104 protein-coding genes, 2 tRNA genes and 1 riboswitch (2 of these 107 cut by a window edge) are annotated in these 112,311 nt (G+C 69.5%); of the genes, 63 read left to right on the top strand and 43 right to left on the bottom strand.

The window, feature by feature from the left end; translation table 11 throughout:
• From cuyA to nhaA, 4 genes are all read right to left on the bottom strand, one after another.
• A protein-coding gene (gene cuyA, locus ABN401_RS01960) for a D-cysteate sulfo-lyase (RefSeq protein WP_349683132.1) crosses the window boundary here: on the bottom strand, window positions 1-245 show its beginning. The gene continues 757 nt to the left of window position 1, outside the view; the window shows 245 of its 1,002 coding nt (coding positions 1-245); it begins with the start codon at window positions 243-245; its stop codon lies beyond the left edge, outside the window.
• A gap of 58 nt (window positions 246-303) precedes the next feature.
• Window positions 304-699, bottom strand: a complete 396-nt coding sequence (locus tag ABN401_RS01955) for a BLUF domain-containing protein (protein WP_349683131.1) — start codon at window positions 697-699, stop codon at window positions 304-306.
• A 142-nt stretch (window positions 700-841) separates the two neighbouring features.
• Window positions 842-3,436: a TonB-dependent receptor gene (locus ABN401_RS01950; RefSeq protein ID WP_349683130.1), complete on the bottom strand. Its 2,595-nt coding sequence runs from the start codon at window positions 3,434-3,436 to the stop codon at window positions 842-844.
• Between the two features lie 242 nt (window positions 3,437-3,678).
• On the bottom strand, window positions 3,679-4,881 hold the full coding sequence (gene nhaA / locus ABN401_RS01945; protein ID WP_349683129.1) for a Na+/H+ antiporter NhaA: 1,203 nt from the start codon (window positions 4,879-4,881) through the stop codon (window positions 3,679-3,681).
• A gap of 211 nt (window positions 4,882-5,092) precedes the next feature.
• Here nhaA and ABN401_RS01940 point away from each other — a divergent pair, with 211 nt between their 5' ends.
• The 3 genes from ABN401_RS01940 to ABN401_RS01930 all read left to right on the top strand — a co-directional run bounded on the left by ABN401_RS01940 (window position 5,093) and on the right by ABN401_RS01930 (window position 8,299).
• A complete protein-coding gene (locus tag ABN401_RS01940; RefSeq protein WP_349683128.1) occupies window positions 5,093-6,541 on the top strand; it encodes a protein adenylyltransferase SelO in 1,449 nt (482 codons plus the stop codon).
• Between the two features lie 291 nt (window positions 6,542-6,832).
• Window positions 6,833-7,276 carry a DoxX family protein gene (locus tag ABN401_RS01935; RefSeq protein ID WP_349683127.1) on the top strand — a complete coding sequence of 148 codons (444 nt, stop codon included), beginning with the start codon at window positions 6,833-6,835 and terminating at the stop codon, window positions 7,274-7,276.
• Window positions 7,277-7,357: 81 nt separating this feature from the next.
• The gene (locus tag ABN401_RS01930) at window positions 7,358-8,299 is read left to right on the top strand and encodes a TraB/GumN family protein (protein WP_349683126.1); all 942 of its coding nucleotides are present in this window, start codon (window positions 7,358-7,360) and stop codon (window positions 8,297-8,299) included.
• 4 nt (window positions 8,300-8,303) lie between these two features.
• On the opposite strand, the gene tldD is transcribed toward ABN401_RS01930, so the two are convergent.
• The 3 genes from tldD to ald all read right to left on the bottom strand — a co-directional run bounded on the left by tldD (window position 8,304) and on the right by ald (window position 11,406).
• Complete coding sequence (gene tldD, locus ABN401_RS01925) at window positions 8,304-9,734, bottom strand: metalloprotease TldD (RefSeq protein ID WP_349683125.1); 1,431 nt, start codon at window positions 9,732-9,734, stop codon at window positions 8,304-8,306.
• A gap of 78 nt (window positions 9,735-9,812) precedes the next feature.
• Window positions 9,813-10,214: a metallopeptidase family protein gene (locus ABN401_RS01920; RefSeq protein ID WP_349683124.1), complete on the bottom strand. Its 402-nt coding sequence runs from the start codon at window positions 10,212-10,214 to the stop codon at window positions 9,813-9,815.
• Window positions 10,215-10,287: 73 nt separating this feature from the next.
• Window positions 10,288-11,406, bottom strand: a complete 1,119-nt coding sequence (gene ald / locus ABN401_RS01915) for an alanine dehydrogenase (RefSeq protein ID WP_349683123.1) — start codon at window positions 11,404-11,406, stop codon at window positions 10,288-10,290.
• A gap of 119 nt (window positions 11,407-11,525) precedes the next feature.
• Between ald and ABN401_RS01910 the strand changes: the two genes are divergently transcribed.
• The 12 genes from ABN401_RS01910 (at window position 11,526) to ABN401_RS01855 (ending at window position 23,188) form a co-directional block, all read left to right on the top strand.
• The gene (locus ABN401_RS01910) at window positions 11,526-12,002 is read left to right on the top strand and encodes an Lrp/AsnC family transcriptional regulator (protein WP_349683122.1); all 477 of its coding nucleotides are present in this window, start codon (window positions 11,526-11,528) and stop codon (window positions 12,000-12,002) included.
• Window positions 12,003-12,121: 119 nt separating this feature from the next.
• Window positions 12,122-13,096: a transglutaminase-like cysteine peptidase gene (locus ABN401_RS01905; protein ID WP_349683121.1), complete on the top strand. Its 975-nt coding sequence runs from the start codon at window positions 12,122-12,124 to the stop codon at window positions 13,094-13,096.
• A 31-nt stretch (window positions 13,097-13,127) separates the two neighbouring features.
• Complete coding sequence (locus tag ABN401_RS01900; RefSeq protein WP_349683120.1) at window positions 13,128-13,664, top strand: hypothetical protein; 537 nt, start codon at window positions 13,128-13,130, stop codon at window positions 13,662-13,664.
• Window positions 13,665-13,813: 149 nt separating this feature from the next.
• Complete coding sequence (locus ABN401_RS01895) at window positions 13,814-14,293, top strand: hypothetical protein (RefSeq protein ID WP_349683119.1); 480 nt, start codon at window positions 13,814-13,816, stop codon at window positions 14,291-14,293.
• Window positions 14,294-14,351: 58 nt separating this feature from the next.
• Window positions 14,352-15,662: an outer membrane beta-barrel protein gene (locus tag ABN401_RS01890; protein ID WP_349683118.1), complete on the top strand. Its 1,311-nt coding sequence runs from the start codon at window positions 14,352-14,354 to the stop codon at window positions 15,660-15,662.
• Window positions 15,663-15,776: 114 nt separating this feature from the next.
• A complete protein-coding gene (locus ABN401_RS01885) occupies window positions 15,777-17,951 on the top strand; it encodes a GumC family protein (protein WP_349683117.1) in 2,175 nt (724 codons plus the stop codon).
• A 97-nt stretch (window positions 17,952-18,048) separates the two neighbouring features.
• Window positions 18,049-19,326, top strand: a complete 1,278-nt coding sequence (locus ABN401_RS01880) for an O-antigen ligase family protein (RefSeq protein WP_349683116.1) — start codon at window positions 18,049-18,051, stop codon at window positions 19,324-19,326.
• Window positions 19,323-20,444, top strand: a complete 1,122-nt coding sequence (locus tag ABN401_RS01875) for a cell wall hydrolase (RefSeq protein ID WP_349683115.1) — start codon at window positions 19,323-19,325, stop codon at window positions 20,442-20,444. Before ABN401_RS01880 ends, ABN401_RS01875 begins: the two co-directional genes overlap by 4 nt.
• 35 nt (window positions 20,445-20,479) lie before the next feature.
• Complete coding sequence (locus ABN401_RS01870) at window positions 20,480-20,944, top strand: cell wall hydrolase (RefSeq protein ID WP_349683114.1); 465 nt, start codon at window positions 20,480-20,482, stop codon at window positions 20,942-20,944.
• Window positions 20,945-21,053: 109 nt separating this feature from the next.
• Window positions 21,054-21,857, top strand: coding sequence for a cytochrome b/b6 domain-containing protein (locus ABN401_RS01865; protein WP_349683113.1), 804 nt, complete (start codon window positions 21,054-21,056; stop codon window positions 21,855-21,857).
• The gene (locus tag ABN401_RS01860) at window positions 21,854-22,639 is read left to right on the top strand and encodes a molybdopterin-dependent oxidoreductase (protein WP_349683112.1); all 786 of its coding nucleotides are present in this window, start codon (window positions 21,854-21,856) and stop codon (window positions 22,637-22,639) included. Before ABN401_RS01865 ends, ABN401_RS01860 begins: the two co-directional genes overlap by 4 nt.
• A gap of 36 nt (window positions 22,640-22,675) precedes the next feature.
• Window positions 22,676-23,188: a DUF29 domain-containing protein gene (locus ABN401_RS01855; protein WP_349683111.1), complete on the top strand. Its 513-nt coding sequence runs from the start codon at window positions 22,676-22,678 to the stop codon at window positions 23,186-23,188.
• A gap of 86 nt (window positions 23,189-23,274) precedes the next feature.
• Here ABN401_RS01855 and ligD read toward each other — a convergent pair whose 3' ends face one another.
• The 4 genes from ligD to ABN401_RS01835 all read right to left on the bottom strand — a co-directional run bounded on the left by ligD (window position 23,275) and on the right by ABN401_RS01835 (window position 29,032).
• Complete coding sequence (gene ligD / locus ABN401_RS01850; protein WP_349683250.1) at window positions 23,275-25,863, bottom strand: DNA ligase D; 2,589 nt, start codon at window positions 25,861-25,863, stop codon at window positions 23,275-23,277.
• 40 nt (window positions 25,864-25,903) lie between these two features.
• On the bottom strand, window positions 25,904-27,346 hold the full coding sequence (locus ABN401_RS01845) for a terminase large subunit domain-containing protein (protein ID WP_349683110.1): 1,443 nt from the start codon (window positions 27,344-27,346) through the stop codon (window positions 25,904-25,906).
• Between the two features lie 206 nt (window positions 27,347-27,552).
• Window positions 27,553-28,059, bottom strand: a complete 507-nt coding sequence (locus ABN401_RS01840; protein WP_349683109.1) for a hypothetical protein — start codon at window positions 28,057-28,059, stop codon at window positions 27,553-27,555.
• Window positions 28,060-28,420: 361 nt separating this feature from the next.
• The gene (locus ABN401_RS01835; RefSeq protein ID WP_349683108.1) at window positions 28,421-29,032 is read right to left on the bottom strand and encodes a DUF3800 domain-containing protein; all 612 of its coding nucleotides are present in this window, start codon (window positions 29,030-29,032) and stop codon (window positions 28,421-28,423) included.
• A 375-nt stretch (window positions 29,033-29,407) separates the two neighbouring features.
• On the opposite strand from ABN401_RS01835, the gene ABN401_RS01830 reads away from it, so the two are divergent.
• From ABN401_RS01830 to ABN401_RS01805, 6 genes are read left to right on the top strand one after another with little or no spacing between them, the layout of a single operon-like run.
• Complete coding sequence (locus ABN401_RS01830) at window positions 29,408-29,719, top strand: helix-turn-helix domain-containing protein (RefSeq protein ID WP_349683107.1); 312 nt, start codon at window positions 29,408-29,410, stop codon at window positions 29,717-29,719.
• Window positions 29,716-29,958, top strand: coding sequence for a hypothetical protein (locus ABN401_RS01825; RefSeq protein WP_349683106.1), 243 nt, complete (start codon window positions 29,716-29,718; stop codon window positions 29,956-29,958). The genes ABN401_RS01830 and ABN401_RS01825 overlap by 4 nt, the downstream gene beginning before the upstream one ends.
• A complete protein-coding gene (locus ABN401_RS01820; protein WP_349683105.1) occupies window positions 29,951-30,175 on the top strand; it encodes a hypothetical protein in 225 nt (74 codons plus the stop codon). Before ABN401_RS01825 ends, ABN401_RS01820 begins: the two co-directional genes overlap by 8 nt.
• Complete coding sequence (locus ABN401_RS01815; protein ID WP_349683104.1) at window positions 30,176-30,376, top strand: hypothetical protein; 201 nt, start codon at window positions 30,176-30,178, stop codon at window positions 30,374-30,376.
• Window positions 30,376-30,564, top strand: coding sequence for a helix-turn-helix domain-containing protein (locus ABN401_RS01810; RefSeq protein WP_349683103.1), 189 nt, complete (start codon window positions 30,376-30,378; stop codon window positions 30,562-30,564). The genes ABN401_RS01815 and ABN401_RS01810 overlap by 1 nt, the downstream gene beginning before the upstream one ends.
• Window positions 30,564-31,622 carry a CHAT domain-containing protein gene (locus ABN401_RS01805; protein WP_349683102.1) on the top strand — a complete coding sequence of 353 codons (1,059 nt, stop codon included), beginning with the start codon at window positions 30,564-30,566 and terminating at the stop codon, window positions 31,620-31,622. The genes ABN401_RS01810 and ABN401_RS01805 overlap by 1 nt, the downstream gene beginning before the upstream one ends.
• Before the next feature lie 493 nt (window positions 31,623-32,115).
• Here the strand turns inward: ABN401_RS01805 and groL are convergent, their stop codons facing one another.
• Window positions 32,116-33,768 (bottom strand): chaperonin GroEL, encoded by a 1,653-nt coding sequence (groL, locus tag ABN401_RS01800; RefSeq protein ID WP_349683101.1) that lies wholly within the window; start codon window positions 33,766-33,768, stop codon window positions 32,116-32,118.
• A 53-nt stretch (window positions 33,769-33,821) separates the two neighbouring features.
• On the bottom strand, window positions 33,822-34,109 hold the full coding sequence (locus tag ABN401_RS01795) for a co-chaperone GroES (protein ID WP_349683100.1): 288 nt from the start codon (window positions 34,107-34,109) through the stop codon (window positions 33,822-33,824).
• A gap of 266 nt (window positions 34,110-34,375) precedes the next feature.
• On the opposite strand from ABN401_RS01795, the gene ABN401_RS01790 reads away from it, so the two are divergent.
• On the top strand, window positions 34,376-34,945 hold the full coding sequence (locus tag ABN401_RS01790) for a hypothetical protein (RefSeq protein WP_349683099.1): 570 nt from the start codon (window positions 34,376-34,378) through the stop codon (window positions 34,943-34,945).
• Window positions 34,946-34,957: 12 nt separating this feature from the next.
• Here ABN401_RS01790 and pgi read toward each other — a convergent pair whose 3' ends face one another.
• Entirely contained in the window at window positions 34,958-36,556 is a 1,599-nt protein-coding gene (gene pgi, locus ABN401_RS01785) for a glucose-6-phosphate isomerase (RefSeq protein ID WP_349683098.1), read from the bottom strand.
• 87 nt (window positions 36,557-36,643) lie between these two features.
• Here pgi and ABN401_RS01780 point away from each other — a divergent pair, with 87 nt between their 5' ends.
• Window positions 36,644-37,096, top strand: a complete 453-nt coding sequence (locus ABN401_RS01780; protein WP_349683097.1) for a hypothetical protein — start codon at window positions 36,644-36,646, stop codon at window positions 37,094-37,096.
• Window positions 37,097-37,131: 35 nt separating this feature from the next.
• Here the strand turns inward: ABN401_RS01780 and ABN401_RS01775 are convergent, their stop codons facing one another.
• The 4 genes from ABN401_RS01775 to ABN401_RS01760 all read right to left on the bottom strand — a co-directional run bounded on the left by ABN401_RS01775 (window position 37,132) and on the right by ABN401_RS01760 (window position 40,973).
• Window positions 37,132-37,800, bottom strand: coding sequence for a thioredoxin family protein (locus tag ABN401_RS01775; RefSeq protein ID WP_349683096.1), 669 nt, complete (start codon window positions 37,798-37,800; stop codon window positions 37,132-37,134).
• 30 nt (window positions 37,801-37,830) lie between these two features.
• Window positions 37,831-39,981, bottom strand: coding sequence for a protein-disulfide reductase DsbD family protein (locus ABN401_RS01770; RefSeq protein WP_349683095.1), 2,151 nt, complete (start codon window positions 39,979-39,981; stop codon window positions 37,831-37,833).
• Window positions 39,982-40,082: 101 nt separating this feature from the next.
• Window positions 40,083-40,532 carry an OmpA family protein gene (locus ABN401_RS01765; RefSeq protein ID WP_349683094.1) on the bottom strand — a complete coding sequence of 150 codons (450 nt, stop codon included), beginning with the start codon at window positions 40,530-40,532 and terminating at the stop codon, window positions 40,083-40,085.
• Between the two features lie 90 nt (window positions 40,533-40,622).
• Window positions 40,623-40,973 carry a YMGG-like glycine zipper-containing protein gene (locus ABN401_RS01760; protein ID WP_349683093.1) on the bottom strand — a complete coding sequence of 117 codons (351 nt, stop codon included), beginning with the start codon at window positions 40,971-40,973 and terminating at the stop codon, window positions 40,623-40,625.
• A gap of 163 nt (window positions 40,974-41,136) precedes the next feature.
• Between ABN401_RS01760 and ABN401_RS01755 the strand changes: the two genes are divergently transcribed.
• Genes ABN401_RS01755 through ABN401_RS01745 form a run of 3 tightly spaced genes read left to right on the top strand, consistent with a single transcriptional unit; the run spans window position 41,137 to window position 43,358 of the window.
• Complete coding sequence (locus ABN401_RS01755) at window positions 41,137-41,490, top strand: hypothetical protein (protein ID WP_349683092.1); 354 nt, start codon at window positions 41,137-41,139, stop codon at window positions 41,488-41,490.
• 45 nt (window positions 41,491-41,535) lie between these two features.
• Window positions 41,536-42,501, top strand: coding sequence for a diacylglycerol/lipid kinase family protein (locus ABN401_RS01750; RefSeq protein ID WP_349683091.1), 966 nt, complete (start codon window positions 41,536-41,538; stop codon window positions 42,499-42,501).
• Entirely contained in the window at window positions 42,501-43,358 is an 858-nt protein-coding gene (locus tag ABN401_RS01745) for a metallophosphoesterase family protein (RefSeq protein WP_349683090.1), read from the top strand. Before ABN401_RS01750 ends, ABN401_RS01745 begins: the two co-directional genes overlap by 1 nt.
• 57 nt (window positions 43,359-43,415) lie before the next feature.
• Here the strand turns inward: ABN401_RS01745 and ABN401_RS01740 are convergent, their stop codons facing one another.
• Both ABN401_RS01740 and ABN401_RS01735 read right to left on the bottom strand, forming a co-directional pair.
• Window positions 43,416-43,814, bottom strand: a complete 399-nt coding sequence (locus ABN401_RS01740; RefSeq protein ID WP_349683089.1) for a hypothetical protein — start codon at window positions 43,812-43,814, stop codon at window positions 43,416-43,418.
• Window positions 43,814-44,191 (bottom strand): glycine zipper domain-containing protein, encoded by a 378-nt coding sequence (locus ABN401_RS01735; protein ID WP_349683088.1) that lies wholly within the window; start codon window positions 44,189-44,191, stop codon window positions 43,814-43,816. Before ABN401_RS01735 ends, ABN401_RS01740 begins: the two co-directional genes overlap by 1 nt.
• Window positions 44,192-44,509: 318 nt before the next feature.
• Here ABN401_RS01735 and ABN401_RS01730 point away from each other — a divergent pair, with 318 nt between their 5' ends.
• The gene (locus ABN401_RS01730) at window positions 44,510-45,406 is read left to right on the top strand and encodes an aldo/keto reductase (protein WP_349683087.1); all 897 of its coding nucleotides are present in this window, start codon (window positions 44,510-44,512) and stop codon (window positions 45,404-45,406) included.
• A gap of 164 nt (window positions 45,407-45,570) precedes the next feature.
• Here ABN401_RS01730 and ABN401_RS01725 read toward each other — a convergent pair whose 3' ends face one another.
• A complete protein-coding gene (locus ABN401_RS01725) occupies window positions 45,571-47,412 on the bottom strand; it encodes a TonB-dependent receptor plug domain-containing protein (RefSeq protein WP_349683086.1) in 1,842 nt (613 codons plus the stop codon).
• Window positions 47,413-47,601: 189 nt separating this feature from the next.
• Window positions 47,602-47,754: riboswitch (cobalamin riboswitch) on the bottom strand.
• 114 nt (window positions 47,755-47,868) lie between these two features.
• Here ABN401_RS01725 and mutS point away from each other — a divergent pair.
• From mutS to ABN401_RS01695, 6 genes are all read left to right on the top strand, one after another.
• Window positions 47,869-50,550 (top strand): DNA mismatch repair protein MutS, encoded by a 2,682-nt coding sequence (mutS, locus tag ABN401_RS01720; RefSeq protein ID WP_349683085.1) that lies wholly within the window; start codon window positions 47,869-47,871, stop codon window positions 50,548-50,550.
• A gap of 36 nt (window positions 50,551-50,586) precedes the next feature.
• A complete protein-coding gene (glnD, locus tag ABN401_RS01715; protein ID WP_349683084.1) occupies window positions 50,587-53,259 on the top strand; it encodes a [protein-PII] uridylyltransferase in 2,673 nt (890 codons plus the stop codon).
• Window positions 53,260-53,418: 159 nt separating this feature from the next.
• Window positions 53,419-55,029: a murein biosynthesis integral membrane protein MurJ gene (gene murJ, locus ABN401_RS01710; RefSeq protein ID WP_349683083.1), complete on the top strand. Its 1,611-nt coding sequence runs from the start codon at window positions 53,419-53,421 to the stop codon at window positions 55,027-55,029.
• Entirely contained in the window at window positions 55,029-56,063 is a 1,035-nt protein-coding gene (gene trpS / locus ABN401_RS01705) for a tryptophan--tRNA ligase (RefSeq protein WP_349683082.1), read from the top strand. The genes murJ and trpS overlap by 1 nt, the downstream gene beginning before the upstream one ends.
• A gap of 69 nt (window positions 56,064-56,132) precedes the next feature.
• Complete coding sequence (locus tag ABN401_RS01700; protein WP_349683081.1) at window positions 56,133-56,822, top strand: GNAT family N-acetyltransferase; 690 nt, start codon at window positions 56,133-56,135, stop codon at window positions 56,820-56,822.
• A 14-nt stretch (window positions 56,823-56,836) separates the two neighbouring features.
• A complete protein-coding gene (locus tag ABN401_RS01695) occupies window positions 56,837-57,295 on the top strand; it encodes an OsmC family protein (RefSeq protein WP_349683080.1) in 459 nt (152 codons plus the stop codon).
• Between the two features lie 3 nt (window positions 57,296-57,298).
• Here the strand turns inward: ABN401_RS01695 and ABN401_RS01690 are convergent, their stop codons facing one another.
• Window positions 57,299-58,057, bottom strand: a complete 759-nt coding sequence (locus ABN401_RS01690) for a dienelactone hydrolase family protein (RefSeq protein WP_349683079.1) — start codon at window positions 58,055-58,057, stop codon at window positions 57,299-57,301.
• 117 nt (window positions 58,058-58,174) lie between these two features.
• Between ABN401_RS01690 and ABN401_RS01685 the strand changes: the two genes are divergently transcribed.
• From ABN401_RS01685 to ABN401_RS01675, 3 genes are read left to right on the top strand one after another with little or no spacing between them, the layout of a single operon-like run.
• Window positions 58,175-58,531, top strand: coding sequence for a PadR family transcriptional regulator (locus tag ABN401_RS01685; protein ID WP_349683078.1), 357 nt, complete (start codon window positions 58,175-58,177; stop codon window positions 58,529-58,531).
• Window positions 58,528-59,118, top strand: a complete 591-nt coding sequence (locus ABN401_RS01680) for a DUF1700 domain-containing protein (protein ID WP_349683077.1) — start codon at window positions 58,528-58,530, stop codon at window positions 59,116-59,118. The genes ABN401_RS01685 and ABN401_RS01680 overlap by 4 nt, the downstream gene beginning before the upstream one ends.
• A complete protein-coding gene (locus ABN401_RS01675; protein ID WP_349683076.1) occupies window positions 59,115-59,975 on the top strand; it encodes a GIN domain-containing protein in 861 nt (286 codons plus the stop codon). Before ABN401_RS01680 ends, ABN401_RS01675 begins: the two co-directional genes overlap by 4 nt.
• A gap of 183 nt (window positions 59,976-60,158) precedes the next feature.
• Here ABN401_RS01675 and ABN401_RS01670 read toward each other — a convergent pair whose 3' ends face one another.
• Entirely contained in the window at window positions 60,159-62,999 is a 2,841-nt protein-coding gene (locus ABN401_RS01670; protein ID WP_349683075.1) for a M16 family metallopeptidase, read from the bottom strand.
• A 164-nt stretch (window positions 63,000-63,163) separates the two neighbouring features.
• Here ABN401_RS01670 and ku point away from each other — a divergent pair, with 164 nt between their 5' ends.
• On the top strand, window positions 63,164-64,015 hold the full coding sequence (gene ku, locus ABN401_RS01665; protein WP_349683074.1) for a non-homologous end joining protein Ku: 852 nt from the start codon (window positions 63,164-63,166) through the stop codon (window positions 64,013-64,015).
• Between the two features lie 10 nt (window positions 64,016-64,025).
• Here ku and ABN401_RS01660 read toward each other — a convergent pair whose 3' ends face one another.
• Window positions 64,026-65,072 carry a ribonucleotide-diphosphate reductase subunit beta gene (locus ABN401_RS01660; RefSeq protein WP_349683073.1) on the bottom strand — a complete coding sequence of 349 codons (1,047 nt, stop codon included), beginning with the start codon at window positions 65,070-65,072 and terminating at the stop codon, window positions 64,026-64,028.
• 202 nt (window positions 65,073-65,274) lie between these two features.
• On the opposite strand from ABN401_RS01660, the gene ABN401_RS01655 reads away from it, so the two are divergent.
• Window positions 65,275-65,784 carry a hypothetical protein gene (locus ABN401_RS01655; protein WP_349683072.1) on the top strand — a complete coding sequence of 170 codons (510 nt, stop codon included), beginning with the start codon at window positions 65,275-65,277 and terminating at the stop codon, window positions 65,782-65,784.
• A gap of 132 nt (window positions 65,785-65,916) precedes the next feature.
• Entirely contained in the window at window positions 65,917-66,786 is an 870-nt protein-coding gene (locus tag ABN401_RS01650) for a hypothetical protein (protein WP_349683071.1), read from the top strand.
• 16 nt (window positions 66,787-66,802) lie between these two features.
• On the opposite strand, the gene ABN401_RS01645 is transcribed toward ABN401_RS01650, so the two are convergent.
• A complete protein-coding gene (locus ABN401_RS01645; protein ID WP_349683070.1) occupies window positions 66,803-67,195 on the bottom strand; it encodes a RidA family protein in 393 nt (130 codons plus the stop codon).
• Window positions 67,196-67,315: 120 nt separating this feature from the next.
• On the opposite strand from ABN401_RS01645, the gene pheS reads away from it, so the two are divergent.
• The 6 genes from pheS to ABN401_RS01615 all read left to right on the top strand — a co-directional run bounded on the left by pheS (window position 67,316) and on the right by ABN401_RS01615 (window position 72,794).
• A complete protein-coding gene (gene pheS, locus ABN401_RS01640; RefSeq protein ID WP_349683069.1) occupies window positions 67,316-68,404 on the top strand; it encodes a phenylalanine--tRNA ligase subunit alpha in 1,089 nt (362 codons plus the stop codon).
• A gap of 3 nt (window positions 68,405-68,407) precedes the next feature.
• Window positions 68,408-68,797 carry a hypothetical protein gene (locus ABN401_RS01635; RefSeq protein WP_349683068.1) on the top strand — a complete coding sequence of 130 codons (390 nt, stop codon included), beginning with the start codon at window positions 68,408-68,410 and terminating at the stop codon, window positions 68,795-68,797.
• Window positions 68,798-68,801: 4 nt separating this feature from the next.
• Window positions 68,802-71,246 (top strand): phenylalanine--tRNA ligase subunit beta, encoded by a 2,445-nt coding sequence (gene pheT / locus ABN401_RS01630; protein WP_349683067.1) that lies wholly within the window; start codon window positions 68,802-68,804, stop codon window positions 71,244-71,246.
• 4 nt (window positions 71,247-71,250) lie between these two features.
• Window positions 71,251-71,793: a TIGR00645 family protein gene (locus ABN401_RS01625; RefSeq protein ID WP_349683066.1), complete on the top strand. Its 543-nt coding sequence runs from the start codon at window positions 71,251-71,253 to the stop codon at window positions 71,791-71,793.
• Window positions 71,794-71,995: 202 nt separating this feature from the next.
• Entirely contained in the window at window positions 71,996-72,610 is a 615-nt protein-coding gene (locus tag ABN401_RS01620; RefSeq protein WP_349683065.1) for an EipA family protein, read from the top strand.
• A 108-nt stretch (window positions 72,611-72,718) separates the two neighbouring features.
• Window positions 72,719-72,794, top strand: a tRNA-Ala gene (locus tag ABN401_RS01615).
• A gap of 51 nt (window positions 72,795-72,845) precedes the next feature.
• On the opposite strand, the gene ABN401_RS01610 is transcribed toward ABN401_RS01615, so the two are convergent.
• Window positions 72,846-73,109 (bottom strand): hypothetical protein, encoded by a 264-nt coding sequence (locus ABN401_RS01610; protein WP_349683064.1) that lies wholly within the window; start codon window positions 73,107-73,109, stop codon window positions 72,846-72,848.
• Between the two features lie 85 nt (window positions 73,110-73,194).
• Window positions 73,195-73,821 carry a NeuD/PglB/VioB family sugar acetyltransferase gene (locus ABN401_RS01605; protein WP_349683063.1) on the bottom strand — a complete coding sequence of 209 codons (627 nt, stop codon included), beginning with the start codon at window positions 73,819-73,821 and terminating at the stop codon, window positions 73,195-73,197.
• A 191-nt stretch (window positions 73,822-74,012) separates the two neighbouring features.
• Here ABN401_RS01605 and ABN401_RS01600 point away from each other — a divergent pair, with 191 nt between their 5' ends.
• Window positions 74,013-74,828, top strand: a complete 816-nt coding sequence (locus ABN401_RS01600) for a PhzF family phenazine biosynthesis protein (RefSeq protein ID WP_349683062.1) — start codon at window positions 74,013-74,015, stop codon at window positions 74,826-74,828.
• Window positions 74,829-74,929: 101 nt separating this feature from the next.
• On the opposite strand, the gene ABN401_RS01595 is transcribed toward ABN401_RS01600, so the two are convergent.
• The gene (locus ABN401_RS01595) at window positions 74,930-75,289 is read right to left on the bottom strand and encodes a hypothetical protein (RefSeq protein WP_349683061.1); all 360 of its coding nucleotides are present in this window, start codon (window positions 75,287-75,289) and stop codon (window positions 74,930-74,932) included.
• Window positions 75,290-75,490: 201 nt separating this feature from the next.
• On the opposite strand from ABN401_RS01595, the gene ABN401_RS01590 reads away from it, so the two are divergent.
• From ABN401_RS01590 to ABN401_RS01570, 5 genes are all read left to right on the top strand, one after another.
• Window positions 75,491-75,838, top strand: a complete 348-nt coding sequence (locus ABN401_RS01590; RefSeq protein ID WP_349683060.1) for a hypothetical protein — start codon at window positions 75,491-75,493, stop codon at window positions 75,836-75,838.
• A 16-nt stretch (window positions 75,839-75,854) separates the two neighbouring features.
• Window positions 75,855-76,535: a response regulator transcription factor gene (locus ABN401_RS01585; protein WP_349683059.1), complete on the top strand. Its 681-nt coding sequence runs from the start codon at window positions 75,855-75,857 to the stop codon at window positions 76,533-76,535.
• The gene (locus ABN401_RS01580) at window positions 76,532-77,959 is read left to right on the top strand and encodes an ATP-binding protein (RefSeq protein ID WP_349683058.1); all 1,428 of its coding nucleotides are present in this window, start codon (window positions 76,532-76,534) and stop codon (window positions 77,957-77,959) included. The genes ABN401_RS01585 and ABN401_RS01580 overlap by 4 nt, the downstream gene beginning before the upstream one ends.
• Before the next feature lie 315 nt (window positions 77,960-78,274).
• The gene (locus ABN401_RS01575; RefSeq protein ID WP_432763512.1) at window positions 78,275-79,843 is read left to right on the top strand and encodes a pectate lyase; all 1,569 of its coding nucleotides are present in this window, start codon (window positions 78,275-78,277) and stop codon (window positions 79,841-79,843) included.
• Window positions 79,840-80,541 carry a LamG-like jellyroll fold domain-containing protein gene (locus tag ABN401_RS01570; protein ID WP_349683056.1) on the top strand — a complete coding sequence of 234 codons (702 nt, stop codon included), beginning with the start codon at window positions 79,840-79,842 and terminating at the stop codon, window positions 80,539-80,541. The genes ABN401_RS01575 and ABN401_RS01570 overlap by 4 nt, the downstream gene beginning before the upstream one ends.
• Before the next feature lie 76 nt (window positions 80,542-80,617).
• On the opposite strand, the gene rplS is transcribed toward ABN401_RS01570, so the two are convergent.
• From rplS to ABN401_RS01510, 12 genes are all read right to left on the bottom strand, one after another.
• Window positions 80,618-81,049 carry a 50S ribosomal protein L19 gene (gene rplS, locus ABN401_RS01565; RefSeq protein WP_349683055.1) on the bottom strand — a complete coding sequence of 144 codons (432 nt, stop codon included), beginning with the start codon at window positions 81,047-81,049 and terminating at the stop codon, window positions 80,618-80,620.
• A gap of 3 nt (window positions 81,050-81,052) precedes the next feature.
• A complete protein-coding gene (gene trmD, locus ABN401_RS01560) occupies window positions 81,053-81,802 on the bottom strand; it encodes a tRNA (guanosine(37)-N1)-methyltransferase TrmD (RefSeq protein WP_349683054.1) in 750 nt (249 codons plus the stop codon).
• Between the two features lies 1 nt (window position 81,803).
• Window positions 81,804-82,502, bottom strand: coding sequence for an NYN domain-containing protein (locus tag ABN401_RS01555; RefSeq protein WP_349683053.1), 699 nt, complete (start codon window positions 82,500-82,502; stop codon window positions 81,804-81,806).
• A 218-nt stretch (window positions 82,503-82,720) separates the two neighbouring features.
• Window positions 82,721-84,559, bottom strand: coding sequence for a DUF885 domain-containing protein (locus ABN401_RS01550; RefSeq protein ID WP_349683052.1), 1,839 nt, complete (start codon window positions 84,557-84,559; stop codon window positions 82,721-82,723).
• Between the two features lie 359 nt (window positions 84,560-84,918).
• Window positions 84,919-85,257, bottom strand: a complete 339-nt coding sequence (gene trxA / locus ABN401_RS01545) for a thioredoxin (protein ID WP_349683051.1) — start codon at window positions 85,255-85,257, stop codon at window positions 84,919-84,921.
• A gap of 110 nt (window positions 85,258-85,367) precedes the next feature.
• A complete protein-coding gene (locus ABN401_RS01540) occupies window positions 85,368-85,793 on the bottom strand; it encodes a DUF1493 family protein (protein ID WP_349683050.1) in 426 nt (141 codons plus the stop codon).
• A 230-nt stretch (window positions 85,794-86,023) separates the two neighbouring features.
• Window positions 86,024-89,515 (bottom strand): double-strand break repair helicase AddA, encoded by a 3,492-nt coding sequence (gene addA / locus ABN401_RS01535; RefSeq protein ID WP_349683049.1) that lies wholly within the window; start codon window positions 89,513-89,515, stop codon window positions 86,024-86,026.
• Window positions 89,512-92,565, bottom strand: coding sequence for a double-strand break repair protein AddB (addB, locus tag ABN401_RS01530; protein WP_349683048.1), 3,054 nt, complete (start codon window positions 92,563-92,565; stop codon window positions 89,512-89,514). The genes addA and addB overlap by 4 nt, the downstream gene beginning before the upstream one ends.
• Window positions 92,562-93,251, bottom strand: coding sequence for an N-acetylmuramate alpha-1-phosphate uridylyltransferase MurU (gene murU / locus ABN401_RS01525; protein ID WP_349683249.1), 690 nt, complete (start codon window positions 93,249-93,251; stop codon window positions 92,562-92,564). The genes addB and murU overlap by 4 nt, the downstream gene beginning before the upstream one ends.
• A 29-nt stretch (window positions 93,252-93,280) precedes the next feature.
• Entirely contained in the window at window positions 93,281-94,381 is a 1,101-nt protein-coding gene (gene amgK / locus ABN401_RS01520) for an N-acetylmuramate/N-acetylglucosamine kinase AmgK (RefSeq protein ID WP_349683047.1), read from the bottom strand.
• Window positions 94,374-94,847, bottom strand: coding sequence for a tRNA (adenosine(37)-N6)-threonylcarbamoyltransferase complex ATPase subunit type 1 TsaE (gene tsaE / locus ABN401_RS01515; RefSeq protein WP_349683046.1), 474 nt, complete (start codon window positions 94,845-94,847; stop codon window positions 94,374-94,376). The genes amgK and tsaE overlap by 8 nt, the downstream gene beginning before the upstream one ends.
• Window positions 94,844-95,728 (bottom strand): GNAT family N-acetyltransferase, encoded by an 885-nt coding sequence (locus tag ABN401_RS01510; RefSeq protein ID WP_349683045.1) that lies wholly within the window; start codon window positions 95,726-95,728, stop codon window positions 94,844-94,846. Before ABN401_RS01510 ends, tsaE begins: the two co-directional genes overlap by 4 nt.
• A gap of 129 nt (window positions 95,729-95,857) precedes the next feature.
• Between ABN401_RS01510 and ABN401_RS01505 the strand changes: the two genes are divergently transcribed.
• From ABN401_RS01505 to ABN401_RS01480, 6 genes are all read left to right on the top strand, one after another.
• The gene (locus tag ABN401_RS01505; RefSeq protein WP_432763509.1) at window positions 95,858-96,298 is read left to right on the top strand and encodes an acyl-CoA thioesterase; all 441 of its coding nucleotides are present in this window, start codon (window positions 95,858-95,860) and stop codon (window positions 96,296-96,298) included.
• A 31-nt stretch (window positions 96,299-96,329) separates the two neighbouring features.
• Complete coding sequence (gene def, locus ABN401_RS01500; RefSeq protein WP_349683044.1) at window positions 96,330-96,902, top strand: peptide deformylase; 573 nt, start codon at window positions 96,330-96,332, stop codon at window positions 96,900-96,902.
• On the top strand, window positions 96,902-97,120 hold the full coding sequence (locus ABN401_RS01495) for a hypothetical protein (protein ID WP_349683043.1): 219 nt from the start codon (window positions 96,902-96,904) through the stop codon (window positions 97,118-97,120). The genes def and ABN401_RS01495 overlap by 1 nt, the downstream gene beginning before the upstream one ends.
• Before the next feature lie 43 nt (window positions 97,121-97,163).
• Window positions 97,164-97,382, top strand: coding sequence for a hypothetical protein (locus ABN401_RS01490; RefSeq protein WP_349683042.1), 219 nt, complete (start codon window positions 97,164-97,166; stop codon window positions 97,380-97,382).
• Window positions 97,364-97,687 (top strand): type II toxin-antitoxin system PemK/MazF family toxin, encoded by a 324-nt coding sequence (locus tag ABN401_RS01485; protein WP_349683041.1) that lies wholly within the window; start codon window positions 97,364-97,366, stop codon window positions 97,685-97,687. Before ABN401_RS01490 ends, ABN401_RS01485 begins: the two co-directional genes overlap by 19 nt.
• Window positions 97,688-97,762: 75 nt before the next feature.
• On the top strand, window positions 97,763-98,434 hold the full coding sequence (locus ABN401_RS01480) for a bifunctional 4-hydroxy-2-oxoglutarate aldolase/2-dehydro-3-deoxy-phosphogluconate aldolase (RefSeq protein WP_349683040.1): 672 nt from the start codon (window positions 97,763-97,765) through the stop codon (window positions 98,432-98,434).
• A gap of 12 nt (window positions 98,435-98,446) precedes the next feature.
• Here ABN401_RS01480 and ABN401_RS01475 read toward each other — a convergent pair whose 3' ends face one another.
• A complete protein-coding gene (locus ABN401_RS01475; protein ID WP_349683039.1) occupies window positions 98,447-101,287 on the bottom strand; it encodes a M16 family metallopeptidase in 2,841 nt (946 codons plus the stop codon).
• 222 nt (window positions 101,288-101,509) lie between these two features.
• A complete protein-coding gene (locus tag ABN401_RS01470) occupies window positions 101,510-102,058 on the bottom strand; it encodes an OmpA family protein (protein ID WP_349683038.1) in 549 nt (182 codons plus the stop codon).
• A gap of 281 nt (window positions 102,059-102,339) precedes the next feature.
• Between ABN401_RS01470 and ABN401_RS01465 the strand changes: the two genes are divergently transcribed.
• From ABN401_RS01465 to ABN401_RS01455, 3 genes are all read left to right on the top strand, one after another.
• Window positions 102,340-103,206, top strand: a complete 867-nt coding sequence (locus ABN401_RS01465) for a hypothetical protein (RefSeq protein ID WP_349683037.1) — start codon at window positions 102,340-102,342, stop codon at window positions 103,204-103,206.
• Between the two features lie 83 nt (window positions 103,207-103,289).
• Window positions 103,290-106,136: a M16 family metallopeptidase gene (locus ABN401_RS01460; RefSeq protein WP_349683036.1), complete on the top strand. Its 2,847-nt coding sequence runs from the start codon at window positions 103,290-103,292 to the stop codon at window positions 106,134-106,136.
• Between the two features lie 88 nt (window positions 106,137-106,224).
• Window positions 106,225-106,299, top strand: a tRNA-Gly gene (locus ABN401_RS01455).
• A 291-nt stretch (window positions 106,300-106,590) separates the two neighbouring features.
• Here the strand turns inward: ABN401_RS01455 and ABN401_RS01450 are convergent.
• The gene (locus ABN401_RS01450) at window positions 106,591-107,688 is read right to left on the bottom strand and encodes a phytase (RefSeq protein ID WP_349683035.1); all 1,098 of its coding nucleotides are present in this window, start codon (window positions 107,686-107,688) and stop codon (window positions 106,591-106,593) included.
• Between the two features lie 243 nt (window positions 107,689-107,931).
• Between ABN401_RS01450 and ABN401_RS01445 the strand changes: the two genes are divergently transcribed.
• The 3 genes from ABN401_RS01445 to ABN401_RS01435 form a co-directional block, all read left to right on the top strand.
• On the top strand, window positions 107,932-110,154 hold the full coding sequence (locus ABN401_RS01445; RefSeq protein WP_349683034.1) for a TonB-dependent receptor plug domain-containing protein: 2,223 nt from the start codon (window positions 107,932-107,934) through the stop codon (window positions 110,152-110,154).
• Window positions 110,155-110,365: 211 nt separating this feature from the next.
• The gene (locus ABN401_RS01440) at window positions 110,366-112,162 is read left to right on the top strand and encodes a PAS domain-containing sensor histidine kinase (protein ID WP_349683033.1); all 1,797 of its coding nucleotides are present in this window, start codon (window positions 110,366-110,368) and stop codon (window positions 112,160-112,162) included.
• Between the two features lie 68 nt (window positions 112,163-112,230).
• Window positions 112,231-112,311, top strand: partial view of a hypothetical protein gene (locus ABN401_RS01435; protein WP_349683032.1) — the start only. Its footprint extends 411 nt past the window's final position; only the first 81 of its 492 coding nucleotides appear in the window; it begins with the start codon at window positions 112,231-112,233; the stop codon falls past the right edge of the window.

The following is a 112,311-nucleotide window of genomic DNA, read 5'->3' as shown; positions in this document are numbered from 1 at the left end:
GCGGTCTGGCGGACGTGGTTGGACTGGACCGCGCCCTGGGTCACCAGGGTGTCGGCGTCATGCTCGAAGGCGTCGCCGAGCAGGAATTCCAGCTTTCGCGTCTTGTTGCCGCCCCCGGCCAGGCCCGTGCAGTCGTCGCGCTTGATCCACAGGTCGATCCCCAGCGCCTCGGACAGGCGCGGCAGGGGCTCCAGTGGCGTGGGCAGATGGGCGAGACGGACGCGGGGAAAGCGGGCGAGATGCATGGGACGGCCTTTCGTTCGCCCGCTCCCTAACACCCGTCCGGCGGACGCGCGAGCGAGGTCAGGCCGTGGCCGCGCGAAGCGCCTCGACCGTCTCGGCGACAGAGGTATCCAGCCGGTCGACGATGCGGTCCAGCAGGGGCTCGACCTCGGGCGTCACGCGGGCGCTGGCCATGGACCAGCTGTCGAAGCTTCTTTGCTCCACCAGGGCGCGATCGATCACACGCAGGTCCTTGTGACGGGGATCGACGCGCAGACGGTCCAGCAGGGCGTCGATCGCCTCGGCCGGACCCTCGATGACCTGGATGAACCTGCCGCGGTGGGCGACCAGGGCACCGGTCAAGTTGGTCTGGCTGTTGTTCCGCTGCGACTGGCCCAGGATTGTCGCGACATTCAGAAGGCTGTCGGTGCTGCCCGTGGCGGTGCTTTCGTAGAGCACGCGGTGAAGTCGGGGCATGCGGGTCTCCGGTACGCGAAACAGACTGGCGGCATGTGGCCGGTGAGTCGTCCCAGCCTGTCAAACCCGCCTGAGGCCATCGCGAAAAGAAACCGGCCGGGGTCGCCCCCGGCCGGTTCATTGGGTCCGGCTCTCGCCGGGATCAGTATTTCAGACGCAGGGTCACGCCGTAGGTGCGTGGCGCGCCCAGGAAGGCGTCGATGGTCTGCGTGTCCGTCGCCGGATTATAGAAGGAGCCGTCGGGCTGCTGGGTCGAGGCGAAGCCGCCGCCCTGGAGGAAGCCGTTGTAGGCCACCTGGGTGTACTCCTCGTCGGTCAGGTTCTGGGCCCAGGCTTCCAGGGTCCAGCGCTCGTCTTCCGCGCCGATCGAGATGCGCCCGTTCAGGGTGCCGAAACCTTCTTGCTCCTTGAACGGCAGCAGGTCGGAGCCGGTGTTGTAATCGGTCATGTATTTGCCCGACAGCGAGAAGCCGAACTCCAGCCCATTGCCGATCGACCGGTTGAAGTTGATCGAGCCGACGTAGGACCACTCGGGCGCGAACGACGGCGTCGCTCCCGGAAGCAGCGAGATGCCGGGGAAGTTGCCCGGGATGGCCAGATCGGCGGCGGTGAAGCGGCCGTATTCGGCATCGGTGTAGGTCACGCCGCCGCCCAGGGTCAGGCCCTCGATCGGGGTGAACCACAGGAAGTCGGCGTCCACGCCACGCGACGTCAGCTCGGGGATCGATTCCACCACGAAGGCGGTGCCGAGGAAGGTGTTGAGCTGGAAGTCGGTGAAGGTCTGGTCGAAATAGGTCGCGTTCAGCAGCATCGAGCGGTTGAACAAGGTGGTCTTGATGCCGAGCTCGTAGCTGTCGACCTCTTCAGACGGGAAGAACAGCGAGGCGACCGGCGTGATGCCGTTCTGCACGCGATCCTGATTGTAGCCGAAGCTCTTGTAGCCGCGCGCATACGAGCCATAGACCAGAACCGACTCGTTGAACCGGTAGGCGGCCTTGATCGTGCCCGACAGGTTGCTGTCGTTCACGCTCTCGCTGACGCCGCGGTTGTTGTAGAACGGGTTGGTCCAGGGCAGGCAGTGGCGGGCCAGGATCGCCGGCGCGCTCGCGCCGAGGACGCCGGTGATGACGGCGGCGTTGCCCAGGGCGGCGGCGCAGGTCAGCTGGTTGGCGCCGAGGTTCGACTGCACGCCCAGCAGACGCTTGGAGTCGTAGGTGTAACGCAGGCCCAGCGTGATATCGAACTGCTCGGTCAGGCTCCAGGTGTTGTTGGTGAACAGGGCGATCGAGTCCGAGCGCTGCGAGTAGCGATCCTCGAACGTCTGTCCGGGCGTGAACGTCGGACCGCCGCCCATCACAGCGCCGCCGGTGCCGAGGCACTGCTGCAGCCCCAGCGCCGTCTGGGCGGTCCGGGTGAAGCAGGGGATGATGCCGGGGCTGACCGGGAAGGCCGGGACCGCGGCGTTCAGGGCCGCCGAGAGCTGGAAGGACAGGACCGGGGCATAGTCGGCGCCGAGGAAGAAGGTGTCGCCGCGGCTGACGTTCTCACGCGTGGCGAACACGCCGACCAGCCAGTCCCAGGTGTCCGTCGCGCCGGCCAGGCGGAACTCCTGGGTGATGTTGCGGACGCGGGAATAGAAGTCGTCGTTGGGCAGGCGGTAGGCGATATCGGCGCCGGTGAAGTCGGAGTCCTGGCCGTTCACGGTCTCCCACGAGCGCCACGACGAGATCGACGTCAGGGTCGAGCCGCCGAACAGGTCGAGGTCGATGTTGGCCTCGGCCGACAGACCCATATCCTCGATCTCTTGATCGGTCTCGCGGTTGGCGAAGGCCGTGCGCGAGAAGGGCAGGAAGCCGAAGCCTGCGGCCGGGGGACGCTGGCCGGTGCCGTTCGACTGGGCGTCGATGAAGGGATAGGTCGGGCCGGTGCGAACCTGGACGCCGACGCAGCAGTACTCTTCGCGGCGGGAGTAGTCGGCGATCAGGCGGACCGAGGCGGTGTCGCTCGGCAGGACCAGCAGCTGGCCGCGCAGGGTGTAGAAGTCCTGGTTGGCGTCGTCGGTGCGGGTGCGCGGGCCGTCGCCTGTGTTGACGTCATAGAAGCCGTCGCGCTGGCGCGTCGCGGCATAGAGGCGGAAGGCGACCGTATCGTTGATCGGGCCCGTGGCCGATCCGGAGATGCCGAAGTGACCATAGTTTCCGCCGGTGATCTCGGCGTTGACTTCCGGAGTGAACGACGGAGCCTCGGTGATGATGTTGATGACGCCGGCCGAGGTGTTCTTGCCGAACAGGGTGCCTTGCGGTCCCTTCAGAACCTCGATCCGGGACAGTTCGCCCAGGTCGCCGAAGCCGACGCCGTTGCGCGAGCGATAGACGCCGTCGATCACGATACCGACCGAGCTTTCCAGGCCGGGGTTGTCACCGACCGTGCCGACGCCACGGATACGGGCGGTGGTCGAGGCCTCGGTGGTGGTCGAGGTGACCGTCAGGCCGGGCGTCAGGATCTGCAGGTCCTTGATGTCGCGGACGCCGGCGTCCTGCAGCACTTCGGCCGACAGGCTGGTGACCACGATCGGCACGTCCTGCAGGCTCTGCTCGCGCTTCTGGGCGGTGACGATGATGTCGTCGACGCTCGACGCCTGACCATCCTGGGCCTGGGCGGCCCCGGCGAAGCCGAAGGCGACGGCGGCCACGGCGCTCGCGGACGCGGTGCTGCGGAGAAGATTGACAAGACGCATGGACGGCTCCCGGCTCATGGCCGGACACGCCCTTCCGGGGCGGGTCGCGGCGTTTCCTGATTCCCAGACCCGCGCCCTTCTTGCGGAGCGGCGGATTCTCGAAGGTTTTGCCTAGTGCAAGCCGGGCACAGCGACAAGCAGTCGCGGCCGTTCACGCCATGTTTCAGCCCCGCCCCGGCACTGTGTGTGACGCAAAAGCGACAAACCGGGATGACCTAAGGTCAATATTCACGAGGCGGCGGTCAGTAATCGCTGCTCACGCCGCCGGTCGCCCGACGTTTGCTCGACGCGATCGCCAAGACCACGGCACCGAGGACGCCGGAGAGCACGGATCCCATCAAGACCCCGAGCTTCACCTGAACCTGCGCGGGTGAATCGATCGCGCCGGGGAAGGCCAGGGCCCCGATGAAGAGACTCATGGTGAAGCCGACCCCGCACAACAGCGCGACACCGTAAAGCTGAAGCCAGGTCGACTGGCTGGGCCGGGCCCCGAGCCGCAGCGCCGACGTCAGCCAGGCGGCGCCGAGGACGCCGATCTGCTTTCCGAAGAAGAGACCCGCCGCGATACTGAGGACCAGCGGAGCCAGCAGCTGGTCGAGCGACAGCCCCGCGAAGGAAACGCCCGCCTTGGCGAAGGCGAACAGCGGCAGGATCAGATAGGCCACATAGGGGTGAAGGTCGTGCATCGCCTCCTTGAGGGGGCTCTGCGCGTCCTCCGCGCGCGGAGAAACCGGCACGACGGCGGCGAAGGCGACCGCCGCGAGAGACGTGGACAGGCCCGCGCTGACGCTGAGCCACCAGACCACGGCGAAGGCCATGACCCAAAGGGGTGCGGCGATGCGACGGCGCGAGGCGATCGAGAGCACGGCGAGCAGCCCGGCCGCCCAGGCCAGGGGCACCCAATCCACGCCCGCGCTGAACAGGACCGCGATCAAGGCGATGGCGCCGAGGTCGTCGACGATCGCCAGCGTCAGCAGGAACACCCGCAGTGACGAGGGCAGACCGCGCCCCACCAGGGCGAAGATCGCCAGGGCGAAGGCGATGTCGGTCGCCAGCGGAATGGGCCAGCCCCCGGCCGGTCCACCCAAGGGGCCGCTCAGCGCCAGATAGACCCCCGCCGGGGCCAGCATGCCGCCCAGCGCCGCGATGACCGGGGTCGCCAGCTTCTTCGGATCGCTCAGTTCGCCGCGGCGGATCTCGTATTTTATCTCCAGGCCGACGACGAGGAAGAAGATGGCCATCAGGCCTTCCTTGATCCACTCCGAGACCGAGAGCGTCAGACTGAGGGGCCCCGCCTGAAAGGCGTGCTCGCTCTTGAGCCAATAGAAATAGGTCTCGGACAGGGCCGAGTTGGCCACGATCAGGGCGGCAATCGCCGCAAGGCCCAGGAACGCGCCCGAGGCGGCCTCTGTCTTGAGAAAGTCGAGCGTCAGTTTTTTCGCCACGGCGGGCCTCCGATCGGATGGGGGTCTACGACGTGGCGTCCGGTTATCGACGGACGCCGGACCGAATTCGCTGCGGGGAGGCGCGGCGCGGCCTGGCAGGGCATTGGCCCAACCTGATCTCTGAGCGTGACAATACCCGGCGCTGCGCCGGGTTCAACTGTTCGTCGCGGCGGCGGTTGCTTATCGCGCGGCCAGACCGCATCTGGCGACCATGCCCGTCAGCCCCGACTATCGTCCCGAGCCCGCCTTCTTCGACCTGGGCCCCGGGTTCGGCGACGCGGTGCGGCCGGCGGCTTTCCCCGAGACACGGCTGAGGTTCCGCAACCATCGGGCGGCGGCGAGCGTCGGCCTGGACGCCCTGAGCGAGGCGGAATGGATCGCTCACTTCGGCCGCTTCGAGCCCCTGCCCGGTCAGCCCGGTCCGATCGCCATGCGGTATCACGGCCATCAGTTCCGCGCCTACAACCCCGATCTTGGAGACGGGCGCGGCTTCCTGGCGGCGCAGATGCGCGAGACGCCTCGCGCTCAAGCCGCGAGCGACCGCGTCGCGAGCGGTAGCGCCCAATCCGGTCGGTTGATGGACCTGGGAACGAAAGGCTCGGGGACCACGCCCTGGTCTCGCGCGGGCGACGGTCGCCTGACGCTGAAGGGCGGCGTGCGGGAAGTCCTGGCCGCCGCGATGCTGGAGGCGCGCGGCGTGCCGACCAGCCGGGCGCTGAGCCTGATCGAGACGGGCGAGGCGCTGGAACGCGGCGACGAGCCCTCGCCTGCGCGGTCGGCAGTGCTGGTCCGGCTCCAGCACAGCCACGTCCGTTTCGGCACCTTCCAGCGCGCCGCCTTCTTCGGCCGCGCGGACCAGGTCGAGACCCTGGTCGAGCATGTTCGCGCCCTCTACCACCCGGCCGTCGCGCCCGGCGACGCGCCCGGCCTGTTGGCGGCCATCGTCGACGCCTCGGCGCGTCTGACCGCGCGCTGGATCGCGGCGGGCTTCGTCCATGGGGTGCTGAACACCGACAATCTGAACGTCACCGGCGAGAGCTTCGACTATGGGCCCTGGCGGTTCCTGCCGGGCTACGATCCCGGCTTCACGGCCGCCTATTTCGACCACTCGGGTCTGTATGCTTTCGCGCGCCAGCCCGAGGCGGTGTTCTGGAACCTGACGCAGCTGGCCGGCTGCCTGAAGCTGGTCGCCGAGGCCGAGCCGCTGACCGAGGCGCTGAACGGGTTCGGCCCCGCCTACATCCGCGAACTGCGCGCGGCCTTCCTGGAGCGTTTGGGGGTCAAGAGCCTGGGCGAGGCCTCCGATCAGCGGCTGCTGGACGCGACCCTGGCCCTGCTGCGCGAGGGGGACGAGGCCCTGGGATGGGAGCCGGTCTTTCACGACTGGTTCACTGGCTTCTCATCCTCGGCGCGGGCCCTGGCCGGTCCGCGCGCGCGGCTCTATCAGGGCGAGACGTTCGACGCCTTCCGCTTCGCCCTGTTCGAGCACGGGCCCGATCGGCCCGAGCGGCTGGAGCACCCCGTCTTCGCCGGCCCGCCCGAGGACCTGCTGATCGACGAAGTCGAGGCGATCTGGGCGGCGATTGACGCGTCCGACGACTGGGGTCCGTTCGAGGCGAAGCTGGATCGGATCGAGACGCTGAGACAGGCCCGGGGCTGATCTGTCGATTTCACCAGAGCTGACGCGTCTCTCCATCGACGCCGCACCCGCCGGGATCACGAGTTCGTATGCATACCACCACGCTTCAGCTCCGTAGTTCCTGCAGACCGTTCCCACGGGCGGTCGCGGACATGAAACAGGTTGTCATCGGTCGATGTCATCAATTGATGTCTTCAGCTGATGACATGCTCATCAAACTCTGCCATACCCCTTGAACGGGCAGACCCTCGATCTGATCTAGTGTCTGTTACAAAAACAATAGCCCTCTCCCCGGGGCACACTCGAGATCGCATGATGTCCACCACCCTGACGCCCGGCACCCGCCGGCCCCTGACGCCTGCGCAACTGCGGCTGCGCGCCAACTATCGCAACCTGGCGCTCTGGACGCTCCAGGGCTGGGTGGCGATGTTCTTTCTCGCGGCCGGCTACGCCAAGGTGAGCGAGCCGATGGACAATCTGATCGCCCTGATGACCTGGCCCGCCTATGCCAGCGAGAGCCTGGCGCGAGGCCTGGGCCTGGTCGAGATCGTTCTGGCGCTGGGCCTGCTCGCCCCGCTGGCGTCCTGGAGCCTCGGCCGATGGCCGCTGCTGATCTCGGCGGCGGGGTTGCTGGGCTTGCAGACGATCATGCTGACGCTCCATGCGGCGACGCTGGACCTCGGTCTGGCGCTGACCAATGCGGTCCTGCTGGCCATGACGATCCCGATCCTGCTGGGCCGCCGAAGCCCCCACTGACGCCACGAAAACGGCCACGCTTGCGCCACAGTCCTGGACAAGCGTCCTTGACAGCCGGATGACCGGCGTCGGGAGTGTTTCATGCGCCTCAGATCGCTCGCCGCGCTCTTCGCCCTGGCCGCGATGTCGTCCGGTCCGGTGCTCGCCCAGCAATCCGAGGTGGACCGGGTCGAGGACGTCATCGTCATCGCGCGTCAGGCCCAGGTGCCGATCTGGGAGGTCAGCCGGGGCGACCGGTCGCTGATCCTGGTCGGCAACATCCGCGGCCTGCCGCGCGACTTCGAATGGAGCCCGACCGGGCTGGAAGCGGCAACGGAGCGGGCCGACCGGATCCTGTACCCGCCCGAAAGCCGGGTCTCGCCGGCCGACATCATCCGGCTGGTCTGGCGGGGGCGCAGCGTCGCCACCCTGCCCGAAGGGACGACCAGCGCCGACTATCTGGAGCCGGCCGTCCAGGCGCGGCTGGAAGCCGTGATGGCCGATGAGCGCAACGAAGGCTGGCGTACGCGGGGTTTCTTCCTGCTCGGCTTTGAGTTGATGAACGACAAGGCGGGCTTTCGCCGGGGCGGGCGCGACGCCGAGGACGCCGTGCGGGCGGCGGCGCGACGGGCGCGGGTGCCGGGCGAGGCGGTGGGCTTCGTACGCGGCGACGAGATCGTGGACAATCTGCTGACCCAGCCGCCGGGCACCTATGCGCCCTGTGTCACGGCCGGGGTCGGGGCGGCGGAGGCAGGGCCGGAGGGCTTCGTCTTCCGCGCCGAGGACTGGCGGGCGCGGCGCGTGCCGGCGGTGATCGACAATCCGCTGGACACAGCACTGGGCCAGTGCTGGCCTTGGGGCGATCCGGAGATCGGGCCGCAGCTGCGCGGCCAGTGGCTGACGGCGCTGTCCGCCGCGATCGACCAGCCCGGCGTGACCCTGGCCGTCGCGCCGCTCCGGCTGCTGGCCGAGCCCGGGGGCGTGCTGGACGGCCTGGAGGCCGAGGGGTTCGAGATCGTCGGGCCCGAGTGGCGAACGGACTGATCCGTCAGACCGCCGTTCCGCCGACCGTCAGCCCGCCCATCTTCAGCGAGGGCTGGCCGATACCGACCGGGACCCCCTGCCCCGCCTTGCCGCAGACGCCGACACCGGGGTCGAATTCGAAGTCGTTGCCGACCATTTCGATCCTGGTCAGGGCCGTGGCGCCGTCGCCGATCAGGGTCGCGCCGCGCACGGGGGCGGTGATCCTTCCGTCCTCGATCAGATAGGCCTCGGTGCACTGGAAGACGAACTTGCCGTTGGCGATGTCGACCTGGCCGCCGCCGAAGTTGGCCGCGTAGAGCCCACGCCTGGTCGAGGCGATCATGTCGGCGCGCGACGCGTCGCCATTCTCCATGAAGGTGTTGGTCATGCGCGGCATGGGCATATGGGCGAAGGACTGGCGACGGCCGTTTCCGGTCGCGGCCTGGCCCATCAGCCGCGCCGACTGCCGGTCGTGCATCAGCCCGACCATGATGCCGTCCTCGATCAGCACCGTCCGGCTGGTGGGCGTGCCCTCGTCGTCCACCGTCAGGGATCCGCGCCGCCCGGCGATCGAACCGTCGTCGACGATGGTGACGCCCGGCGCGGCCACCCGCTTGCCCATCATGCCGGTGAAGACCGACGAGCCCTTTCGGTGAAAGTCGCCCTCGAAGCCGTGGCCGATCGCCTCGTGCAGCAGGACCCCGGGCCAGCCGGCGGCCAGCACCACGTCCATCTCTCCGGCCGGGCAGTCGACGGCGTCGAGGTTGACCAGGGCCTGGCGGATGGCCTCGTCGACCTGGGCCTGCCAGCGGGCGGGGGCGATCCAGGTCTCGAAACCGGCCCGGCCACCCGCCCCGGTCGAGGCGCTCTCGCGACGGCCGTCGCGCTCGACGGTGACCGAGATGTTGAGGCGCACCAGAGGCCGCACGTCACGCACGGTCAGGGCGTCGGCCCGAAGGATCTCGACGGCCCGGCGCTCGCCCACCAGGGTCGCCGAGACCTGGACGACGCGCGGATCGCGGGCGCGGGCGAAAGCGTCGATCTCCTGCAACAGGGCGATCTTGTCGGAGAAGGCGGGCGAGGCGAGCGGATCGACAGGCTCGTAAAGCCGCTGGTTGGTGGCCCGGGGCCCCTCGGCGGCGACGCCGGCATGGCTGGACTTGGCCAGGGCCGAGGCGTCGGCGGCGCGGCGGAAGGCGGCGGCGCTGATTTCATTGGCGTGGGCGTAGCCGGCGGTCTCTCCGGCGACGACGCGCAGGCCGAAGCCCTCGTTGGCGTCATAGGCGGCGGACTTCAGCCGCCCGTCGTCGAAGACGAGCGATTCCAGCTCGGAGCGTTCCAGGAACAGCTCCCCGTCGTCGGCGCCGTGCAGCGCGGCCTGGAGGATGGAGAGGGCTTCTGACGGATCGACGCCGGAAGTTTCGAGCAGGGGCGGCGGGGGAACGTGGACGGTCATGGAGCGAAGATAGGGAGGCGGAGGGTCGGCGTCACTACGTCAGGTCCCTTCTCCCCTCGTGGGAGAAGGAGCAGCGCGTCAGTCCGCACCCTCGATGGCGTCGATGTCGTCGTCGTCGAGGCCCAGGTGGTGGCCGATCTCGTGGATCAGGACGTGGGCGATGATCTCATACAGGCCCACGTCGCCCCGCTCGCACCATTCGTCCAGGATGGGGCGGCGATACAGGAAGACGCGGCTGGGCTCCCGCGCCGGCCCCATGGCGTCGCGGTCGCCGATCGGGTGACCCTGATACAGACCCGTCAGCTCGAACGGATCTTCCATGCCGAACGCGGCCAGGGTCTCGTCGTCGGGAAAGTCGTCGACGCGGATGACGACCTCCCCCGCCGCCGCCCGGAACGGTTCGGGCAGGGCGTCGAAGGCCCGTCGGGCCAGCCGGGCGAAGTCGTCGAGCGAGGGGGCGACGGGGTCGGTGTCTGTCATGGGCGGGATATCGACGGCTCCCGCCCGCCCCGCAAGCCTTACCCCCGCCTTGTCCGCCTGCCGGACAAGGCCGTCAGGCGCGCGCCCAGACGCCGAACGGATCGGACCATGCAAGCCCCATGGCTTCGGCCACCGCCGGATAGGTGATCTCGCCGCGCAGGACGTTCAGCCCCCGCGCCAGATGCGGGTCCTTCCTCAGCGCCTCCAGCCCGTGGTCGGCCAAAGCCAGGCCGAACGGCAGGGTTGCGTTGTTCAGCGCCTCGGAGCTGGTCCGCGGCGCGGCGCCCGGCATGTTGGCGACGCAGTAATGCACCACCCCGTCGACGGTATAGGTCGGGTCCTCGTGGGTCGTGGCGTGGCTGGTCTCGAAACAGCCGCCCTGGTCGATGGCGACGTCGACCAGCACCGAACCCGGCTTCATCCGCTTCAGGTGCGCCTTCTTGATCAGCTTGGGGGCCTCGGCGCCGGGCACCAGGACCGCGCCGATGACCACGTCGGCCTTGACCACCTCCTCGTCGATCGCGCCGATCGAGGAATAGCGGGTGATGACCCGGCCGCTGGTGACCTCGTCGATCCAGGCCATCCGAGGGATGGACCGCTCCAGCACCACCACCTCGGCGCCCAGCCCCATGGCCATGCGCGCGGCGTTCAGCCCCACGACCCCGCCCCCCAGGACCAGCACCCGCGCGGGCGCCACGCCCGGCACGCCGCAGAACAGCAGGCCCATGCCGCCGTTGTGCTTCAGCAGGGTCTCGGCCGCGGAGAAGACCGCGATCCGCCCCGCGACCTCGGACATGGGGGCCAGCAGCGGCAGGCCGCCCCGCGCGTCGGTCACCGTCTCATAGGCGATCGCGGCGCATTTCGACGCCATCAGGCCCTTCGTCTGCTCCGGATCGGGGGCCAGGTGCAGATAGGTGTAGAGGATCTGGTCCTCGCGCAGCATCTCCCACTCGACCTTCTGCGGCTCCTTGACCTTCACGATCATGTCCGAGGTCGCGAACACCGTCGGGGCGTCGGCGACGATCGCGGCCCCCGCCCGGATGTAGTCGTCGTCGGTGAAGCCCGCCCCCAGGCCCGCGCCCGTCTGCACCCCGACCGTGTGGCCGTGGGCGACGTACTCCCGGACCGCCGTGGGCGTCAGACCGACGCGATGTTCGTTCTTCTTGATCTCTCTCGGGACGCCGACGCGCATGGGGTTTCCTCGCCTCTCTCAGGGTTTGGCGGGAAAATAGCGCCGGGCGGATCGCAGGTTCCTGTTCTTTTCCGCGAGTGATCGGCGTAAAGTCGCAGAATCCTGCATCCGGACCGTCCATGAAGACCGTTTCCGCCGTCGCCTTGGACGCCACCGACAGAAAGATGCTTCGCCTGCTCCAGGTCGACGGCCGCATGACCAACGCGGACCTGGCCAAACAGGTCGCCCTGTCCGAGAGCGCCTGCCTGCGCCGCCTCCGGGCCCTCGAAGGAGCCGGCGTCATCAGCCGCTATGCCGCCGTCATCAACGAGCGTGCCGTGGGCCTGCCGATCAGCGTCTTCGTCACCGTGACCCTGTCGTCCCAGGCCGAGAGCGCCCTGACCGCGTTCGAGACCGCCATCGCCGGCGTGCCCGAGGTGGTCGAATGCTATCTGATGACCGGCGGCTCGGACTATCTGCTGCGGCTGGTGGTGCGCGACGTCGACGACCTGGAGCGGGTTCATGCCCGCGCCCTGACCACCATCCCCGGCGTGACGCGGGTGTCTTCCAGCGTGGCGATGCGCACGGTGGTCAAGCGCGGGGCCCTGCCGGTGTGAGGCCGAGCGGCCGGTCTTAACGCCCTGACAACCCTGCTTCTCAAGCTCGCGGAAACCGTGCCTGGTGAACCGACCTTAGCGGTTGGCGTGCATGATCTCCTCAACTTCGAGGAGCTGTCATGGTCCGCAAAAGGCGACCAGGAAAATTCGAGGCGATCGTTCTCGCGTCGGCGCTGGGCGTCGCCTGCGGGGCGACGGCCGCCGTGGCCCAGACGGCCTCCGCGCCCGGTGCCGTCATGCCTCTGGGCCGCGCCGCGCCGGCGCCCGAGGGTTTCCTCGACCTGTGCGAGCGGGCTCCCGACCAGTGCCCGTCCATCGGCCCCGTCCCCGATGGCCGCGCGCTTCGCGCCGAGGCCAACCGCCGCTTCTGGCAGGCTGCCGTCCCCCGGCGAGCGGGTCCCGCCGCGATCTCTCCTGCCGCCTTCACGGTCGCCCCGCCTGCGGTGGTCGACTTCAGGCTGGTCCTGCCCGTGCCCCGCCTCTACCCCCTGGACGCGGCGCTGCCGCTCGACGCCCCTTCGCCTGAGACAGCGCCCGCCCTGGACGGCGCGCCGTCGGTCGAGATGGTCGCCACGACAGCGGTCGAGGTGGCAGGCTCCGCGATGTCCCCCGAAGCCGCCGCAGCCGGGGATGCGATTACGATCTCCCCCGACCTCGCTCTGGCCGCCCCCCCGGTCGCCGAGGTCGCTCCCGCCACCTTCGCCCTGGATCGCGCCGGATGGCGGCTCGTCAACGGCGTCAACCGCCGCATGAACCGGGGCATCCGCAACGCCTCCGACGCGCGGCTGTATGGCCGCGAGGATCACTGGACACTCCCGACCGGCGACCAGGCCCAGGGCGACTGCGAAGACTATGTCCTGGCCAAGCGCGCAGGCCTGATCGCGGCCGGCGTGCCGGCCGAGGCCCTGTCGATCGCCATTGTCGAGACCGCATGGGGCGAGAGCCACGCCGTCCTGCTGCTGGCTTCCGACCAGGGCGAATATGTGCTCGACAGTCTGTCGCCGTGGGTCTCGCGCTGGGATCGCGTCAACTATCGCTGGCGCGAGCGCCAGGCCCCGGGTCGGCCGTTTGACTGGGTCAGCGTCGCCCTCTAGTGCGGACCTCGCGATCCGGGGAACGCCGTCGATGCCGAAATCCGCGCTTGTCCGTCACGGGCCCGCCGTCGCCTTGGGGGTGTTCACGGTGGCCGGGGGCCTCGCGCTCGCGGCGCCCCTGACCTGGCCGGGGTCTTGGGTGGCCGACCTGCCGCGCCTGGCGTCCGTCAGCGAGGCCCGCGCCGCCAGGGCCGCGACCGCGACGCCGGTCGATCTGCCGGAGATCCGCGCACAGACCCTCGCCGTGCTCGCCGAACGACCGCTGGACTCGGTCGCCTGGGCCCGGCTCGCCTGGATCGCCGCCGAACAGGACGACATGGAGGCCGCGCGCGACGCCCTGGACCGGAGTTATGTCGCCGCCCCCTATGGCCCCGAGGTCACGGCCTGGCGGCTGCGGTTCGCTTTCGACCTGTGGGGGCGACTGACGCCGGATCTGCGCCGCCAGGTTCTGGCCGAGCTGCGCATGACCGCCGCGACCCGGCCGGCCATCGTCGAAACCGTTCGAGACCAGGTCCGCGATCCCGCGGGCCGGTGGGCCCTTGATCTCATGGTTCCCGAGCCGCTCTAGACGCCACACGCGGTCCCGGCCTTCGGGCGAGGGTTGCGAATGGGCCACAGCACAGCCCTTCCGCGCGGCGCTCGCCGATTTCACATACCTATGTATTTTGTTTGAAGGGTTACCCGTGTATTAAAGCGCCTGGATTAGGGGATCTAGCCATGTTCAAGACCAAGCTCATCGCGTTCGCATGCCATGCCGCGCTTGCCGGTCTGGCGCTGGCTGCCGCGCCCATCGCCGCGTCCGCGGCCGTGTCGGCGGCCCAGGACACCGTCGAAGCCGCCACGGCCATCGTCGAGGCCGCCATCGTTCAGGCCCAGAATGAAGCCGCCGCCGCCGGCCTGACGGGCGACGCGGCCGCCGCCTACATTCAGAGCGCGATCGCGACGGCTCTCGCCGCCAACGGCATCAGCCCGGCCGTCGGGCTTCAGGCCGTCTCCAACGCCCAGGCTTCGCTGGCGGCGTCCGGCCAGCTGTCGCCTGCGGCTGCGTCGGCGGTGTCGTCCATCCAGAGCAGCGCGAACTCGGGCACCAGCGGCGCGCCGGCCTCGGGTGGCCAGAGCGGTGGGGCTCCGATCGGAGCGTCCGGTTCGGCGGGCGGCGGTGGCGGCGGTGGCTCGGACTATCGTCCGGCGACCTAGACCGCCTTTCTCTTTTTTTTGACGTGAAGCGGCGCTCCGAAGGAGCGACGGGGGAACCATGCCGACACGCACAAGCCGCCTCGCCCTGTTCGTCTCGCTGGTGGCATGGGCCTCTGCCGGCGTGGCGCAGAGCCAATCGACATCGAGCTCGATCAGCGCCGCCCAGTCTCAGTCCGGCGATATGTTCGCGCGCGATCGCAGCGTCGCCGTGACCGCGCGGCCTCGACCGGGCTATGAGGCGCTCGGCCTGTCGGCCGGGACCTTCGGCGTCTTTCCGTCATTGCAGATCGACGCCGAGCACAATGACAACGTCTTCGCCGTCGCCACGGGGGCGGACAGCGACTGGATCGTGCGGCTGAAGCCGGAGGTCCAGATCGAGTCCGGCTGGTCGCGCCACTCCCTCGCGGCCTACGCCAGGGCGAACATCAGCCGGTACCAGGATTTCGACGCCGAGAATTTCGAGGACTGGAGCGTGGGCGCGTCCGGTCGGCTCGACATCACCCGGGCCGCCAACATCGCCGCCGGCTACGACTACGCCTCGGTCACCGAGCCGCGCACATCCTCCAACGCCCCGGCCTCCACGCGGGAACCGGTCAGCTACGCGCTGGATTCGGCCTTTCTCGCCGCGTCCCGCGTCAGCGGGCGGATCAAGCTCTCGGCGCGCGGCGATGTCCGGACGTTTGACTATGAGGACGCGGTCACCCTCGGCGGCACGGTCATCGACCAGGACAACCGCGACCGCACGATCACCAGCCTGACCGGCCGCGCCGATGTGGCGCTCAGCCCCGCCACGGCCTTGTTCGTCCAGGCGACCACCAACACCCGCGATTACGACACCGCCACCTCGGTTCTTCTGCCCGCGCGCGATTCCGACGGGTACGAGCTGCTGGCGGGCGCCAACTTCGAGGTCGGTGCCGTCACCCGGGGCGAGATCGCGGTCGGCTACATCAGCCAGGAGTTCGACGCGGCGGTCTACGACAAGATCGACGGCTTCGGTGCCCGGGCTCAGCTCGAATGGTTTCCCACCCAGCTGACGACCGTGACGGGGTATGCGTCGCGCACGATCGAGGACTCCGGCATCGCCGGCTCGGGCGGCTATCTGTCGTCGTCGGCGGGCGTGAGGATCGACCACGAGCTGCGCCGCAATGTGTTGCTCAACGCCAATGCCTCGCTGTCGCGCGACGATTACGAGGGCATCGCCCGTGAGGACGACCGGCTGCAGGTCTCGGTCGGTGGAACCTATCTCCTGAACCGCAACCTGGGGATCAGCGTCTCGGCCAGCCACTTCGAGCAGACCTCCTCGGGCCTGGCGGCCGGGTCGGAGTTCGACGTCAATCGCCTGACGGCGACCCTCGTTGCCCAGTTCTAGACGGATCTCTCCGTCCCAGGTGCGTTGCCTTCCATGCTGAACTCCGTTTCCGAGCCGCGCTCCTACGCTTCCCAAGGCGGGCCATCCGACAGCGACGAGGGTCGCGGTGATGGCGTGGACCTGCACCGACTGATCGCGCTGTTCCGGCGCCGCCTGCCGCTCTTCCTGGCGGTGGCCCTGATCGTGATGGTGGGGTCGGTCATCTCGACGGTCCGGGCGACGCCGCTCTATACGGCGACGTCCAGCCTGACGATCAACACGCGCGAACAGAACGTCGTCTCCGCCGAGGCCGTGCTCTCGGGCCTGTCGGCCGAGAACAGCGTGGTCGACACCGAAATCGAGATCCTGAAGTCGCGCCAGCTGGCCCAGCGGGTGGTCGAGGCCCTGAATCTGGAGGAGGATCCGGAGTTCAACCCGGCCCTCGCCGAGCCGGGAGCGATCCAGGCCGTGGTGGGCGGCATCGCCACCCTGTTCGGCGCCGCGGCCCCCGATGCGGCCCGGGCCCAGCTGTCGGCGGTCGAGGCCCAGAAAGAGAAGGAAAAGGTCGTCGACAATGTGCTCAAGCGCCTGTCGGTGCGCCGGGCGGGCCTGACCTATGTGATGAACGTCGGCTTCACCTCCGACAACCCGGCCAAGGCCGCGCGCATCGCCAACACCTATGCCGAACGTTATCTGCTCGAGCAGCTCGAGGCCAAGTTCGACGCCACGCGTCAGGCGAACTCCTGGCTCAACGTCCGACTGACGGAGTTGCGCACCGAGGTGCAGCAGGCCGAGGCCGCGGTCGAACAGTACCGCACCGCCAACAACCTGCTCAGCGCCTCCGGCGCCACCCTGACCGAGCAGGAGATCTCGACCTACAACCAGCAGCTGGCGACGGTGCGGGCCACCCAGGCCGAGGCCGAGGCCCGGCTGCGCACGGCCCGCGCCCAGCTGGCGGCGGGCTCCAACGGCGAGGACGTGGGCGAGGCCCTGGGCTCCCAGGTGGTCCAGCAACTGCGCTCGCGCCGCGCCGAGGTCTCGGGCCGGGTCGCCGACCTGTCCAGCCGCTATGGCCCGCGTCACCCCGACATGCTGCGCGCCGAACGCGAGCTCGCCGACATCGACGCCCAGATCCAGGCCGAGATCCGCCGCATCATCTCCAACCTCGAGGCCCAGGTGCAGGTCGCGCGCGAGCGCACGGGCTCGATGGCCGGAAGCCTGGGCTCGGCGCGCGGAACCCTGGCCGCCAACAATGCCGCCGGCGTCCGGCTGAACGAACTGTCTCGCAATGCCGAGTCGGTCCGGACCCTGTACCAGAGCTTCCTCAACCGCTTCCAGGAAACCAGCAGCACCGAAGGCCTTCAGGAATCCGACGCCCGCATCGTGTCCCCCGCGGCGATTCCTCTCAGGCCCAGCTCGCCGAACGTGCCGCTCAATCTGACGATGGGTCTGGCCCTGGCCATGGCCGCCGGTCTCGCCGCCGTGGTTCTGGCCGTCATGCTGGACACCGGCGTGATCACGGCCGAGGACGTCGAGCACAAGTTCGGCCTGCCGCACCTGGGCTCCGTGCCTCTGCTGGCCTCGGTGGCCGCCCCCGAAGACCGGGACGAGACGCCGGCCGACTATGTGGTCAAGAGACCCCTGGCCAGCTTCACCGAATCCGTCCGGGCCATGCGGGCCTCGATCCTGTTCTCGCGCATCGGGCACGACATCCGCGTCATCACCCTGACCTCGGCCCTGCCGGGCGAAGGCAAGACCACTTCCGCCCTGTGCCTGGCGCGCGTCGCGGCCCAGTCGGGCCTGCGGGTGGTCCTCGTCGACTGCGACCTGCGTCGGCGCAACGTCAACCGCCTGCTGGGTTTCGAGCCCGTAGCGGGGCTGGTCGAGGTGCTGAACCGCGCCGTGCCGCTGGAACGGGCCATGATGCTGGACGAGCCCTCCGGGGCCCACATCCTGCCTCTGGCGAAGAACAGCTTCACCCCGCGCGACGTGTTCGGCTCGGCGGCGATGGACGAGCTCATGGCTCAACTTCGCCGCGACTTCGATCTGGTGATCCTCGACACCGCGCCGGTCCTCGCCGTGTCGGACACGCGACTGGTCGCCGCCAAGGCCGACGCGGTCGTCTTCCTGGCCCGCTGGCGCAAGACGCCCGAGAAGGCCATCGCCGCGGCGCTGAAGATTCTGGAACAGTCCGGGGCCCACGTCGCCGGTGTCGGCCTGACCCAGGTCGATATGAAGGCCCAGGCGCGCTACGGCTACGGTGACGCCGGCTACTACTACGCCGACTACAAGAAATACTACTCGGCCTGATGCGATGAGTTCGACCGCGCTCGCGAGCCCTCGAGAGCGAAGAACCACGGCCTTCGCGGGCCGTCGGGGGCCCGAACGGCGACCCTCGATCACGGCGATGGCGGGACTGGCCGCCGCGCCGGCGCTTCTGACGGTGGCGCATCTCCTGTTCGGCGCCAATCAGCCGGCGGCGGCGGCGTGGCTCACCGCGGCCCTGGGTCTCGCCCTTCTGATCGCGCTGGCCACGCCCCTCCGGCGATCGCTCGACGCCCTGGGCGGCGCGGCCGTTCCTGCGGTCCTGTTCGGTGTCGTCATCGCGACGGCGCTCTGGAGCCTGACGCCCTGGGGACCGGGCGGGGCCCAGCCGGCCTGGAGCTGGGCGGGTGTCGCGCCCGGCTCCCTGACCATCGATCGCAGCGCGACCCAGCTTGAGATCGTCAAGCTTCTGGGCCTGGCCTGCGCCTTCGGCCTCGGGGCGTTGCAGGGCGTCCGGCGCGACCGGGCCCAGGCCACGGTCGAGGCGATCGTCTGGATCGGCGGGGCCTATGCCGCCATTTCGCTGATCAGCTTCCTTTCCGGAGCCCAGGTCGCCACCGGCGATCGGCTGACGGGCGGCTTTCTCAGCGCCAACAGCGGCGGCACGGTCTTCGGCATTCTGACGGTCCTGGGCCTGGCGCTGTTCCTGCGCGCCTGGAGCCGGACCGAGGGCCTCGGCGCGACCCGGCGGATGACGGCCTCCGCGGTCTCGATCGCCTGCCTGTCCCTGACCGCCGTCTGTCTGATCCTGACCGCGTCGCGCATGGCGCTGGTGGCGACCCTGTTCGCGTCCGGCGGCCTGCTGCTGTGGACCCTGGCCACCCGCAAGCGCGACCGGGGGGCCATCGCCGTCGGGGGCGGCCTTCTGATCGCCGTGGCCGGGGTTCTGCTGGCCGGCGGCAACGACCTCCTGTGGTCTCGCCTCGCCGCGACCGAGTCCGGCATGGACGTGCGCGGTCAGTTGTTCGCCGTCCACTGGTCGGCCTTCACCGCCTCACCGGTGTTCGGCTGGGGCCTGGGCAGTTTCGACGCCGTCAACCTGCAGCGGATGACCGCCGAGACCGCGCCGCAGCTGTGGTCCATGCGGGCCACGCACAACGTCTATCTGCAGTGGCTGGAAGAGGCCGGGCTGGTCGGCGCCGCGCCGATGTTCCTGCTGATCGGTTGGATCCTCGTCGGCGCGACCCTGCGCAGCGGGGGCGGGCGGGGCCAGACGCTGATGATCGGGCTGATCTGCGCCAGTGGCGTCGTCCTGATCCACGGCCTCACCGACTTCGCTCTTCAGGTGCCGTCGATCGCGGCCTTCTGGAGCTTCCTGCTCGGCCTGCAGTACGGTTTCGGCCGGGGGAGCGGCGGATGACGGCCGGGACGGAGACCCTGCCCCAGGAGGCCTGGACCCACCGCCTCGAGCGGGCGCGCGCCCTCGCCCTGCGCGTCGCGTCAAGCCCCTGGGCCCCGGTCGGCGTCGCCCTGACCGCCTGCTTCGCCATTGTCGTCGTGGCGGGCTCGGCCCTGATCACCACCCGCCTCGCCGAGATGCGGGGCATCGCCTCTGACCCTCTGCTGACCGCCGGTTCGACGGCGGCCGGAGCCCTGCAGTCCACCGAGTTCACGCTCGCCCCCGACGCCGTGCGCCCGATCTCGATGGACGAGGCGCGGGTCTGGAACGCCTCCCTGCCGTTTTCGACCCTGCCGATTCTCGCGGCGCGGCCCTTCATCATGCCGCCCGAGAGCCTGGCCGATTACGGGCGCGCCCTCGATTGCCTGACCTCGGCGGTCTACTACGAGGCCGCCTCGGAGACCGCGCTGGGCCAGGCCGCCGTGGCCCAGGTGGTGCTGAACCGCATGCGCCATCCGGCCTTCCCCAAGACCGTCTGCGGCGTGGTCTTCCAGGGCCAGGAGCGCACCACCGGCTGCCAGTTCAGCTTCACCTGCGACGGCGCCCTGGGCCGGCGTCCGTCCGATGCCGGCTGGGCCCGGGCCCGCGCGGTGGCCTCGGCGGCCCTGAACGGCCACGTCACGCCCGAGGTCGGGATGGCGACCCATTATCACACCGACTGGGTCGCGCCCTTCTGGGCCGCGCGGCTGGTCAAGATGCGCCAGATCGACACCCATATCTTCTATCGCTGGACCGGCGGATGGGGCCTGCCTGCTGCGTTCACCGGGGCCCATGCCGGGGCCGAGCCGATCATCACAAAGCTCGCGGCCGTGGCGACCTTCGTCGAGGATCTGACGGTGCCGGTGGTCGAGGACGACCTGTCGTCGGACCTGTCGATCACCCCCATGGTCGACCTGGCCCCGCCGATCGTGGTCGCATCCGTCGAGGACGATGCGGGCGGCCCGACCCAGATCGCGGCCCCGCCGCCGGTCGAGGTCGTGGCCGCCCCGCCACCCCCGCCGCCTGTTCTGGCCAGCCCGCTGGACGCCGGGCGCGGCGTGACACCTCAGCGCCGGGCGCGTATCGCTGTGCCTCGCTGACGCCGGTTCCGCGGCGTCGACACGGAGACCCTCCGATGACCCGCATCGCATCGCCCGCGCTGGCCCTCGTTGGCCTGCTTTTCGCGACCGCCGCGCCCGTCGCCGCCCAGGACAGCGTGGATCGCCTTCTGCGAACTCCGACCGCCACACCCCCGGCCGCCGAGGCCCCGGTCAATGACGGCGAGGCCGACATCCAGGCCACGGACGACCAGCAGGACCCCGAGGAACTGCGCGTCACCCGGGCTCTGAACGCCGAGATCACCGCCCGCAACGAACTCGCCGCCGCCCAGGAACGCGCGGAGCAGGCCGCGTTCGAGGCCGAACGCGCCAGGCATGAGGCCGAGGCCGCCGAAATCCTGCGTCAGCGTCTGGCCTGGGAGGAGAGCGTGCGCGCCGCCGATGAGGCCCGGCGTCGCTGGGACGCCGATCGGGCCCGCTGGGAGGCCGACACACGCGCCTGTCAGGACGGGGATCGCAGCCGCTGCGCCCGGCCGAACTGACGCCCTCGCCGCGTAACCCCGGCGCTCGCCGCCGCGTAGTCGCGTGAAAGGCCGGTTTGCGGGCGCGCGTCGCCTGTGAGACCGTCTGGTCTGCTCGAGGGGGATGCGGATGACCGATGGCGTGATCGAGACGACGACCCCGCCGGGCGCGGACCCGGCGCCGGATCGTCACGCGGATCGACCGCTACCCGGCGGCCGCGTCGACACCTACCGCCACCCGCCCCTGGTGCGCATCAGTCACTGGCTGAACGTCACCGCCGTGGTCGTGCTGATCATGAGCGGCCTCAACATTCTGCTGGCCCACCCGCACCTGGACTGGGGCACCGACACCAACTTCGGCAACCATTGGCTGGACATTCCGCCGATCCCCAACTGGCTGCTGCTGCCTCAGGGGCGCAACCTGGCCGAGGCGCGTCACTGGCATTTCTTCTTCGCCTGGGTCTTCGTCATCAACGGCCTGATCTATCTGGCCTATGGCTTCATCAGCCGCCGCTTCAACGGCCGGCTGTGGCCCAGCCGGGCGGACCTCGCCGGCTTCTGGCCCTCGGTGAAGGAACACGCCCGCTTCCACTTCCCCAAGGACGAGGAGGCGCGGAACTACAACGTCATCCAGAAGCTGACCTATGTCTTCATGATCCTGGTCGTCCTGCCGATGATGCTGATCACCGGCCTGTCGATGTCGCCGGGGTTCAATGCCGTGGGCGGGTTCCTCCTGGACATCATGGGGGGGCGGCAATCGGCGCGCACGCTGCACTTCATCTCCGGCGCCCTGATCGTCGGCTTCATCGTCGTCCATGTCGGGCTCGTGGTCTGGACCGGCTTCGTCAACAACATGCGGGCCATGATCACCGGCTGGTTCGTGCTGGAGCCCTCAGCCCCGGCCAACGACGATCACAAGGGAGACGCGTCATGACCGGCACCGCCCATCCGCAGACGCCGCTCAGCCGCCGCTCCTGGCTGGCTCGGGCCGGGGCCGCCGTCGGCGTGATGACCCTGGCCGCCTGCCAGCGCGGCCAGACGATCAGCGAGAGCCTGCGCGTCTCGGCCGAGGCCCTGACGCGGCGCTCCCAGCGGCTGTTGATCCCGCGCGAGGCCCTGGCCCCGGAATACCAGCCCAGCCAGATCTCGCCCTTCTTCAAGCCCAACGGCTCGATCGATCCGGCGGCCTCGGACTATGTGGCGCTGAAGGACGGGGGGTTCGCCGACTATCGCCTGATGATCGACGGCCTGGTGGAGCAGCCGCTCAGCCTGTCGCTGGCCGACCTGCGCGAACGCCCCGCCCGCACCCAGATCACCAAGCACGATTGCGTCGAGGGCTGGACCGCGATCGGACAGTGGACCGGCGTGCGGCTGGAGACCCTGCTGGAAGAGGCGGGGCTCATGCCCGAGGCCCGCTACATCGTCTTCCACTGCTTCGACGCCCTGACCCAGACCGAAGAAGGGCCGCGCTACTACGAGAGCATCGACCTGGTCGACGCCATGCACCCCCAGACCATCCTCGCCTACGACATGAACGGCCAGACGCTGGGGGTGCCCAATGGGGCCCCGCTGAGGCTCCGGGTCGAGCGGCAGCTGGGCTACAAACAGGCCAAATACATCCGCCGGATCGAGGCGGTCGACAGCTTCGAGGCCATGCCGGGCCCGCGTGGTGGCTACTGGCCCGATCGCGGCTATGAGTGGTACGCGGGCATCTGAGTTCGCCCGGCGGCCCGACGTCTGGTAGACTATGGCATGGCCGATGACCTGAAACCGCCGGTCTCGCTCTATGAGACGGATTTCGTCGCCTGGACCGAAGCCCAGGCCGAGGCGCTGCGCCGCGTCCGACCCCTTGGCCTGGACTGGAGCCTGGTGGCCGAGGAGATCGAGGATTTGGGCAAGTCCGACCAGCGTGCCTGCGAAAGCCTGCTGGAACAGATCGTGCTGCATCTGTTGAAGATCGAACTGGGTGTCGATCGGGCGTCTGAGCGGCACTGGCGCGGCGAGGTCCGGGCGTTCCGACGCAGTCTTTCGCGGCGATTGTCTCCGACGATCGAGGGACGGATCAGACCCATGCTGGCCGCCCTCGTCGATCGCGCGCTGGGCGATCTGATCGAGGACGGACTTGTGAAGCCCGTGACCCGGATTCCCTCGGGATACGACTGGTCAGTCCTCACCACCGAAGGGCGATTTTCCGCCCTTCTAGAGCATTCGCCAGCGAAGTGGACACCGGTTCGCGGCAAAGAATGCGAGAAAGCAGAGAGCTAGACCAATCGTCTTGCGCCAACTCATGTGACGATTGGTCTAGCGTCGGGGCCGAACCCCACGTCCCCGGATCCGGTGGGGGCGAGCGCCTATAGCCCTATCCGCTTCAGCGCCGGCTTCAGGCTCACGGCCGAGGCGCGAAAGTCAGACCACGGATCGGGCTTCTTCATCAGGGTGGCGTAGGTCCACAGAGTGAACGCCGTCGGGTCCAGCCCGGCCTTCACCTGCCCCCATGACAGCGGACAGGCGATGCCCGCCCCGGGCCGCGCGCGCGGCGACCACGGGGCCACCGCCGTCGCCATCCGGCCGTTCCGCAGATAATCCAGGAAGATCTTCCCGCCCCGCGCCTTCTTGGCCAGGGTGGTGGTGAACCGGTCCGGCGCCGCGACGCGGATGGCCTCGGACACGGCCCTGGCGAAGGCCTTGTTCTGATCCCAGGTCACGCGGCTGCGGGCGTCGGTCCTGATCGGCACGACGACGTGCAGCCCCTTGCCGCCGGTCGTCTTGACGAAGGGGGCCAGGCCCAGGTCCTCCAGCTTCGCCTTCACCACCCTGGCCGCCGAGATCACATCGGCGAAGCCCAACCCCTCGTCGGGATCGAGATCGAAGGTGATCTGGTCCGGCACCTCCGGCTGGCCCGGCGCGCAGCCCCAGGGGTGCAGCTCCAGCCCACCCGATTGACCGATGGCCACCAGTCCGCCGACGTCGACCGCCGCCACATAGGGGGTCCGCGCCGCCACATCGATCAGCTTCAGCCGGGGGTTGGACCCGGCCATGGCGTGGCGCTGGAAGAAGGTCTCGCCCTCGATCCCGTCCGGGGCCCGGATGATCGAGGTCGGCCGATCGCCGACATGCGGCAGAATCCGCTCGGCCGCCGCCTCGTAGTAGCGCGCCAGGTCCGCCTTGGTGATCGCGGGGTTTCCATCGCGCGCGGGCCACAGCACCTTGTCGGGGCTCGAGATCGCCACCCCCGCGACGACGACCTTGCCCTTGCCGGATTTCGCCACGGGCTTGACCGTGGTGGTGGCTTTCGAGGGCTCGACCGGCTTGTTCCCTTCGGTCGGTGCCTGCGGGGCCTCGGTGACCTCGATCGCGGTCTTGTCCTCGCGCAGCCCCTTGAACGCCGCCTGGCGCAGAGACCCCACCTCGGTGTAGCCGCCGTGCTCGACCTCGGCGACCAGCACGGGCTTCACCCAGTGAATGTCGCTGGCCTTCTTGGGCGCGCCGATCCCGCCGAACGGGCTCGCGTCCGCCGCCGCCGCCTTCAGCGCCGGGACCAGGGTCTTGGTCACCGCCTCGCCATAGCCGGTGCCGACTCGCCCGAGATAGCGCAGGCCGTTGCCGCTCTTGTCCTTGACCCCGACCAGCAGCGATCGGAACCGCGTGCCACCCTCCGACGACCAGCCGCCGATGACCACCTCGTCGCGACCCCGGCACTTGGACTTGACCCAGCTGGCGCTGCGTCCTGCCGTGTACGGAGCATCCAGCTTCTTGGAGATCACCCCTTCCAGATCCATCCGGCACGCGCTCTCCAGCACCGCCTGCCCGGTCGATCCGAAATGCTCGACGAACCGCAGCCGCCCGCCCGCATCCCCGACCCGGTCGCAATAGGCCTGCAGCCGCGCCTTCCGGTGCGACAGCGGCAACGTCCTCAGGTCCTCGCCCCCCTCGAACAGCAGGTCGAAGGCGAAATAGACCAGCCCCCCGGTCTTCTCCTCCGAGATCGCCGCCTGCAGCGCCGAGAAGTCCGGCATGTGGTCGTCGTCCAGGGCGCACAGCTCCCCGTCGATCACCGCGTCGGGCCACCCGGCCGCCTCGGCCGCCAGCGCGGGGAACCGGTCGCTCCAGTCCAGCCCCTTGCGCGTCCGCACCTGGGCCTGGCCCCCGCCGATGCCCAGCTGGATGCGATAGCCGTCGAACTTGATCTCGTGCACCCAGCCCGCCGCGCCCGGCGGATGGTCGACCCCCTTGCACAGCTGGATCGGCACGAAGGCCGGCGACCGTTTCGCCTTCCCTGTCGCCGCCTTCGACGCGTTGGGCCTGGGCGGTGCCTTGCGCCCCGTCGGCCTGGACGCGGTCCATTCCTTCGTCCCGTCGGCGATCTCCGCCAGCGACCGGCCGGTGGTCACCGAGGCGTCGATCTCGGCCAGGGCGTCGCCCTCGCCCGGCACGGCGTGGTCGTCCTTCTCCTTGATCAGCAGCCAGTTGTTGCGCTTGGAGGGTTTGCCCCGATCCGACTTCAGCCGCACCAGCGCCCACCCGCCCTTCAGCCGCTCGCCGTCCAGCGTCATCTTGATCGAGCCCTTGGCGAAGTCGGCCTCCAGGCTCTCGGGATGCTGCGGCGTCCACGTCCCCGTGTCCCACAGCTGCACCGTCCCCGCGCCATAGTTGCCGCCCGGGATGGTCCCCTCGAAGTCGCCATAGTCCAGCGGATGGTCCTCGACCTCGACCGCCAGCCGCTTGACCGCCGGATCGCGCGACGGCGCCTTGGTCACCGCCCAGGACTTCAGCACCCCGTCGTGCTCGATGCGGAAATCATAGTGCAGCCGCGTCGCCGCGTGCCGCTGGATCAGGAACCGCAGAGGCGCGGCCGCGGTCCTGCGCCCCTTGGCCCCCCGCGGCTCGGGCGTCTCGTCGAACCGGCGCTTGGCCGCATAGGTCTTAAGCTCGCCGCGCATGCCCGACCAATGCGGGCGGGCGGCAAAGCGTTGCATTGGCTCAGGCCGCCCGCACCCTGGGCCCCGCCCCCGTCCGGTCGATCAGCAGGTCCGTCACCGCCCAGACCAGGGCGTCGGCCCGGTCCGGGCTCGCGCCCCCCGCCTCGCCCAGCCCCAGCAGTTCCGCCTCCAGCGCCGCCAGCGCGCCGACGTGGCCGACCCGCCCCTGTTCGTACAGCGCCGCCACCGGCTCGGCCCGCGCCCGCTTGCCCGCCGTCGCGTGAACCCGCCGCACGGGACAGGCCAGCCCCGCCGCCTTCAGCACCGCCTCCACCATGGCCCCGCCCTGGTTGGCCTCGGCCACGACCCGCACCGGGCACCCCAGGGCCTCGCCCCAGTCCTTTGCCGCCCGCGCCACCCGCGCCGCCCAGCCCGCCGGCGACAGCCCCCGGACCGAGCGGTCCTCCAGCACCCAGGCCGCCCCCGCCTCGTCATTCCCGCGAAGGCGGGAACGCGCCACCACGACGATCCCGCACGCATCCCCGCCCTCGCCCGACAGGGTCCCCGCCGGCGGATCGACCGCCACCACGGCGCGCTCATACTCCCACGGACCACGAAGATTCCGCTCCCGCCCCAGCGCCCGCGCCCGCGCCATCTCGGCCTGGGTGAACAGCGCCCCCTCCGCCTCCAGCACCAGACCGTCCAGCTCCTGCGCCGCCCGCCGCGTCCCGCCGTACAGGTCCCGCATCGCCGCCAGAAACCCGTCGGCCAGGTTCGCCGCATTGGCCCCCGTCGCCGCATGCGTCCTGACCGTCCCCGCCTCCGCCAGCACCCGCCGCAACACCGCCAACGGCTTGGGCGTCGTCGTCAGCAGCAGTTGTGGTGGGCTACCGCTCGCGACGCGGTCGCTCGCTGCTTGAGCCCGGGTCGTCTCCTCCCTGTCGCGCAGCGATGGGGAGGTGGCGCGGCCCTCTTCCGGGCCGTGACGGAGGGGGCCTTGCGCGCTCAAGCAGCGAGGGACCGCGTCCCGAGCGTTAGCGCCCTTCGCTTCGCCGAGCCGCAGGCCGAGGCGAAGCATGGCTAATGCCTCCTCCGGCTTCTCCCAGGCGCAGAACTCGTCCCCCCAGGCCGCATGGAACTGCGGCCCCCGGAACCGCTCCGGCTCGGCCGCCGACAGCATCAGCCCCACCGCCCCGCCCGGAAACACCACCCGCCGCCGCGCGCTCTCCAGCCGGGGTGCCGCCCGGAACGGCAGGGACATCAGCCCCGACGGCCCCTCGATCATCACCGAGCGCACATCGTGCATCGTCGCCCCCACCAGGGCGATCCGCCCGCCCGGCCCCAGCCGCGCCGCCACCTCACTGACCCACTCCGCCCCCGCCCGCGTCTTCCCCGCCCCCCGCCCGCCCAGAAACACCCACGTCCGCCACCCACCCTCCGGCGCACGCTGCGCCTCATGGGCCGCGCCGTCCCAGGCCAACCTCGCCTGATCGTCAGGGTGCATCGCCTCCGCGTCCTCCCGCGTCAGAAGGGTTGCCTCGCCCGTCTCCTCCCTGTCGCCTCTGGGCGATGGGGAGGTGGCGCGGCGCCCCTTCGCGCTGTGACGGAGGGGTTCTTCCGCGCTCAAGCAGCGAGGCATAGCCTGTCCTCCGGCCGATCGTAGATCGGACCGGGGGGCGCGCCGAGCGTCAGCGCCAACGACAGGCCCCCTCACCCCTCCACCCCCAGCCGCGCCAGGATCGCCGCCAGCGCCGCCTCCTGCTGCGGCGTCCGCCCGCCGGCCGAGCCCTCCCCCTCGACCTCCCCCAAGACCCGATCGAGCCGGATCATCAGCGCCGCCAGCCGCCCATAGGCATAGGCCCGCGCCGGATGCCCGTCCCTCAGCATCCCGACCGTGGTCCGCACCGCGGCCCGCGTCGCCGCCGCCAGGTCCGCGTCGGCCTTCAGCGCCCGCACCGCCGCGTCCGCCGGCGCGCCCGAGATCGCCCGCGCCCTGGCGTCCGCCGCCTCCGGCGTCATCGGCGGCTTCTCCGCCCCCAGGTCGCGGCGCAGCCAGCCCTCATCGCCCGCCCGCGCATAGATCTTCCGCTCCGAACAGCCATAGTCGGCGGCTATGCATTTCGCCGTCGCCCCGGCCACATAAAGGGCCTTGATCTCGGCCCACTCATCGGGGGTGTGATGCTTGTGCGGACGTCGGTTCAGCGGCGCTTCGGTCATGGCCGCATTGTACGGGGGCGGCGACCCAGGCCGCGCTCGCCGCGCCTCGATCGCCCCGGCCCTTGATCGCCGGGGTGTTTTCGTCCCGTTCGCGGATGACACAGGATTTCACCCGTCATCCCCCCGCGCCGGGGTGTCACCCCCGCCGCGTCATCGGCCGCGAGGGGGGCATCCCTCCGCACGGCTGAGGCCGACTTTGCCGGAGCCTCCCGAGCGGGAGCGCGCCCAACGTCGTTATTGAACTTTTCATGCGCCCGACGCATATAAACGGTGCAAAGTCCTTCCTGTGTCCCGAACTGTCGCCGTATGGCGTGCGTGTCCCGGTTCCGCCGGGACTAGGGGCCGGGAAGGCAACCCTCTTTCACCGAAACGTCCACACATCGTCCAGGCGCGGCCTCAGCATGTCGCGCCAGCGATGGGCGTCGCGCCGATCCGTCCGGAACGATCGGTGCACCGCCCCCGCGCACATGTCGGCCAGCTGGATCAGCGGATCGGTCCTGGAATCCGAGAACCGACAGTCCCGCACCGCCCCCTCGCGCATCTTCTTCCTGACGGCGGTCGATAGCTTCTTGCGGAACTCGCGGTCGCCCGACCCGTCGATGATGACCTTGGCGTCGCTCAGTCGCCCGCCGTCATTACGGAGCATCTGTTTGACGAAGAACTCATAGAAGCTCTCCTTGTCCGACCTCAGGTGGTCGGAGCGGATCACATCCTTCTGCACCACGATGGCCCGCACGCGGAACGGCCCCGCTGCCACGGCCCGAAAGAACCGGTCGCGCACATCCGTCCGGGTCTTGGAGAATTTGAACTCGCCCTTGTGGATCAGCCGCGCCGCCGACCCCTCGATGAGCCGGCGGGTGAAGGCCGCATCCTCCGCGTCCTCGAAGATGACCATCGCCGCCACGAACACCGGCGACGACCCCTGCTCCACCCGAAAGCCTGCGTCCCCGCTCTCGTCGATGTAGACCAGCATCAAGCAGCCTCCGTCACCGACGCGATCGGTTGGTCATCGCTTCCAAGCTGGTGGGGCACAACCAATAAGCAGGATATCGCACGAGCGCGGGATACGGGAGCCGATGTTTCCTTTTTGTACTCAATGACTTGCTGCTCTAATTTCCAGGTTCACGCTCATCAGGTAGCCCCCTCTTCTATTCACACGCCTACCAAATTACTTTTCTTGTTAGGCGTTGGACGGCAAGTGGAGCTGGAAAACAGCCGTTAAACCCTGAAAGATCAATCTCAATGAGTCGAGAACTCTGATCGCTCAGATTGACTAATTTCTTGAAAGGGATATTTATCGTGAATAGCACTTGATTCTTGTTAGCGCCAGAAAGGGCAGGGCGAGCTTATGGGGACGCAAGAGACATACCTCCGAGCCATTCTGGCGACGGTAGCCCGGCAAACTTTCTCACCCGCTAGAATTCTTGAAATCATCAATGCTGGTGAGAAGCAGCAGCGCGCCTTCAACCTTTGCGACGGCAGCAAATCGCAGGCCGAAATCGTGAAAGAACTCGGTCTGGATCCAAGCAACTTCAGCAAGACCATCGGCCGGTGGATCGATGAGGGCATCGTGATCCGCGTGGGGGAGAACCGTGAGGCGCGCCCCTTGCACGTGTACCCACTGCCCGAAGCCCTCATCAAAAAGGATTCGAAAAAATGAGCGCGCCAGACCTGTTGGCGGCGCTGAACGACAAGATGGACACCCTGATCAAAATACAAGCCGCGCTTGCGGTCAAAGGGATGGCCACTCAGCGCGACAAGATCGTCTTCCTTTACGGCGCGGGTCTCGGGCCGACCTACATCGCTAACTTTCTGGGTACGACTCCCAAGACGGTGAGCGTCGCCATGGCGAAGCACAAAAAAGCTTTGTCCGGAAAGGGAGAGGCTGGAGATGAGTGACGCTAACCACGAAGAGCTCATGAGCGTTCTACGCACGCTTGTGAAAATCCAATCCCTGTCCGCAGTGCGCCACCTCGCGACGAAGAAGGAGAAAATCCTCTTCCTTTCCGAGGCCGGGCTAGAGCCCAAAGAGGTCGCGCCGATTGTAGGCACGACGCCTGCTGCGGTGAGCCAAGCGATTTACGCCGCGAAGAAGCAGCCCGGAAAGGAAGCCTAGATGGCCAAGGACAAAGATGAAGTCGCTGAAGAGCTTCGCTCCATTAAAATTCTGATGATTCTCCAACTGCTGCGTCAAGGCGTGAAACAGGGTCAGATCGCATCTTCTCTTGGTATCAGCGATGCAACAATGAGCCGGATGCTGCCCACAGGCCTCTCAAAGGCCTTGTCTAAATCGAACCCTTCGGAGGCGGCCGGGTGATGGAGGACACTCTCAAAAAGATATTGGCCGAACTCGAGATGATCAGAAAAATCAAAATGATCGAGCTCGCCGAACGCGGCCACTCCCAATCAAAAATTGGCGATGCCTTAGGCATAAGCCAAGCCAGCGTTAGCCGCATGATGGCTGGCAAGAAGACGGCGGGCACCAAAGATAAGTTGGAAAAATAATGAGCAGGCAAACCTCCGTCATCAGCGCCTCGGGTGACTACGAGGAAATCATTCTTCAGATGGCGAAGCATCTCGGGCGCGGTAAAAATCGTCGCGATGTGTTCAATCTAATTTATGGACGAGGGTCGAAGCCACGATCCAAAAAACAAGTCGCAGATCAACTTGGAAGGACCGGCAACACGCAAGTTATTCAAGATGCTCTTGATGAACTTGCCAAACACCACTTGGTCGTTCGCACAGAAAACGGGGGCCAGGTTAAAGACGGCAGCCGTTACCTATACGGAAAAGCAGAGTTCGTTCGCGCAAACCGCGACTCAATTCTAAGATTCGCAGATAATCCCAACGCGGCGAAGAGGGTTGCTACAAAGAGACGCCCGGCGTTCGACGTGGCCGTTTCCTTTGTGAAGCCGGCACCTCAGCGGGCGAGAGCGTCAGGGACAAAAGCAACTCGCAGTTCGAAGGTGGCCAAGCTCAAAATTGCGCTGCTGATGACAAATCCAGACAGCTTGGCCTCGCTACAAACTGGTGTGGAGGCACGCTATATCGACGAAAGTATTCGACTTAGTCCACGGGCTAGTGAGGTCGAACTAAAAGTGGTGCCTGCACCAACACTGACCTCGTTGCTTGATACTCTGAACTCATACCGCCCAAGCGTGCTCCATTTTTCTGGTCACGGCGGCGGCCGGGCGTTAGTTTTCGACAATCAGAAAGCCGGTGAAGACGGCGGAACTGTTTTGGATTTCGACATGATCGCCCAAGTCCTTGGGGCGACGCGAGCCAACCCCGAACTGCTTGTGCTCGTCGCATGCGACACCTTGGATGGCGCTGAGCGCTTCCTCGATGAGGTTCCGGTTGTGATAGCCATGGCAGACTCAATCGGCGACGAGGCGGCCTGCGAATTTTCAGCTCAGTTCTACCGCACGCTGAGCACCGGGGAGACCATCTCCAACTCCCTGGCCCAAGCGAAGATCGTTCTCAAATCCAAGGGGTATGGGGACGCCGATTTGCCTACCTTTTTGGTTCGCAAAGGAAGTACCGCGGCTAAGAGCTTGCTCTAGGCTCTACTGATCGAACAAGTCTCGCGTTTGATCATCCCTGCTTTTCGGTATGCCTTCGCCACGGTGAAGGCACGGGTGCTTCGTGCGGCTCAGGCCCTTGCCGCCCTCAAAATGAGCCCATCCGCCGTTGGGCATATGAACGCTAAGGATTTTTGCGCCGCAGTATGGGCAAGGACGCCGATAGGACGAACGCTTGGTGGCGTCTCCCTCGTAAAGAACGGGCACCCAGCATTCTCGTACGACCGTCGATCCTCCATTTGGAAGATGTCTCGTATGAGCGCGTCTTTTTACCCAGCGCAAAGCTTCTCTCCGGCCTGAAGCGGGCGATTCGCAGTTGGAGGGAGAATCTGCTCGGCAGGTGGTCTTGTCGAATCTGAGGATGTGCAAGCATTTGCAAAACTGACCGGCGCCAAGAAAAAGGGCGGGCCCGTCTCCGGACCCGCCCTCGCTGTAGGCTGACTTCCCGAGGCGAGCTCTGCTCGCCTCGAAGTGATTAGAAGTCCATGTCGCCCATGCCGCCCATGCCGCCGCCCATGCCGCCGCCGGCGCCGCCGCCCGAGCCCTTCTTCGGCGCATCGGCCACGGCCGCTTCGGTGGTGATCAGGATACCGGCGACCGAGGCCGCGTCCTGCAGAGCCGTGCGAACGACCTTGGCGGGGTCGATGACGCCGGCCTGGATCATGTCGACATACTCTTCGGTCTGGGCGTTGAAGCCGTAGGTGGCCGAGGGGTTCTCCAGCACCTTGCCGACCACGATCGAGCCTTCGACGCCGGCGTTCTCGACGATCTGGCGGATCGGGGCCTGGATGGCGCGACGGATGATGGCGATGCCGGCGGTCTGGTCGGGGTTGTCGCCGGTCAGGCCTTCCAGCGCCTTGGTCGCCTTCAAGAGGGCGATGCCGCCGCCGGGGACGATGCCTTCCTCAACGGCCGCGCGGGTGGCGTTCAGGGCGTCGTCGACGCGGTCCTTCTTCTCCTTGACCTCGACCTCGGTCGAGCCGCCGACGCGGATGACCGCGACGCCGCCGGCCAGCTTGGCCAGACGTTCCTGCAGTTTCTCCTTGTCGTAGTCCGAGGTGGTGTCCTCGATCTGCTTCTTGATCTGGCCGATGCGGGCCTCGATGGCGTCCTTCTCACCGACGCCGTCCACGATGGTGGTGTCGTCCTTGGTGATGGTGACCTTCTTGGCCTTGCCGAGCATGTCGAGGGTGACGTTCTCCAGCTTGATGCCCAGGTCCTCGGAGATGACCTGGCCGCCGGTCAGGACGGCGATGTCCTCCAGCATGGCCTTCCTGCGATCGCCGAAGCCCGGGGCCTTGACGGCGGCGACGCGAAGGCCGCCCCGCAGCTTGTTGACCACCAGGGTGGCCAGGGCCTCGCCCTCGATGTCCTCGGCGATGATCAAGAGCGGGCGACCCGACTGGACCACGGCTTCCAGGATCGGCAGCATGGCCTGCAGCGACGACAGCTTCTTCTCGAACAGCAGGATCAGAGGCTCCTCGAGCTGGGCCTCCATCTTGTCGGCGTTGGTGATGAAGTAGGGGCTCAAGTAACCGCGATCGAATTGCATCCCCTCGACAACATCGAGCTCGGTCTCCGCAGTCTTCGCCTCTTCGACTGTTATGACTCCCTCGTTGCCGACCTTGTCCATTGCTTTGGCGATCATCTCGCCGACTTCGGTGTCACCGTTGGCGGAGATGGTGCCGACCTGGGCGATCTCGGAGTTGGCTGACACCTTACGGCTCGTGGCCTTGATCTCGGCCAGGACGGCGGTGACCGCCTTGTCGATGCCGCGCTTCAGATCCATCGGATTCATGCCGGCGGCCACGGCCTTCAGGCCTTCCTGGACGATGGATTGCGCCAGGACGGTCGCGGTGGTGGTGCCGTCACCCGCCTTGTCGTTCGTCTTGGACGCGACCTCGCGGATCATCTGGGCGCCCATGTTCTCGAAGGCGTCCTCGAGTTCGATTTCCTTCGCCACGGACACGCCGTCCTTGGTCGAGCGCGGGGCGCCGAAGGACTTCTGGATCACGACGTTGCGGCCCTTGGGGCCCAGGGTCACCTTGACGGCGTTGGCGAGGACGTTGACGCCGCGCAGCATCTTGTCGCGCGCGTCGGTGTTGAACTGTACGATCTTGGCAGCCATTGAGGCAGCTCCTGTCTATTGATTTCGTTGAAGAAGGTCGGCGACGCGGGTGCTTAGGACAGCACGCCCAGGACGTCGGATTCCTTCATGATGATCAGGTCGTCGCCTTCCAGCTTGACCTCGGTGCCCGACCACTTGCCGAACAGGATGCGGTCGCCGGCCTTCAGCTCCAGGGCGTTGACCTTGCCGGTCTCGTCGCGCAGTCCCGGTCCGACCGAGATCACTTCGCCTTCCTGGGGCTTTTCCTTGGCGGTGTCGGGGATGATGATCCCGCCCTTGGTCTTGGATTCTTCTTCCACGCGCTTGACCAGCACGCGATCGCCGAGAGGACGAAACGCCATCTGTGAGTTCTCCGATGAGCTTTCTGAAACGGTTCCGTCAGCACCAGGGAGCGCGCTTCTTGGCAGCCGCCACCCCCGAGTGCTAACGCGCGGCTCAAATAGGGCTGCCCCCCGACAGCGTCAAGGCCGCGCCAGCCCGATGAACGGCAGATGAACGGATTCCTGACCCGGTCGTTCAGCTTGGTCGTCACAGACTGGATTTCGTCAGTCGCCGTTCGCCCGGACACCGGTCAGGGTGGCGGTCGGGAAAGCCTGGAGGGGCCGCCATGAAGATCAATCGCCTGTTCGTCGCCGGGGCCGCCGCCCTTGTCCTGTCGTCCGGTCTCGCGGCCGTCGCCGCCCCGGCCGAGGCGCAGGCCTACTATGACCGGCGTGGCTACGACCGGCACGACCGCGACGACGACGACGCGGCCGAAAACGCGATCATCGGTGCCGTCGTCGGCGGCCTGGCCGGTGCGATCATCGGCGAGGGCGACGGCCGCTATGTCGCGGGTGGGGCTCTCGCAGGTGCCGCCCTGGGGGCCGCGGCGTCCGACGACGATCGTCGCCGCTACGGCGGTTACGGCTACGGCGGCTCGTCCTACGGCTACAGCTACGGCCCGAGCTACAGCAGCTACGGAGGCTATCAGGGCTATCGCTCGGACTGCGACTACCGCCGCGACGGTCGCTGCTGGCGAAACCGCGGCCACTGGGAGCGCGAGAACGGCATCAATGCCCGTGACGGCTATGACCGCCGCGAACGGGCGATCCTGCGCGACGACCGTCGCGACCGCCGCGATGATCGCCGTGACCGTCGTGACGATCGGCGCGACGACCGGCGCTGGCGCAACTACTGATCCGGCCGGGCCTCAGCGCATGAGGCGGTCCAGCAACGCCGCCGTCGACGGGTCCAGCCCGGCCGACGGCGTGCCCGCCTGAACGTCGCTCAGGATCGCCTTGGCCAGCACCTTGCCCAGTTCCACCCCCCACTGGTCGAAACTGTTGATGTCCCAGATCACACCCTCGACGAAGGTCTTGTGCTCATAGAGGGCCAGCAGCGCGCCAACAGCCTCGGGCGTCACCCGGTCCATCACGATCGTGGTCGAAGGCCGGTTTCCCGGAAAGGTCTTGTGCGCCGCCAGCCGGTCGGCTTCGGCGGCATCCACCCCTGACAGTTCGACGCGCGCCGCCTCGGTCGTCTTTCCCTGCATCAGGGCCTGTCCTTGTGCCAGCGCATTGGCCCACAGCGGGGCCTCGGCTGCGTCGCCCTGTGTGCGGCGAACGACCACGAATTCGGCGGGCACAACCTCCGGCCCCTGATGGATCTGCTGAAAGAAGGCGTGCTGGCCGTTCGTCCCCGGCTCGCCGAACACCACCGGACTGGTCTGTCGCTCCACGGGCCGGCCGTCGCGATGAACCCGCTTTCCGTTCGACTCCATCTCCAGTTGCTGCAGGAAGGCGGGCAGGCGCCGCAGGCCGTGGGCATAGGGCGCGACCGTCCGCGCCGACCGCCCCAGGCCGTCGACGTTCCACACCTGGGCCAGGGCCATCATGACCGGCGCGTTCGTCTCCAGCGGAGCCGAGACGAAGTGGTCGTCCATCGCCCGCGCCCCGGCCAGCAGGCCGTCGAACGCCTCAGGCCCCAGGGCGATGACGCAGCTCAAGGATACCGCCGACCACAGGGAATATCGCCCCCCGACCCAGTCCCGAAAGGCAAAAGTCCGCCCACAGCCGAACGCTGCCGCCCGCTCCGGGGCTGCCGTCACCCCGATGAAATGGCTGTCGCGCCCCGCCTCGTGCAGGCTCTCCGCCAGCCACGCCTTGGCCGCCTCGGCATTGGACAGGGTCTCCTGGGTCGTGAAGGTCTTGGACACGACGATCACCAGGGTCGTCTCGGGGTCCAGCCCGGTCAGGGCCTCGGCCATGTCGCGTGGGTCGATATTGGCCACGAACCGCAGATCGATGGCGGGTTCCAGAGGCTTCAGCGCGTCCCATACCAGCCGGGGGCCCAGGTCCGACCCGCCGATCCCGATATGGACGATGGCGGTGAACGCCTTGCCCGTCGCTCCCGTCTCGCGGCCCGTCCGCACCGCCTGCGCATAGTCCGCCATGGCCCGCCGCACGGTGTCCACCTCCACCGAGACAGGCTCGCCCAGCGCCCGGTAGTCGGCGCCCTCGGCTGCCCTGAGCGCCGGATGCAGCACCGCCCGGCCCTCGGTATCGTTGACCGCCTCGCCGCCGAACAGCCGCGCCCGCGCCGACTCGACCCCCGTGGCCCGCGCCAGCTCCAGACAGGCCTCGAAGCCCGCCCGGGTCCAGCTCTGCTTGGACAGGTCCAGATACAGTCCCGCCGCCTCAACCGTCATGCGCGACAGCCGATCCGGGTCCGCCGCGAACTGATCGGCGATGCGGGCCTCCCGGTCGCGGGCGGCGGCGGCGTCGAAGGCGGTCCAGGCGGCGTCGGTCATCGGTCGGTCTCTTCGAAGCGGAGCAAGGTCTCGTTTACGGGTGGGGCGTAGACCGGTTCAATCGCCGATTCGCGAATAGGAGCCCCCATGTCCTGCGGAATCGCCCTCGCCGCCGCCCTCCTGCTGGCCGATCCCTCGGTCGCCCTCGCCGCCGCCCAGCCCGTCGCGGTGCCCGGCGCGCCGGTGTCGGTGGCGTCAGAGCCCCTGTTCGCCGACATCGTGAGCCGGGCTTCGGCGCTGAAGGCCCTGGCGGCAGGTTTCACCCCCGACACCGTCCCAGCCGGCTGGACCGAATTCCGCATCCGCGCCATGGCCCTCGCCGACCTCGACATGCAGGGCCACCTGATCCTGGCCGAGCGGGGCACCGATGGCGACCTGAAATGCATCCTGCGCGGCATCGCCGAGGACATTCCGGTCAAGCTCGACGCCGTCGAGACGGCCGACAGCCCGGCCGCCCGCGCCACTGCCCTGTCCGAACTCACCTACCTGCTGAACGACAACGTCGAGGTCGTCACGGCACCCCCGCAGCCTGAGGCCTAACGCCGTTCTTCCGCAAGGGGAGAAGGGGCCTGTCTTTACGCCTCTTCGGGATATTTGATCGAACACCCGTAGGGCGTGGCGAACGCCGTCCTCACCGGCCGCCCGGCCTCCAGGTCTTCCAGCGCCGCGCGGACGAAGTTGTTCGCCCCTTCCAGGTCCTCGACCTTGTTGGTCGGCCGGTCGTCGATGCCGCCTTCGAAGATGATGCGGCCCTCGGGGTCGATCACCCGCATGTCGGGCGTCGTCACCGCCCCATAGAGTTTGCCGACCTCGCCGGTCGGATCGAGCAACAGATGGGTGAAGGCCGCCGAATGGGCGTCGCGATAGGCGCGGGCCGCGTCGCCCTCGATGTAACCCTGCTTGCCCGGGGCCGAGGACACGATGGTCAGCCAGACCACGCCGTCGGCCGTGGCCTCACGCTGGAGCGCCTGCATGGCTCCGGCGGAATAGTGTTTCTGCACATAGGGGCAGCCCTCGTTGGTCCATTCGATCACGACGGTCTTGCCGCGGAAGTCAGCCAGCGACCGCTGGGTCCCTTCGGCGTCGACCAGGGTAAAGGCGGGGGCCAGGCCCGTCTGGGCCTCCGTCGCCGTCGTGGCGGCGGGCGTCGCGGCGGTCTCGGCGGCCGGAGCCTCGGCCTGCTGGCAGGCGGCGAGGGTCATCGCGGCCAGGGCCGGGATCAGGATGCGGAACGAGGGTCTCATGGGGTCGTCTCCGTCGTCAGGGGTTGAGGATTATTCGCCCAGCGCGTCGAGCACGACGCCCTCGGTCAGAAGCTGTGGCAGGATCTGTGGTTCGGTCTGGCCCGGCCGGTGCACCAGATAAAGCGGCACGCCCGACCGGCCGCGCCGCTCCAGTTCGGCGGCGATGGCGTCGTCGCGCCTTGTCCAGTCCCCCACCAGATAGACGGCGTTCGCCGCCGTCAGGGCCTCGGCCACGCGCGGCGACGACAGCGCCGCTCGCTCGTTGATCTTGCAGGTCACGCACCAGTCGGCGGTGAAGTTCACCAGCACCGTCCGCCCCTCTGCATTCGCCGCCGCCACGGCCTCGGGCGACCAGGGCTGGGAGGCGAGGGCGGTTGTCCCGGCGCTCGTTCCGGCCTCGACGCGCGGCGCCCGCACGGCCGCGACCGACAGACCCGCGACGGCCAGCACCGACACAAGCGCCACGCCCGCCGCGATCCGCCCCCCCGAGACCTGCGCCTGACCCCACAACCACGCCGCCAGCGCCAGGGCCAGGGCGGCCCCGAACAGCAGGCCCAGCGCGTCGGCCCCCGTCTGGTTAAGAAAGACCCAGCCCAGCCACAGGGCCGCGCCATACATCGGAAACGCCAGAACCCCTTTCAGCCGGTCCATCCATGCGCCGGGCCGGGGCAGACGCGCCAGCAACCCCGGCGACAGGCTGACCGCCAGATAGGGCAGGGCCAGACCCAGTCCCAGCATCAGAAAGACGATCAGAGCCAAAGGCGCGGGCATGACCAGGGCGGCCCCAAGCGCGAAGGCCATGAAAGGGGCGGTGCAGGGCGCGGCCACCACAACCGCCAGCACCCCGGTAAAGAAGGCCCCCACGCCGCCGGGCAGCCTCGACAGCGGGCCAGACCCTGCGGCGGACTGCAGGCCCGCGCCGATGTGGAACACGCCCGACAGGTTCAGCGCCACGGCCAGCATCAGCAAGGCCAGCCCCGCCGTGACGGGGGCGGACTGCAGCTGAAAGCCCCAGCCCACGGCCTCGCCCGCTGCCCGCAGCCCCAGCAGAACGCCCGCCAGGACCAGGAAGGTGACCAGCACCCCGCCGGTGAAGGCGATCCCGTCGCGCCGGGCCTCGGACGGCTCATGGGCCGCTTTCGCAAGCGACGCCGCCTTCATGGCCAGCACCGGGAACACGCAGGGCATCAGGTTCAGGATAAGCCCCCCGATCAAGGCGAAGGCCGCCGCCTGGAGAAACACGGCCCAGTCGGTCGCGGGACCGCCCGCCGCGCCCTCGGACAGGTCCAGCGCACCGCCACCGCCCGCTCCCGCCAGCGGTGGCCCAGGCTCGGCCGTGATCTCCCAGGCTCCCGTATCGGTGACCAGCACCCCGCCGATCGGCCCGGTCAGGCCTCCGGTCCTCAGGGCCCCGCCGCTCTGCAGGTTCAGCGTCAGCCCGTCCGGCCCGCGCTCACCCGGCTGCGTGGCCGCATGCTGGATCACGCCGGTATCGAACGGAAAGAACCAGGCCCGCTCGCTCTCCATCCCCGACAACGGCCCCCCGGTCGCGGTCAGGGTCAGGGTCTGGCCGGTCAGGGTCGCCCGGGCCTCGATCCCCGCCGGACGCGGCGCGCTCTCGACCACGGCCTGGATCTCGGCCCCCCAGCGCGGGTCCAGCGGCGCCGCCCCCGCCCGCACCGGCAGGTCCAGCCTCAGCGTCAGTTCGTCCGGCACGCACATCTCGTCGCTGCACACCAGGAACAGCGCACCGACCGACAGCGGCAGGGTCGTCCCCGGCCGGGCGTCCGCCGGAATCTCGATCGGCACCGGCAGGAAGACCCGGTCCGAATAGCCATAGTTCATCAGGTCGGCGAGCCGCTGGCGTTCCGGCACCGGCCACAGGATGTCACCCGACACCACGCCGCCCGGCAAGGTCCAGTCCAGCGTCGTCGGCCCGCCGGAATCGCCCGGATTGCGCCAATAGGTGTGCCAGCCCGGCTCGATCTGCTGGCGGATGGCCACGATCGCCGTCGATCCCGGCGCGGCCCAGGCGCTCATGGCGACCAACTCGGCCTCGATCCGCACCGTCCGCTGCGGTCCCGCCGCGGCGGCGGTCGGCGCGGGGCTGACCGCCGGCTGGGCGACGACCGCCCCGACCGTCAGCGACCAGGCCAGCAGAATGAAGACGATCAGGCGCAACGGATTGGGGTCTCCCGGCGTCAAAGCCTCTGTCTATCGACAGGCAGGGCCCGACGCCATGGCGGCCCGTCGCCGCGCCTTCGTCGGTTCGGGGCCGGACGTTACCTCGGCGTGGCGGTGACCAGCACTTCGGCCCGGCGACGCAGGGGCTCTTCCACCCCACCCGGCGTGATCGCGCCGGCGTCGCCCGCCGCCCCGACCTCGAACGCCGGGGCGGGCCAGCCCTGGGCCGCCAGCGCCTCGACCACCGCCAGGGCGCGCCGCTCCGACAGCGTCTGGTTGGCCGCTGCCGCGCCCGTGGCGTCGGCCAGCCCCAGCACCCGCACCGACCGGATCTCGCATCCCTGCAGCTGGGTCGTCGTCGAGGCGATCGCGGTGCGCGCGGCGTCCGTCAGCCCGGCCTCGTTCTCGGCGAAATAGACGTCGAACCGCTTGGGGCCGCACGCGTCCGGCGTGGCGACCAGATCGTCGCGGTCCATCCCCATCGACGAACAGCCCGCCAGCCCCACCGCCAGCAGCCCCGCCGCCACCACCCTGTGTCCCGTCGTCATCGCCGTCTCCCTGTGCTGCGAAAGCCTGTCACGAGAAAGGGCGGCCCGCCTTCCGACGCGCCGCCCTGAAAACTCTTACTCTTCAGCGTCCTAGTAGCGACGCTGACCGTTTTCCCAATAGCACTCGTCCTGACGGTTGTCGTAGCAGTAGTAGTAGTTGCCACGGTTGTCGCGGTAGCGCTGCTGGTTGTCGCGATCCTGGCGAGAGCCACGGATCGCGCCGGCGGTGCCGCCGATGGCGGCGCCGATGGCGGCGCCGGTTCCGGCATTGCCCGAGCCGACGTTGTTGCCGATGATGGCCCCGGCGACCGCGCCGATGCCCGCGCCGATGGCGCCCTGGCGGAGCGTTTCATTGCTGCCGCCGTTGTTGCCGTAAGGATCGCTGGCACAGGCCGTGGCCATAAGGCCGGCGGCCCCGATCGCGATAATCGCCTTCTTCATGGGTCTAGTCCTTCATCCCTGATGTTCGCCCCGTGAGCGAGAACGCTGGATTATGGCGCAGGTTCCCCGCCTATGCTCGCTCTTAACGATGACATAGACTGAGACGTCGGCTTCGCGAGGGGCGAGGTTCGACGAGACATCAGTTCGCAGGGGGTTTTGTTCGATGCGTTTTCCTGAACCGGTCCGTATGGCCGAAGACAGCGCCAGTCCCGTCTGGGCGCGCACCAAGCGCCGGGGCGGCGGGGGCGGCGGTTTCGTCGGCCTGATCGTGACCTTGCTGGCCTTGTTCGGCGTGCTGACGGCGGCGCTGGGCATCAAGGAGCAGTCGCTGGCCGAGGGCGGGGCCCTGATGGACGGCTGGATCACCGCTGGCGTGTCCACCGTGCGTGAAGCCGCCGGCCAGGCGCCCGAGGCCGCCGAGGCCGCGGCCGACACCGCGGGTGAAGCCGCCGAGCGGACCGGCGACGCCCTTGAAGCGGGTGCCGCTACGACCGCAGAGACGCTTCAGGCGCAATAGTCACGCTTGGCCGGAACGGGCCCCGGATCGGCGCGTTCGGCGGGGATGACCGATGCCCTGATGCCCGCGCCCGATGACACCCGCGACGCCCCGGACGAGGTCGCCGCCGTCGAGCCGCGCGTCCTGACGCCCCATGTCGCCCTGTCGCGGGTCACCGTGCTGGTCAATCCGCTGTCCGGTTCGGTCGGCCCGCGCGCCTATGGCGAGGTCAGGGACATCCTGGCGGAATACGACTGCCGGTCCGAAGTCGTCGAACTGGTCGGATCGACCCTGAACGATCAGATCGCTGCGGCCCTGGCCGAGGCGCCCGACGTCCTGTTCGTGCTGGCCGGGGACGGCACCGCCCGGGCGGTGGCCTCGCGCGCCGGCCACGACGGTCCCCTGATCGCGCCCCTGCCGGGCGGCACCATGAACATGCTGCCCAAGTCGCTCTACGGCACCACCGACTGGAAAGCCGCCCTGCGCGACGCGCTCGAGAACGGCGCTGCCCAGACCGTGTCCGGCGGCGTCGTCGAGGGCGAGGCCTTCTACTGCGCCGGCATCTTCGGCTCGCCCGCCCTGTGGGCCCCGGCCCGCGAGGCCATGCGCACCGGCAAGCTCAGCCTGGCCTGGACCTACGGCCGCCGCGCGCTGAAGCGTGCCTTCTCCGGCAAGATCCGCGTCGAACTGGACGGCGGCAAGGTCCGCCGCAGCGAGGCCCTGGTCCTGATCAGCCCGATGATCTCGCGCGCCCTGGACGAGCCGGTCGGGCTGGAGGCCGCCGCCATGGACCCCGACGACGCGGCCCAGGCCTTCCGTCTGGCGGCGAGCGCCCTGTTCAGCGACTGGCGTCAGGACCCGTCGGTCGTGACCCAGGCGGCGCGCCGCATTCGGATTCGCGCCCGCTCCCGCATCCCGGCGGTACTGGACGGCGAACCGACCCTTCTGCCCGCCGACACCACCGTCCGCTTTCTCCCCAAGGCCTTCCGCGCCCTGGCCCCCATGCCGCCGGCCGCGGAAGACAGCGTCTGATGCCGGTGGGGCGGCTGCTTCAGTTCTCCGACGTCCATTTCGGGGTCGAGCACAGGCGGGCCTGCGCGGCGGCGCTCGACTATGCTCATGCGACACCGTCGGACCTGATCCTCATCACCGGCGACATCACGCAGAAGGGTCTGCCGGACGAGTTCGCCGCCGCCGCCGACTGGATCCGCGCCATGCCGGAACCGCGCTTCGTCATCGTCGGCAACCACGATGTCCCCTATTACAGCCTCTCGGCGCGGCTGTTTCACCCTTGGCGGGCGTTCGAGACCGCGACCGGCTATCCGGCCCATGACGGAGAGTTCGTCTCCGACAGCGTCATGGTGCGCGGCGTCGTCACCGCGCGCGGCTGGCAGGCCCGGCCCAACTGGTCGAAGGGCGTCATCGACCTGGACCAGACCCGCCGCGCCGCCGAGGCCCTGCGCCAGGCGCCCGTCGGGGCCCTGCGGATCCTCGCCTGTCACCATCCCCTGATCGAGATGATCGGTGCCCCCATGACCGGCGAGGTCAAGCGCGGCGACGAGGCGGCCCTGATCTTCGCCGAAGCGGGGGTCGATCTCATCACCACGGGCCACGTCCATGTGCCCTTCGCCCTGCCGATCGATCTGTCCGACCGCCGTTCCTATGCGATCGGCTGCGGGACCCTGTCGCATCGCGAACGGGGCGCGCCGCCCAGCTTCAACCAGATCGAATGGTCGGCCGGCGAGATCGTGGTGACCGTGATCGCCTGGGACGGCTCGGCCTTCGCCCCGTCCGAGGTGTGGCGCCTGCCGCGCCGGCAGGACACCCGCCACGCCGAGACCGCGCCGGACCCGACCCACGCCGGGGTCCGCGAGGCGGCGGCGGTCTGAAACGAAAACGCCGCGCCCTTTCGGAGCGCGGCGTTGGATTTCGGCGGCTGATCGCTATCAGCGACGGTAGCGGCGTCCGTGCGACTTCTCGGTGAAGGCCGCGGCGACCATGGTGGCCAGGGCCGGATTGCGCAGGAAGATATAGCCTCCGGCCAGAGCCGCGACCGATCCCAGGATCGGACGCTGCCGGAACAGGGTGAAAGCGCGCGCGCCCAGACCCTCTGGCTCCTCATCCTCTTCCTCTTCCAGGGCCCCGGCGGCTCCCAGGAAGGCCACGGCCACGATCACCGCGATCAGGGCGAACAGCCCCGCCGTGATGGCGGCCGCGCCCAGCGGCGGAAGGACCAGCGCCAGGGCGTAATAGACCGTCGCGCCCAGAGCGACGACGGCGACGAAGGCGCAGCCGGCGACCACCAGGGCCGCCGAGAGCTTCTTGACGACGCTCTTGCCGATCATCAGCGACGGCGGCCAGCCAGCAGGAGGCCGAGCACCACGCCGACGCCGAGCGCGATCGCGGTCGACTGGATCGGACGCTCCTGCACCCGCTCGGTGACATAGCGCTGGGCCTCGTCGAACCGCTCGGAGGCGTCGTCATAGTATTCGCGGCTGCGGACGCGGGCCTGGTCGTAATAGTCGCGGGCCTGCTCGCGCACGACATCGGCGCGCTCGCGGATGCGGGCGTCGGCTTCGGCCGCCTTGGCGCGCAACCGGGCCTCGGCCTGGGCCGCCTTGGTCTTCAGTCGCGCGGCTTCCTCGCGCGCGCCGACCTTCAGATCCTCCTTGAGGGTGTTCAGGTCGTTCTTGATGTCTTCCCGAGCCTTGGTGGTCGCCATGGTGCGCGCTCCGTTGAATGTCAGCTTGACCGTAGATAGAGGCCTAGTCCGCTGAACGCCACACCCCGGCGACGGTTCCGCTGCGATGCGGGACGGAAGGGTCGAGGGTCGAGGGTCAAGGGGAGCGGGGCTACGGACCGGGTACGGGGATCAGGTGGCCGACTCGAAGCTAGCCGCGGTAATCTCACCCCTTGCTCTTCGACCCTCGACCCTCGACCCTCGAACCTATCTCCGACCTCCTCGACCCCCGTTCCGCCGGTAAGGTTTCGGCAGCATCTCCCTAGGTCTCCCTTAAACTTTGCCGGTCAGGGTGGCCGGGTGACATTCGCCGCCGAACCCTCGCCCGTCGCCAAGCTGGCGCTCGCCGTCGTGACGGAGCCCGAGCGCGCCCTTCCTGTGCCCTCGGGTGCCCGCGAGGACGCCATGCGGTCCCTGCTCCAGACCGCCGCCGACGCAGGCGTGCGCCTGGTGGCCTGCCGACCCCAGGGCGATCAGGAGCGGCTGCTGGGCCAGGCCTGGCCCTTCCCCTCGCCCTTTTCCGTCAGCGTCCGCGCCGTCGCCCTGTCCGAGGGTCTGGACCGTGTCGAGGCGCGCGCCCGTCGCTCGCTGGAGCGGATGGGCCTGCCGCGCGGCGATGTCCTGCTGGCCTCCGGCGCCGGCGATCTCGCGGGCGCCGAGGGCCGCGCCCTGTGGGACCGGATGCAGGCGCTGAAGGACCGGGGCCTGTATCGCCGCATCGGCTTTCTGACCACGATGGAGGACGGACCGACGCTTCTGGCGCGCCGCTTCCAGCCCGACGTGGTCCAGATCCCCTGCAACATCCTGGACCAGCGCGCCGTCAGCGAGGGTGTGCTGTCCGACCTCGCGGGCCTGGGCGTCGACGTCCATGTCTCTTCGGTGTTCGCGCGCGGCCTGCTGTTCGCCACCCGAGAGACCCTGCCGGCCCATCTTCAGGGCCACGGCGTCGCCCTGTCGCGCACCCGCCGGCGTCTGGCCGAGGCGCGCATCGACCCGATGCAGGCGGCGCTGGCCTTTTGCCTTGGCCTGCCGCCCGTGGCCGCCGTGATCGCCTCGGTGGCCTCGGCCGCCGAGATGCGCGCGGTGCTGGCCGCCGCCCATGCGCCGAGCCCCGATCTCGACTGGGCCACCCTGGCGCTGGAGGAACCGGCCGCGCTCACGGCCGGCTCCCCCCAGACGATCAGTCACGCAGCCTGATGACCCTCCCCCGTAGGGAGGAGGAGGACCGCGAAGCGGTGGAGGGGGCCGGCCGCGAACGGCGTCGTTCGTTGCGAGCCCCCTCCGTCTGCTTCGCTTCGCCGCGCATCCTTGAGGATCGGCTCGTATACGAGCCGACCGCAAGCCCCCAGCGGGGGAGGATTTCAGTAGCGCAGCCTGACGCCGACGTAGGCCGACCGCCCCGGCTCGCCGTATCCGAACACCTGCTGATACCGCGCGTCGGCCAGGTTCTCGATCCGCGCCGTCAGCGACACTTGATCGGTCAGGGCATATGAGGCGTTGAGGTTCGCCGTGACGAAGCCGTCGCGCACCCCGCCCGCATCGTCCTGATCGCCCTCGGCCCGCACCGTCAGCGCGCCCGACAGCCGCTCGCCTGACCAGCCCAGCGTCGCCGATCCCGCGTGCTCGGGCACCCTGAGCAGCCGCGCATCGGTCGTCTCGTCGCGCGCATTGGTCCAGGCATAGGCGACCGTCAGATCGAAGCCGCCCCCCAGCGCCGCCCGGCCCTCGACCTCGATCCCGTCCGTCCGCGTCTCGGCGATGTTCACATAGACGGCGTCGAAGGTGACGGGATCGAAGACATAGCTGATCTGGTCCTCCACGTTCAGCCGATAGACGGTGATCCGCCCGTCCAGCCGCCCGTCCGGCGCGGTCCACCCCAGGGCCACCTCCACGCTGTCAGCGCGTTCGGGCGTCAGGGCAGGAAAGGGCGCGGCCGAGAAACAGAAGTCGCAGACCGCCTGGCTGATCGAGGGTGCCTTGAAGCCCGTGCCCCAGGCCCCCGACAGGATGAAACCGCCGTCCAGGTCCAGCGCCGCCGACAGCCGGCCCGTCGTCTCGGAGCCGAAGTCGTCGGTGTCGTCCCAGCGAAGCGCCCCGGTCAGGCTCAGACGGTCGGTCGCCTCGACCGAGGCCACGCCGAACAGCGAGGTGGTGCCCAGGTCCTCGACCGCGCCGGTCGAGACACTGCCCTCGGTGTCCTCGCGTTCGGCGCCGAAGGCATAGGTCAGCCGTTCGCCCGCCGCCCCGTCCGCCTGCCAGCGCCAGACCTGGCGATTGGCCTCGAAGCTGAACGGAAAGTCCGCGATCGTGTCGCGAACCAGGTCGGAGGCCGACAGGCTCAGCTGGTGCGACAGTCCCAGGGCTTCGGCCGACAGTCGGGCGAAGCCGGACCACTGCTCGCCCTCGGTCCGGTCCGGCGTGTCGGCCAGGGCGAAGGCCGGGGCGGGAAATCCGTCGATGTCCGCCTCGCTCCTCGACCATCTCACCGACCCGTCGATGCGCGCGGTGGCCGACAGGGCATAGCGCCCCCGCGCCCCGATCGTGGTGTTGTCGAACCCGTCGGTCTCGGTCGCGCCGTCCGCCTCGTCGGCCGCGCTGATCCCGTCGGTGACGAAGCGCGAAACCCAGGCCCCGACCGCATAGGTGTCGGTGGCCACCCCCGCCGCCAGCCGGCCGCGCAGGGTGTCGAACGAGCCGGCCTCGGCCTCGGCGCGGACGCCGTCCACCTCGCGCGTGGTGAAGGCGATGACCCCGCCGATGGCGTCCGATCCCCACAGCGACGACTGCGGCCCGCTCAGCACCTCGATTCGCTGAATGTCGCCCAGCTCGAAGCCCGAGAAGTCATAGGCTCCGTTGATCTCGGCCGCGTCGTTGACCGGCACCCCGTCCACCAGCACCAGGGTCTTGCCCGGATTGGCACCCCGGATGCGGACCTGGGTCGGTCCGCCGAAGGCCCCCGACCGCACCACCGACAGACCCGGCACGTCTGCCAGGATGTCGGCGGCGAAGAGGGCGCCCCGCTGTTCGATGGCGCGGGCGTCGATGACGCGGGCGCCGGGGGTGCGCTGGGCGATGGCCGGGATGCGGGTCGCGGTCACCACCACCTCGGGCAGGGGATCGGCGATCAGGACCTCGGCTTCCTCGGCCCACGCTGGGGCGGCGAGCGCGGCCAGCGCGCTCGTGCAGAACAACAGACGTTTCATGGCATGTGACTCCGTCGACCCGGCTTCGGCGCGCGCCGGGCGTCATGACAGCGACCAATCCGCCGCCACCGGGGTGACGACGGCTCCGAGATCGGGTCGCTTCGACGGAACGTCCTCCTGCCTGTGCAGAAGGGGTTGGTCCCACGCCTCTGTCTGGTCCCGGACAGGGGGCGAGCGACGTCGGCGGCCAGGTCTCCTGGCTTGCGGGTCAACAGCTGCCGTCCTCGCCTTCCCGGAGCCGTCGAAACGGACCCAGTGACGCCGGGGGATGAGCCCCGGATCGGACGACGGCCTCGCCGCCTACAGTTGCGGGCACAGCCGCGGTGTTCGACCGCGTTCCCTTAACCGCCTGGGCGGAATGTCGCAGGTGCGAAGGCCTGAGTAAATCCTCACCCGCGCAGCGGGGGAGGATTGCCTTGAGCCCCGGTGCGCATTCCGTCACCCTGTCGCGACCCCATGAACGCGCCCCTGCAGCATCCGCCGAAGACCGATCCGCTTGAGGGCGTCACCCCCGTCATGGCGCAGTTCCTGACGGCCAAGGCCTCCCAGCCGGACGCCATCCTGTTCTTCCGCATGGGCGATTTCTACGAGCTGTTCTTCCAGGACGCCGAGGTTGTGGCCGCCGCCATCGGCCTGACCCTGACCAAACGCGGCAAGCACCTGGGCGAGGACATCCCCATGGCCGGGATGCCGGTCCATGCGGCCGAGGGCTATATCGCCCGGCTGATCCGCCAGGGCTTCAAGGTCGCCATCTGCGAACAGATGGAGGACCCGTCCGAGGCCAGGAAGCGCGGCTCCAAGGCTGTGGTGCGCCGCGACATCGTCCGCGTCGTCACGCCGGGCACCCTGACTGAGGATTCGCTGCTGGATGCGCGCGGGGCCAACCGGCTGGCCGCCGTCGCCCTCCGCCGGGGCCGCGCCGCCGTGGCTGTGGTCGAGCTGTCGGCCGGGGGGGTGGACTGTGTGGCCTGCCACCTGGTCGACCTGGCCGCCACCCTGTCGGCCTTCCGTCCGTCCGAGGTTCTGGTCACCGACAAGCTGTTCTCGGACCCCGAGGTCAAGGAGGCGCTGGACGGTTCCGGCGGCGTGGTCCAGGCCCTGGCGTCGGCCGTCGCCGAACCCGCCGCCGCCTCGGCGCGGGTCACGCGCCTGTACGGCGTTCAGTCACTGGACGGGTTCGGGGCCTTCGAGGAGGCGGAGGTCTCCGCGCTCGGCCTCATCGCCGCCTATCTGGAGACGACCCAGGCGGGCAAGGTCCCGGCCCTGTCGCCGCCCCGCCGCTCGGGCCAGACCGGCTATCTGGCCATCGACCCGGCCACCCGCCTCAGCCTGGAGATCGACCGCACCCAGAGGGGGGAACGAGAGGGATCGCTGCTCGCCTGCATCGACCGCACCGTCACCTCGGGCGGGGCCCGCGCGCTCGCCGAACGCATCGCCCGGCCGCTGCGCGATCCGGCCGCGATCAACGCCGGGCTGGACGCCGTCGAATGGCTGATGGAGCGGCGAGGCCCGCGTCGCGACCTGCGCGACGGCCTGCGCGCCTCCGCCGACGTGGCCCGCGCCGTGTCCCGCCTGGCGCTCGGCCGGGGCGGCCCCCGCGACCTCGCCGCCATCCGCTCGGGGCTGACCATCGCCGAGTCTCTGGCGGGGCTGTTCACTGTCTCGCCCGACCCCCTGACGGGCCCGCCGGAACGCATCACGGCGTGCCTGGACCGCCTGACCCTGTCGCCCGATCTGTCGCGGCTGATGTTGGACCTCGCCGAGGGTCTGTCGCCCGAGCCGCCCCACCTCGCCCGCGACGGCGGCTTCGTGAACCCCGGCTTCCGGCCCGAGCTCGACGCGGCCCGCGCGCTGCGCGACGACAGCCGTCGCGTCGTCGCTGACCTGGAGGCCCGGGCCGTGGCCGAGAGCGGCGTGCCCTTCAAGATCAAGCACAACGCCGTGCTCGGCTATTTCCTCGAGACCACCGCCAAACACGCCGAGCCCCTGTTCCGCGCCGGCCCCGAGAGCCCCTTCATCCACCGCCAGACCCTGGCGGCCCAGGTGCGGTTCACCACCGTCGAACTGTCGGAACTGGATGCGAAGATCAGCCAGGCCGGTCACCGCGCCCTGGCCATGGAGACCGAGACCTTCGAGACCTGGCGCGCCCATGTTCAGGCGCTGGCCCGCCCGCTCCAGGCGCTCGCCGAGGCCATGGCCGAACTGGACGCCACCGCCGCCCTCGCCGAATGGGCAGAAGAAGTCGGCGCGGTCCGCCCCGTCGTCGACGACAGCCGCTGTTTCACCGTCGAGGCCGGTCGCCATCCAGTGGTCGAGGCGGCGGTCAAGAAGGCGGGCGATCCCTTCACCCCCAACGACTGCCGCCTGGACGGCGAGGGCCAGGGGTGCGCGCGGCTCAGCATCGTCACCGGCCCGAACATGGCGGGCAAGTCGACCTTCCTGCGCCAGAACGCCTTGCTGGTCGTGCTGGCCCAGGCCGGGTGCTTCGTTCCGGCGCGGGCCATGCGGCTAGGCGTCGTCGATCGGCTGTTCAGCCGGGTCGGGGCGGGCGACGATCTGGCGCGGGGCCGCTCCACCTTCATGATGGAGATGGTCGAGACCGCCGCCATCCTGACCCAGGCCACCGACCGCAGCTTCGTCGTGCTGGACGAGATCGGGCGCGGCACCGCCACCTATGACGGCCTGGCCATCGCCTGGGCCTGCGCCGAGGCGCTGCACGACATGAACCGGTCTCGCACCCTGTTCGCCACCCACTATCACGAACTGGCGCGGCTGGAGGAGCGGCTGGACCACGTCTGCAACCTGTCGATGAAGGCGCGCGAGTGGAACGGCGAGCTCGTCTTCCTGCACGAGGCCGCGCCGGGGGCCGCCGACCGGTCCTACGGTGTTCAGGTGGCGAAACTGGCGGGCGTGCCCCCCGCCGTCGTCGCCCGCGCCCGCGCCGTGCTGGACCGGCTGGAGTCAGAGAAGGCCGCGCAGGGCCGCCTCGACGACCTGCCCCTGTTCGCCGTCATGGAGCCCCCTCCGCCCCCGATGGCGTCCGCCGTCGACGAGGCCATCGCCGCCCTGGACCCCGACGCGATGTCTCCGCGCGAGGCGCTGGAGGCGCTGTATCGGCTGAAGGGGCTGGCAAAATGATCCTCCCCCGGAGCGAAGCGAACGGGGGAGGATTAGGTGCCGACCCTCGACACCCACCTCGACGCCCTCGTCGGCTCGGCCGGCCTGCGCGCCTCGGTGGCCGAGACGCTGAGATCCCACCACGACGCCGCGCGCGAGAAGGTCGCCGCGAAACTGGCCAACGGCCTCCCCGGCGTCGAGGTCGCCCGCCTCTACGCCGCCGCCGCCGACGAGATGCTCACCGCTTTGTGGCGCTTCACCACCCAGACCCTCTATCCCGCCCCCAATCCGACCGAGGCCGAGAAGCTGGCCCTGATCGCGGTCGGCGGCTACGGGCGCGGCGTCCTGGCACCCTTCTCTGATCTGGACATCGTCTTCCTGCGCCCGTGGAAGACCACGGCCCGGACCGAGACGGTGGCGGAGTTCATGCTCTACGTCCTGTGGGACCTGGGGCTGAAGGTCGGCTCCTCGGCCCGGTCGGTCGAGGAGGCGCTCGGCCTCGCCCGCTCCGACATGACCATCCGCACGGCCCTGCTGGAAGCCCGACCGATCGCGGGCGACGCGGGCCTGACCCTGGACTTCCTGACCCGCTTCCACGCCCTGGTCGCCGGCGCCGACCCTCGCGCCTTCATCGCCGCCAAGATGGAGGAGCGCGACACCCGCCATGCCCGCACCGGGGCCGTCCGCTACCGGGTCGAGCCCAACATCAAGGACGGCAAGGGGGGGCTTCGCGACCTGAACACCCTGTTCTGGATCGCCCGGTCCCTGGCCCCCGACAGCCCGCTGGGCGCCCGGGTGCTGGACGAGCTCCTGACCGCCCGCGAACGTCGAGCCTTCGAAGAAGCCTTCGACTTCCTGTGGCGGGTGCGGTGCCATCTGCATCTGGCCGCCGGTCGCGCCGAAGAGAAGCTGACGTTCGACCTCCAGCCCGAGGTGGCCCGCCGCATGGGCTGGCGCGGCCGGGGCGACGAGCCGGCGGTGGAGCGGTTCATGCGCCGCTACTTCATCGTCGCCCGCGACGTCGGGGCCCTGACCCGGGCCATGAGCGCGACGCTGGAGGCCCGACAGCAGAAGAAGACCCTCAGCCTGTCGCGCCTGATCCCCGGCCGCAAACGCAACCTCGGGGTCGAAGGCCTGGTCGAGGACGGCGGGCGGCTTTCGGTCACGGGACCGGAGGTCTTCGTCGAGGATCCCGTCAAGCTGCTGACCCTGTTCGTCTGCGCCGACCAGCACGATCTGGACGTCCACCCCCACGCCTTTTCGGCCGTGACCCGGTCCCTGTCGCTGGTGACGCCCCGGCTACGGCGCGATCCGCGCGCCACCGCGGCCCTGCTGCACATCCTGGCCCACGGCCAGCGGCCCTATCGCGTCCTCACCCTGATGAACGAGGCGGGTCTGCTGGGCCGGTTCCTGCCGGAATGGGGCCGGATCGTCGGCCAGACCCAGTTCAACATGTACCACGCCTATACGGTCGACGAGCACACGCTCCAGGCCATCGGCATCATCAACGACATCGGCCGGGGCAAGCTGACGGCCGACCACCCGCTGGCCTCGGAGGTCATCCATCTGATCGCCGACCCCGAGGCCCTGATGCTGGCCATGCTGCTGCACGACGTGGGCAAGGGCGGCGACCGGGGCCAGCTGGAGGACGGCGCCATCGCCGCCCGGCGCGCCTGCGAGCGGCTGGGGCTGGAGCCCCGCCGGATCGAGATCGTCGTCTGGTTGGTGCGCCACCACCTGGCCCTGTCGGACTATGCCCAGAAGCGCGACGTCTCCGATCCCGCCACCGTCCGCGCCTTCGCTGAACTGGTCGGCGACCCGGAGCGTCTGCGGATGCTGCTGGTGCTGACCGTGGCCGACATCCGCGCCGTCGGACCCGGCGTCTGGAACAGCTGGAAGGGCCAGCTGATGCGCAGCCTCTACGGCGCGGTCGAGGCCCTGTTCCGGGGCGAGGATCTCAAGACCGCCGATCCGCTCGCCGAACACGCCGACCTGGTGGCCCGCGCCCATGCCGAGGGCGCCGCCGCCGAGGCCCGCAGTGGGGCCGTCGGTCGCATCGAACAGACCACCGAGATCGCGCTGGCCGCCCGCGACCGGCCGGGCCTGTTCGCTGACCTCGCCGCCGTGCTCGCCGCCGCCGGGGCCGACGTCACCGGGGCCCGCGTCGCCACGGCCCCGGACGGCACGGTGCTGGACGTGTTCCAGGTCCAGGACGGCGCCGACCAGCCCTATGGCCACGCCGAGCCGCGCCGCCTGACCTCCCTGATCCGCGCCCTGGAAGCCGCCGCCCGGGGCGAGACCCCCGTCGCCCCCCCGCCCATGCCGGCCGCCTCGCGCCGCCGCGCCGTCTTCGATGTCCGCCCGGTGGTCATGATCGACAACGCCGCCTCCGCCGACGCCACGGTGATCGAGGTGTCCGGTGCCGACCGGCCGGGGCTGCTCGCCGAGCTGTCGCGCACCCTGACCGACCACGACCTGTCGATCCGCTCGGCCCATGTCGCCGGCTTCGGCGAACGGGCGGTCGACAGCTTCTACGTCGCCGACGGCAAGGGCCGAAAGCTGACCAGCGACGTCCTGCTGGACGAGGTGCACCGGGCGCTGGAGGCCGTGCTGGACCGAACCCCCGCCGCCCCGTCCGGTCGCGCCATCACCGCCGCCCGCGCCAGCGCCCGCGACGTCTCCGGCATCGGCGTCCCGAAACCCGTTCCTTCGGCTCCGGAAGCGCGGTAAGGGCCTAAAAACCTCCGCTCATCCCCGCGAAAGCGGGGACCCAGACCTTTGGACGATCGGCGCCGCCTTGTTCGCACTGACGTTGATCCCGCCTGCTCGTGCCCCGCAAAAGCACTGGGTCCCCGCTTTCGCGGGGATGAGCGGAAAGGAAGGGCGGAGATGAGCCTCGCCCGCAACACCCTGGTTCAGGCGACATTGACGTTGGGCAGCCGCATCCTCGGCTTCGGCCGCGACCTCGCCCTGTCGGCCCAGTTCGGCCAGGGGCCGATGATGGATGCCTTCACCACGGCGCTGATGCTGCCCAACATGTTCCGGCGCCTGTTCGCCGAGGGCGCCTTCGCCCAGGCCTTCGTCCCCATCTACGGCGGTGTCCGCGCCCGGGAAGGCGACGCCGCCGCCGCCGTGACCGCGTCCGAGGCCCTCAGCTTCATGTTCGCCGTCGTCGCGGGGTTCTGCATCCTGCTTCAGGTCGCCATGCCGTGGATCATGCCGTGGCTCCTGTCGGCGTGGCGCGATGATACGGGCGTCATGTTCGCGGCCACCACCGCCGCCCAGCTGACCATGCCGTATCTGGCCTGCATGACGATCGCGTCCCTGCTGTCGGGGGTGCTGAACACCTCCGGCCGCTTCGCCCTCTCGGCCGGGGTGCCGGTGTTCCTCAATCTCTGCACCCTGTTCCCGCTCTTGGCCCCCTATGTGGTCGAGATGGACCAGACCACGGTCCTGCTGGCCACCTCGGCGGCGGTCAGCCTGTCGGGCCTGATCCAGATGGCGCTCCTGTGGTGGGGCGTGCGGCGGCTGGGGGTGACCCTGCGGCTCGGCCTGCCACGCCTGACGCCCGGCGTCTCCCGCACCCTGAAGCTGGCCGTGCCCGGCGTTCTGGCGGGCGGGGCGCTGCAGCTGAACTCGGTCGTCAGCCAGCTGCTGACCGGCTCCAACGAGGGCGCGCGTTCGGTGCTCTACAACGCCGACCGCCTCTACCAACTGCCCCTCGGTCTCGTCGGCGTCGCCATCGGCCTGGCCCTGGTGCCGCGCCTGACCCGGGCCTTCGTCTCAGGCGATCACGAGGGCGGACGCCGCACGCTGGACGACGGCATCACCCTGTCGATGGCCTTCACCCTGCCCGCCGCCGTGGCCCTGTTCGTCATCCCCTTCTTCATCATCGACGCTACCGTCACGCGCGGCGCCTTCACCAGCCAGGACGCCGCCCGCACCGCCGATGTGCTCCGCCACTTCGCCTGGGGCGTGCCCGCCTTCGTCCTGGCCAAGGTCCTGACGCCGCCCTTCTTCGCGCGCGAGGACACCCGTCGCCCGATGATCTTCTCGATCGCCTCGGTGGCCATCACGGTCGCCCTCGGTTCCGCCCTGTTCTTCGGGCTGGAGCGAGCGGGCATGGACGGCGTCGTCGGCCTGGCTGTCGCCACCAGCGTCTCGGCCTGGGTCAATGTCGCGCTCCTGGCCGGAACCCTGATGCGTGAGGGGACCTGGAGCCTGTCGGGCCGCTTCGCCTCGCGCTTCGCCCGCGTCTTGCTGGCAAGCGCCGCCATGGCTGCGGTCCTCTTGCCCGCCAGCGTCTTCTACGAGGATCTGGCCCGCCTGTTGCTGGCCAAGGAGGTCGCCGTCCTGGCGGTCTGCGGCGCCGGGGCCCTTGTGTATGGCGTCTGCCTCGTGCTTTTCCGCGCTGTCAGCCCGTCCGAACTCAAGGCGGTGCTGAGGCGTGAACCCAATGCTGAAGGATCGGGGGCCTCCACCCCCTCCGGACTGGACTGATGACCGATACCGCCCCTGAATACGCCGGCCCGCGCCGCATCCTGTCCGGTATCCAGGCGTCCGGGGCGCTGCACCTGGGCAACTATCTCGGCGCGCTCAAGCGGTTCACGGCGCTCCAGGACCAGGGCGCGCCCTGCTTTCTGTTCGTCGCCGACCTGCACGCCATCACGGTGTGGCAGGACCCCGCCGTCCTGACCGCCCAGACGCGAGAGATCGCCGCCGCCTACATCGCCTCGGGCCTGGACCCGGCGAAGTCGACCATCTTCCCGCAGTCGGCCGTTCGCGCCCATTCCGAGCTCGCCTGGATCCTGAACTGCGTCGCCCGCCTCGGCTGGCTGGACCGCATGACCCAGTTCAAGGAGAAGTCGGGCAAGCACAAGGAGCGCGCCTCGGTCGGCCTCTACACCTACCCCGTGCTCCAGGCCGCCGACATCCTGCTCTACAAGGCGACCGAGGTGCCGGTCGGCGAGGACCAGAAACAGCATCTGGAACTGACCCGCGACATCGCCGCCAAGTTCAACACCGACTTCAATGCGCCCGGCTTCTTCCCCCCGCCCGAACCCCTGATCCAGGGCCCGGCGACCCGGGTCATGAGCCTGCGCGACGGCGCGGCCAAGATGTCCAAGTCGGATCCTTCGGACCAGAGCCGCATCAACCTGACCGACGACGCCGACACCATCGCCGCCAAGATCAGGAAGTCCAAGACCGACATGGGCGTCATGCCCGACCCCGGCGAGAGCCTGGACGATCGGCCCGAGGTGCGGAACCTGATCGCCATCTACGCCGCCCTGTCGGACACCACCCGCGACGCCGTCACGGCCCAGTTCGCGGGCCAGGGCTTCGGCGCCTTCAAGCCCGCCCTGGCCGATCTCGCGGTCGCGGCCCTGGCCCCCGTCACCGCCGAGATGCGCCGCCTGATGGAAGACCCGGCCGAGATCGACCGAGTCCTCCGCGACGGCGCCGAGCGCGCGACGGCCATCGCCGATCCGGTGGTCGACGAGGTCAAGCGCATCGTGGGTTTCTGGCGCGGCTGACGGCGACTTTCGGCCCCGGCATCGTCGGGCCGGCTTCACCGTGACGATGTCCAGGCCTAGAAGCCGGGCATGGATCACCCGCTCGACCGCCCGCTGTGGAACGCCCTGACCGGACGGCTGTCCGAGGCCGCGCTCGGCGACGCGCACGCCGTGCGGATCGACCCGGAGGTCGGCGTCTTCGCGGCCGCCGCCGACGCCTCGCCCGACAGCGTCGCCGCCCTAGCCGCCCTGTGCCGCGCCCACCCCGGCGCGGGTCTGGTCGAGCTGGAGGGTGGGCCGATGGACGGTGTCCTGCCGACCCGCGTCGAGATCATCAGTCGCAACCCCTGCCTCCAGATGATCTGCGAAGCCCTGACCCCCGCGCCCGAGGACGACGGCCTCGAGGTGGTCGTCCTCGGCGACGCCGACGCCGCCGAGATGCTGGCGCTCGCCACTTTGACCAAGCCCGGCCCGTTTCGCCCCCGCACCCATAGGCTCGGGGGCTTCATCGGCGTCCGGCGCGACGGTCGCCTCGCCGCCATGGCCGGGCGACGGCTGCGGGTCGAGGGCCACACCGAACTGTCCGGGGTCTGCACCCATCCCGACTTTCGCGGCCATGGCCTAGCCACGGCCCTGTCGCGCCGCGTCGTCGCCGCCATCCTGGCCGAGGGCGAGACCGCCTTCCTGCACGCCTATGCCACGCACGAGGCGACGGTCGCCCTGTACGAAAGCCTGGGCTTCCACGCCAGGGCCCGCGTGACCTATACCGTCTTGGCCTGACCGGAGCGCCCGCCATGAGCGACCACACCGCCACCGTCGAATGGGTCCGGGGCGAACAGCCCTTCACAGACAACCGCTATTCCCGCGCCCATGACTGGACCTTCGACGGCGGCGCCGTCGTTCGCGGCTCCTCGGCCCCGACCAGCGTCCCCGCGCCGATGTCGGACCCCGCGGCCGTGGACCCGGAGGAGGCGCTGGTGGCCGCGGTCAGCGCCTGCCACATGTTGTTCTTCCTGGCCCTCTCCGGAAAGGCCGGCTTCGTCATCGACCGCTATCGCGACGCCGCCTCGGGCACCCTGGCGCGCGACGACCGGGGCCGGATGTCGATGACCGAGATCGTCCTGCGTCCCGCCGTGACCTGGGCGGGGGCCGAGCCCGACGCGGCGAAACTGGCGGACCTGCACGATCAGTCGCACCGCCTCTGCTACATCGCCAACTCCATCCGGGGCGAGGTGCGGATCGAACCGGCCTGATTGTCAGACCGGAGGCGCGACCGCCGTGTCCTCCAGCAGGGCCGCGAACCGCCGGATCGCCTCGGCGCACAGGGCGTCGTCGTAACGCATGGGCGGGGCCGTCATCGGCTCGTCGAAGCTGTGGGTGCCGTCCGCGATCCAGGTCTCGACCTCGGCTCCGCAATTCCTGACCATGGCATGCACCCGTTCGGCGTTGCGGACGGTGGTCAGATGATCCTTCGCCGCCACCACGGCCAGGGTCTTGGGGCAATGCCGCCAGGGCCGCATCCGGTTCAGGGCCGCGACCCCGACGTAGGGGTAGGCCAGATAGGTCGCCTTGACCGCCTCCAGCGACACGGCCCCCGCATCGACCAGCCCCAAGGCGCCGGCCCGCTCCCGATCCGCGCTCATCGCCTCCATGATGCCCCAGCCCCCGTGGCTCCACCCCGCCAGCACCAGGGTCGAGGCGTCCACCTCGGGCCGGGCCGAGACGCCGTGGATCGTCGCCAGGATATCACCGGCCCGCTCCCATCCGCGCAGCAACAGACCGGTGCAGACCGTCGCCATGGCGAACTGCCGGCTCCATCCGCGCGGCGCATAGGAATCCACGATGACCGCCCGCCAGCCCCGGGCCTTCGCCGCCGCCGCGTATCGCGGCAGATGCCCCCGCAGGCCCCCACACCCGTGAAACAGCAGCACCGCCGGCCTGGGCCGATCGTCGTCCGGCCCAACGATCGTGACGTGCGGCTCAAGCCGGGACCAGCGGGTGGCGAGGGTGTCCATCGGCGTCCTCCTAGCCCACATGGAGCGCTGCCTTAAATCTCTGTCATGTTTCGCCAGCTACCTTGCGACGCCAGATACCTTGCGATAGATCGTCATCTGTCAAAGGAGGTGATCGGCATGCCCGAAACCATAGAGATCCAGCTGAAGAAGGGGGTGCTGACGCTGTGCGTTCTCGCCCTTCTCGCCCGGGGCGACAGCTACGCCTACGAGATCGCCAGCCGGCTGTCCGACGCCATCGACATGGGCGAGGGCACCATCTACCCGCTGATGCGGCGGATGCAGACCGACGGCCTGGTCGAGACCTATCTGGTCGAATCCAGCGCGGGCCCGTCGCGCAAATACTACCGGCTCAGCCCGGCCGGGCGCGACGCCCTCGCCGCCCAATCCGCCGAATGGACCCATTTCGCCCGCGCCGTCGACGCCATCGTGACGCCGAGCGCCGCAGACGCCCAAGCTCAGGGGGAGCCCGCATGACCCGTCAGGAATTTCTTCGCCGCTTGAAAGCCGGCCTCGTCGGCCTGCCGACGACCACCGCCGCCGAGATCGTCTCGGACTACGAGACCCACTTCGACGACGGCGTCGCGGCCGGTCGCTCCGAGGCCGAGGTGGCCGCCGCCCTCGGTGATCCCGACCGCCTGGCCCGCGAACTGCGCGCCGAGGCCGGGGCCCAGCGCTGGCACCAGGAGAAGAACCCGTCGGCCGCCGCCGCCGCCGTCTTCGCGGTTCTGGGGCTGGGCGCCATCGACATCCTGATCCTGCTGCCCATCCTGATGGGCGTGATCGGTACGATTTTCGGCTTCTTCATCGCCGCCATCGCCCTGTTCTTCTCGGGCGGCGCGGTCATGGTGGCCGGACCCTTCGCGGCGCCTCCGGGCGGACCGCTGGCGGCCATCCTGTTCGGCCTCGGCCTGATGGCGGCGGCGACCACGATCGCCGCCCTCCTGGCCATCGTCAGCGTCTGGCTGGTCAACGGCCTGGTCTGGTTCGCCCGTCTTCACTACCGGCTGCTGAAGCCGGCGCTTGAACCCTCCAACACCACGACTTCGGGAGCCTCGGCATGATCCGCACCCTCTTCATCATCGCCGGCGCGGCGTTCGTTCTGTCGATCGCCACGATCGGCGGCGCCGCCGCCCTGGGCAGCCGCGATCTGGCCGCCAACGGCTGGTCCTGGACCTTCACCGAGGACGAGTGGGGCAACGGCCGCATCCAGCGCGCCGGCAAGGCCGAGGATCTCGGCCCTGACATCACCCGCTCGGTCGCCTTCGAGGGCGGCGAGCGTCTGGAGCTCGACCTGCCGGCGGACGTCACCTACGTCCAGGGCGACGCCAACACCGTCGAGATCGTCGGCCCCCAGAGCGTCATCGACCGCATCCGCGTCCAGGGTTCGCGCATCTGGATGGACAACGGCCCCGAGCGCGTCACCGTGCGCTGGGACAGCGACGGCATCGACGGCTGGTCCGATACCGAACGCGTCCGCATCACGGTCACGGCACCGTCGGTCACGACCTTCGATCTCGAAGGCTCCTCGGACGTCAAGATCCGCGACTACGACCACGACACCATGGCCATCGACCTGTCCGGCTCGGGCGAGATCGAGATCGACGGCCGGGCCACGGCGCTGGAGCTCGATATCTCCGGCTCGGGCGAGGCCGACCTGTCCCGCCTCATCCTGACCGACGCCAATGTCGCCATCGCCGGCTCGGGCGAGGCCCGCCTTGGCCCGACCGGCCGGGCGGATATCACCATCTCGGGTTCGGGCGACGTCGAGCTGACGCAGCAGCCCGCGACGCTGAACCAGTCGATCAGCGGGTCGGGCGACATCGACGTGGTCAGCGTCCGGTCCGAGCGGCGCGTGTCCGACACGCCGCCGGTCACCGTCTCGACGACCCGTTCGGTCGAGGTGACGGAAGGACGGTAGGGGCGGGGTCCCTTCTCCCCTTGCGAGAGAAGGGGCAGTCGGTTGGCCCTGGAGCATGATCGATTGAGGAGGACCCCCTGCGTGGGTCCGCCGAAAGCGTGAATCATGCTCTCGCTGGATCCTGGACCCTGATTCACGGCATCAGCGGAATCGCGAAGCGATTCCCCCTCAGCCGATCAGGGTCTAGGGGATCGGCTGAACCTCGACCGTCATTCCCAGCGCCTCGAACTGCGGGCGCACCACCGAGGCGTCGCCCACCACGACCCAGACGAAGCGGTCCGGATCGATCGCGGCGCGGGCGGCGGCGTCCATCTCGGCCGGGGTCAGGGCGCGGGTGCGGCTGGCCACCGTCTCGGCGTAGTCGTCCGGACGATCGAACAGGGCGTTCGTCATCAGGGCGTTCATCACCTGGGCCGAAGTCTCGTACTGGCCGGCGAGCGAGCGGGTGTTGCCGGCGACGGCGCGGTCGCGTTCGGCCGCCGTGACGCCCTCGGCTTCCAGGAACCGCTCGTACTGGGCGATCAGGGCCGCGACCGAGTCGGCCGTGCGGTTGGCCTGGACCGGCGCGTTGATCAGATACGGCACCTGGTGCTCGACCAGATTCACGTTGCCGCGCACGCCGTAGGACCAGCCCTTGGTCTCGCGCAGGTCGGCGTTGATCCGCGACAGGAAGTCCGCCCCCAGGATGGAGTTGGCGGCGTTCAGCGTCAGGGTGTCGTCCGTGCCCGACAGCGGCAGGATCTGCCCGCCCAGGATCAGCGACTGCGGCGACTGCGGCCGGTCGATCAGGACGATGCGCGGCTGGGCGGCCGGAACGGTGGCGGCGAACCGCTTCTCGCCCCTGGCGGCTGAGGGCGCGGACCAGTCGCCCAGGGCCCGGTTCAGCTCGGCCTGGACCTCGGCCAGGGGCCGGTCCGAAACCACGAACACGGTGGCGTTGTCCGGGCGGATCCAGGCGGCGTGCTCGCCGCGCAGGTCGGCGGCCGTCAGGGCCCGGACCGTGGCCTCGTCGCCCGTACCGGTGAAGCCACGGCCATAGGGGCTGTCGGGCCCGTAGAGCAGCGGCGGCAGGGCGCGCAGCGCGATGGCGTTGGGGTTGGTGCGTTCGTTGGCGATGGCCGACAGACGCTGTTGGCGCACCCGCTCGACCTCGGCCTCGGAGAAGGCCGGGTTGCGGATGACGTCGGCCAGCAACGTCAGCGACGGGGCCAGGTTGGCGCTGGGGCTCGACAGGGTCGCGGTCGAGCGATCCATCGAGGCGCCGACGTTGATGTTGGCGCCCAGTCGTTCCTGCGCCTCGGCCAGATCGGTCGGGCCGCGCGTGGTGGTGGCCTCGTCCAGCAGGTCCAGCATCAGGCTGTGGGCCCCCAGGCGATCGGCCCGGTCGGCGGCATAGCCGGCGTCGAACTCGACCGCGACGCGGGTCACCGGCACGGTGTCGACCTGGACGTAGACGACCTCCATGCCGTTCGACAGGCGGGCGCGCTCGACGGCGGGGAAGTCGATGTCCGGCACCTCGCCGATCTCGGGCATGGCCATGCGCTCGACGCGCTGGATCTCCTGTGCGGGGACAGGGGTGGCCCCCGGCGGGGCCGAGGCGGCCTCGACATAGGCCTCGCGCTCGCCCGGAGCGATGGTGATGGAGGCGACCGGCCGGGTCAGCCAGCGCTGCATGGCGTCGCGGACCTGGGCCGGGGTGACCGAGGCATAGGCCTCCAGCTCGCGCTTGTAATAGTCGGGATCGCCCGCATAGAGCTGGCCCTCGGCCAGGGTCGAGGCCTTGCCGTTGACCTGCTCCAGGCTCTGCAGCGTGCCGGCGACGTAGCGGGTGGCGACGCGGGCGACCTCTTCCTCGGTCGGGCCGTTCTGGATCAGGTCGGCCATGATGGCGTCGAGACGGGCACCGACGGCCTCCGCGTCCTCGCCGGCCTTCACATTGGCCGAGACCTGGAAGATGCCGACGCGGTGATAGGCCTGCATGCCGGCCTGCACCGAAACGGCCGTCTCGTCGCCGCGAACCAGCTCATTGTCCAGCCGCGAACTGGCCAGTCCGCCCAGCACCGAGGCGCCGACCGCCAGGGGCACGGCGTCCTCGCTCAGCATGCCGGGGACGGCCCAGTTGCGGGTGATGCGGGTGTTGGCCACCCGGTCGTGGAGGGTGATCTCGACCGGCGCGTCCAGCGTCGGCACGTCGGCCTGGGCGGGTTCGTTCACCGGTCCGCGCGCGATCGGCCCGAAATAGCGCTCGGTCAGGGTGCGCGCCGTGGCTTCGTCGATGTCGCCCGACAGGACCAGGACCGCGTTGTTCGGACCATAGTTGTCGCGGAACCAGTTGCGCACCGTCTCCAGGCTGGCGGCGTCCAGATCGGCCATCGAGCCGATGGCCGAGTGGCGATAGGGATGTCCAACGGGGAACAGGGTGTCCTGCTGGGTGTAGGAGAACAGGCCGTAGGGCTGGTTGTCGCGCTGACGCTTCTCGTTCTGGACGACGCCGCGTTGCAGATCGAGTACGTCCTGGCCGACCTCGCCCAGCAGATAGCCCATCCGGTCGCTTTCCAGGAACAGGGTCTGCTCCAGGGCCGGGGTGGGGACGGTCTGGAAATAGTTGGTGCGGTCGAACCAGGTGGTGCCGTTCAGATTGGTCGGCCCCAGCGCCCGCATGCGGCCCAGATAGCTGCCGGGCGCGTTCTCGGATCCGCCGAACATCAGGTGTTCGAACAGGTGGGCGAAGCCGGTCGAACCGGCCGGCTCGTCCTTGGAGCCGACGTTGTACCAGATCGACACCGCGACGACCGGGGCCTTGCGGTCCTCGTGGACCAGCACCGTCAGGCCGTTGTCCAGGGTGAAGCGCGACCACGGGATGTCGACCTCGGCCACCAGATCGGCGACCGGCGCGGCCTGCAGGTCCTGGGCCTGGGCGACGCTGGGGGCGCTCGCCACGGCGACGGCGGGGGCCTGGGCGAACGCCAGGGCGGGGGCCGTGGCGGCGAGGAGGGCGGCGAGCGATACGGCGCGAAGACGCATAAAAACGGTCCTTTTCCTGAAAAGCGCCGGAACCTTAGTCAGGGATTACACGGACGCAATCGCCGGAGGCGGTTCATGAACAAAGAGTCATGAAGCCGCTTCGACGCCCCGCTGTGCGAACGCAACGCTTCGTCGCGCATTCCGGGGGCTGAGGAGATTTCATCATGGCCGCACGACCCACCTGGCAGGGGCATCTGAAGCTGTCGCTGGTCACCTGTCCGGTGGCGCTGTTCACCGCGACCACCGCGACCAACGATGTGCGGTTCCACCTGATCAACCCGGACACCAACAACCGCATCCGCATGGTGCCGACCGATCCGGACACCGGCCCGGTCGAGCGCAGCGATCTGGTGCGCGGCTATGAGGTATCCAAGGACGAATATGTCCTGTTCGACGACGCCGACTTCGACAAGGTCAGGCTGGAGAGCACCAAGACCATCTCGATCGACACGTTCGTCGACGAGAGCGAGATCGACCGGCTGTTCTGGGACGCCCCCTTCTTCGTCGTCCCCGACAAGGGCGCGGGTGTCGAGGCCTTCGCCGTCATCCGCGACGCCATGAAGAAGCAGGGCAAGGTGGCGCTGGGCTGCCTGGTTCTGCGCGGCAAGGAGCGGCAGATCGCGCTGGAGGTCCGCGACAAGGGGCTGGTCGCCTACACCCTGCGAGCCCACGACGAGGTGCGCGACGCCGCCGACTATTTCGACGACATCCCGACGGTGAAGGCCGACGCCGACATGGTCGAGATCGCCGCCCGCATCATCGCCCAGAAGGAGGCCGACTTCGATCCGGCCGGCTTCACGGACCGCTACGACGACGCGCTGCGCGAGATGATCAAGACCAAGACCAATGGCGGCAAAGGCACGGTCGATGTGACCGAGCCCGACGACACCAATGTCATCGACCTGATGGCCGCCCTGAAGAACAGCCTGAAGGGATCGGCCGCGCCGACGAACAAGGCCGCCCCGAAGAAGGCGACGTCCAGGAAGGCCCCGGCCAGGCGGAAGTCGGCGGCCTGACGCCGCTGCCTCAGCCCGCGACCATGCTCATGTCGCGACGGGCCATCAGCTTGTCGAACTCGCCCCAGACGCCGTCCGCGCCGTGCCAGGCGCCCTGGGTGGCGGCTTTGGAGTATTCGGTGGCGCGGGCCTCGAAGAAGTTGGCGTGTTCGACGCCGCTCAGCAGCGACTGCAGCCACGGCAGGGGGTTTTCCTTCACGCCGTAGAGCTCGGGCAGCTTGAGCTGACGCAGGCGCCAGTCGGCGATGAAGCGGATGTACTGCTTGATGTCCTCGGGCGTCATGCCCTGGACCTCCCCGGCCTCGAAGGCCAGGTCGATGAACTTGTCCTCCAGCTTCACCACGGTGCGGCAGCATTCGACGATGTCGTCCGCCACGGCCGGGGTGACGCAGCCGGTTTCCTTGTTGAAGGCGTGGTACAGCTTGATGATGCCATCGCAGTGCAGGCTCTCGTCGCGCACCGACCACGACACGATCTGGCCCATGCCCTTCATCTTGTTCTGGCGCGGGAAGTTCATCAGCATGGCAAAGCTGGCGAACAGCTGCAGCCCCTCGGTGAAGCCGCCGAACATGGCGAGCGTGCGGGCGATATCGGCCTCGGTCTCGACCCCGAACTGGCCCATGTAGTCGTGCTTGTCCTTCATGGCCTCGTATTCCATGAAGGCCCCGAACTCGCTCTCGGGCATCCCGATGGTCTCGAGCAGCAGGGCGTAGGCCGCGATGTGGATGGTCTCCATGTTGGCGAAGGATGACAGCATCATCTTCACCTCGGTCGGTTTGAAGACCCGGCCGTACTTCTCCATGTAGTTGTCGGCGACCTCGATGTCGGACTGGGTGAAGAAGCGGAAGATCTGGGTCAGGAGGTTGCGCTCCTTGTCGTTCAGGTTCGCCGCCCAGTCCTTGCAGTCTTCGCCCAGCGGCACTTCCTCGGGCATCCAGTGGACCTGCTGCTGCTTCTTCCACATGTCGAAGGCCCACGGATAGCGGAACGGCTTGTAGGCCGCCGAGGGCGTCAACAGGCCGGCGGGGGCGGGCGTGATCGAGACGTGAGCGTTCATGGCGATGACCGAGGCGAACAGGGGTTGGAAGTGTCTGGACCATCCAAGCCCAGAATTGTCGCCGACGCTACCGCTAGATGATTAACGATCCCCAGCATCAACATCTTGTGTGGACATGGGGACAATCCGTCGCGGAGTTGGGGCGTGAGAACGAAAGCCGCCGAACCGTGTTAACCTTTCCATCGACGCCATGGAGGACGGGATGCGCGCAGTCTGGATGACGGGAGCCCTGATCGCGGGAATGCTGGCGTCCGCGGCGACGGCCCAGACGTGGGGCCAGCCTTACCACCGCGCGCCGGTGGTGACGTGGGGCCAGTCGCACGGCAGCTGGGGCGGCGGCCTGACCGAATGGGACGGCCGGGCCTATGCGGCGACGGGATATGCGGCGACCGGGCGCGTCAACGGGCCGGCACCGGCGCATGGCGGCGATGGCTACGGTGGCGACTACGGCTATGGACAGGGTTATGGTGATCCGCGCGCCTATCGGCCGCCGAGCCGATACGGACAGGGATACGGCTATGGCCATGATCGCGGCGGGCGATATGGCTACAGCACGGGCAACCGCTGGACGCGGTGGTCGAGCCCGCCGGGGCGCGGCTATCACGACGCCTATGGCTACAACGACGATCGGGCGCCCCGGGGACCCGACCATCGAGGCGACTATCGGCGGGACTGCGACTGTGGGAGCGGGCCCTACCTCTACGACCGCTGAGGCCAGGCTTCACGCCATGAACGCGAAGTTTAACCACGTCTCGCGGGGATCTCTCGCGCCGGGGGAGCATCCGGAACCCAAGCGCGGATTCGGGACCTAGGGTGGCCTGTCGCCGCCTGTGGAGTGCCCCCCGTGTTCGACCGCTTTCCCTCTGTCGTGATCTCGTTCCTGGCCGCCCTGATGGTGCTGGCCGCCGCCCCTGTCTTCGCTGGAGAACGCCCGGGCGGCGGTGGACATCCCGGAGGCGGGCACGGAGGGGGTCATCCGGGCGGCGGGTGCCGGGGTGGCTGCGGTGGCGGGGGAGGCCACTATGGCGGCAACATCAATGTCAATGTGAATGCCAACGCCAATGCGAACGCCAGCGCCTATGCCGGTGCGGGCGCCGGGGCCTCCATCAACGCACGCGCCTATGACGTCGGTGGCGTCTCGCGCACCTATGGCGGCGGCCATGGCGGCATGGTCGCGGTCGGGTCGGGCGGCGTCGATCCGGGCGGCTACGGCTATGGCGGAGGCTACGGCTACGTCTATGTCAGCGGACCCGGATACGGGCCCAGCCGGCCGTTCGGATATCGCGTCGCGGGCTTCGGACGTCGCTATGTCACTACCGACCGGTGCGGCGGCTGCGACCTGCCGCCAGCCCCGCCGCCGCCTTGCCGCGACCGGTGCGGCGGCTATGAGGGCCATCGTTACGGCGGCGGGTCTGGTTATGGCGGCGGTCATGGCTACGGCGCTTCGGGTTCGTCCTACAGCATGCGCGAAAGCTACAGCGAGAGCAGCGCCTATATCGGCGGCTACGCCGAGGCGCGGGGCGGATACTCGGGCGGCCACGATGCTGGATACGGCTATTCGGCCCTGCCCGAGCCGCAGACCTATCCGCCCGCGCCGGTCCAGGTCGCGCCGCCCACCGGCTACTACGGCGACCTGCCGCCCGGAGACACCGGCGAGGGCATGCCCTATCGGCAGGAGATGCCGTACCGGCAGGAGTACGGCGAGCGGGGCTGAAGCCGGGGGCCGGCCGTCAGGTCGGAACGCGGGCGATGACCTTGATCTCGAACTGGAAGCCGGCGAGCCATGTGACGCCCACGGCGGTGATGTTCGGATAGGGCGCTTCGCCCCAGTTCGCGACGTGGACCGGCCAGATGGTCTCGAAGATCGCGTCGGGATCGACCATGAACAGGGTCACGTCCACGACGTCGGCGAAGCTCGCGCCCGCGGCCGCCAGAACGCCGTTGAGGTTGTCATAGGCGAGCTGGACCTGGGCGGCGAGATCGGGTTCGGGAGAGCCGTCGGGGCGCGCGCCCACCTGGCCGGACACGAACAGCAGGTCGCCGCTGCGGATGGCGGGCGAATAGCGGTGGTGCTCATAAAGGGCATGCGGCGCGGCGGGGGAGACGACGGTTCTCTGAGCCATGACGGGCGGCCTTCTTTGGATGGGAGAGGCGCCACAGATGGGGAAGCGACCCGCCGGGACCAGATCACCCCGTCGTCGGGGCTTTCTGAGCGGGCGATCACCCGCTAGACGATCCGCGACATGACCGACCTCGCCACACTCGAACTCGATCTGATCAACGCCATCGGCGCGGCCACGACCGTGGCCGAGGTGGAGGCGGTGCGCGTCGCGGCCCTGGGCAAGACGGGCGCGATCTCGGGCCTGTTGAAGGGCATGGGAGCGATGAGCCCCGAGGAGCGGCGCGAGCAGGGACCGGTCATCAACGGCCTGCGCGACCGGGTCACCGCGGCGATCGGGGGCAAGAAGGCCGAGCTGGAGGCCGCCGAACTGGACGCGCGTCTGGCCGCCGAGCACGTCGACCTCACCTTGCCGGCCCGGCCGCGCAGGAAGGGCGGGGTTCATCCCACCATGCAGGTGATGGACGAGATGATCGCCGTCTTCGCCGGGATGGGCTTTGCCGTCGCGGAAGGCCCGGACATCGAGGACGACTTCCACAACTTCACCGCCCTGAACTTTCCGCCCAAACACCCGGCGCGAGAGATGCACGACACCTTCTTCCTGAAGCCCGATCCCGAGACGGGCGAGAGGAAGGTGCTGCGGACCCACACGTCGCCGGTGCAGGTGCGCACCATGATGAGCCAGCAGCCGCCGATCCGGATCATCGCGCCGGGCCGGACCTTCCGAAAGGATTCCGACGCCACCCACACCCCCATGTTCCACCAGATCGAAGGCCTGGTGATCGGCCGGGACATCCACATGGGTCATCTGAAGACGACCCTTAAGGAGTTCGTGGCGCGGTTCTTCGAGCTGGACGATGTGGATGCCCGGTTCCGCCCGCATCATTTCCCCTTCACCGAGCCCTCGGCCGAGATGGACATCCGCTGCGACCGGCCAAAGCCCGAGAATGGCGGCAAGCTGGTGCTGAACCAGGGCGACGACTGGCTGGAGATCCTGGGCTGCGGGATGGTGCATCCCAATGTGCTGCGGTCCTGCGGCATCGACCCGGACCAGTGGCAGGGCTTCGCCTTCGGCATGGGCGTCGACCGGCTGGCCATGCTGAAATACGGCGTGCCGGACCTGCGCCCCATGTTCGAGGCCGATGTGCGCTGGCTGGCGCACTACGGCTTCTCGGCGTTCTCCGCCCCCAACCCCGCCAGCGGACTGAGCTGACCCATGTATGATCTCGCCAACACGGGGCCGACGCCCGAAAACCTGGCCACGCGTGTGGTGTTCGAGAAGGTGCGCGTGCCCCTGTCGCGCCTGGCCGAGGCCGCGAACGCCAGCGGCCTGGGGGTCTCGGACCGGAGGTTCATCGATTGCGTGATCGTAGGGCCCTGCGTCGTCGCCCCGATGCAGGACACGCGTTTCGAGAACTGCAACATGGGCGACACCTCGGGCGACGTGCGCAACCTGTTCCTGCGGGCGGCCGGGCCGATGATGGCGGGCTGCATCGCCCTGCCGGGATGCTCGTTCGAAGGCTGTCTGTTCATGGGCGTCGGGTTCGCCGGGAACGACGCCTTTGTGGATGGCTTCACCGCCCTGCTGACCCGCCGGGAGTCCTGAGACCGTGAAGTTCACCCTGTCCTGGTTGAAGGACCATCTGGAAACCACCGCGACGGCCGCCGAAGTCGCCGACGCGATGACCATGGCCGGGCTGGAGGTCGAGCATGTCGCCGATCCGACGGTGGCCCTGGCCCCCTTCACCGTGGCCAGGATCGTCTCGGCCGAGCGCCATCCGAACGCCGACCGGCTGCAGGTCTGTCAGGTCGAGACGGTGGACGGGATGAAGGAGATCGTCTGCGGCGCGCCCAACGCGCGGGCCGGACTGACGACAATCTATGCGCCGATCGGGGCCTGGGTGCCCGGCCTGGGCGTGACCCTGGTCGAGAAGCCGGTGCGGGGCGTGGTCTCGAACGGCATGCTGTGTTCGGCGTCGGAGCTGCAGCTGTCTGACGAGAGCGACGGCATCCAGGAACTGCCGCCGGAAATCCCGGTCGGCACGCCTGTGGCGCAGCTGTTCGGGGCCGAGCCGGTGATCGATTTCGAAGTGACGCCGAACCGGCCCGACTGGCTGGGCGTGGCCGGCATCGCGCGCGATCTGGCGGCGGCGGGCGTCGGCACGCTCAAGCATTTCGACATCGCGGTGGTGCGCGGGGCCTTCCCCTCGCCGATCACCGTGCGGATCGAGGCACCGGAGATGTGCCCGGTGTTCGCCGGGCGGGTGATCCGGGGCGTGAAGAACGGGCCGTCCCCGGCCTGGCTGCAGACGCGGCTGCAGGCCATCGGTCTGCGCTCGATCAACCGGCTGGTCGATGTGACGAATCTGATCGCCTATGACCGGGCGCGGCCACTGCACGTCTATGACGTCGCCAAGCTGGTCGGCACCGAGATCGTGGTGCGCGGCGGCCAGGTCTCGGCCGGGGCGGACCGTATCGCGGCCGGCACGGCCGAGCAGATCATCGCCCTGGACGGCAGGACCTATGCGGCCGAACCGGCCATGTGCGTCATCGCCGACGCGGGCGGGGAACGTCCCATCGGCCTGGGCGGCGTCATGGGCGGAGTCTCGACCGGGTGCGACGAGGACACGGTCGATGTCTTCCTGGAAAGCGCCTGGTTCGATCCGATCGTGACTGCCCAGACGGGCCGGACGCTGACGATCACCTCCGACGCCCAGTACCGGTTCGCGCGCGGGGTGGACCCCGCCTCGGTCGTGCCGGGACTGGAGCTGGCGACGCGGCTGATCCTGGACCTGTGCGGCGGCGAGCCGTCCGAAGTGGTTCTGGCGGGACAGGCCCCGGCCGACCCCACCCCCTTCGCCTTCGACCCCGCCTATGTGAAGCGGCTGTCTGGCCTTCAACTGGAGGACGACCGGATCGGGACGATCCTGGGTCAGCTGGGCTTCCATATCGCGGCGGCACCGGCGGGCGCGGCCGCGCCCTGGACCGTGACCCCGCCGTCGTGGCGGCGCGACGTGGAGGGCAAGGCCGACCTGGTCGAGGAGGTCGCGCGCATCCACGGCTACGATCACCTGCCCGACACCCCCCTGCCCGATCAGGGCGCCCCCAGCCGAGGCGTGCTGAACCCGCGTCAGGCCCGCGTGCGGATCGCGCGTCGGGCGCTGGCGGCCATGGGCTATGCCGAGGCCGTGACCTGGTCGTTCACGCGCCGGGACATCGCCACGATGTTCGGCGGCGGCGACGAGCGGCTGGTGGTCGACAACCCGATCGCGTCGGATCTGGACTGCATGCGGCCCTCGGCCCTGCCCAATCTCATCCAGGCGGCGGCGAGGAACGCGGCGCGCGGGCACGGCGACGTGGCCCTGTTCGAGATCGGGCCGATCTATCTGGGCGACGGGCCGAACGATCAGAGGACGGTGATCGCGGGCCTGATCAGCGCGCGTTCCACCCGCCACTGGGCGGGCACGGGCGACGACGCCCTGTTCACCCTGAAGGCGGATCTGATGACCCTGCTGGAACAGATCGGCGCGCCGGTCGCCGCGATGCAGCTGGCTCAGGGCCAGAACCTTGACTGGTGGCATCCGGGCCGGGCGGCGCGGCTGCAGCTGGGACCCAAGACCGTGGTGGCCGAGTTCGGCGCCGTGCATCCGCGCGTGCTGAAGGCGCTGGACGCCGATGGGCACATGCTGGCCTTCGAGATCGTGCTGGACGCCGTGCCCGAGCCCAAGGCCAAGACCGGGGCGACCAAGGCGCGCGGCAGCGCCGACCTGCCCAATCTGATGCCGCTGACGCGGGACTTCGCCTTCGTGGTCGAGGACGGCCGGGCGGCGGGCGACCTGGTCCGGGCCGTGGCCGGGGTCGACAAGGCGCTGATCGCGGAGGTCCGGGTGTTCGACGTCTATCGCGGCGCGGGCGTTCCGGAAGGATCGAAGTCGATCGCCCTGGAAGTCGTGGTGCAGCCGCGCGAAGCCACCTTGACGGACGCCGATATCGAGGCACTGTCGGCCAAGGTCGTCGCCGCCGCGGACAAGCTGGGGGCGCGTCTGAGGGGGTAATCCGATGGGCACCAAGCCGGGGATCGAGACCGCGTTCGAGCGGCTGCTGTTCCGCTCGCGCTGGCTGATGGCCCCCTTCTATCTGGGACTGGCGTTGGCGCTGTTCATGCTGCTGGCGGTGTTCGTGACCGACCTGGTCTACTACCTGCCCCAGGCCTTCGTGATCGGCCAGCGGATGGACTCCAACGCCGCGATCCTGGCGGTGCTGACGTTGGTCGACCTGTCGCTGGCGGGCAATCTGCTGCTGATCGTCATGTTCTCGGGCTATGAGAACTTCGTGTCCAAGCTGGATCTGGACGGCGAGACCGACCGGCCGCCGTGGATGGGCACGGTCGACTTCTCGGGCCTGAAGATGAAGCTGATCGCCTCCATCGTGGCGATCTCGGGCATCCAGCTGCTCAAGACCTTCATGAACATTGGCAAGCCCGGCTATCCGCTGGACGAGCCGGCCATGATGTGGGGCGTGATCATCCATCTGACGTTCGTCGTCTCGGGCGTGCTGCTGGCGCTCATGGATTGGCTGACCGCCAAGACGGACAAGCATTGAAAGGGGGCGCTACCGCTCGCGCCGCGGGCGCTCGCTGCTCGAGCGCGGAAATCGGCGTGCGCTGCGAGCCCTCTCTGTCTGCTTCGCTGCGCTACGCATCCACCTCCCCCGACGGGGGAGGATTAGCGACCCGTTAACCTTGCCGCCGCAAGGCTGACTCAAAGGTCGCAGACCCTGTCGAGACGCGACCAGGAGACCTTTCATGCACCGCCGCCAGCTGATCCAGACCGGCTTCGCCGCCACCGCCGCCGCCTCGCTGGGGGCCTGCGCGACCCAGCCGCGCCAGCCGGCCGAGCCGGCCTATCCGATCTCATCGGACGCCAACGCCCAGGCCTATACCGCCGACGAACTGGTCGCGGCCGGATCGCGCGAACTGGGCATCGCCGCCGAGGCCATGGGGGCCGCGATCGAGCGGATCTTCGCCGACCAGGGCGACCGCCCCACCGCCTACATCGCCGGCGAGGAAGCGGCCGGCGCCGCCGTCGTCGGCCTGCGCTATGGCCGGGGCGCCTTGCACATGAAGGACCTGTCGGCGTCCCAAGAGGTGTTCTGGCAGGGAATTTCGGTCGGCTGGGACGTGGGCGGGAACGCCAGCCGGGTCTTCACCCTGTGCTATGGCCTGTACGCGCCCGACGCCATCTATCGCCGCTATCCGGGGGTCGAGGGGTCGGCCTATCTGGTCGGCGGGGTGGGCGTGAACTACCAGCGCGCGGACGGCATCGTCCTGGCCCCGGTGCGGACGGGCGTGGGCCTGCGGCTGGGCGCCAATGTCGGCACCATGGCCTATAGCCGCCAGCGCAACCTGCTGCCGTTCTGAAAACGCCGGTTGGGACGTCGGAGAACCTTCCGGGCCGTTGACACCGGCCGTCCGGCCCGCCTATGTCGCGCCCTCTCCGTCACGCCGCGACCCCGGTCCGGTTGGCCAGGGGCCGTAGCTCAGTTGGTAGAGCGCGTCGTTCGCAATGACGAGGTCAGGGGTTCGACTCCCCTCGGCTCCACCATCCTGCTTCGCGCCTGAAAGCGCTTCGCAGGACTTGGTCCGCTTCTTCACATCAGTCCAGGCCGTCGTCGTTGACGACGAAGGCGCGGCCCTCGGTCATGGCCTGGCGGGCGAGTTCGTCCTGGACCAGATGCCAGCGACGCAGGCGCTCGAAGCCGATGGCGTGCTCGGGCGAGGAGTCCAGCCATTCGGTGAACTCGCGCTTCTTCCTGCGATAGTTCGGCTCGGTCGGGTCCGGGACCGGCGGCACCTGCGGCAGCCGGCTCGCCACGTCGGGCGGGATGGGGAAGTCTCCCGAGGACGTCGACAGGATCATGGGATCGCACGCTAGGAGAAGAATCGCCCGCCCGAAACCCCGATATGGCGAACATCATGCGGTTTCGACGACCGGAGGGCCGGGCTCAATGATCCAGGCGGCGGGCGGGCACGCCGACGACGGTCAGGCCGTCAGCGACGGGCGCGACGACGGCGGCGCCGGCCCCGACGCGCACGTCGCGACCCAGTACCACGCCCGGGCGAACGACGGCCCCGGCCCCGATCCAGCCCCGCTCGCCCACGCGCACGCCCCCGGCCAGCACGGCGCCCGACGAGACATGGACGCCGTCGGCGAGGTCGTCGTCGTGCTCGATCGTGGCATTGGTGTTGACGATCACGGCCTGACCCAGCCTTGCGCCGACGCCCACGCAGGCACCGGCCAGGACGACGGAGCCTTCCCCGACCTCGGCATGAGGGCTGACGCTCGCGCGCGGGTGGATTAGGCCGACCATCCGGGCCCCCGCCTCGCTCAGTCGCCTGTGCCGGTCCAGACGTTCGGCATTGTCGCCGATGCCCACGATGACGCCGTCGAACTCGGCGAGGCGCGCCATCAGGTCCGCCGGCGTGCCGACCAGGGGCCAGGGCCCGGGCGGCGGCGGCAGGTCGGAGCCGTCGAAGAAGACGATGCCGCTCCATCCCGCCTGTTCGGCGCAGTCGGCGACGACGCGGGCGTGACCACCGGCGCCCAGGATGGCCAGGGATCGGCCGCTCATGTCGCCTTCTCCCTGCGGCTGTCCCGACCCCTCGCCACGTCCAGACCTCTCCGTCGTCCCGCGCGGCAGCCCGGCAGGTGAAGGAGGATTGCTAGGGCGCTTCGGCCGATCAGGGCAAGCGAGGGGCGCGACGGCACCGGAAGTTGAACCGCACGGTTGGGGTAAACCGTCCGCTCCTCTAAAAAGGCACCATGCGCCAATGGACCGTCGATGCCTTCGCCGAACACCCCTTCATGGGCAATCCGGCCGCCGTTGTGGAACCGCTGGAGGCCTGGCCCGACGACGGATGGATGCAGGCGCTGGCGGCCGAGAACAACCACTCCGAGACCGCCTTCCTGAGGATCGGCCCCGATCAGGCGCGGTTCGATCTGCGGTGGTTCACCCCCGCCAAGGAGGTGCCTCTGTGCGGGCACGCGACCCTGGCGGCGGCCCATACGCTGTGGACCGAGCTCGGGAACCGGGCCGAGGTCCTGACCTTCGACACGGCGTCGGGACCGCTGACGATCCGGCGGCTGGGCGGCGGCTATGAGATGGATTTTCCGGCCGATCCCCTGAAGCAGGTCCCGGTCCCGGCGGGCCTGGCCGAGGCTTTGGGGGCCGAGCCGGTCGAGGCGTGGGAAAGCCGGTATCTGATCGCGGTCATGGCCGACGCCGGGACGGTGCGGAACCTGCGCCCGCGCGCCGGGGCGGTGCTGCCGTTCGGCGGCGGTTGTCTGGAGCAGGGGCAGGTGGTGGTGGCCGCCCGGACGTCGTCGGGCGAGGACCACGATGTGGTCGATCGCTTCTTCGGCCCCGGCTGCGGCGTCGAGGAGGACCCCGCGACGGGGTCCGCGCGGTGCGGGCTGGCGCCGCTGTTCTCGGACAAGCTGGGGCAGGCGACGCTGCGGTTCGTCCAGGCCTATCCGGGACGCGGGGCGCGGTTCGAGACCGAGATGCGGGGCGATCGGGTGCTGATCCGAGGGTCGGCGGTGACGGTGATAGAGAGCCGGCTGCGGCTCTCCGTCTGAAGGCTGGGACATGAGAAAAGGGCGCGACCCTGGTGGATCGCGCCCCTCTCACGGACGGCCGGCTGGGAGGGCTGTGTCATGGCCGCCCGAAGGCTTGAAACCTAGTAGCGACGGTTGTCGCGGTCGCGACGCTCGACGCGGATCTGGGCCGAGAGACGATCGAAGCGACGGTCGAGATCGGCGCGCTCCCAGGCGGTCAGTCCGCCCCGGCGATAGTTGGCCTCGAGCCGCAGCAGGCTGTTGAATTCACCGCGAAGGCGAACCGCCTCGCGCCGGCTGAGCTGGCCGTTGCGGAGGCCCTGGTCGATGCGGCGGTCCAGATTGGTCTGGCGCACATTGATCGGCTGCCAATAGCCCTGGGCCTGAACCTGGGCGCGGGGACCATAAGACTGGGCGGCGGCGGGCAGGGCGACGGCGGATGCCGCGGCCAGGACGAGGGCGGGGACGAGCAGCTCTTTCATCGGAACACTCCTTCACTTCGGCAGGCCGCAACCGGATCGGCTGCGTTGACCCGATAGGAGCCGATCCCGGCTGAGCCCGATCTGAACACCGCGCGTCAGCCCCCGTTCATCGGCGGGGCGAGCCGGATTTCCAGTCAGGTTAAACCTCTCTAAGGTCCGCGTTCAGCCGCTGTTCACGGCCGCTCCGCCTATAAGACCCCCATGTCCCGCCCGATCGTCCTCACCCTCGCCGCCCTGATCGCCGCCGCTCCCTTGGGCGTGGCGCAAGCCCAGGCGCGCGGTCCGCTGGACCTGCGCAGCGACGCGCTGGCGGCCGTCGGCCTGGCGGGAGGATCCTTGTTGCAGGATCGCGGGTCGCGGGGTGGCCGCGACCGGGGCGAGGCCGAACGGCCGCGCCTGATGAGCGAAGCCCAGGCCCAGTCGATCGCCCAGAGCCGGGCCCGCGGCGCGCGCTTCGTCGGATCGCTGGGGCTGCGCGGCACCACCTATGTGTTCCGTTTCGAGCGCGACGGGCAGATCATCGACATCGCCGTCGACGCGCGCCTCTGAGGAAAGAAGACCAACGATGCGAGTTCTGCTCGTCGAGGATGACGCCGACCTCTCGCGCCAGCTGAAACAGGCGCTGGGCGACGCCGGCTATGCCGTGGATCATGCGCCCGACGGCGAGGAGGCCCACTTCCTGGGCGACACCGAGCCCTATGACGTGGTGGTGCTGGACCTCGGCCTGCCCAAGATCGACGGGGTGTCGGTCCTGGAACGCTGGCGGCGCGACGGCAAGACCACGCCGGTGCTGATCCTGACGGCGCGCGGCGCCTGGTCGGACAAGGTCTCCGGCTTCGACGCCGGGGCCGACGACTATCTGACCAAGCCGTTCCACACCGAGGAGCTGCTGGCGCGGCTGCGGGCCCTTCTGCGGCGGTCGGCGGGCATCGCCTCGGCGACCCTGTCTTGCGGGGGCTTGCGGCTGGATCCCAAGGCGGCGCGGGCGACGGTGAACGGCGAGCCGCTGAGGCTGACGTCGCTGGAGTACCGGCTGCTGCACTATATGATGATGCATCAGGGCCGGGTCATCAGCCGCACCGAACTGGTCGAGCATCTCTACGATCAGGACTTTGACCGGGATTCCAACACCATCGAGGTCTTCATCGGGCGATTGAGGAAGAAGGTCGGGTCCGAGCGGATCGAGACGGTGCGGGGTCTGGGCTATCGCCTGACGCCGCTGGCGGGCGAGACCGAGGCGGCGTGACCGACGAGGCCGGCGCCGGCTGGGGCCGCTACATCGGCCGACCGGGCCGCAGCCTGACACGTCGCCTGATCTGGCTGGCCTCGGCCTGGATCGTCGTGGCCCTGGCGGCCACCGGCTGGATCCTGACCACCCAGTATCAGGAGAGCGCCTTTCGCCGGCTGGGCGACATGCTGGGCGACACCATCGACGAGGTGGTGATCGCCACCTCTGTGACCCCGGAGGGCGTCACCGTGGCCGAGATCAAGGACGCCCCGACCCTGCGCGGCCTGTCGGGCAAATACTGGATGGTCGGCGAGATCACGACGGGCGGTCAGGTGCGGATGATCGCCCGATCGCCCTCTCTGGCGGGCGAGACCTTGTTCATCGCGCCAGAGTTGCCCGCCCGGCTGGAAGGCAGCGACGGGGCGCTGATCACCTACAACGACCCCGGCATCCTGGACGCGCCCCAGCGCCAGCCGCTGCGCATCGCCGCCAGTCTGAAGACCCTGCCCGGCCGGGCCCAGCCCCTGGTCTTCATGGCAGGGATCGACCGGTCCGACATCGAGGCCGACACCCGCGAGTTCGCCACCTATGTCTGGATCGCGCTTCTGGCGCTGGGCGTCGGCCTGGTCATCGCGGTCTTCCTGCAGGTGCAGGTGGGACTGCGGCCGCTGTTCGGGCTGAGGAACGAGATCGCCAACGTCCGCAAGGGCCGGGCCGCCCGGATCGAACAGGCCTATCCGATCGAGATTCAGCCCCTGGCCCAGCAGGTGAACCGCCTGCTGGACCACAATCAGGAAGTGGTCGATCGCCAGCGGACCCATGTCGGCAACCTGGCCCATGCGCTGAAGACGCCCCTGTCGGTCATGCTGGCCGAGGCGGAGGGGCAGACGGGGCCGCTGGCCGATATCGTCCGCAGGCAGACGGAGATCATGAAAGGCCAGGTGGATCACCACCTGCGTCGCGCCCGCGCCGCGGCCCGGGCCGCCCACGGTCTGGGCGAGCGGACCCCGGTGGGCGAGGTCGTCGACGAGCTGGCGGTCATGCTGGAGCGGGTTTTCCAGTCCAAGGACGTAGAGATCGACTGGCGCGCGCCCGACGATCTGGCCTTCCTGGGCGAGCGGCAGGACCTGCAGGAGATCCTGGGCAATCTGATGGAGAACGCCTGCAAATGGTCGACGCGCCGGGTGCGGGTCTCGGCGGGGGCCAGCGGCCTGGGCCAGATGATCGCCGTGGTCGAGGACGACGGACCGGGTCTCCCCGAGGATCAGCGCGCGGCGGTGCTGCAGCGGGGGACGCGACTGGACGAGGACGCGCCGGGGTCCGGCCTCGGCCTGTCGATCGTGGAGGACCTGACGCGCGCCTATGGCGGGCGGCTGACGCTGGCGGCCAGCGATCTGGGAGGGCTGAAGGCCATGCTGGAGCTGCCGGCGGCCGAGGCGTGACCCGGATCGGCCACGCTTGGAAACCGGTGTCAATGCTGTAAGGTCGAGGCTGGCTTACGCTTCTTTTCCGCTCATCCTCGCGAAAGCGGGGACCCAGTTCTTTCGCGAGGCACGGTGTCTGGGATGAACCGATCGACCCTCTTGGAGGGCTCATCTTCCAAAACACTGGATCCCCGCTTTCGCGGGGATGAGCGGAAGGGAGGGCGTGTTGGGTTCTCGTTGGATCGACGAGTGTTTCTGGCCTCGACGGTGGCCTTCGCAGCGACGCCGGCCGTCGCTCAGTCCACGCCCGACCGCGCGGCCATCCTAGCGACGATGAAGCGGGCGGCGGCCTTCATGACCGACGAGGCGGCGGTCGAGGGTGGATATGTCTGGACCTATCTGCCGGACTTTTCGCGCCGCTGGGGCGAGTTGGAGGCGGCCCCGACCATGATCTGGGTCCAGCCCCCCGGCACCGGCACCATGGGTCACGCCTTTCTCGACGCCTATCACGCCACGGGCGACCGGCAGTTCCTGGAAGCGGCCAAGTCGGCGGCCGACGCCCTGGTGCGGGGTCAGCATCCGGCCGGCGGATGGAACTATGTCATCGACACGGCCGGCGAGGACAGTCTGCGCCAGTGGTACGAGACCTATGGCCAGAACGCCTGGCGGATGGAGGAATTCCACCGCGACTACGGCAACGCCACCTTCGACGACGCCGGGACCTCCGAGGCGTCGCAACTGATGCTGAGGCTCGTGCTGGAGGGCGAGCGGACCTATCTGGCGCCGCTGCAAAGGGCCGTGCGGTTCGTGCTGGACAGCCAGTACGAGAACGGCGGCTGGCCCCAGCGCTTTCCCTTCATCGAGGATGGGGGGGTACACGGACAGGCGGACTACACGCGGCTGATCACCTTCAACGACGATGTGGCCGGGGAGAACCTGGAGTTCCTGATCTTCGTCCATCAGACGATGGGAAATCGGCTGGCGCCCCTCTCCCTGAATTCTGGCCGCGAGGGACGGGGGTTGACCCGCGACCGGGTGCTGTCGACGATCCGCAGGGGCATGGACATCGTGCTGCAAACCCAGCAGCCCGCGCCCCAGGCCGGATGGGGGCTGCAGCATTACCCCGACAGTTTGAAACCGTCGGCGGCGCGGACCTATGAGCCCGAGGCCCTGACGACCCACACCACGGCGAACAATGTCCAGCAGCTGCTCAACTTCTATCGCCTGACCGGCGACCGGAGATACATCGCGCGCGTGCCGGAGGCGCTGGACTGGCTGGACTCGGTCGCCCTGCCGCCCGAGTTGCGCCTGAACGGACGGACCCACCCGACCTTCATCGAGCCGGGCACGAACCAGCCATGGTATATCCACCGGCGCGGCTCGAACGTCGTCAACGGCGAATACTATGCCGACCGGAATCCCAACGACACCCTGGTCCACTATGGATCATTCCGTACACTGAACGTCGCTGGTCTGCGTGAGCAGTACGCGACCCTGGCGGCCCAGACGCCGGAACAGGTCAGCGCCGGATCGCCCCTGCTGGCGCGTGCCGGCACCCGGACCCTGCCGAAATACTTTACCCTGAGGGACGTGTCCTGGCAGGACATGGGCACGGCCACGCGGCGCGCCCGGCCGCCCGCCGCGCGCCGGGCCGGAGAGCTGGTCGCGGCCCTGAACACGCGGGGGTATTGGCCGACGCCCCTGAGGGCGACGTCCAACCCCTATATCGGCCCGGGACCGGCCACGCCGGTGGGCGGCGAATACAGGATCACCCGCGTCGGCGACCTGCACGACACCTCACCGTGGAACACCGACTATCCCGTGGAGGGCGTCTCGACCGAGGCCTTCGTGCGGAACATGGGCGATCTGATCGAGGCGCTGGAAGGGTCGGCCGCGCCATGACGCCGGATCGCCGCGCCGTGACCCTGGGGCTGGCAGGTCTGCCTCTGGCCGGGTGCGCGACCTGGCAGGACGCGGCGGCCGGACAGACCGTTTGGCGGTTCGGCGATCTGGACAGCATCGCCGCGCCCCTGACGATCGAGGGCGCGCCGGAGCGGATCGAGGGGCCGACCCCGCACGGGGCGATGCGGTTCGACGGCGTCGACGACGCCCTGTTCATCGGGGCCCATCCTCTGGCGGGGGCGGCCACCTTCGCCTTCGAGGCCGTGTTCCGGCCGGACGGCGGAGCCTTCGAGCAACGCTGGCTGCATCTGCAATCCGACGAGGTCGTCGCGCCGGGCGAAACCCCGGTCGGCACCCGCTTCCTGTTCGAGATCCGCGTCTATGGCGACCAGTGGGCGCTGGACACCTTCGTGAAGGGGCCGACCTACAACCAGACCCTGCTGTTTCCAGAGAAGCGGCATCCGGTCGGCCGCTGGTATCACGTCGCCCAGACCTGTGACGGGACGACCTATCGGGCGTTCGTCGATGGGGAATTGCAGGGCGAGGCCGGGATCGCCTTCACGCCCCAGGGGCCCGGGCGGGCGTCGGTCGGCACACGGATCAACCGGGTTAACTATTTCAATGGTGCGATCGCCGAAGCGCGGTTCACGCGGAGACACCTGCGCCCGGATCAGTTCACGGGTGTACGGCCTCGATAGAAAAAGGCCCCGACGTTTCCGCCGGGGCCCGATTTCCGATGGGCTCAAGTAGCCCGAAGGGCGGTAGCCCCAAGCATCATGCCTCGTCGGTCGCCGGGACTTCGGCCTTGCCGGTTTCCGGCACGACGACGCCCTTGGCGGGGCGCACGGTCTGGCGCTCGGCGATGCGGGCCGACTTGCCGCGACGATCGCGCAGGTAATAGAGCTTGGCGCGACGGACGACGCCGCGACGCTTGACCTCGATGGACTCGATGTTGGGCGACAGGATCGGGAAGACGCGCTCGACGCCCTCGCCGAAGCTGATCTTCCGGACCGTGAAGTTCTCGTTCACGCCGCCGCCGGCGCGGGCGATGCAGACGCCCTCGAAGGCCTGGATGCGTTCACGCTCGCCTTCCTTGATGCGGACGTTGACGCGCAGGGTGTCGCCGGGCTGGAAGTCGGGGATCGAACGCTTTTCGATCAACCGCGCCTTCTCTTCGGCCTCCAGGGTCTGAAGGATGTTGGCCATGGTCTATTCTCCTCGAGCTTTTTTGCTCTTTAGCTGTGATTTGGCGGAGGGTTCCGCGGGTCTTTGATCCAGATGCGCCGCCCAGAGGTCTGGCCGTCGTTCCCGGGTCGTCTCTTCCCTCTGGGCCTGACGCCAGGCGGCCACGCGCTTGTGGTCGCCGGACAGGAGGACCTCCGGAATATCGATCCCCTCGAACGTCCGCGGTCGGGTGAACTGCGGATGCTCCAGAAGACCATCCTCGAAGCTCTCGGAACTCAGGCTCATCGCCTGGCCCAGAACACCGGGGATCAGTCGTACGCACGCCTCGATCAGCACCATCGCCGCCGCCTCGCCACCGGCGAGAACCGCGTCTCCGACGCTGACCTCCTCGAACCCCCGGGCGTCGAGCACCCGCTGGTCCACCCCCTCGAACCGGCCGCACAGGACGACGATGCCGTCCGTCTTGGCCCACTCTTTCACTCGCGCCTGCGTCAGGGGTCGACCGCGTGCGCTCATGTACAAAAGCGGCCGGGGCGGACCTGAAAGGCTGTCGAGAGCCCGGGCCACCACGTCCGCTTTCAGCACCTGTCCGGGGCCGCCACCCGCGGGGGTGTCGTCCAGGAAGCCGCGCTTATCTTCGGAAAAGTTCCGAATGTCCACTGTTTCCAGGCCCCACAGCCCCCGCTCGCGCCAGGCCGTGCCGATGAGGGACACGCCGAGCGGGCCCGGAAAGGCCTCGGGGAACATGGTCAGGACGGTCACGGTGAACGGCATATCACCAAGTATTTGGCTTGGTGATCAGTCCCACAGCATCTTGCAGGACATCGGCAAACTGTGAGGCTGCCAAGTGATGGGGACGGATGTCACGTTTGAAGTTAGCCATCCGCTTGAGCTCCGCGCTTCCCTGAGGCCGAGGAGGCACAAGGCCCACGACGATCCCTCCGTCAATCTGCGCCATGTGGACCGGCATGAGGAGATCGGAGTCGTTCGACACCACGACTGCACACGGCACTACGCCTTTGAGGGCATCTCGCAGCAGATGGGCGGCGAGATTGACGTCAGACCCTTTCTCCTCGGTCTTGTGAACCCATTCCATCTGGACGGCGCCGTTCGGTTTTCGTTTCACGACGAGTTTCCCGTTCTGCCGGATGGGCTTTCCGTTCGCATCGCACTCCAAGACTGGTGCCCGCACGGGAGACGCCAAGAACGTCCCGTAATGAACTCGAACTCGCGGCAAAGTAGAGAGCGCACGCAGATAGGTCGCCTGCCTCACTGCCACATCTGGGTCGTTCGGTCGGGCTTCCACGCGAGCAGTGAAATAGTGGATGCACTCAATGGTGTTGTTCGGCAAAACCCGGTCAAAGAGCGCTTCAAGGTCCAACCACTTATGCGGCGTGCCCTTGAGACATCCGTAGTAGAGATTGAAGCCATCGACGTAGACATTAGTCCGCATGCCGCCCGCCAGAAAATGCAACGGCGGACCCCATAAGGGCCCGCCGTGCGTCCGGTCGCCGAGGCAGCCGGAGGGGTGATGGATCGCATAGATGCGATCTGCCCGCCCAAGGTCAAGAGTCAGCGTGATTAAAGTCTGGGACCGAGTCTCTGAGGCAACACAATCTCAGGCTCAATACGACGGCAACTTCTTTGAATGCCAGCCGTCCTTATCAAGCATAACTCACATGGTGGACTTGCCTACTGCGGTGCCCCGCCCCCGGCCGCGATCCAGGCGTCGACCTGTTCCTCCAGCACGTCCAGCGGCACCGCGCCGGAGCCCAGGACCACGGTGTGGAAGTCGCGGATGTCGAAGCGGTCGCCGAGCGCCGCGCGGGCCCGTTCGCGCAGCTCCAGAATCTTCAGCTCGCCGATCTTGTAGCTGGTCGCCTGACCGGGGCCGGAGATGTAGCGGTTCACCTCCAGGCGGATGTCGCGCTCGCTGAGCAGGGAGTTCTGGCGGAAGTAGTCGGCGGCCTGATCGCGCGACCAGCGTTTGGCGTGGATGCCGGTGTCCAGCACCAGCCGCACCGCCCGCCACAGCTCGGTCGAGAGCCGGCCGAAGTCGGAATAGGGGTCCTGATAGAAGCCCATCTCCTTGCCCAGTTTCTCGGCATACAGGCCCCAGCCTTCCGAATAGACGCCATAGCCGCCGAAGCGACGGAAGCGCGGCAGGCCATCCAGCTCCTGGGCATAGGCGATCTGGAAGTGATGGCCGGGCGCGCCCTCGTGATAGGCGATGCCCTCGGTCTGTGGGCGCAGAACCTGACCCATGTCGGACAGGTTGACGTAGTAGATGCCCGGCCGCGAGCCGTCGGCGGCGGGCTGGTTGTAGAAGGCGATGCCGCTGGACTGTTCGCGCCATTCCTCGACGGCGCGGACCTCCAGCTCGGCCTCGGGCAGGTCGCTGAACCACTGTGGCGCGATGGCCATGACCTGGGCGATGAAGGCGCGGCTGTCGGCCAGATACCGGGCCTTGCCCTCGTCGGTGTTCGGATACTGGAACCGGGGGTCGGTCTTCAGGTGGGTGAAGAACTCCTGCAGCGTGCCGTCAAAGCCCACGGCGGTCTTGATGACCTCCATCTCGGCCTGGATGCGGGCGACCTCGGCCAGGCCGATCTGGTGGATCTGGTCGGCGGTCAGGTCGGTGGTGGTCGAGGCGCGCAGGCGGTGCTCGTAATAGGCCTCGCCGTTCGGCAGACGCCAGACGCCGTCGGTGCTGTCCGACAGGGGCTGAACCTCGATCAGGGTCGCCAGATAGGCGTCGTAGCCGCGCTTGAACGGGCCGGTCAGGGCCTCGCGCGCCGACGCGATCAGCCGGTCCTTCTCGGCTTGGGGGATGTCGAGACGGCCGACCTTGGCCTGGATGTCGGCCCAGATCGCCACGTCCGGCCCGTCGGTGAAGGGGGCGCCGTTCGTCACGTTGCGGATCGCGCCCAGCGCCGGCTCCCAGACGAAGGTCGGGGGCGTGATGCCGGCGGCGACGCGGGTGCGGATCGTTGTGGACGCCTCGCCCAGCACGCGCTCGACCTCGATCAGGCGCGCGACATAGGCCTGCGCGTCCGACACCGTGTCGATGCGGTGATTGTTGATCATGAAGACCGGCAGGGAGCCGCCCGCCCCGCCGCTGGACGAGACGGGATAGCCGCTGTCGCGCCAGCGGAAGCTCTCGCGCTGCTGGACCACGCCGTGCTCGAACAGGCGCCAGGACATGCGCGACTGGGCGCTCAGGGTCGCCGGGTCGAACTGGGCCTGCATGGCCGCCAGCTGCCGCTCGGCCAGGGCCAGGGACCGCTCCTGAGCGGCGGGGGTGTAGTCGTCCAGCTTGTCGTAGTCGGTCTTGAGACCCAGCGAGGTCATCTGCTGGGGGCTGAGCGCGATCCGCTCGGCATAGGCGTCCTCGAAGAAGGCGGCGAGCCGGGCGTCGGCCTCGGCGGTCTGTTCGGCCTGGGGGAAGGGCGCGGGCGCGAAGGCCGCGACGCCCAGACCGCCCGCCGCGATCAGGGTGGCGGCGGCGCAGGACACGAGAAGACGACGCATCGGAAACTCCCGGAGAAACAAGAACCCGGGACCGTCCCCGATGCGGACGGCTTAGGCAAGCATGAAGCTGTCAGGGTCTGGGGTTGGGTGCCGAGAGAGGTTCATCACAACGAGCACAGCGGAGGCACAACGGACACGACGGGACCGGACGGGCGGACCCGTCGCCGATCGGTCTCGTCGGCATCGGTGTCTCATCAAGGGGTGGCGGCGAAGCCGCAGTTCCTCATGCGCAACAGGCCGGGTGAACGATCGGCGATCCCTAAGACCGCTCGGTCCCGTCGTGTTCGTTGTGCCTCCGCTGTGCTCGTTGTGATGAACCTCTTCGGACCGCCCAATACGACGCAGCAGACTACCCTAGATCAGCCGATCTTGGCCTGGATGCCGGTTTCGGCCAGCCATTCCAGGATCTTGCCCTTGGGCATGGCGCCGACCTTCAGCGAGGCCATCTGGCCGTCCTTGAACAGCATCAGGGTGGGGATGCCCTTCACGCCCAGCTTGGACGGAATCAGGGGGCTGTCGTCGATGTTGATCTTGGCGATGGTGACCTGGCCGGCCAGTTCGTCGGCGATCTGTTCCAGCGCCGGGCCGATCTGCTTGCAGGGGCCGCACCACTCCGCCCAGAAGTCCACCAGGACGGGGGTGGAGGATTTCAGCACGTCGGCGTCGAAGCTGTCGTCGGTGACCTTGACGGTGGCCATGGGCATATCTCCGTGAGGGCGCACGGCGCGCGCCCGTCTGTTGTTCAGGCGAGATGTGGGGCGATTCTGGGGGATTGCAACGGAGGGGTGTGGTTGACGGCTCCTTGCCCTCAGGCGACAAATCGGTTCCACAGCCAAAGGCTAAACAGGACGACAGGAACTACAAACATCATCTGGTTCACGCGGATGTCCCAACGCACTGTCGGTAAATCATGCGGAGGGTATTGGACCGGCCAGTGCTTTCCGTCGATGGCCTCGACCATCAGGTCAGGCGTGATCGGCATACGCTGCACACGTCGATACGGCGGCTTGAAGAACCAGCCGCCGATGTTCATGCCCTCCTCGGCGTGATGGAAATACCATCGGTAGCCGTCGACTTCTACGTCGAAGCGATTGACGAAAGCGTCCATGAACTCAAAAGCGTCATCGCCTTCGATTCCGTACAGCGCGAACAGGTCTGCTTCGCCATCAAGTGTCAGCGTCTCGCGCGAGAAGTCCGCGAACCAGGCCGACAATTCACGACGTGTTTCGCTCATTCGCCCCTACAATCTCCTCCTCGGTTACGCGTATCCCGCACGACACTCGTTGAACACTCCGCTCATCCCCGCGAAAGCGGGGACCCAGTTCTGAAGTGAGGCAGAGCGGTTGGGGACAACGACCGCGCACAGTCGCACGCAATCATCGCCCAAAGCACTGGGTCCCCGCTTTCGCGGGGATGAGCGGAAGAATGGTATCAGAGCCCTCACCCAAGCGGCGGCCTCGGTGATCACCTGAGCCCCGCCAACGCCTCCGCCATCATCCCCTCCGGCACGGCCATCAACCTCGGCCCATCCGTCCAGACCAGCGCCGCCTCGACCGGGCGGTCGGGGTATAGCGTCCGCAGCACCGCGACATAGACCGCCATCTGGGTGACGTAGGCGGGATCGGCGTCCTCGATGCGGTCGGGGGCGGGGCGGTTGGTCTTGTAGTCGACGACGAGAATGCGCTCGGGCGTGACGACCAGGCGGTCGATGCGGCCGTTGATCGAGACGCCGGGGGCGAGTTCGGGCGCGGAGCCGACCAGGGCGACCTCGGCGCGGGAGCCGGGGCCGAAGACGGGGGCGAAGCGGGGGTCGTCCAGCACGCGATGCGCGGCCGCGATCATCTCGCTACGCTGGACGTCGGACAGGCCGCGCTCGCGGGCCAGCAGGCGGCGGGCGGCCTCGGGGCGGGCGTCGGGCGCGATCTCGGGCAGGCGTTCCAGCAACAGATGGATCAGGTCGCCGCGCCGGAAGCGACCCAGAGGGGCACCCTCCCCGCCCGACGCCACGGCGAGCGGCGACGGGGCGGCGGCGCGGGTGGGGCCCTTGGCCTGCGACGGCGAGACGTAGCGGGCGGAGGGGTCCACCGGAGGGACGTGGCGGGCCCAGTCGGGGACGACGGTCGCGGGCGCGGCGACGGCGGCCGAGCCCCGGCCCAGCACCTGCGGGTCGTGGCCGAAGCGGCGGCGGTCGTCGCCGATGTCGCGCACCTGCTCGCCCAGCCGGTCGAACGTCTCGGTCAGGATCGACCACCAGCTGCCCGGCTCGAAGCCGTCCTTCTGGTTGCCGACGCCGCGACCCATGACGATGATCCGGTCCCGCGCGCGGGTCAGGGCGACGTAGAGCAGGCGCAGGCTCTCATCCACCGCCCGCTGTTCGCGCGCGGCGCGGGCGCCCGCTGCGGCCTCGCAGTCCTCTTCCTTGCGCCCCAGGCACATCAGCCAGCCCTCGCCGCCGTCATCGAGCGCGACCGGCATCAGGGCCGGGCCCATGCCCTTCGCCCTGGACGTGGTGTCGGGCAGGATCACCACCGGCGCCTCCAGCCCCTTGGCGCCGTGGACGGTCATGACGCGGACCTCTCCGCGCGCGCCCTCCAGCTCGCGCTTCACCTCGACGTCCGCCTGTTCCAGCATGGACAGGGCGGTCTCCAGATCGAGCCCGCCGCGATCCTCGGCCGCCAGGACCTGGTTGAGGGTCTCGTCCAGCGCCTCCTCGGCCTCGCGCCCCAGCCGGGCCAGGACGCGGGCGCGGCCGCCGAGGCCCATCTCGTCCACGCCGTTCAGCAGGCCGGAGAAGAAGGCGAACGGATCGCGGCCCCGCGTGTCGATCGCGAAGGTCAGCAGATCGCGGGCACGGGCCCACTCCGGCCGTTCGGCGGCGCGGTCGCGCAGTTCGCGCCACAGCCGGCCGCGCTTTTCCCTGGCCCCCGCGAGGTCGAACAGACCGTCCTCGTCCACGTCGCAGAAGGGGCTGCGCAGCACCTCGGCCAGGCTGAGGTCGTCGTCGGGATACAGCGCGAACCGGGCCAGCGAGATCAGGTCGGAGAAGGCGATGTGGGTCGACAGCTTCAGCCGATCGGCCCCGGCCACGGGCACCCCGGCCGATTTCAGGGCGCGGATGATCTCCTCGAAGGTGGCGTCGCGGCGGCGCACCAGGATCAGGAAGTCGCCGTATCCGGCGGGGCGGAGTTCGCCGTCGGTCTTGTTCTGGACGGCGACGCCGGTCTCGACCTGGCGCTTGATCTCCTGCGCGAGGGCGGCGGCCATGCGTTTCCTGGCGCCGGTGACGGGTTCCTCGTCCACGGGATCGTCCCAGGCGTCGCGCTCGGGTGCCTTCTCGTCCTGATAGAGGGGCCACAGATCGACACAGCCCTGGTCGAGCGCACGCATCGCCTTGTGCTCGGGGATGGCCGCGACCTGTTCGCCGACCAGGGCGCGGGTGCGCTCCGGCCCGTCGAACACGGCGTCGACGAAGCCCAGCACCTCGGGCGTCGAACGGAAGGAGGTGGCCAGTTCCACCGCCTTGAAGGCGAAGCCCGCCCCGCGAACCATCAGGTCATAGCGTTGCGCCTCCTGGTTCAGCCGCTCGGGTCGGGCCCCCTGGAAGGAATAGATCGACTGTTTCTCGTCGCCCACGGCGAAGACGGTGCGCTCGACTGTGCCGGCCCCGAAGCGGCGCGAGCCCACCCCGGCGAAGAAGCCCTCGGTCAGCGCCGAGACGATCGCCCATTGCTCGGGTGCCGTGTCCTGGGCCTCGTCGATCAGGACGTGCTCGATGCCGCCGTCCAGCTTGTAGAGCACCCAGGCGGCGCTGGTCCGCTGCGTCAGGAGCTCGACCGTGCGGGCCACCAGGTCGCCGAAATCGAGCGCGCCCTTGGCCGCCTTTCGCTGGTCGTAGAGAGCGCCGTGGGCCTGGGCCAGGGTCAGGACGTGGAGGGTGTCTTCGGCCAGACGCGCCTTTCGCACCTCGCCCAGGGTGGCCATCACCTTGTCCTGCAGGGTCGTCAGCCAGTCGCGGGCGAAAGGCGGGGCCTTGGACGTGGCGATCCGGGCGCGCGGCTTGCCGCCGGTCAGGAAGACCGAGGACACGCCCTCGAAGGTCCAGTCGGCCTGCCACATCCGGTCGGCGCATTTGGTGTCGTCGGAGCCGCCGGTCGCCATCTGCTCGGCGACCGACAGCCAGGCGGCGCGGTCGAGATAGCGCATGAACTCGGCCTCGATCGTCGCGGCGTCGCGGCCCTCCTCTGCCCCCGCAAGCATCCACGGACCGGGCGCGCGGCCGTCCTGCCAGCGGGCGACATAGTCCAGCAGCTTGGCCCGGTCCTGCTCGATGCGGGCCAGCAGCGCCTCGAAATCGGCGAAGGCCAGGGCGACGGCGAAATGAGCATAGGCCCGGCCGATCGCGCCGTCGGGGTTGTCCAGGGCCCGGCGAGCCAGATCCTCGCGGGCGGCGCGGCTGAGGGCGACGGCGGCCTGATCCTCCAGCACCTTGAAGCCGGGGGTGACGCCGGCCTCGAGCGGGAAGCGACGCAGCAGCTTTTCGCAGAAGGCGTGCAGCGTCTGGATCTTCAGCCCGCCCGGCGTGTCGAGGGCCTGAGCGAACAGCTTTCGCGCCTGACGCAGATCGTCGGCCGACAGGCGCTCGGGATCGCGGTTGTCGAGGTCGGCGAGCGACTGGCGCAGCTTGGCGTCGTCTTCCACGGCCCAGGCCCCGAGCCGCTGATACAGGCGCGCCTGCATCTCGGCGGCGGCGGCCTTGGTATAGGTGACGCACAGGATCTCGGCGGCGCTGACCTTGGCCAGCAGCAGCCGGGCCACCCGGTCCACCAGGGTCGAGGTCTTGCCCGAGCCGGCGTTGGCGGTGACGAACACCGACTGGCGCGGATCGGCGGCGTCGATCTGGGCCGGATCGGGCAGGATGCGGCCAAGATCGAGAGAGAGGGAGGCGTCGGCGCTCATTCCGCACCCTCCTCGCCGCCGATGACGGACCATTCCCAGACGCGGGCCAGCCGGTCGTAGTTGCCGCCGAAGGTGCCCATGAACTGAGGCGCCACCCAGCTGAGATAGGGGGTCATGGGATCGTCGAAGCGGGCGACGCGGGCCTTCAGCCCCGCCAGCGCCGCCTCGGACAGGGCTTCGGCCTCTGCCCCCTCGCCGCGCGTGGCGACCTCGCCGGCGACCTTGCGGCCCACGACGCGGACATAGGTCAGTTCCTCGGGCGTCACCGGACCGGTATCTTTCAGGCCCGCCTCGGCCAGGATGGCTCCGGTCAGGGTCAGCTGCGGTGCGAACCCGGCCTTGACCTGTTTGGCGGTGGGGGCGGCCCCGGTCTTGAAGTCCAGGATGGCCGCGCCGGTGGCCGACAGCTCGATGCGGTCGGCCTTGGCGGTGACGGTGAAGGGGCCGACGGGCGCGGCGAAGGTCAGGGCGACCTCCTCCTCCACGCGGATCTCGATGCCCCTCGCGCGGCGGCGGGTCTCGAAGCCGGTCAGCCAGCGGGCGCAGTTCCGGGCCAGGGGCGTCTCGCGCGCCATGGCGGCGTCCTCGAAGCCGTGGGCGGTCAGCTCCTCGTGCAGCAGGGCCGTCAGCTGGGCCTCGCAGTCGTCGGGCAGGACGTCGGGCCAGGACAGGGTCAGGCGCTCGACCGCCTTGTGGATGGCCGAGCCGCGCGCCATCGCCTCGGCGGACTGACCCGGCCGGTCCATCTCGCGCAGGCCCAGAATGTAGCGGGCGTGGATGGAATAGGGATCACGCACCCAGCGTTCGACGCCAGTGACGGGCAGTTGACGCGGGCGGCGTTCGACCGGGGGGCGGGGGGCCGGGCGCCTGGCCAGCCGGGCCGGACCGGTCGGGGCGTCGAGCGCGCGCACGAGGTCGACGGCGGGGCATGACCGGTCGATCTTGATCCTGGTGTGTTCGCCGTGCGCGCCGCCGGTCAGCATCTGCAGCCGCCACAGCCAGCGGCTCTGCACGGCGGGCTGGCCGCCCAGACGCTCGCGGTGGATCAGGATGGCCTCGGGGTTCGACGCCGCCTGGACGAAGTCCTGCGCCGTCTGGCCGACGCGGCGCTCGGGCGGCGGCAGACCGAGCGTCTGGCGCATGGGGCGCGACAGGAAGGGGTCGGTGGGCGCGGCGGCGGGCCAGACCGTCTCCTCCAGCCCGGCCAGGATCATCCGGTCGGCCCGCGCCAGCCGCGCCTCGATGGCGCCCAGAATCCGGAGGGACGGATGGGTCGCTCCGCCGGTGCGGACGGTGGTCTCGCGCAGCAGGGCATGGATCAGTTCCGCGAAGGCCTCGGGATCGATCGGGCCGAGCGACGCACCGCCCTCGATCAGCTGGGACAACAGGGCGGCTGCGGCCTCGCCGTCCGGGCCGGACCAGACGTCGGCGCCGGCGAGCGACTCGATCAGGGCGGTCAGGGCGCGGGCGGCCTGATCCAGCGGGGCTTCGGGGGAGAAGGGGGCGCGGGCGGTTTCGGACAGGACACGCAGTCGCTCGGCGAGGGCGGCGGCTTCGGCGAGCGCAGACTTCGCGGACTCGGAAACGACATCGCCATCGCGCCGGGGTTGGCCCGACCGGTCAAGGCGTTCGGCGATCCGGGTCCAGCGACGCGGCGCCGGGCCACGCAGGGCGGATGTCTCCAGCGCGCGGACGGCGATCATGGTCGCTTCCGGCAGGGTGATCGCCGGGGTCTTGAGCAGGCCCAGCAGGGTCTGGGGGTTGAGCGGATCGGCAACAAACCGCGCGGCCAGGTCGACCAGGGTCCCGACCGGCATCCGCTCCAGCGTCGCGCCCGAAGAGCTGTCGGCGACGATGCCCCAGCGCTCCAGCCGCGCGGCGACGCGGCGACCGAGCGCGAGGTCCGGCGTGACCAGCGCACAGGTCCGACCCGGCGTTTCCAGCGTCTCGCGCATCAGAAGGGCGATGGTCTGGGCGGCCTCCTCCTCTGCGCGACAGGCGACGACGGACAGGCCCTGGAGGCCCAGGGCGACAGGATCGGCGGACTGGCCTCTGGCAGCGGTCTCGGCTCGGATGCGGGCGATCTCGGTGCGCCAGTCGGCGGTGGCGTCGGCGGGACGCAGCGCCTCGTTCAGCAAGCGGGCGCGGGCCTGGCCGCTGGCTTCCTCGGCAACGGCGACCACGCCCCGGAACCACGGCCGGACGGCGGCGCGCTCGACCTCGGCGCGGTCGAGCAGCCGTTTCAGCGCGCCTTGAGGATGAGGTTCGTCGACGGCCGCCCAGGCGTCTTCGGCGAGGTCGTGGTCGAGGCCGGGCAGCACGACGCAGCCTTGGGGCGCGTTCGCGACGGCCCTCAGCACATCGGCGGCGGCCTTGACCGTTCCGGTCGATCCGGCGGCGATGACCGGGCCGGTCGGCGGGGCCTCGGCCCAGCGGCGGGCCAGCAGCCGCAGCAGCCGGGTGCGCCGCCAGCTGGAATCGACCAGTCCCATGGCCTCCAGCCGCCGGGGCCAGGCCTCGACCGCGAGACCCAGGAATTCGGCCGAGGCCTGCCAGTGTTCGGCCAGGTCTTCGGGGGCCAGCGTCGCCACCCGCTCGGGGGCCTCGACCTCCTCGATGTGGCAGGAATCGAGAAAACGGCCGAGGCTGTCGGCCAGCTCCAATGCGCGCAGCGGCGGGTGGCCGGGCAGGAAGTCCTCCACGATCATCCGCGCCATCTCGAAGCGACGGGTCAGAGGCGCGATGGCGGGCGGCAGATCGAGGCCCAGCTCGCCGGGTCCGAACGGCGGCTCGTCCTCTTCCAGATCGCCCAGCGGCCGGACCTGGGGCAGGAGCACCGGCCGACCCTGCGCCTGGGTGGCGAGCGCCGCGCCGAACGCTCGCGCCGCGCGGCGGTTAGGCAGCAGGATCACGGCATCCGACAAGGCCTCGGGCGGCCGGTCCCCCAGCCAGTCCAGCACGCCGGCGGCGAGATCGTCGAGGAACGGCCGGTGCGCCGGGATGGCGAACCAGCGGGGCGCAGTATGCGGAAATGGATCGAATGCGGTCACGAACCCGCCAGCCGCGCCTCGGCCTCGTCCCGGGCCTGGGGGTCGCCGACGTGCATCCAGTCGCCGTCCAGCACGCAGCCGAAGAGCCGCCCCGCCGCCGCCGAGGCGCGCCACAGCGGGCTCAGCGAGAACGGCCCGTCCGGCCCGCCGTCCGCGTAATCGGGCCGGGTGATGTGCAGGCCCATATAGGCGAAGGGGGCGGAAGGCGCGTCTCCCCGAAACGTCAGCCGCCCATCGTCGGCCAGGAAGAAGTCCCCCTCGCCTTCGAAGCCGATGGAGCCTTCGCGGCGGGCCAGCAGCAGGCAGGCGTCCATCTTCGTCGGGTCCCACTGGCGGGCGAGATCGGCGATGGCGTCGCCCCGGTCGATCCAGACGCTGTCAATGTTGGCAACGAAGACGGGATCGTCGCCGAGCAGCGCCTTCGCCTTCTTCAGGCCGCCGCCGGTCTCCAGCAGAGCCTCGCGTTCGTCGGAGATCAGGATGCGCGGGCGGGTCCGTCCAGCCAGATGACCCTCCAGCCGGTCGGCGAACCAGTGGACGTTGACCACCGCCGTCGTCACGCCCGCCTCGGCAAGCCTGTCGAGCACATGGTCGATCAGGGCCCGGCCGCCGACCTCGACCAGGGCCTTGGGGCGGTCGTCGGTCAGGGGGCGCATGCGGGTGCCCAGCCCGGCGGCCAGCACCATGGCGGTCTTCGGCGCGTTCGGCGGCATCGTCATCGGCGCGTCTCGGCGGGGACATGGCGGTCGAACCAGCGGGCGACGCCTTCCAGCCCGGGCTTTTCGAGATTGCGGTTCAGATGGGCCCACATGCGCGGCATGAACGACGCATACCGGGGCTTGCCGTCGCGGGCGATCAGCCGGGCGAAGACGCCGAGGATGCGCGCCTCGTTCAGCGCCGCCAGCCCCGCGTAACCGCGCAGGAAGGCGGCGCGATCCGACACCTCGGCGACCGCGAAGTAGCGATCCAGCGCCTCGGCCTCCAGCTCCCGCGAGACGTCGCGGCGGGCGTCCTGGAGCAGGGAATGCAGGTCCCACGAGGGATGGGCCAGCACCGCGTCCTGGAAGTCGATCATGCCGACCCGGGCCGGGCCCTCCCGCTCGGGCAGCCAGATCAGGTTCTCGGCGTGATAGTCGCGATGGGCCATCACCGACGCGCCCCCCGCGCCCTCGGCCACCACCGGAGCCCAGGCCTCGCGCCACGCGGCGATCGCGGCCTCATCGAAAGACAGATCAGGCCGCAGCCGGGGCAGCCATTCCACGAACAGGTCCGCCCCGCCCTGGAGCGCGGTCTGGTCATAGGTCTGGAGCGGCCAGTCGCCCGCCGGGCCGCTGAGCGTGGACGGCGCGCCCGCCGCATGCAGCCGTGCCAAGGCCTCGACGGCGGCGAGATAGAGGGGCGTCTCGTCCTGACCGTCCTCGATCACGCGGGCGAAGACGGTCTCTCCGAAGTCCTCCAGCACCGCCAGACCGGTGGGCGCATCGACCGCCTTCATGTCCGGGGCCGACAGGCCGACCGCGCGCAGATGGGCCGCGACCGCCACGAAGGCCTCGATACGGCCGGCCGACAGGCGGGCCACCGCGTTCCAGCCCTCGGCGCGACGCCGTTCGGGCGACCAGGTCGGATCGGCGGGCGGGCTCTCGGCCGCAGCCACCTGGTCCATCAGCATCAGGGAGGGGCCGTCGGCCGGAAACAGCCGCTCGTACCGGCGCGTGGAGGCGTCGCCCGGCAGGGGCGCGCGTCGCGCATCGGCCAGTCCGGCCGAGGCGAGGAAGGCCCGCCGCTCGGCTTCGCGATCGGTGTTCGTCTCAGTCATGCCCGCCTTCGACCAGTCGTTCGATCTTCTCTGCCCATGTCCCTACGCCAGAAACGGTCGCATCGCGTCCGTCGCCGGCCTCGGAAAGCGAAATCGTCAGCCGGTCGGGGCCAAGAACCCGCGCGAGGTCGCCGCCCAGCCGCCCGGGCCATTCGATCAGCACCGCCCCGACGTCCATCGCCTCGTCCAGCCCGATCTCACGCGCTTCTTCCGGCCGCTCCAGCCGATAGAGGTCGAAATGGGCGATGGGGGGGTCGGTCTCGTAGAACTGGACCAGGGTGAAGGTGGGGCTGGGCACGTCCTCGTCCGGTCCGGCGAGCGCCCGGATCAGGCCGCGCGCCAGGGTCGACTTGCCCATGCCCAGGGGCCCTTCCAGCAGCACGGCCTCGCCCGGCGCGAGCCGGGGCGCGATCGCCTGACCCAGGCGCGTCGTCGCCGCCTCGTCCTCCAGCCGGACCGTCGTCACGCGAAATCCGCATCGGGCTGGGTCGGCAGGACCCGTTCGGTGAAGGCCTTCAGGGCGTAGGTCGCCTTCGCCGCGTCGATGTCCAGCCGCGACGGCGGTATGGGCTTTCCGACGCTCAGGCGGAACGGCTTCTTCCGCTTGTTCAGCAGCTCGTGGAACAGGGTTACGTCCCGCAGTTCCTTCGACACCCTGTCGAACAGATGAAACAGGGTCGAGGTCGGGCCGGTGACGTGGACCGGGATGATGGGCGCCTGATATTTCCGGGCAAGGGACGCCGCGGTGGGGGCCCAGTCGGGATCGGTCAGCTGGCCGTCCCTGCCGACGCGGGCCAGGCGGCCGGCGGGAAACATGACCACGCACCGCTCGGCCTCGAAGGCGGCGCGGGCGGCGTCGAGGGTGGCGCGGGTCTTGTCGCGCGTGCGCTTGTCGACCACCCATTCGACCGGGATGACAACCTCGGCCAGGCGAGGCGAGACGCGGATGGCGTCGGCGTTGGCGAAATAGATGGCGTCGGCCCGGCGCGTGCGGATGGCGTCATAGACGGCGATCCCGTCGGCGATGCCGGTCGGGTGATTGGCCACGACGACGCAGCGGCCGGTCGCGGGCAGCCGGTCGAGGTTCAGGCTCGACACCTTCAGGTCCAGCAGGTCCGACACATGATCCAGCGCCGCCTGGCCCGACAGCATGGCGATGGCGTCGGCCATGCGCCGCGCCTTGCCATAGCCCAGGAGCGCGTAGAGTCCCGGCCGCGCCAGGGGCCACAGCGCCGAGCCGGTCAACCGGGGCGCGCGCTCGGCGATCAGGACGTCGACGATGTGCCGCCGGCTCCGCTGAGCGGGCACGGCGCGAGCGTCCGAAAGGGAGGGATCGGCGATGGTCATGGGTGACCACTTGTCGCCGCTCGCCGGGAGACAGGCAAGCGATGGGTTCGGACGCCGCAGCCCGTGCCCGGGTTCCGCTGCGCCCGCGCCGATGGTAGGCCCGCGGCCCGCCCGTTTCCGGAGCCAGACATGAAACCCGAGACCCCGTCCTCCGCCGGCGAAGACACGGCGGCACCGCCCGCGTCACCCGATGGCCAACTGGTCGGCCGGGTCATCGCCATGCCCGCCGACACCAATCCTGAGGGCGACATCTTCGGCGGCTGGCTGCTGGCCCAGATGGACCTCGCCGGCTCGACCCCGGCCTTCGATCTCGCCCACGGCCGCTGCGCCACCGTGGCGGTCGACGCCATGGTGTTCCACCAGCCGGTCTCGGTCGGGGACGAGGTCTCCCTGTACGCCACGGTGCTGAAGGCCGGCCGGACCTCGGTGCGCGTCCGGGTCGAGGCGTGGAAGCGGCCCCGCTCGTCCGAACAGGTCACCCGCGTGACCGAGGGCGTCTTCACCTATGTGGCGATCGACGCGGACCGGAAGCCCAGGCCGCTTCCCCCCTTCAATAGCCAGCAAACTTGACCCAAACGTAAGCCGAGCCTACCTGACCACCATGGCCATTCGTCGAATCCTGACCATCGACAACGCCGCCGACCTGGGCGTCCTGAAGCAGGTATCGAAGCCCGTCGACGCGGTCGACGACGGCGTGCGCGCCCTGATGGATGACATGCTGGAGACCATGTACGACGCGCCGGGTATCGGCCTGGCGGCCGTGCAGATCGGCGACCTGCGCCGGGTTGTCGTCATGGACCTGGGCGACGGCCCGCCCCCGGCCGACGTCGATCCCGCCGCCGACGGCGAGGAAGTCCGCGTCCCCAATCCGCGCTTCTTCGTCAATCCCGAGGTCCTGTGGGCCTCGGACGAGACCTATTGCTACGAGGAAGGCTGCCTCTCGATCCCCGAATATTTCGACGAGGTCGAGCGCCCGGCCCGGGTGCGCGTCGCCTATCTGGACCGCGAGGGTCAGCGGATCGAGGAGGAGATCGAGGGCCTGTACGCCGTCTGTTTCCAGCACGAACTGGACCATCTGAACGGCGTTCTGTTCATCGACCACCTGTCGCGGCTGCGCCGCGACCGGGCGATGTCCAAGGTCAGGAAGACCATGCGCCTGAGAGAGGACGCCTGATGGCCCGCCGCAAGTCCTATGTCATCGACCCCCAGGGTCGCCGTCGCCTGACGCGGTCCGAGAAGATCGGGCTGGGCTCGGTCGCGACCCTGGTCGGGGTGGCGGTGCTGGGCGTGATCGCGGGCGTCGTGCTGGACCGACTGCTCGACTTCGACGACGCCCTGGACGCCGGTGGCGAATGGGACGAGGGCGGCGGCGTGGGGACGCGCTGGCAGTAGGCCGATTTCGACAGGCTCGAGCTCTCATGCTAGATTGCCGAGCATGGGCCAGGTTGATCCTGAATATGTTCCATTGCTGCTCCGCCCCGATCTGATCGAAGAGGTCAATCGGATGGCGGCGCATTATCGCTCGCCCCAGGGCCAGGCCGAGATCGCGGCCATGGCGAAGGCATTGCGCGAAAGCCCCGAGGACCGGCAACTCCAGGAGGACTGGGAGTCCATTGCTGACACCACGGGCTGGGAATGGAACGAGGACAGATAGTCGTCGCGGTCTTCCCGCGAGACTTCGGCAAGCCGCGGCCCGGTTTGGTGATTCAGGCCGATGCCTTTGGCCACCTGGACAGCCTGACTCTCTTGCCTTTGACCACGGACCTGCGGACTCGGACCTCATTCCGGCTGAATCTCTTTCCCGCCGCCATGAACGGGCTGAAGCAGCGGTGCCAAGTGATGGTCGACAAATCGCAGACCGTCTATGCGGACAAGATCGGCCAGACGATCGGCAGGTTGGAGCGGTCCTCGCTTGATCGCGTGGACGCTGCGCTCGCGGTGTTCCTCGGCCTCGCCTGAGCATCGGCCCGCGAGCCGCCCCTTGACGCGGCGGCACCCACGTCCGATTCCGGGCGGACCTGATCGGAGCCACCCATGCCGCACGACCGCCTATCCGTCCTGACCGCGCTCCAGACCCAGGGCGTCTGCCCGGTCTTCTACCATTCCGATCCCGAGACCTCGCTGAACGTCATCCGCGCCTGCGCGCGGGGCGGGGCGCCGGTGATCGAGTTCACCAACCGGGGCGATTTTGCTGTCGATCTGTTCGGCGAGATCGCGCGCGAGCTGGGCCGGACCGATCCGGACATCGTGCTGGGCATCGGCTCGGTGCTGGACGCGGGCACGGCGGCGATGTTCCTGAACCGGGCGGCGCGGTTCGTGGTGTCGCCGGCCCTGGTCCCCGAGGTCGCAACGGTCTGCAACCGCCGGATGGTGGCCTATTTCCCGGGCTGCGGGTCGGTCACCGACATCTCCAACGCCCAGGCGCTGGGCTGCGAGATCGTCAAGCTGTTCCCGGGCGCGAGCGTCGGCGGGCCCGATTTCGTCAAGGCCGTGCTGGGCCCCATGCCCTGGACCAAGATCATGCCGACGGGCGGCGTCGACCCCGACCCGGCCTCCATCGCCAAATGGTTCGGTTCGGGCATCGTCGCGGCCGGGATGGGCTCCAGGCTGATCACCGACGCGGCCGTGCGCGACGGCGACTGGGCCGGGATCGAGGCTTCGGTGCGGACCGCCGTCCAGGCGGTCGGCGCCTTCCGCGCCGGCTGACCGCCCCTCGGCCTAAAGACCCAGCGTCGGGTCCAGCAGGTCCAGTTCGGCGGCCGGGATCACCACCAGGTCCGGATGGGCCGCGCGCATGGCTTCCACGAAGAACTGGCCGTCGCCGACCACCACCACATAGGCCTGGTCCGGATCCAGCCGGACCGCCGCCGCCCGCAGGGTCTCCGGCGTCGTGGCGCGGATACGCTCGGCATAGCGTTCGGACTCGTCCAGCGGCAGCCCCAGGGTGACGGCGTCGGCCAGGAAGCCGCCCAGGCCCCCCGTCGTCTCGATGGCGCGCGAGAAGCCGCCGGCCAGATAGGTCTCCCGGTCGGACAGGGCCTGTTCGGCGATGGCCTCGGTGCGGACGCGCTCCATCTGGGCCAGGACCAGGTCGACGACCTCCAGCGCGCTCTCGTTCTTGGTCTGGGTCGTGGCCGTCAGAAGGCCGCTTTCCGCCCGCCCGGGAAGGGACGAATTGGCCCCGTAACTGAGGCCGCGCTTGGCCCGCACCTCCTGGAACAGATGGCCGTTCTGACCTCCGCCCAGGACCGCGTTGGCCACGGCCAGGGGATAGAAGTCGGGATCTGAGCGCGCCGGACCGCGCACCCCCGCGGCGATGGCGGCCTGGCCGGCACCCGGCAGATCGACGACGACGATGCGGGGCGGACGGACCTCGCCCGCACGCGTCTCGGTCCGGGGCATAAGATCAGCCGGCCGGGTCCAGTCGCCCAGGGTGCGTTCGGCGAAGGCGAAGCCCTCCTCGGCGCTCATGCCGCCGGTGATGATCAGGGCGGCGTTGTCGGGCCGCCACCAGCGGTCGTGGTGCGCCTGGACGTCGCCTCGGCTGATCTGGCGCACCGAGGCGGGCAGGCCCGACGACGACGCGCCATAGGGGGCGTCACCGAACGCGACGCGCTGCAGCACCAGACTGGCCAGGGGGCCGGGCTGGCGCAGGGCCACGGTCAGGGCGTTGACCGTGCGGGTGCGCGACCGCTCCAGCTCGGCCTCGGCGAAGGTCGGGCGCTCGACGATATCGGACAGGATGTCGCCGACCGGTCCGGCCGAGGCGATCGGGGCCGAGACGCTGAGGGTGGTCGAGTCCGCGCCCGCCCCCCCGCCGACGACGGCGCCGGCCGCCTCCAGTGAACGGGCGATCTCGGGGGCCGAACGATCGCCGGCGCCCTGGGTCGCCAGACCCGCGGTGAAGTCCGCCAGGCCCGCGCGGTCGGCAGGGTCGGAGGCGGCCCCGCCCGCGATCACCAGCTGGGCGTTCATGATCGGCAGGTCGGTCGAGCGCGCCACGATCACCCGCAGGCCGTTCGACAGGGTCCGTTCGACGATCTCGGGCGCGGCCTTGACCCTGGGCTCGCCGGGGGCCGGAGGAGCCTCGCGCTCGCCTTCGGCCCGCAGTTCGTTGGCCGGCAGGATGGCGGGCGGCACGCTCAGGAAGGTCGGCATCGGGGCCGGGTTCTTCCAGCTGTCCTCGGCCACGCCCTCGGGCCTCTGGCTTTCGTCCAGATAGCGGATCGAGACGCGGGCGTTCTCATCCAGATACCGGCGGGCCACGCGCTGGACATCGGCGGCGGTGACGGCGCGGATCTGTTGCACCCGACGGTCCGGCGCGCGCGGATCGTTCTCGGCGACGACGGCATTGCCCAGCATGAAGGCCCGGCCGGACGCGGTCTCGCGCTGGCGCAGGTCGGCGGCCAGGAGCTCGGTCTGGGCCTCGATCAGTTCGGCGTCGGTGATCGGTTCGTCACGGATGCGGGCGAGCTCGGCGTTCAGGGCCGCCTCGGCCTCCTCGATCTCGCGACCGGCGGCGACGGTGACGTTGGCGGTGAGGGTGCCGCCTTCCTCGTCCGCATTGGCACCGAGGCCCGCCGACGCCGCGACCTGACTGCCGTAGACCAGAGACTGGAACAGGCGCGAGCTCTGGCCGCGCGACATGACCGCGCTCATCACGTCCAGGGCGGCGCTGTCCCCGGAGCGCGCGTCCACGCCGGGAAAGACGGCGGCGATGGCGGGCAGCGGCACATTGGGGGCATAGGCGATGACCGAGCGGGGCTGGGTCCGGGGCGTCGGCACCGGACGCTCCAGCACCGGCACCGGCCGGTCCGGGTTGCGGATGTCGCCGAAATACTGGTCAACCAGCCGGTCGAGCTCGGCCGGATCGAAATTGCCCGACACGATCATGGTCGCCGTGGCCGGGCGGTAATAAGCCTCGTGGAAGGCACGGGCGTCATCGATGCCGGCGGCGTCCAGCTCCTCCAGCGAGCCGATCACGCTGCGGCGATAGACGTGCTCGTCATAGGCGTTGTCGCCGATGACGAACCGCTGCAGCCGACCGTAGGGCGGGGCGTAGACGCGCTGGCGCAGTTCTTCCTGCACGATCGACCGCTCGGCGTCGAACACCGCCTGATCGACCACCGGCCGGGCCATGCGCTCGGCGTGGGTCCACAGCATGGTCTCCAGATACTGGGGCGGGACGGTCTCGTAGTAGTTGGTGAAGTCCTGGCCGGTGGAGGCGTTGCGCGCCCCGCCCGCGTTCTCGACCATGGTCGAGATGCCGCCGTAGGGGATGTTCACCGTCTTGCGGCTGAGGATGTGCTCGAACAGATGGGCGAAGCCCGAGCGGCCCTGCGGGTCGTCCTTGCCGCCCACGTCGTACCACAGCTGGACCGTGACCGTGCCGGCGGTGGCGTCGGGCATGGCATAGACGTCCAGGCCGTTCGACAGTTCACGGTGGGTGAACTCCAGCGGCGGCGGCGCGATGTCGGGCGCGACCTGGGCCGCGACGGTCATCGGCGCGGCCGAAATCAGGACGGCGAGAGAAGAACCCAGCAGGAGCGAACGCAGCATGACGGCCTCGGAGGACGGACAAATGTTGCCCGACCCTAGGCCCGCCGCCGCGCCGCCTCAAAGTTACGACGGGTTAATGTCGGTCTCCCTCCCCTTCATGGGGAGGGACCGTGAGCGAAAGCGAGCGAGGGTGGGGCCGTGTCGTCCATGCGCACGATCTGAACGTCCCCACCCGGACCGCTTCGCGGTCGTCCCTCCCCACGAAGGGGAGGGAGAGACGCCCTAGCTCAGGACGACGATCGCCACGCGCCGGTTCTGGGCGCGGCCTTCGGGGGTGGCGTTGTCGGCGACCGGAGCCTCTTCGCCATAGGAGATGGTCGCCATGCGGTTCAGCGCGATGCCCTGACGGCTGAGCGAGCGACGCACGGCCTCGGCCCGGGCGGCGCCGAGGGCGTCGTTGTAGGCTTCCGGCCCCGAGGAGTCGGTGTGGCCCTGGATTTCCAGATAGACGTTGACGTTCTCGGCCTTCAGCCGGTTGGCCAGTTCGGTCAGCCGCGCCTCGGCTTCGGGCGACAGGGCGTCGCGATCGGTGGGGAACTTCACCGAGTCGTCCGACAGCACGACCTCGTACATGAACTTGCCTTCAGCCAGCACATAGGCCGCGTTGGCGCGGTCGAGCGCCTGGCCGGCGGTGCCTTCCACGCCGGTCACGCGGGTGTCGACCACGGCGACCTGGTCGCGCACGAAATTGCGGGTGGCGCAGCCGCTGGCGAGCAGGCCGAGCGCCAGCACGGCCCCGGTCATCAGCACGGGACGGGCGGGAGATTTCATCTGAGAGAGGATCAAGGGGAGCATCCTGAGCGGCCGGGTGCGCGAGCCCGAAACATTACGCGCTTGTCATTGGACGGGGCCAAAGGGCCATCGCATGGCCCGTTCTGGGCCTGAATTCGGCAGCTTGACCGTGGGCGTGGGCCGTCCGGCCGCCCCGCCGCCGCCCCAAAGCTGACGCGCCCGAGTGGTCTTGAAAGGGGTCACCCGGCGCCCTCGCGCGTCGCCGCCGGACCGCCGACGTGCCGCCAACCGACGAAAGACAAAGCCGAAATCCCGATGCCTTGGTCGATCGCCCGGCGAGGCGGCACCGCCGGGGCGGGGTCTGGGGCGCAGGCGTCGCGCTCAGTCTCGCGGCCCATCTGGCGGCCCTGATCGCCTTTCTGTCGATCCGGCCACCGGCGGACGTTTTTTCTCTGCCGGACCCTCCGGAGGCGGTCGTTGTCGACCTGACCCCTCCCCCGATCCCGTCACCCCCGCCGGAACCGGAGCCTGAACCCACGAACGAAGCGGCGCAGACTGAGGCTTCGGCCGCCGCGCCGGAGCCGGAGCCACCCGCGCCTTCCACGGTCGCGAGGCCCGCGCCTCCGCGTCCGGCCGCCCGGCTTCGGCCCGCGCGCCTGCCCCCGCCGCCCGAGGTCGAGACCGTGGCCGCCTCGCCCGCGCCGCCCACCCCCGCCCCGCCCGCGCCCCCGGCCGGACTGACGGCGTCGCAACTGGCCGGCGCGGCGACCGCGGGATCCGGCACCGGCGGCGGTTCGGGCTCCGGCACGGGATCAGGCGCCGGCGGCGGAAGCGGCGGAGGCGGCGGTTCGGGCCGCTGCGACATGATCCAACGGGTTCAGGACGCCTTGAGGGAAAACACGGGCGTGGTCGCGGCCACCCGACGGGCCCAGGCCCTGCTGCCCAGCGATCGCCGCGCTCTGCTGGTCTGGGACGGCGACTGGGTGATGAACCCCGGAGAGGCGGGTCGCGGCCTGGCGGGGCTGAGGCAGGCCATCGCCGTCGAGATCGCCTTCGCCCCGGCCGAGTGCCGGCGCCAGGCCGAGCGCGGACTGGTGCTGCTGACCCTGGCCGAGGGGCCGGGTGCCGCCCGGCTGGCCCTCGGCACCGGAAGCTGGCGCTGGTCGGATCTGACCGGGGTTCGCTGAACGGTCACATTACGGGCCTGTAACGTGCGCGCGGCCAGCCGGCCCGATACGGTCCCCGCTCCTGTCCGCCGGAGCCCCCTCCCATGATGCCGTCCATCAAGTCGCGCCTGAAGTCCGCCGCCGCCGCCCTGGCCCTGATCACCGCCTTCGGAGCGTCGGCCCCGGCGCTGGCCCAGACAGCGCCCGCCGCCATCGAGGTTCCGCCCCTCGGCTTCCAGAAGCGGACCCTGCCGAACGGCATGGACGTCTATACCTCGCGCGATACGACGACCTCGAACGTCACCGTCCAGGTCTGGTACCGGGTCGGCGGCAAGGACGATCCGGAGGGCCGCTCGGGCTTCGCCCACCTGTTCGAACACCTGATGTTCAAGGCCACCAAGGACTTTCCCGACGAGACCTTCGATCGCCTGACCGAGGACGTGGGCGGCAACAACAACGCCTTCACCGGCGACGACGTCACCGGCTACTACCAGACCATTCCGGCCAACCACCTGGAGCGGCTGATCTTCGCCGAGGCCAGCCGCCTGTCGTCCCTGGTGGTCGACGAGGCCGTGTTCGAAAGCGAGCGCGACGTCGTCAAGGAAGAGTATCGCCAGGGCATCCTTGCCAGCCCCTACGGCCGGCTGTTCGGCCTGTTCATGGCCGCGACGGTCTATGAGGAGAGCCCCTATCGCCGGGGCGTGATCGGCTCGCTGGAGAACCTGGACGCGGCGACCATCGAGGACGTGCGCCGCTTCCACGCCACCTACTATCGGCCGGACAACGCCTTCCTGATCGTGGCCGGCAATTTCGACCAGGCCCAGCTGGACGGCTGGATCGACCAGTATCTGGCGCCGATCCCGAACCCCGATCGTCCCCTGCCCGAGAACAACGTCGTCGAGCCCGAGCCGACCGGCCCGCGCGAGGCGACCTTCCATGCCCCCAACGTGCCCCTGCCGGCGGTGGTGCTGGCCTGGCCGACGGTGGCCTACCGCGAGGCCGACCGGATCCCGCTGACGGTTCTGGACGGCATCCTGTCGACCGGCGAGAGCTCGCGCCTGTATCGCTCGCTGGTCTATGAGCAGCAGATCGCGGCCCAGGCCGCGTCCAATCCCGAGTTCCTGCAACAGGCCGGCTATCTGTCGGCCTATGCCATCATGGCGGGCGGCGAGACGCCCGAGACCGGCATCGCCGCGATCCGCGCCGAGATCGCCCGCCTGCGCGACGAACCCGTCACCGAAGCCGAACTGACCGAGGCCAAGAACGAACTGGTCGCCAACGCCCTGCGTGGCCGAGAAACCGTAGAGGACCGCGCCACGGTCCTGGGCCAGGTGCTGATCGCCACCGGCGACGCCTCCGTCGCCGACCGCGAGATCGCCCTGATCCAGGCCGTCACCGCCGCCGACATCCAGCGCGTGGCCCGCGAATATCTGACCGACCAGCGCGCCCTGACCGTCCGCTATCTGAATGCCGACGACGCCAATCCGCCGACCGCCCAGGTCACCGAGGTCAGCGCGCCGGTCACGGTCGAGGAACTGGCCCCGGTCGGCGAGATCTTCACCCTGCTGCCCGAAGATCAGCGCGCCGCCCTGCCCGAACCGGGCGAGCCGGTGTCGCCGACCACGCCGCCGGTCGCCGACTTCCGGCTGGACAACGGCCTGCGCGTGCTGGTGGTCGAGAAGGAGGGCCTGCCGCTGGTGTCGGCCCGGCTGAACTTCGATGCCGGTTCCGCCCATGAGGCGCCGGGCAAGGCGGGCCTGGCCTCCATGACCGCCGGGCTGCTGACGCAGGGCACGGCCACGCGAACGGCGCCCCAGATCGCCACCGAGATCGAGCAACTGGGGGCCCAGATCGGCGCCGGCGCGGGCCCGGACTTCACCAACGTCTATGCCAACGCTCCGGCCGACGTCTTTCCGCAGGCGGTCGCCCTGATGGCCGATCTGGTCAGGAACCCCGCCTTCGCCGCCGAGGAGCTGGAACGCCAGCGCACCCAGACGCTGGACGCGTTGCGCATCAGCCTGTCGACGCCCGGACCGGTCGCCGCCCAGGCCGCCGCCCGGGTGGTCTATGGCGAGGCCCCCTACGGCGCGCCGGGCTCGGGCACCTTGACGACCCTGCCCGCCCTGACGCGCGAGGACGTCGCCGCCTTCCACGCCGCCCGGTATCGCCCGTCGGACGCCACCGTGGTCTTCTCCGGGGCCATTGACGAAGCCGAGGCCCGGGCCCTGGCCCAGACAGCGTTCGGCGACTGGCGCGGGGCCGGTCCGGCGACCGAGGCGGTCCAGCCGGCCGGTGAGCGCCTGCCCACCCGGATCGTCGTCATCGACCAGCCCGGCGCGGGCCAGGCCGCCGTGGTCGCCGCCCTGCGGGGCGTGTCGCGCACCGATGCCGACTACTTCCCCCTGACGCTGGGCAACACCCTTTTGGGCGGCAGCTTCACCTCGCGCCTGAACCAGGAGATCCGCATCAAGCGCGGCCTCAGCTATGGCACCCGCTCGTCGCTGGGCGCGCGCGCCGACCCGGGTCTGTTCACCGCCAGCGCCCAGACCCGCAACGACGCCGCCGTCGAGGTCGCCGGGCTGATCCTGGCCGAGATCGAGCGCCTGTCGACGACGCAGCCGACCGCCAGCGAATTGACCACCCGCCAGGCCATCCTGACGGGGGCCTTCGGAGGCCAGCTGGAGACGGTCGACGGCCTGGGCGGCCTGGTCGCCGGCCTGGCTCTCTACGACCTGCCGATGAGCGAGCTGGCGGACTATGTCGGCAAGGTCGAGGCCATCGACGGCCCGGCGGTGCAGGCCGCCTTCGCCGAACATTTGCCGGTCGACCGGGCCAGCCTGGTCATCGTCGGTGACGCGGCGCAATTCATCGACGCGCTGCGCGCCCGTTACCCGCAGGTGGAGGTCATCCCCCTGACGGCGCTGAACCTCGATCGGGCGGCGTTGCAATAGGCGGGTCCGGGCGGAATCGGCGCGACATGCATTTTCGGCTTGCGAGCCTGTCGCGCCCTCCGCTATAGGCCCCGCTCTCGACTGAGACGCGGGCGTAGCTCAGGGGTAGAGCATCACCTTGCCAAGGTGAGGGTCGGGCGTTCGAATCGCCTCGCCCGCTCCAGTCAGAGACCAAGAAGGCCCGGCGGCGATGCCGGGCCTTTCTGTCATCCGCCCAGGGGCGCGGCCAGATTGCCAAGGTGAGGGTCGGGCGTTCGATCAGCCATCGCCCGCTCCAGTCAGAGACCAAGAAGGCCCGGCGGCGATGCCGGGCCTTTCTGTCATCCGCCCATGGGCGCGGCCAGATTGCCAAGGTGAGGGTCGGGCGTTCGATCAGCCATCGCCCGCTCCAGTCGAAGAACGGAAAAGGCCCGGTCGCGAGACCGGGCCTTCCTGCGTTTTCTGCCTGTCGGGTCTAAAGGCCCAGCGCCGCCCTGATGTCGCGCCAGTCGATGTATTTGAAGTTCTGCGTGCCGATGTCATTGACGTCGTCCTGGACCACGACGAGGCCTTCAGGGAAGGGGCCGACCGGTCCGCCGAGCGCCGCCAGACCGTCGGTGCCGGTCACGGCGTCCACCGCGCCGGCCTCGACCACGAACCGGCCGACATAGGCCGGCGCCGCGCCGTCGATGCGCCAGACGGGGAAGGCCGAATCGCCCTGGCTGGACCCGATCAGATAGCGGGCCTCGCCGTCGGCGATGATCGTCAGACCCTCGGCATCCGCCACCAGAACGTCCGGCGCGATGCCCTGCACCTGGGTCCGTGCGTCGCCCGAGGCGGGGTCCAGACCATAACGCCAGACGCCGACGTTCTCCTCGCCGAGATAGAGGGCCCCGGTCGCCTCGTCGGCGGCGCAGCCCTCCGAGATGGTGCCGATGTCGAAGCGGCGGACCTCGCGCGCGGCGGGCCGACCGTCCGCGTCGACGCTGAGGACCCACTGTCGCACCTCGCCCTCATGCCCGACCAGGATGGCGTGGACCTCGGACCCGCGACGGGCGAAGCAGAAGCCGTAGGGCTCGACCACGTCGGTCGCGATCGCGCCCCACGGCCGCACGCCGTTGTCGGGCCCGCCGGCGGGATCGAAACGGTAGAGCGACACGCCCGTCCGGCCGGGCGTCCGGTCGCTGGCCCCCAGCACCAGCTGCGGCCGACCGTCGATGGACAGACCATCCACCGCGTCGACGTTGTTCAGCAGTCCCTCGGGCAGGAACTGCAGCACCGCGCCGTCGAAACCATAGACATACAGCCCCGCCTTCTTGTCGGTGCCGACCACGAAGCCCGGCGTGGCGACCGCACCGACCCGGACCGGCGCGTCGAACACCCAGATGGCCGGATCGTCGGCCGCGTCTTCGCCGCCGCCCGTGCCGACAGACGGAGTTTCCAGCCGCGCCTGAACCCGAACACCCGGGCCGACGAAACCCTCGCCCTCACCCTGATAATCGACCTCGGTGGTGGCGCAGGCGGCAACCAGAAGCGCGCTCGCGGCGGCAAGGCAGAAGCGGTCGAAGCGCATGGAATTCCCCCGATGGCGTGCGGCGTTCGAGGCCGCAGACCACGGTGCGACGAAGGCGTCAAGCCGCCGCCTGGGCCCGTCCCGGGCTCGAATGAACCGCGCTCTGATGAAGCGTCACCGTTGCGTCGGGAATCGGACATTCAGCGTTCGCCGAAGCGTCGCAGGCGCGTCGCCGCCCAGGCTTAGCAGCAGCCTTCAGAGCCGGCGGCCGGGGGGTCGACCGAGCCATCGGGGATGCCAAAAATGAAACTCGCTCTTCTCGTCGGGGCCGCCGTCGCGCCGCTTCTGTTCGCCCAGCCCGCGCTGGCCCAGTCCGCTCAGGAGACGCCGACCACGGCTCTGGACGAAGTCATCGTCACCGGCAGCCCGGTGTTCCGCAATCGCACCGACGACGTCGTGCCGACCCTGTCCTATGACCTCGAGTATTTCCAGCGGTTCGAGCCGCTGACCGTCGGTGACGCCCTGCGCCGCGTGCCCAGCGTGACCTTCCTGTCGGACGTGCTGGAATCGGACGGCGTGCGCCTGCGCGGCCTGGATCCTGGCTACACCCAGATCCTGATCAATGGCGAGCGCGTCCCCGGGGGCGACGACGACCGTTCGTTCTTCGTCGACCGCATTCCCGCCGAGTTGATCGAGCGGGTCGAAGTGGTGCGAGCCTCTTCGGCCAACCGCTCGGGCGACGCGGTCGCCGGCGCGATCAACATCGTGCTGCGTGACGCCTATACGCTGGATGGTGGATACATCCGCGGCGGCGCGATCCTGTTCCCCGACGACGAGGTCGGCGGGACCTTCGGCGCGGTCTACGGCGGCGAGGCTCTCGGCGGCCGGCTGCTGGTGGGCGCGAGCGTGCAGGACCGTCGCAATCCCAAGGACAAGTTCAGCCAGCGCTTCGACCGGCCGGGCGGCACCCTGGACAACACCGAGATCCAGACCGACGTCCGCGACGGCACCGACTATTCGTTCAACGCCGACTATTCGGTCGAGGTCGGCGGCGGCACCCTGGACCTGTCGGGTGTGTTCGTCCGGACCGATCGCATCCAGGACGAGGATTCCATCGAGTACCGCGGCGGCCGGGTCCAGAATGCGGACCTGTTGACCATCAACGACAACGACGTCGACATCCAGACCGACAACCTGTCCCTGCGGGGCCGCTACGAGGTCGAGATGCTGGGCGGCGAGACCCGGTTCAAGCTGGGCTATGCCTCTTTCGACGACGAGCAGACCGAGTTCGAGAACGAGGCCGAGTATCTGCGCGACGCCATCGCCTTCCCCGACGAAGACCGGTTCACGGCTGACTTCGAGATCCGCGACCTGCAGGATGAGGAGTGGTCGGGCGCCCTGGAGCATACCCGTCCCCTGAGCGACACCACCGAGATCGAGTTCGGTATCCAGGCCGTGCAGAAAGACCGGGATTCGGTCACCCGCGTCGCCGATCGCGTCCGCTTCAATGTGCCCAACGCCCCGGCCCCGCGCCCGGCCCAGCCGCCGTTCGTGTTCAGCACCAGCACCTATGTCATCGAGGAAACCCGCATCGACCCCTACGTCATGCTGTCGGGCGAACAGGGCGCGCTGAAGTGGGAGGCGGGTCTGCGCTATGAGACCACCGACACCACCATCGCCGGTGTCGACAACGACTATGCCGAACTGCTGCCGTCGCTCAGCCTGCGCTACACCTTGAACGAGACCGATCGTCTGATCGCCTCGGCCGGGCGAACCATCCGCCGTCCGCGCTTCAACGATCTGGCCCCGGTCACCCTGGAAGAGGAACGCGGCGACAATGATTTCCGCGGCAACCCGCTGCTGGAGCCGGAAACCGCGTGGGGCATCGACGTCGGCTTCGAACGCCGCCTGGGCCGCCGGGGCATCGTCGGGCTGAACGTCTTCTACCGGGACGTCACCGACCTGATCGAGGACGTGAACACCGGGCTGCAGGGCTCGGGCGGGGCCGGGACCTTCATCGAGTCGATCGACAACGTCGGCGACGGTCAGGTGTACGGCGTCGAGTTCGACCTTTCCACGCCGTTGACCGTCTTCGGACTCGAGAACACCGGCGTGTTCCTGAACGCCTCCTGGCTGGACAGCCAGGTGGAGGACGCGCTGGGCGAGCGTCGTTTCAACGACCAGTCGGACTATGTCGTGAACCTTGGCTTCACCCATGACATCCCGTCCTGGCAGGCCGCCTTCGGCGCGACCTATCGCAAGCAGGGCGACGCCTTCGGCCGCGTGTTCGCCGAGGAAGTCACCACCCGCTACGGCGCCGACCTGGAAGTCTTCCTGGAGAAGCGCATCTTCTCGAACGCGGTCCTGCGCCTGACCGGCATCAACCTGCTGGACAGCTCCAAGGACGAGGTGTTCGACAAGTTCGACGATCAGGCCGACCAGATCGCCCGGGACTACGACGAGTTCGAGCTGGAGACCGAGAGCGCCGGACCGGTGTTCCAGCTGGTCATGCGCGTCGCCTTCTGATCCCGACGCCGTGTCGAAACGGAAAGGCCGGGCGGCGACGTCCGGCCTTTTCCATGGGCGCGGTGTCGGCCGATGCGGCCTCGCGCGATTGCGACTGGACCGGACGCGCCCCGCGTCCTAACGGCCAAGGCGGCCCCGATCCGGCGCGCCCCTTGCTGGGACAGGGGCGAACGCCGCTCCCACGGCGCCATATCGGGAAGAGTGCTGCGTCATGTTCATGGAAGGCGATGTCGACTGGGTCCTGGTGCTGGGGCTGACGGCGGCCGTCACCAGCGTTCTGGCGGTGATGTCGCTGGTCTTCGCCTGGACCAACCGCACCCGCCACGTCTCGACCAGCGACGAGCTGACGGCGGTGTCCCGGGCCCGTCAGGAGGCCGAGACCCGCCTCTACGAAACCCTGAACGCCATCCCCGTCGCCCTGGTCCAGACTGATCGGGGCGGAAAGTTCATCTTCGCCAACCGGGCCGCGCACCAACTGCTCGGCAGGAAGGACAACGAGCTGATCGGCTTGCGATTCCACTCGGCGACCTGGGGCATCACCTATCCGGACGGTCGGCCCGTGCCGCCGGACCTGCTGCCCAGCGCGCGGGCGCTGCGCGGTCAGACGGTCAAGGGATTTCAGCACATCCTGGCCAACCCCGCGACCCGACGGAAAATGCTGGTCTCGGTCACCGCGATGCCGGTCGAGGACAGCCTGGGCCAGGTCATCGGCTCGACCGCCGCGATCGTCGAGACCGAGGGGCTGACGACACCCGAGGTGTCCGACCTTGAACCACCGGCGCCTCCGCCCGACCCCAACGAGACCACGCGCCGGGTGTTCGAAGCCGCCTCCAGCGCCCTGATCGTCGTCGCTCCCAACGGCGTGATCAAGGAGGCGAACCGCATGGCGCTGAGCCTGTTCGGCCGCGCGCCCGACGTCGTCGGGAATGATTTCGCCGACCATTTCCTCGCCGAGGACGAGCGGGTCGAGGGTCGACAGACCCTGCGCGCCGCGGCCGTCGGCGCAGAGGGGGCCGATGCGATCGTGTCGGCCCTGGGCGGGCCGCGCGGCATGGTCTGGCGGCTGCTGCCCCTCGTCGGGACCGATGACGGGGTCGACGCCCTGATCCTGGCGGGAGATCCCGTGCCGGAACCGGTCGAGGTCGCGCCGGAGCCGGTGCCCGAACCGGAAGCCTCCGTCGGCCCCACGCCGTCCGAGATCGAGGCCGAAATGGCCGCCATGCGCGAGGCCGCCGCCGCGCGCGAGGCGGTCCTGGTCGCCGAACGTGACGCCGCCCTGTCGGCCACCGAGGCCGCTCGCGCCGAGGTCCTGCGCGCTCTTGAACGCGGCGAGGGGGCTCAGAGGCTGGAAAGCGTCGGTCGCCTGACCGGCGGCGTGGCCCAGGACTTCAACGCCCTGCTGGCCGTCATGACCAGCGCGCTCGACATGATGCTGAAGACCGCCGACGACCCCGCGCGGGTGCGCCGTCTGGGCCAGGCCGCCCTGGCGGCGGGACAGCGGGGCGAAGCCCTGACCCGTCGCCTGGCGGCTTTCTCCCAGGGCGAGGACGCCGAGGCGCAGATCCTCGACGCCGGCATCCTGTTGCGCGCCATGGAGAGTAGGCTGCGCGCCCTGGCCGGGCCCGGGGTCGATCTGATGATCGAGGCCCCCCAGGTCGAGGCACCCGTGCGGGTCGATCCCGTCGGGTTCGAAGGCGCGGTGACGGCCCTGGTGCGCAACGCAATCGACGCAGTCGAGGGCGCGGGAGCCGTGGCCGTCCGGCTGGAACCCCTGGACACCGGCGAAGTCCGGCTGACCGTGCGCGACACCGGGCCCGGACTGGACGAGGCGACCGCCGCTCGCGCGCTCGAGCCCTTCTTCACCACCCGACCCGGCGCGGCGGGTCTGGGTCTGCCCCAGGCCCACGCCTTCGCCCGCCTGTCGCGCGGCAGCCTGTTCCTGACGGGCGAGCGGGGCCAGGGCGCCGAGGCCACACTGACCCTGCCTCGCGCGGCCCCGGACGCCTGATCGACGACCGCCCCCTCGCCCGACGACCGTCGTTCTGCTAGGCGTTAACCTTCCACGGAGGGGTGCCGATGGTCTGGGTGTTTCGGGTGTGTCTGGGTTTGCTGATCGCGGCCTATGCGAGCTGGCTGGCGTCTCCCTTGCTGGTCCCG

The sequence above is a fragment of the Brevundimonas aurifodinae genome, assembly GCF_040195595.1.
Taxonomy (GTDB): Bacteria; Pseudomonadota; Alphaproteobacteria; order Caulobacterales; family Caulobacteraceae; genus Brevundimonas; species Brevundimonas aurifodinae.
Note: the sequence above shows the minus strand (reverse complement) of the source record. Positions and strands in the feature narration are given on the sequence as shown.

Bases quoted from the DNA above. Each gene is read 5' to 3' on its own strand.
- ABN401_RS01955 (WP_349683131.1), bottom strand. From the start codon at position 699: ATGCCCCGACTTCACCGCGTGCTCTACGAAAGCACCGCCACGGGCAGC.
- ABN401_RS01950 (WP_349683130.1), bottom strand. From the start codon at position 3,436: ATGCGTCTTGTCAATCTTCTCCGCAGCACCGCGTCCGCGAGCGCCGTG.
- ABN401_RS01940 (WP_349683128.1), top strand. From the start codon at position 5,093: ATGCCCGTCAGCCCCGACTATCGTCCCGAGCCCGCCTTCTTCGACCTG.
- ABN401_RS01935 (WP_349683127.1), top strand. From the start codon at position 6,833: ATGATGTCCACCACCCTGACGCCCGGCACCCGCCGGCCCCTGACGCCT.
- ABN401_RS01930 (WP_349683126.1), top strand. From the start codon at position 7,358: ATGCGCCTCAGATCGCTCGCCGCGCTCTTCGCCCTGGCCGCGATGTCG.
- tldD (WP_349683125.1), bottom strand. From the start codon at position 9,734: ATGACCGTCCACGTTCCCCCGCCGCCCCTGCTCGAAACTTCCGGCGTC.
- ABN401_RS01920 (WP_349683124.1), bottom strand. From the start codon at position 10,214: ATGACAGACACCGACCCCGTCGCCCCCTCGCTCGACGACTTCGCCCGG.
- ald (WP_349683123.1), bottom strand. From the start codon at position 11,406: ATGCGCGTCGGCGTCCCGAGAGAGATCAAGAAGAACGAACATCGCGTC.
- ABN401_RS01910 (WP_349683122.1), top strand. From the start codon at position 11,526: ATGAAGACCGTTTCCGCCGTCGCCTTGGACGCCACCGACAGAAAGATG.
- ABN401_RS01905 (WP_349683121.1), top strand. From the start codon at position 12,122: ATGGTCCGCAAAAGGCGACCAGGAAAATTCGAGGCGATCGTTCTCGCG.
- ABN401_RS01900 (WP_349683120.1), top strand. From the start codon at position 13,128: ATGCCGAAATCCGCGCTTGTCCGTCACGGGCCCGCCGTCGCCTTGGGG.
- ABN401_RS01895 (WP_349683119.1), top strand. From the start codon at position 13,814: ATGTTCAAGACCAAGCTCATCGCGTTCGCATGCCATGCCGCGCTTGCC.
- ABN401_RS01890 (WP_349683118.1), top strand. From the start codon at position 14,352: ATGCCGACACGCACAAGCCGCCTCGCCCTGTTCGTCTCGCTGGTGGCA.
- ABN401_RS01880 (WP_349683116.1), top strand. From the start codon at position 18,049: ATGGCGGGACTGGCCGCCGCGCCGGCGCTTCTGACGGTGGCGCATCTC.
- ABN401_RS01875 (WP_349683115.1), top strand. From the start codon at position 19,323: ATGACGGCCGGGACGGAGACCCTGCCCCAGGAGGCCTGGACCCACCGC.
- ABN401_RS01870 (WP_349683114.1), top strand. From the start codon at position 20,480: ATGACCCGCATCGCATCGCCCGCGCTGGCCCTCGTTGGCCTGCTTTTC.
- ABN401_RS01865 (WP_349683113.1), top strand. From the start codon at position 21,054: ATGACCGATGGCGTGATCGAGACGACGACCCCGCCGGGCGCGGACCCG.
- ABN401_RS01860 (WP_349683112.1), top strand. From the start codon at position 21,854: ATGACCGGCACCGCCCATCCGCAGACGCCGCTCAGCCGCCGCTCCTGG.
- ABN401_RS01855 (WP_349683111.1), top strand. From the start codon at position 22,676: ATGGCCGATGACCTGAAACCGCCGGTCTCGCTCTATGAGACGGATTTC.
- ligD (WP_349683250.1), bottom strand. From the start codon at position 25,863: ATGCGCGGCGAGCTTAAGACCTATGCGGCCAAGCGCCGGTTCGACGAG.
- ABN401_RS01845 (WP_349683110.1), bottom strand. From the start codon at position 27,346: ATGCACCCTGACGATCAGGCGAGGTTGGCCTGGGACGGCGCGGCCCAT.
- ABN401_RS01840 (WP_349683109.1), bottom strand. From the start codon at position 28,059: ATGACCGAAGCGCCGCTGAACCGACGTCCGCACAAGCATCACACCCCC.
- ABN401_RS01835 (WP_349683108.1), bottom strand. From the start codon at position 29,032: ATGCTGGTCTACATCGACGAGAGCGGGGACGCAGGCTTTCGGGTGGAG.
- ABN401_RS01830 (WP_349683107.1), top strand. From the start codon at position 29,408: ATGGGGACGCAAGAGACATACCTCCGAGCCATTCTGGCGACGGTAGCC.
- ABN401_RS01825 (WP_349683106.1), top strand. From the start codon at position 29,716: ATGAGCGCGCCAGACCTGTTGGCGGCGCTGAACGACAAGATGGACACC.
- ABN401_RS01820 (WP_349683105.1), top strand. From the start codon at position 29,951: ATGAGTGACGCTAACCACGAAGAGCTCATGAGCGTTCTACGCACGCTT.
- ABN401_RS01815 (WP_349683104.1), top strand. From the start codon at position 30,176: ATGGCCAAGGACAAAGATGAAGTCGCTGAAGAGCTTCGCTCCATTAAA.
- ABN401_RS01810 (WP_349683103.1), top strand. From the start codon at position 30,376: ATGGAGGACACTCTCAAAAAGATATTGGCCGAACTCGAGATGATCAGA.
- ABN401_RS01805 (WP_349683102.1), top strand. From the start codon at position 30,564: ATGAGCAGGCAAACCTCCGTCATCAGCGCCTCGGGTGACTACGAGGAA.
- groL (WP_349683101.1), bottom strand. From the start codon at position 33,768: ATGGCTGCCAAGATCGTACAGTTCAACACCGACGCGCGCGACAAGATG.
- ABN401_RS01795 (WP_349683100.1), bottom strand. From the start codon at position 34,109: ATGGCGTTTCGTCCTCTCGGCGATCGCGTGCTGGTCAAGCGCGTGGAA.
- ABN401_RS01790 (WP_349683099.1), top strand. From the start codon at position 34,376: ATGAAGATCAATCGCCTGTTCGTCGCCGGGGCCGCCGCCCTTGTCCTG.
- pgi (WP_349683098.1), bottom strand. From the start codon at position 36,556: ATGACCGACGCCGCCTGGACCGCCTTCGACGCCGCCGCCGCCCGCGAC.
- ABN401_RS01780 (WP_349683097.1), top strand. From the start codon at position 36,644: ATGTCCTGCGGAATCGCCCTCGCCGCCGCCCTCCTGCTGGCCGATCCC.
- ABN401_RS01775 (WP_349683096.1), bottom strand. From the start codon at position 37,800: ATGAGACCCTCGTTCCGCATCCTGATCCCGGCCCTGGCCGCGATGACC.
- ABN401_RS01765 (WP_349683094.1), bottom strand. From the start codon at position 40,532: ATGACGACGGGACACAGGGTGGTGGCGGCGGGGCTGCTGGCGGTGGGG.
- ABN401_RS01760 (WP_349683093.1), bottom strand. From the start codon at position 40,973: ATGAAGAAGGCGATTATCGCGATCGGGGCCGCCGGCCTTATGGCCACG.
- ABN401_RS01755 (WP_349683092.1), top strand. From the start codon at position 41,137: ATGCGTTTTCCTGAACCGGTCCGTATGGCCGAAGACAGCGCCAGTCCC.
- ABN401_RS01750 (WP_349683091.1), top strand. From the start codon at position 41,536: ATGACCGATGCCCTGATGCCCGCGCCCGATGACACCCGCGACGCCCCG.
- ABN401_RS01745 (WP_349683090.1), top strand. From the start codon at position 42,501: ATGCCGGTGGGGCGGCTGCTTCAGTTCTCCGACGTCCATTTCGGGGTC.
- ABN401_RS01740 (WP_349683089.1), bottom strand. From the start codon at position 43,814: ATGATCGGCAAGAGCGTCGTCAAGAAGCTCTCGGCGGCCCTGGTGGTC.
- ABN401_RS01735 (WP_349683088.1), bottom strand. From the start codon at position 44,191: ATGGCGACCACCAAGGCTCGGGAAGACATCAAGAACGACCTGAACACC.
- ABN401_RS01725 (WP_349683086.1), bottom strand. From the start codon at position 47,412: ATGAAACGTCTGTTGTTCTGCACGAGCGCGCTGGCCGCGCTCGCCGCC.
- mutS (WP_349683085.1), top strand. From the start codon at position 47,869: ATGAACGCGCCCCTGCAGCATCCGCCGAAGACCGATCCGCTTGAGGGC.
- murJ (WP_349683083.1), top strand. From the start codon at position 53,419: ATGAGCCTCGCCCGCAACACCCTGGTTCAGGCGACATTGACGTTGGGC.
- trpS (WP_349683082.1), top strand. From the start codon at position 55,029: ATGACCGATACCGCCCCTGAATACGCCGGCCCGCGCCGCATCCTGTCC.
- ABN401_RS01700 (WP_349683081.1), top strand. From the start codon at position 56,133: ATGGATCACCCGCTCGACCGCCCGCTGTGGAACGCCCTGACCGGACGG.
- ABN401_RS01695 (WP_349683080.1), top strand. From the start codon at position 56,837: ATGAGCGACCACACCGCCACCGTCGAATGGGTCCGGGGCGAACAGCCC.
- ABN401_RS01690 (WP_349683079.1), bottom strand. From the start codon at position 58,057: ATGGACACCCTCGCCACCCGCTGGTCCCGGCTTGAGCCGCACGTCACG.
- ABN401_RS01685 (WP_349683078.1), top strand. From the start codon at position 58,175: ATGCCCGAAACCATAGAGATCCAGCTGAAGAAGGGGGTGCTGACGCTG.
- ABN401_RS01680 (WP_349683077.1), top strand. From the start codon at position 58,528: ATGACCCGTCAGGAATTTCTTCGCCGCTTGAAAGCCGGCCTCGTCGGC.
- ABN401_RS01675 (WP_349683076.1), top strand. From the start codon at position 59,115: ATGATCCGCACCCTCTTCATCATCGCCGGCGCGGCGTTCGTTCTGTCG.
- ABN401_RS01670 (WP_349683075.1), bottom strand. From the start codon at position 62,999: ATGCGTCTTCGCGCCGTATCGCTCGCCGCCCTCCTCGCCGCCACGGCC.
- ku (WP_349683074.1), top strand. From the start codon at position 63,164: ATGGCCGCACGACCCACCTGGCAGGGGCATCTGAAGCTGTCGCTGGTC.
- ABN401_RS01660 (WP_349683073.1), bottom strand. From the start codon at position 65,072: ATGAACGCTCACGTCTCGATCACGCCCGCCCCCGCCGGCCTGTTGACG.
- ABN401_RS01655 (WP_349683072.1), top strand. From the start codon at position 65,275: ATGCGCGCAGTCTGGATGACGGGAGCCCTGATCGCGGGAATGCTGGCG.
- ABN401_RS01645 (WP_349683070.1), bottom strand. From the start codon at position 67,195: ATGGCTCAGAGAACCGTCGTCTCCCCCGCCGCGCCGCATGCCCTTTAT.
- pheS (WP_349683069.1), top strand. From the start codon at position 67,316: ATGACCGACCTCGCCACACTCGAACTCGATCTGATCAACGCCATCGGC.
- ABN401_RS01635 (WP_349683068.1), top strand. From the start codon at position 68,408: ATGTATGATCTCGCCAACACGGGGCCGACGCCCGAAAACCTGGCCACG.
- ABN401_RS01625 (WP_349683066.1), top strand. From the start codon at position 71,251: ATGGGCACCAAGCCGGGGATCGAGACCGCGTTCGAGCGGCTGCTGTTC.
- ABN401_RS01620 (WP_349683065.1), top strand. From the start codon at position 71,996: ATGCACCGCCGCCAGCTGATCCAGACCGGCTTCGCCGCCACCGCCGCC.
- ABN401_RS01610 (WP_349683064.1), bottom strand. From the start codon at position 73,109: ATGATCCTGTCGACGTCCTCGGGAGACTTCCCCATCCCGCCCGACGTG.
- ABN401_RS01605 (WP_349683063.1), bottom strand. From the start codon at position 73,821: ATGAGCGGCCGATCCCTGGCCATCCTGGGCGCCGGTGGTCACGCCCGC.
- ABN401_RS01600 (WP_349683062.1), top strand. From the start codon at position 74,013: ATGCGCCAATGGACCGTCGATGCCTTCGCCGAACACCCCTTCATGGGC.
- ABN401_RS01595 (WP_349683061.1), bottom strand. From the start codon at position 75,289: ATGAAAGAGCTGCTCGTCCCCGCCCTCGTCCTGGCCGCGGCATCCGCC.
- ABN401_RS01590 (WP_349683060.1), top strand. From the start codon at position 75,491: ATGTCCCGCCCGATCGTCCTCACCCTCGCCGCCCTGATCGCCGCCGCT.
- ABN401_RS01585 (WP_349683059.1), top strand. From the start codon at position 75,855: ATGCGAGTTCTGCTCGTCGAGGATGACGCCGACCTCTCGCGCCAGCTG.
- ABN401_RS01575 (WP_432763512.1), top strand. From the start codon at position 78,275: ATGAAGCGGGCGGCGGCCTTCATGACCGACGAGGCGGCGGTCGAGGGT.
- ABN401_RS01570 (WP_349683056.1), top strand. From the start codon at position 79,840: ATGACGCCGGATCGCCGCGCCGTGACCCTGGGGCTGGCAGGTCTGCCT.
- rplS (WP_349683055.1), bottom strand. From the start codon at position 81,049: ATGGCCAACATCCTTCAGACCCTGGAGGCCGAAGAGAAGGCGCGGTTG.
- trmD (WP_349683054.1), bottom strand. From the start codon at position 81,802: ATGCCGTTCACCGTGACCGTCCTGACCATGTTCCCCGAGGCCTTTCCG.
- ABN401_RS01550 (WP_349683052.1), bottom strand. From the start codon at position 84,559: ATGCGTCGTCTTCTCGTGTCCTGCGCCGCCGCCACCCTGATCGCGGCG.
- trxA (WP_349683051.1), bottom strand. From the start codon at position 85,257: ATGGCCACCGTCAAGGTCACCGACGACAGCTTCGACGCCGACGTGCTG.
- ABN401_RS01540 (WP_349683050.1), bottom strand. From the start codon at position 85,793: ATGAGCGAAACACGTCGTGAATTGTCGGCCTGGTTCGCGGACTTCTCG.
- addA (WP_349683049.1), bottom strand. From the start codon at position 89,515: ATGAGCGCCGACGCCTCCCTCTCTCTCGATCTTGGCCGCATCCTGCCC.
- murU (WP_349683249.1), bottom strand. From the start codon at position 93,251: ATGGTGCTGGCCGCCGGGCTGGGCACCCGCATGCGCCCCCTGACCGAC.
- amgK (WP_349683047.1), bottom strand. From the start codon at position 94,381: ATGACTGAGACGAACACCGATCGCGAAGCCGAGCGGCGGGCCTTCCTC.
- ABN401_RS01510 (WP_349683045.1), bottom strand. From the start codon at position 95,728: ATGACCATCGCCGATCCCTCCCTTTCGGACGCTCGCGCCGTGCCCGCT.
- ABN401_RS01505 (WP_432763509.1), top strand. From the start codon at position 95,858: ATGAAACCCGAGACCCCGTCCTCCGCCGGCGAAGACACGGCGGCACCG.
- def (WP_349683044.1), top strand. From the start codon at position 96,330: ATGGCCATTCGTCGAATCCTGACCATCGACAACGCCGCCGACCTGGGC.
- ABN401_RS01495 (WP_349683043.1), top strand. From the start codon at position 96,902: ATGGCCCGCCGCAAGTCCTATGTCATCGACCCCCAGGGTCGCCGTCGC.
- ABN401_RS01490 (WP_349683042.1), top strand. From the start codon at position 97,164: ATGGGCCAGGTTGATCCTGAATATGTTCCATTGCTGCTCCGCCCCGAT.
- ABN401_RS01485 (WP_349683041.1), top strand. From the start codon at position 97,364: ATGGAACGAGGACAGATAGTCGTCGCGGTCTTCCCGCGAGACTTCGGC.
- ABN401_RS01480 (WP_349683040.1), top strand. From the start codon at position 97,763: ATGCCGCACGACCGCCTATCCGTCCTGACCGCGCTCCAGACCCAGGGC.
- ABN401_RS01475 (WP_349683039.1), bottom strand. From the start codon at position 101,287: ATGCTGCGTTCGCTCCTGCTGGGTTCTTCTCTCGCCGTCCTGATTTCG.
- ABN401_RS01470 (WP_349683038.1), bottom strand. From the start codon at position 102,058: ATGAAATCTCCCGCCCGTCCCGTGCTGATGACCGGGGCCGTGCTGGCG.
- ABN401_RS01460 (WP_349683036.1), top strand. From the start codon at position 103,290: ATGATGCCGTCCATCAAGTCGCGCCTGAAGTCCGCCGCCGCCGCCCTG.
- ABN401_RS01450 (WP_349683035.1), bottom strand. From the start codon at position 107,688: ATGCGCTTCGACCGCTTCTGCCTTGCCGCCGCGAGCGCGCTTCTGGTT.
- ABN401_RS01445 (WP_349683034.1), top strand. From the start codon at position 107,932: ATGAAACTCGCTCTTCTCGTCGGGGCCGCCGTCGCGCCGCTTCTGTTC.
- ABN401_RS01440 (WP_349683033.1), top strand. From the start codon at position 110,366: ATGTTCATGGAAGGCGATGTCGACTGGGTCCTGGTGCTGGGGCTGACG.